Origin of the sequence: Ancylobacter sonchi, from assembly GCF_018390695.1 — a bacterium.
Taxonomy (GTDB): Bacteria; Pseudomonadota; Alphaproteobacteria; order Rhizobiales; family Xanthobacteraceae; genus Ancylobacter; species Ancylobacter sonchi.
In genome coordinates, this window is record NZ_JAHBGF010000020.1 from 222,339 (window position 1) to 332,685 (window position 110,347).

Consider the following 110,347-nt stretch of genomic DNA (forward strand, 5'->3'; position numbering starts at 1 on the left):
CGCGGCGATGTCGCGCGACAGCCGGGCGCCGGCCTCGAGATAGCGCTGCGCCGCCAGCTCGGCCGACGGCGTGCAACTGCGATAACCCTGCCGGTAGCTTTCATAGCCGCGGTTGAAGGCGGCGATCAGCAGGCCGCGCCGCTCGTCGGAGGGCTGCTCGGTGTCGATGAGCCCCTGCATTTCGTCGCGCCAGCGCCCGGCATCGGGCGCGCCGCAGAGCGGGCGGATATAGTGCAGGGCGCCGAGCATCTCGGCGAGCCGCAGCATGTCCGCCTCATAGGGCGGCGCCGAGCCCTGGTTGGGGCGCGCCGCGTTCTGCGCGCCGGCGGGGGCCGACAGCGCCAGCGCGAGGCCCACGACGGCCATGCCGAGCGCGTGGCGCCGGCGGATCGGTCGCGAGGCGGGGGGACGGGGCGGACGGCGTATCATCCCGCCTGTGGTGGGCCGGAGCGGCGGCGGCGTCAAGAGCCGGCGACCAGCGCGTGCGCCGCCATCACGATGCCGGCGAGGCCGTCGGTGGCGTCGGCGGGCAGCTGGCGCGGGTCGAACCAGCCGACCTCCGCTGCCTCGGGGCCGGTCGACGGTTCGCCGTCGAGCCACAGCCCGGCATGGCTGATCACCACGAAATGCGTGCTGACCTCGCCCGCCTCGTCGCGGCGGATGATGTCGAGGGCGCCGGCGACGCCCAGCACGCGGCAGGCGACGCCGACCTCCTCCATGACCTCGCGGGCCGCGCCTTCCGCCAGCGTCTCGCCCGGCTCCACACGCCCGCCGGGCAGCGACCACAATCCGCGCAAGGGAGCGGCCCCGCGCCGGGCGAGCAGCACCTGCCCGTTGCGAAACACGGCGGTGGATACCGCCAGGACCGGGCGGATCGGCGACTGCGACATCGGCAAGTTCTCCACGATTCGCCGCCATCCTAGGGGCGGCGGGACGGTGCGCCAATGACGGGCCGGGCTCGGTAGGGGATATCGCCGGGCGGTGTGCTAGGCTTCCCGGAAAGTCAGGTCCGATTTGAAGCGGGCCGCCAGGAGGCCGCCAAGATCGGGCCGCAATCCGGGTCGAGTTTCGCAGCATCCGGGCGGGGTTGCGTCCGGGCCGGGCAATGCTCCGGCGGGGCAGGAGGTTGTCGATGCGTGCATTCGCCGGAAGCCATGGCGGCGCCTTGCGCCGGTTCGCTGCGCCCGCGCTGCTGGTGGCGGCCGGGCTCGTCGCGGCCTCGTCGCCCGGCATCGCGGGAAGCACGAAACCGCCGGCGGCCCAGGCTCAGACGTCCCCGTCTCCTGCGTCGCAATCCGCGACGGAGGATCGCCCGGATCCGGTCTGCGCCAGCTACGGCAAGGGGTTCTCCCGCATCGCCGGCACCTCGACCTGCGTGAAGATCAGCGGCAGCGTCCAGGTCGACGGCTATCAGCAGTCAATGTCGGCCGGCACCGCGCTGGCGCCGGCGCTCAGCAGCAAATAGGCCTGCCAGACTGGGCCCCTAGCGGCCGAACGCCGCGAAGTAGCGTGCCGCGATGTCCTTGTAGACGCGGGTGAGCGCGCGGATCTCGTCGACCGGCGTCGCCTCGTCCACCGCATGCATCGAGGTGCCGACCAGCCCGAACTCGACCACCGGGCAGAAGTCCTTGATGAAGCGCGCATCCGAGGTGCCGCCGGTGGTGGAGAGTTCCGGCGTCTGGCCGGTGGTCTCGCGGATCGCCGCCGTCACCAGGTCGACGAAGTCGCCGGGTGCGGTGAGGAAGCTGTCGGAGGAGCGCTCCTCGAACGCCACCGAGAACCGCACCGCGTTGCCGGCGGCGGCGGTGAGCCGGCGCTCGATCTCCGCCTTCAGCGTGCCGGGCATCCACAGGTCGTTGAAGCGGATGTTGAAGCGCGCCTTCGCCTCGGCGGGGATGACGTTGTAGGCCGGATTGCCGACATCCACTGAGACGACTTCGAGGTTGGAAGCCTGGAAATGCGCGTTGCCGCGGTCCAGCGGCTCGGCGGTGAGCGCGCTGATCAGCTTCGCCATGCCGGGGATCGGGTTCTCGGCGAGATGCGGGTAGCCGACATGGCCCTGCTTGCCGTGCACGGTGAGGGTGCCGGAGAGCGAGCCGCGCCGGCCGATCTTCACCATGTCGCCCAGCACGGCGCGCGAGGAGGGCTCGCCGAGCACGCAATGGTCGAGCCGCTCGTCGCGGTCGCCGAGCCAGCGCAGCAGCTTCTCGGTGCCGTTGATCGCCGGGCCTTCCTCGTCGCCGGTCAGCAGCAGCGAGATCGAGCCGGGCAGCCGGTCGCCATGCTCGGCCGCGAGATCGAGCGCGGCGGCGACGAAGGCGGCGACGCCGCCCTTCATGTCCACCGCGCCGCGACCATAGAGGAGGCCGCCATGGATCGCCGCCTCGAAGGGCGGGAAGCGCCAATGCGCGGCATCGCCGGGCGGCACCACGTCGGTATGGCCGGCGAAGCAGAGATTGGGGCCTCGCGTGCCGAAGCGGGCATAGAGGTTCTCAATGTCCGGCGTGTCCGGCCCGGTGAGCGTCACCCGGTGCACGCGGAAGCCGGCGGCGCCGAGCAGCTTTTCCAGACAGGCGAGGGCGCCGCCCTCCTCGGGCGTCACCGAAGGGCAGCGGATGAGCGCGCGGGCGATCTCGACGGGATCGGCGGCGGAGGGAGCCTCAAGCGCGCTCATCGCGGTCAGTCCCTGAGCAGGTCGTTGATCGAGGTCTTGGAGCGGGTCTGCTCGTCCACCCGCTTGACGATCACCGCACAATAGAGCGACGGGCCGGGCGCCCCATTGGGGAGCGGCTTGCCGGGCAGCGAGCCGGGCACCACCACCGAATAGGCCGGCACCTCGCCGACGAACACTTCGCCGGTGGCGCGGTCGACGATCTTGGTGGTCGCCGAAATGAACACGCCCATGGACAGCACCGAGCCCTTGCGCACGATCACGCCCTCGACGACCTCGGAGCGGGCGCCGATGAAGCAGTTGTCCTCGATGATCACCGGGCCGGCCTGCAGCGGCTCCAGCACGCCGCCAATGCCGACGCCGCCGGAGAGGTGCACATGCTTGCCGATCTGGGCGCAGGAGCCGACGGTGGCCCAGGTGTCGACCATCGAGCCCTCGCCCACCGAGGCGCCGAGATTGACGAAGGACGGCATCAGCACGACGTTCGGCGCGATATAGGCCGAGCGGCGCACGATGGCGCCCGGCACTGCGCGGAAGCCGGCGGCGCGGTATTCCGCCTCGCCCCAGCCGTCGAACTTGGAGGGCACCTTGTCCCACCAGCTGGCGCCGCCGGGAGCGCCGGAGATCGGCGCCATGTCGTTGAGGCGGAAGGACAGCAGCACCGCCTTCTTGAGCCACTGGTTGACGCTCCAGTTGCCGTCGGCGCCCTGCTCGGCGACGCGCGCCTTGCCGGCATCGAGCAGGCCGAGCGCTTCGTTCACGGCGTCACGAACCGGACCCTTGGTGTCGAAGCCGATCTCCGCGCGCTTCTCGAAGGCGTCCTCGATGATGGTCTTCAGTTCGCTCGACATGCTCTGTTACTCCGCTAGATGGCGGGGGACTTGTTGCGGCGCGGACGGCCGGGTGTCAACGGGGGCGTGCCGCCGGGAGGCGTGTCATCGCTCGCCGCGCCCGATCACGCCGCGTACGGCGCGCAGGAAGGCGGGCAGGTCGTCGGTGACGTGCTGGATGTGCTGGCCGTCGCGTCCGTCATGTTCCCAGGCCTCGCGGTCGGCGGGGCTGACGGCGAGGCCGGGCGGCACCACCAGCACGGTGCGCATGCCGAGCGCATGCGGCACTTCGAGGTTGCGGGCGAGGTCCTCGAACATCGCGGCCCGGGTCGGTTCGACGCCGTAGAGGCCGAGGAAGTGGCGATAGGCCGTTTCCTGCGGCTTGGGATGGAACTCCGACGCGACGATATCGTGCACGTCGGCGAAATGGTCGGAGATGCCGAGCTTGTCGAGGATCGCGGCGGCATGGGCGCGTGAGCCGTTGGTGTAGACGAGCTTGCGGCCGGGCAGCGCGCCGAGCGCCGCGCCCAGCTCCGGCGACGGCGAGAGCTCGGACAGGTCGATATTGTGCGCATTGGCCAGGAACGGGTCCGGGTCCATGCCGTGCTCGATCATCAGCCCGCGCAGCGAGGTGCCGTATTTGCGGTAATAGCCCTTCTGCAGTGCGAAGGCGTCGTCGAGCGACAGGCCGAGATAGTCGGCGATGTAGCTGCGCATGCGCATGTCGATCTGCCGCCACAGGTCGAGCCCGGGCGGATAGAGCGTGTTGTCGAGGTCGAACACCCAGGTGTCGACGTCGGAGAAGCTGGCGGAGGCGGTGTCGATGGCGTGCGGCATGACGCCATCCATAGCGAAGAGCCGGGCCGCAGGCGAGGCGCGATTTCGCGCCCCGCACCGGCTTTCGGGATCAGCGGCGGATCAGCGTGCCGGCGCCGTGGTCGGTCAGCAGTTCGAGCAGCACCGCGTGCGACACCTTGCCGTCGAGGATCACCACCCCTTCGACACCCTGCTCCAGCGCGTAGATGCAGGTCTCGACCTTGGGGATCATGCCGCCGGAGATGGTGCCGTCGGCGATCAGCGCCCGCGCCTCGGCGATGGTGAGCTCCTTGATGAGCTCCTTGTTGCGGTCGAGCACGCCCGGCACGTCGGTGAGCAGCAGCAGCCGCTTGGCGCCGAGCGCGCCGGCGATGGCGCCGGCAAAGGTGTCGGCGTTGACGTTGAAGGTGCCGCCTTCCTCGCCGGTGGCGACCGGGGCCAGCACCGGGATCAGCTCGCGGCCGAGGATCTGGTCGAGCACGGTGGTGTCGACGCTCGACGGTTCGCCGACAAAGCCGAGGTCGATCACCTGCTCGATGTTGGAATCCGGATCGAGGACGCTGCGGGTGACCTTGGAGGCGATCACCATGTTGCCGTCCTTGCCGGACAGGCCAAGCGCCTTGCCGCCGGCTTCGTTGATGAAGCCGACCAGCGATTTGTTGATCGAGCCGGCCAGCACCATCTCGACGATCTCGACGGTGGCCTTGTCGGTGATGCGCAGCCCGGCGGCGAATTCCGACTTGATGCCGAGCTTGGCCAGCATGGCGCCGATCTGCGGCCCGCCGCCATGCACCACCACCGGATTCACGCCGGACTGCTCGAGCAGCACGATATCCTGCGCGAAATCGCGCGCCACCTGCTCGTCGCCCATGGCGTGGCCGCCATATTTCACCACGATGATGGCGTCGTCATAGCGCTGCATGTGCGGCAGCGCCTGCACGAGGACACGGGCCTTGGCGTGGTCGTCGAGCGGGTCGGTATCGGTAGCAGTGATATCGGACATCGGAGCGGCATCTCTCGGCGGGTGATCGGCAGCCGGCCCTTCTAGCCGATTTTCATGACGCTTCTCAATCGCCGCTTCGCGATCGGTCTCCCCCGATTGGCGGCTCTCTGCCGTCGACCGCCGATCCCCGGCCCCGGGGGATCGGCTGAACGGGAGGGCGGCGTTCAGCGGCCGTCCTTGCGGGTGAAGCGGTCGAAGATGTCGTTCAGCGGCTGGAGCGTGGGATCCTGCGCCTGCCCGCCACTGGGGGCGGTGCGGGCATCGCTGGCACCGCCGCCGAACAGGCCGCCCAATATACTGCCGAGGAGGTCGCCGGTCGGGTCGCCACCTTGGCGCTGTTGCGGCGCGTCGCCGGCGTCCGGCTGGGCGCCCGCTCCCGGCTGGCCGCCGCGCAGCAGGCCACCGAGAAGATCGTCGAGCGGATTGCCGGTGGAGGTCGGGCTGCGCGGGTCGGCCGGCGTGGTGCCACCGGATGGGGAGCCGCCGAGGCCGCCCCTCGCCAGGCCTTCCAGCAGGTCCTGCAGCGGATTGCTGGAGGGTGCCGCCGTGCCGTCGCGACCCGCCGGGGCGCCGCCTCCCAGCATGCCGCCGAGGAGATCGCCCAACCCACCGCCAATTCCTCCGCCGCCACCCCCACCCGTCGAGGCGCCGGTGGAGGCGCCGTCCGGCGGCCGGTTGCCGAGCAGGCCGCCCAGCAGGTCGCCGAGGCCGCCGCCGCTCCCGCTCCCGCCCTTCATCAGCCCGCCGAGCACCAGCGCGGCGATCGCCGGCAGCATCTGCTGCAGCAGCGAGGGGCTGAGCCCGGTTTCGGAGGAGGCGTGGGCGGCGACCGCACGGCTGACATCGCGCGAGCCGAACATGGCGGCGAGCGCGTCGGTGCCCTGTGCCTTCAGCTCCGGGGCCGGCGTCGCCTCCGGGTCGTCGAAGGCCTGGGAATAGGGGTTGCGGGCCATGGTGCCGAGGAGGCCGGCGAGCCCTTCCGGAGTGCGGGTGCTGCGGTCGAGACCGACCGAGAAGGCCGGCAGCAGCGCATCCACCGCCTGCTGCGCCTGCTCCGGCGAAATGCCGTAGCTACGCGCCAGATTGTCGATCACCTGGCCCTGCTGCGCCTGGGCCAGCAGGTCCTGCAACTGGTTCATGGCATCCTCCCAAAACACCGTCTTGCTGCGGGTATTCACCGGATCTTTCGCGGCAACCATACGACAATCGGCCGGGCCGGCCTATGCACGGCGCGGCGGCGGCACGCTGCCCATGGCCGGTGGCGCCATCGCGGCATTGCGCATTGGTGGCATTGCGCATTCGCTCTGCCCGGGCGCTATCGTGCGCCGCCGTCTCCGTGCGATAAGCCGCCCATGCAGAGTTCTCCCGCCTCCACGGCACGTTTCGTCACCGGCTCGACCATGACCCATGTCGCGGTGATGACGGCGGCCGGCTCGGTCGGGCTGGTGGCGGTGTTCGTCGTCGACCTGCTCAACCTGTTCTACATCTCGCTGCTCGGCGAGGAGGAACTCGCCGCCGCCATCGGCTATGCCGGCACGGTGATGTTCTTCGTCACCTCGGTGTCGATCGGGGTGATGATCGCGGTCTCGGCGCTGGTCTCGCGCGCCATCGGCGCCGGCCGGCGCGAGGAGGTGGGGCGTATCTCCACCTCCGGCTTTCTCTACATGACGCTGGCCAGCCTCGTGACCGCCGGGGCGATGATGCCGCTGCTCGGCCCGCTGCTCTCCGCTCTCGGCGCGAGCGGGCGCACGCTGGAGATCGCCCGCGACTTCCTGCTGGTCGTGCTGCCCTCGACGCCGCTGCTCGGCATCGGCATGGCGGCGTCCGGCACGCTGCGCGGCCTTGGCGATGCCCGGCGCTCCATGCTGGTGACGCTGATCGGCGGCCTGGTGACGGCGGCGCTCGATCCACTGCTGATCCTGGCGCTGGACTGGCGTGTGGAGGGCGCGGCGGCGGTGTCGGTGATCTCCCGCGTGGCGATGGCGGCCTACGGGCTCCACGCGGTAATACGCATCCACGGCTGTGGCAGCCCGCTGCGCTGGCGCGACTTCCGGCGCGATGTCGGTCCGCTCTCCGGCATCGCCGTGCCGGCCATCCTCACCAATCTCGCCACGCCGGTGGGCAATGCCTATGTCACCTATGCGCTCGCCGCCCATGGCGACGCGGCGGTGGCCGCCTTCGCGGTGGTGGGTCGGCTGATCCCGGTGGCCTTCGGGCCGCTCTTCGCGCTGACCGGCGCCATCGGGCCGGTGATCGGCCAGAATGTCGGCGCCGGGCGCTACGACCGGGTACGGCGGGCCATCCTCGACAGCCTCGTGCTCATTCTCGCCTATGTGCTCGGTGTCTGGGTGCTGATGGCGCTGGGGCGCCACGCCCTCGCCGGGGCGTTCGGCCTGTCGGCGGAGGGCGAGGAACTCGTGGTGTTCTACTGCCTGTGGCTCGCCGGGAGCTTCCTGTTCCTCGGCATGCTGTTCGTCGCCAATGCCGCCTTCAACAATCTCGGCGCGCCCCTGCGTTCCACCGTGTTCAACTGGAGCCGGGCGACGCTGGGCGTCATCCCCTTCGTCATGGTGGGCGGGCATTACTGGGGCGCGCAGGGCGTGCTCGCCGGCCAGGCGCTGGGCTCGGTCGCCTTCGGCGTGGCGGCGCTGATCAGCGCGCTGGCGCTGGTGCGCCGTCTCGCCGCCGGGGTGGGCCGCCCGGAGCCGGGCGAGGCACCGCTGGCGGGACCGGAGCTGCCGCCCTTCGCGCGCGGCGAGGGGGCGGCAGCCCTCGAACCCTGAGCGAGGCGGCTTCCGGCGGCGCTCTCAGATCAGCCGCAGCAGCCCCAGCAGGCCGCCGCCGAACAGCATCCATAGCGGGCTGATGCGGGTGAACAGCAGAACCAGCGCGGTGAGCGTGATGTAGAGCGCGGTGGGCAGCGAGCGCGCCGCCCCCTGCGCCAGCAGGAAGCCGGAAGCCGCGATCAGCCCGATGGTGAGCGGCACCAGCCCGCCCTGGATGGCCCGGCGCCATTTGGCGTAGCGGAAGCGATGCCAGATGCCGCCGACCACATAGGCAAGCACGCAGGTCGGCCCGCACATCGCCAGCGTGGTGACGAGCGCCCCGGCCGGGCCGGCGACATGCCAGCCGATCAGCGTCACGATCAGCACGTTGGGTCCCGGCACTGCCTGGGCGATGGCGAAGGTCTGCGCGAACTGCTCGTTGGTCATCCAGCCGGCGACGTCGACCACCTGCCGGTGCATTTCCGGCAGCACCGCATTGGCGCCGCCGACCGCCAGCAGCGAAATGAGCAGGAAATGCGTGGCGAGCTGGCCGAGGACGCTGTCGTCGTTCATCGCAGCGACCACCAGGCGAGCGCGACCGATACCGGGGCGAGGCCGAGCATCACCCAGAGCAGCGGCAGGCCGAGCACGGCGATGCCGATGAAGGCGGCGGCCACGACGCCGAGGCCCTGCACGCTGGGGCGCCGCCATAGCCGCTCGCCCATGCGCCCGGCCATGGCGATGACCAGCCCGGCGGCGCCGGCGGCGAGACCGGAGAGGAGATCGGCCACCGCCGGCTCGTCGCTGTAGCGGGCGAACAGCGTGCCGGCGATGATGACGAACACCGCCGGCGCCAAAGTGAGGCCGCAGAAGGCGGCGATGGCGCCCGGCACGCCGCGGAAGCGCGAGCCGATGACGATGGACAGATTGACGATGTTCGGCCCGGGCAGGAACTGGGCAAGGCCGACCAGCTCGGTGAACTCGTCGGAATCCACCCATTTGTAGCGCTCGACCACGGCGCGGCGGGCGATGGGCAGCACGCCGCCGAACGCCACCACCGCCACCGACAGGAAGCCGACGAACAGCTCGCGCAGGCTCGGCGCCGGGCGGTCGGCTTCGGAGGCGGCGGGTGCGGTTTCAGGCGACATGGCCGGCAGGGCTTGGAGGACGACGCCCGCTTATAGACGAGTCGACCCTTTGGGTAACCGGCTTTTGCGTGGGGGGCTTCCCATTCGCTGACGAGAACGTATAGGGTACAGATATGCATGGCACCCTCACCGATCTCGTCCTGCCGCCGGACGGCCGCCAGTCGGAGGCGGCGCTCGCCATTCGTCGCGGCGCGCTGCGCTATGTGGCGGCGTGCGGCCTCGTCGGCGTGCCGGAATTCGTGCTCGCCACCGGCCGCCGCGCCGACATCGCCGCCGTGTGCGCCAAGGGGGAGGTTTGGGTGGTCGAGGTGAAATCCTCGGTCGCCGATTTCCGCGCCGACCACAAGTGGTTCGAATATCGTGACTTTTGCGACCGGCTGTTCTTTGCCGTCGCGCCGGATTTCCCGCGCGAGCTGCTGCCGGAGGGCACTGGCATCCTGGTCGCCGACGGCTTCGGCGCGGCGCTGATCCGCGAGGCGCCGCGCCACCCGCTCGCCGCTCCGCAGCGCAAGGCGCTCACCCTGCGGCTCGCCCGCTGCGCCGCCGGGCGGCTGATGAACCTGATGGATCCCGACGCCATGCGCGGCATCGAGCTGTAAGGCGGGGAAAAACCCCGGTGAATACTTGAAGTCGGCGCCGGCCCCCTGCAAGCCTTCGACCATGGATGCGACCCAGACCCCCAGCCTGAAGCCGGCCGGCGACGCCGAGCGCGTCACCCCGATGATGGCGCAGTACATCGAGATAAAGACCGCCAATCCGGACAGCCTGCTGTTCTACCGGATGGGCGATTTCTACGAACTGTTCTTCGCCGATGCCGAGATGGCCTCGCGGACGCTGGGCATCGTGCTGACCAAGCGCGGCAAGCACCAGGGCGAGGACATCCCGATGTGCGGCGTGCCGGTGGAGCGCGCCGAGGAATATCTGCACAAGCTGATCGCCGCCGGTCATCGCGTCGCGGTGTGCGAACAGATCGAGGATCCCGCCGAGGCGAAGAAGCGCGGGCCGAAAAGCGTGGTGCGGCGGGACGTTACCCGGCTCGTCACCCCCGGCACCCTCACCGAGGACGCGCTGCTCGACGCGCGGCGCGAGAACGTGCTGGCGAGCCTCGCGCGCCAACGCGGCGGCGAGGGGGCGGGCGAGGACGGCCAAAGGGACGGCTACATCTACGCGCTCGCCTTCGCCGACATCTCCACCGGCTCCTTCCGGGTGATCGAGACCCATGCCGGGCGGCTGGCCGCCGACCTCGCGCGGGTCGAGCCAGCCGAGCTTCTGGTGGCCGATCAGGTGTATGATGAGGCCGATTTCCGCGAGATCTGGCGCACCCTGCCCGCCGTGACGCCGCTGCCGAAGGAAAGCTTCGACGGCGCCACCGCCGAGCGGCGGCTCGCCGGCTTCTTCGGAGTGGCGACCCTCGACGCCTTCGGCGCCTTCTCCCGGGTCGAGCTCACCGCCGCCAGCGCCGTCGTCGCCTATATCGAGCGCACCCAGCTCGGCCAACGCCCGCCGCTCGCCGCTCCCCAGCGCGAGGCGGCCGCCGACATCATGGTGATCGACCCGGCGACGCGGGCGAACCTCGAAATCCTGCGCACCACCACCGGCGACCGCGCCGGTTCGCTCAACGCGGCGGTGGACCGCACCGTGACCTCCGCCGGGGCGCGGCTGCTCGCTCGCCGCCTCGCCGAGCCGTTGACGGACCCCGTCCGCATCGCTGCCCGGCTCGACGCGGTGGAGGCGCTGGTTGAGGATTCCGCGCTGCGGGTCGCGCTGCAGCAGCGCCTCGCCGGGGCGCCGGACCTCGCCCGCGCGCTTGCCCGCATCGTGCTCGGCCGCTCCGGGCCGCGCGACCTCGCCGCCATCGGGCGCGGGCTGGCGGAAGGCGCCGCCATTGCCGGACTTTTGCGGGCCGGCGATCCGCCGGCGGAACTCGTGCAGAATGCTGCGCTGCTCGGCGCCGTCGACCCGGCGCTGCCGGCGCTGCTGGGCGCGGCGCTGGCTGACGAATTGCCGCCCTATCGCCGCGACGGCGGCTTCACCCGGGCCGGCTTCGACGCCGATCTCGACGCCGCCCGCGCCCTGCGCGACGAGAGCCGGCGGGTGGTGGCGGCGCTGGAGCGGCGCTATGCCGAGGAGACCGGCGTCAAATCCCTGAAGATCCGGCACAATGCGGTGCTCGGCTATTATGTCGAGGTCTCCCAGCAGAACGCCGACAAGCTGCGCGAGCCGCCCTTCGGTGCCGTGTTCGTGCACCGCCAGACCATGGCGGGGGCGATGCGCTTCACTTCCACCGAGCTCGGCGAGCTGGAAGCCAAGATCGCCAGCGCCGGCGAGCGGGCGCTGGCGCTGGAACAGGCGATCTTCGAGCGGCTGGCAAGCGCGGTGATGGCAGAGGCCGAGGCGATCCGCGCCGCCGCCGGGGCGCTCGCGGTGATCGACGTCACCGCCGGCCTCGCGCGACTCGCGGTGGAGGAGAGCTATGTGCGGCCCGAGGTGGATGGCGGGCTCGATTTCCGGCTGGAAGGCGCCCGCCACCCGGTGGTGGAGCAGGCGCTGCGGCGCGACGGCGGGCCCTTCGTCGCCAATGATTGCGAGCTCTCGCCGCCCGGCGAGGCGCATTCCGGCCGCATCTGGCTGGTGACCGGCCCCAACATGGCCGGTAAGTCCACCTTCCTGCGGCAGAACGCGCTGATCGCCATCCTCGCCCAGGCCGGCAGCTTCGTGCCCGCGCGGGCGGCGCATATCGGCGCCGTCGACCGGCTGTTCTCGCGCGTCGGCGCGGCCGATGACCTCGCGCGCGGCCGCTCGACCTTCATGGTCGAGATGGTGGAAACCGCCGCCATCCTCAACCAGGCGAGCGAGCGGTCTCTCGTCATCCTCGACGAGATCGGGCGGGGCACCGCCACCTTCGACGGCCTGTCCATCGCCTGGGCGAGCCTCGAGCATTTGCACGAGGCCAATCGCTGCCGAGGGCTGTTCGCCACCCATTTCCACGAGCTGACCGCGCTGTCCCAGCGCCTCGCCCGCCTCGTCAACGCGACGGTGAAGGTGAAGGAATGGGAGGGCGAGGTGATCTTCCTGCACGAGGTGGTGCCGGGGGCGGCGGACCGTTCCTACGGCATCCAGGTGGCGCGGCTCGCCGGGCTGCCGGCGAGCGTGGTGGCGCGGGCCAAGGCGGTGCTGACCGAATTGGAGAACGCCGATCGCGCCGCGCCGGCGCAGCGCATCCTCGACGACCTGCCGCTGTTCGCCGCGATCAACCGGGCGCCGACCCCTGCCGCCCCGGCGGCGAAGGCGGACCCGGCGGCGGAGGCGGTGAAGACCGCGCTGGCCGGCATCGACCCGGACGAGATGACGCCGCGCGAGGCGCTCGACGCGCTGTACCGTCTGAAGGCGGCGGCGCGGGGATAAGCGGACCAAGCCGGCGAGACGCGGCCCGGCGCGGCTGGCTCCGGTTCGGCCAACCACCGGCGATTCCGCTTGACGCCGGCGGCGCCGGGGGCGAAGCGGGCGCGTGCAGGATGGCCCGCCCCGATGATGCATCGGGTGCGCGGCGGGCGCGCGAGGGTACTCTTCGGGAGGCAGGCGTGATCATTTCCTTCGGCTCGCTCAACACCGATCTCATTTTCGACCTGCCGCGGGCCCCCGGACCGGGCGAGACCCTGCTGGCGCGCGACTTCATCCTGCAGCCCGGTGGCAAGGGCGCCAACCAGGCGGTGGCGGCCGGGCGCGCCGGTGGCCGGGTCGCCATGATCGGCGCGGTCGGGCAGGACGGGCTCGCCGATCTCGCGCTGTCCGGCATGGCCGGGGCCAAGGTGGACATTGTCGGCGTCGCCCGCGTGCCGGCGCCGACCGGCTGCGCCTCGATCGTCGTCGACGATGAGGGCGGCAACCGCATCGTCGTCGCCTCCGGCGCCAATATGCAGGCACGCGCGACGCAGATCGACGCGGCACTCTTGCGCCCCGGCACGCTTCTGCTGCTGCAGATGGAGATCCCGCCGCGCGAGGTGGCGATTGCCGTCGCGCAGGCGCGGGCGGGCGGCGCCGTGCCGATCCTCAACCTCGCGCCCGCCGATCCCGCCACGCTCGATATCGAGGTGCTGCGGGCCTGCGGCCTGCTGGTGGTGAACGAACACGAGGCCGAGGTCGCCGCCGCCCGGCTCGGCTGCGGCACGGACGCCCGCTCGCTCGCCGCCGCGCTCGGCACCGGCGTGCTGCGTTCGCTCGGCGGCGAAGGCTCGGAGGCGATGACGGCGGATGGCTATTGCCGGGTGCCGGCGCTTCCCATCACCCCGGTCGACACCACTGCCGCCGGCGACTGCCTGATCGGCGTGCTGGCGGTGGGTCTCGACGAGGGCCTGCCCTTCGAGGCGGCGCTGCGCCGCGCCACCATCGCCGCCGCCTTGTGCTGCCAGCGGCATGGCAGCCAGTCCAGCCTGCCCTGGCGCGCGGAGATCGATGCCGCAGGATAGCTGGGCAGAGGGATGGTTCCGGCGAAGGCTTGCTCGCCGGTCGCGCCTCGTGGCCGCCTCGCCGTGCCGGTCGTTCGCGACGGCCACCGGGCGTCGACGGGAGCTCCCATGTAAAGCTGAGGTCGTGCCGCGCGGTGGGTCGATCACGTCAGGACGACGCCGGCTTCGAACGGCTGCGGCTGGTGTATCGCGTAGCGGATGAGCGGATCGGGGGGGCGTCGTCGAGGGAGCGAGCGGACGCGGCCGACGCGCGCAACGTGGTGAGAGGCAGGCCGCTTGTCGCTGAGCCTGTTCGCCGTTCGCCGATGAACGGCGACATCCGGGGCGTCTAGCGGGTCTTCGGTCCGGGGAGCTTCGCTCCGGCCGTCGCGGGTGGGGCGGCGGCTTCCTGCGCCAGGCGGGCTTCTCGCAGTCGCGCCGTCTTGGCGTCCCGCTTCGCGGTCTCCTGCTCGATCATCGACATCGCGACGCGCGAGACCGATTCCGCCTTGCTCTCGGTCCTGGTGAGATTCGGCTTGAAGAGGCTGCCCTTGGTCGGTTTGGCCATCGCGGCTCATCCCTGAAATGAAAAAGGCCGGGTTTCCCCGGCCCTCCCATCGTGCCTTACGGCACTCGGCTCAATGGCGCTCGCCAGTACATCCGTGGTCGCGCGCCATCGGCACGATCACGCCGCCTGCAGGTTGCCGGCGCTCTGCTTGCCGGAGCGGCGGTCGGTCTCGATCTCATAGGAGACCTTCTGACCATCGCGCAGCTCGGTCATGCCGGCGCGCTGCACGGCAGAGATGTGCACGAACACGTCCGAGCCGCCGTTGTCCGGCTGAATGAAACCATAGCCCTTCTGGCCGTTGAACCACTTCACAGTACCCGTCGCCATGACGAGAATCCTTTCATTCGATTAGAAGAATGCCAACTCACCCAGCGATGAGCTCGCGAGCATCGATTTGAGAGGAAATTCGCCACAACGCCGAAGCGCAAACAAAGTTCAACGTACAAGATCGACGTAGAGATTTTATATGCAGGTGGGAAATCCCGCAAGGGTGCCCGATTAGATCTGGATTCAGGATTCTGCGGGCTGGGCGGCCGCGGGACGCCCGCGCGGCGGTAGCGGCTTCTTCTTGGGGGCGGCGATCAGCCCTTCGCGAATCGCCTGCTTGCGGGCCGCCTTGCGGGCGCGCCGCACAGCCTCGGCCTCTTCGCGGTTGCGCCGCTCGGACGGCTTCTCATAAGCCTTGCGGGCCTTCATCTCGCGGAAGATACCTTCGCGCTGCATCTTCTTCTTGAGGACCCTCAGGGCCTGGTCGACATTGTTGTCGCGAACGAGAACTTGCAATTCCTATCCAATCTGAGCAGCCGGTCGCGGCCGCGGTTCTGGCACTCCGAATTGAGCGATGCCGGGAATATGGGGTTTTCCGCGAAAAAGGAAACCCTTTCATGCGCAGCCGCCCCATGCGCGGGGATGGCGGGTGCGCCGGAATCGCCCATGCAGGCCCGAATGACGGGGCCTGCAAAGCAGTTGGCCGGGCTGCTCGCCCGGCCAATGCCTGTCTCATCATGTCGTTCCGGCGGGTGCCGGACGCTTTGATGCCTGGCAAACCTAAGCTTGACTTGCGGCCTGCGTCTTCAGCGACGCCTGCGCCGCCGCGAGGCGGGCGATCGGCACGCGGAAGGGCGAGCAGGATACATAGTCGAGCCCGACCTCCTCGCAGAACGCCACCGAGGCCGGATCGCCGCCATGCTCGCCGCAAATGCCGAGCTTGAGCTTCGGGCGTACCGCCCGGCCGCGCTCGGTGGCGATCTTCACGAGTTCGCCGACGCCTTCGGTGTCGATCGACACGAAGGGATCGACCTCGAAGATGCCCTTTGCGAGGTAGGTGCCGAGGAAGGTGCCGGCGTCGTCGCGCGAGATGCCGTAGGTGGTCTGGGTGAGGTCGTTGGTGCCGTAGGAGAAGAACTCCGCCGTCTCGGCGATCTCACCCGCCTTCAGCGCCGCGCGCGGCAGCTCGATCATGGTGCCGACCTGGTAGTCCAGCTTGGCGCCGGTCTCTTCCTCGACCTTCTTCGCCACCGAATCGATGTCGTTCTTCACGAGGTCGAATTCGCGCTTGCCGGTGATCAGCGGCACCATGATCTCCGGCACCACCGGCTTGCCGGTGGACTTCTCGGCCGCCACGGCGGCTTCGAAGATGGCGCGGGCCTGCATCTCGGCGATCTCCGGGAAGGCGATGGCGAGACGGCAGCCGCGGAAGCCGAGCATCGGGTTGAACTCGTCGAACTCCTTCTTGCGCGCGGCGAGCTTGGCGGCGGAGACGCCCAGCGCTTCCGCCACCTCGGCGATCTCGGCGTCGGTGTGCGGCAGGAACTCGTGCAGCGGCGGGTCGAGCAGACGGATGGTGACCGGCAGCCCGTCCATGATCTCGAACAGCTCCTGGAAGTCCGCCCGCTGGGCGGCCAGCAGCGTGGCGAGCGCGGCGCGGCGGCCCTTCTCGTCATCGGCGAGGATCATCTCGCGCACGGCGCGGATGCGGCCGGCCTCGAAAAACATGTGCTCGGTGCGCGACAGGCCGATGCCCTCGGCGCCGAAGTTCTTCGCGGTGCGGGCATCGAGCGGGGTTTCCGCGTTCGCGCGCACCTTGAGGCGGCGCACGCCGTCGGCCCAGCCCATCAGCGTGCCGAACTCGCCGGACATTTCCGGCTGCAGCATCGGCACCGCGCCGGCGATCACCTGGCCGGTGCCGCCGTCGATGGTGAGGATGTCGCCCTTCTTCAGCGTCACGCCGCCCGAGGTGATGGTGCCGGCGGCATAGTCGACACGGATGGTGCCGGCGCCGCAGACGCAGGGCTTGCCCATGCCGCGCGCCACCACGGCGGCGTGCGAGGTCATGCCGCCGCGCGTGGTCAGGATGCCTTCCGAGGCGTGCATGCCGTGAATGTCTTCCGGCGAGGTCTCGATGCGCACCAGGATGACCTTGCGGCCCTGGCTCTTCAGCAGCTCGGCATCGTCGGCGGAGAACACGATCTCGCCGGAGGCGGCGCCGGGCGAGGCCGGCAGGCCGGAGCCGATGACGGTCTTGTCCGCCTTGGGATCGAGCATCGGATGCAGCAGCTGGTCGAGCGCGGCGGGGTCGACGCGACTGATGGCTTCCTCGCGGGTGATGACGCCGTCATTGGCCATCTCCACCGCGATGCGCAGCGCGGCCTTGGCGGTGCGCTTGCCCGAGCGGGTCTGCAGCATCCACAGCTTGCTGTTCTCGACGGTGAATTCGAGATCCTGCATGTCGCGGTAGTGCCCCTCGAGCACGCCGGCGATGCGGTTGAACTCGGTGAACACCTCCGGCAGCGCCTTTTCCATCGACGGCTTGTTCGAGCCGGCCTCGATGCGGGCGGTCTCCGTGATGTTCTGCGGGGTGCGGATGCCCGCCACCACGTCCTCGCCCTGGGCGTTGATCAGGAACTCGCCATAGAGCGCGTTCTCGCCGGTGGACGGGTTGCGGGTGAAGGCGACGCCGGTGGCCGAGCTGTCGCCCATATTGCCGAACACCATCGCCTGCACGTTGACCGCCGTGCCCCAGCTCTCGGGAATCGAGTGCAGGCGGCGATAGACGATGGCGCGCTGGTTCATCCAGGAGCCGAACACCGCGCCGATGGCGCCCCACAGCTGGTCCTGCGGATCCTGCGGGAAGGGCTTGCCGAACTCGTGCTCGACCAGCGCCTTGTAGCGCTTGACGATTTCCTTCCAGTCGTCGGCACCGAGATCAGTGTCGAGATTGTAGCCGTTATCGGCCTTGAAGCCGTCCAGCACTTCCTCGAAATGGTGATGCGGGAAATCGAGCACCACGTTCGAGTACATCTGGATGAAGCGGCGGTAGCTGTCATAGGCGAAACGGGGATTGCCCGACGCCTGCGCCACCGCCTCGACCGTCACATCGTTGAGGCCGAGATTGAGTACCGTGTCCATCATGCCCGGCATGGACGCGCGCGCGCCCGAACGGACCGAGACGAGAAGCGGATTGGCGGGATCGCCGAAGGTCTTGCCGACCAGCTTGCCGACATAGGCGAGCGCACTCTCGACATCGCCCGTCAGCTCGGCCGGATAGGCGTTGCCGTGGGCATAGTACCAGGTGCAGACCTCGGTGGAGATCGTGAAGCCGGGAGGAACCGGCAACCCCAGATTGGACATCTCGGCAAGGTTCGCGCCTTTGCCGCCCAGGAGGTTGCGCATGTCCGCCGCACCTTCTGCCGCGCCGTCGCCGAAGGTGTAGACCCATTTCGTCATTTCGGTAGTCCCGCTGGTTGAACGTGCCTGGACCGCACGATCATAGCCTCTATGGAAATGCTGGCGAGTTCGAAAAGGGAGCTCCATCAAGGAGTTCATCTTGTTGGGAAGGCCATCCCGGATGGCTTTTCCATCCCTTGGTCTAGCCTTTTGAGGTGTTTGGTTCAATCCATCATTCGCAATGCGGCGAATTATATCGCACTGCAACGTGATGCCTAGAGCGATTGCGTCCTGCACGCCGTTGCGGCAGCTTCGCCCCGCCGGGGAAAAAACCGAGCGTATTCAGGGATACTGGGGAAATGACAAAAATCGTCGACACGCTCACGCCGCATGTGCTGAGCCTTCTGCGGATCATGACCGCCCTGCTGTTGATGCAGCACGGGACGACCAAAATACTGGGGTTTCCCGTGACCCAGATGACCGGGGTCAGCCTGGCGACCATGCCGGGTCTCGCCGGCCTGTTCGAACTGATCGGCGGCGCGCTGCTGCTGATCGGGCTATTCTCGCGGCCGGTCGCCTTCGTGCTCTCCGGCATGACGGCGGTGGCCTATTTCCTCGTGCACGCGCCGAAGGACTTCTACCCGATCATCAATGGCGGTGAACTGGCGGTGCTGTACTGCTTCACGCTGCTCTACCTTGCCTTCGCCGGCCCCGGCCCCTGGAGCGTCGACCGGCTGATCCGCAAGACGATCTGAGCTGAGCGGCCAGAATCGGAGCGGTGAGGATCCGAGCTTGCCGGCGCGGAGCGTCGGGGCGAGCAGGCTCTCCGCGACCACCTTCTCCAAGGCCATCTTCTGCACATCATCACGGCCGGGCATCGCCCGGCCTTTTTTGCCGGCGGCCGTGCCTGTCGTCTCACAGATTGATGGTGCCGTTGCCGATCAGGCCCATGACGCCGATGAAGATCAGGTACACGGCCACGATGTAGTTGAGCAGGCGCGGCATCACCAGGATGAGGATGCCGGCGACCAGCGCCACGATGGGCTGCACGGCGACGATGCTGACGGACATGAAGGGATCTCCGGTGGGGTCCCTCATGAACGGCCGGAGGTAGGGGAAGGTTCCCGATGCGCCGGGACGTGGCGTGGGGAGCCGCGCGTGAGACGCTACGCGCCGCGCGCGAGGCGTCTATTCCGCCGGGCCGGCGTGGTGCGTGTGCGTGCGGGTCGCGAGGAAGAGGCCGTAGCACGCCGCCAGCAGAAGAAGCGGAGCGACGTACCACGCGAGCGTTGCGGCAGTCATGGCTTCAATTCCTTCAGTAGCAGCCTTGCCATGTAATGTATGGCCGAACCGCTGAAAATCCAAATGGCGGTGATGCCGAGGGCCGACCATCCACCCGTCGGGCCGGGCAAGCCGTAGGAGAGCGCCACGATCGGTCCGACGCCGCCGGTGATGAACATGGCAGCGGCCACGTTGTTGAGCAACGTGGCCGTCAGCTTGGTACGCTCGTTGTGGACGAGGCTCATCGTGCGATCCCCGTCCCCGATCCGTGTCGTCCTCAGCCCTCGATGCGCTCGAAATCGGCGACCTGGCGGGTGATGGCGCGGATGTCGGCGAGCAAGGCGAGGCGGTTGGCCCGCAGCGCCTTGTCCTCGGCATTCACCGTCACCTTCTCGAAGAAGGCGTCGACCGGGGCGCGCAGCGAGGCCATCACGCCCATGGCGCCCTCGAAATCCTCGGCGCTGAGCGCGGTGGCGATCAGCGGCCCGGCCTTGGCGATGGCATCGGCGAGCGCGCGCTCCTCCGGCTCACGCAGCAGCGTGATGTCGACGCCGCCGCCATAGGAGACGCCGTCCTTCTTCTCTTCGATGCGCAGGATGTTGGCGGCGCGCTTGGTGCCGGCCAGGAGGTTCTTGCCGTCTTCGGTGCGCAGGAAGCGGCCGAGCGCCTCGACGCGCTTCACCACCAGCAGGAGGTCGTCCTGGCCTTCGAGCGCGAACACCGCGTCGACGAGGTCGTGGCGGGCGCCCTGCTCGCGCAGATGGACCTTCAGCCGGTCGGCGAAGAAGGCGAGGAGGTCGGGCTCGACGAACTCCGACAGCTTCAGTCGCAGCCCGTTGTCGAGCACGATGCGCACCACGCCGAGCGCGGCGCGGCGCAGCGCGTAGGGGTCCTTCGAGCCGGTCGGCTTCTCGTCGATGGCCCAGAAACCGGTGAGCGTGTCGAGCTTGTCGGCGAGCGCCACCGCCACCGAGACCGGGGCGACCGGCACGCGGTCGGTCGGGCCCTGCGGCTTGTAGTGCTCCTCCGCCGCCAGCGCGATTTCCTCCGGCAGGCCCTCGAGGCGGGCATAATACTTGCCCATCAGGCCCTGAACTTCGGGGAACTCGCCGACCACCTCGGTGCGCAGGTCGGCCTTGGCATAGAGCGCGGCCTGTTCGGCGAGCGCGGGATCGGCGCCGACCCGCGGGGCCAGCGTCTTCGCCAGCGCGGCGATGCGCTCGATGCGCGTGAACTGCGAGCCGAGCTTCTCGTGGAAGGTGACGTTCTGGAACTTGGCCAGCCGGTCTGCCAGCGGCACCGTCGCATTGGTCTTCTTGTCGGTGTCCCAGAAGAACTTGGCGTCCGACAGCCGGGCGCGGATGACGCGGCCATTGCCGGCGACGATGGCATCGCCGCCATCCTTCGCCGCGAGGTTCGACACCAGGATGAAGCGGTTGGCGAGGCGCCCGGTCTTCGGGTCGTTCAGCACGAAGCACTTCTGGTTGGCGCGGATGGTGGCGCGGATCACCTCGTCGGGCACGTCGAGGAAGCCCTCATCGAAGGCGCCGATCAGCACTACCGGCCATTCGACCAGGCCGGAAATCTCGTCGAGCAGGCCGGCGTCCTCCACCAGCTCCAGCCCGTGGGCGAGGGCGAGGTCGCGGGCGTCGGCGAGGATGATGTCCTTGCGGCGCTCGCGGTCGACGACGACGAAGGCGGCTTCCAGCTTGGTCATCCAGTCGTCGAGCCGGCGCACGCGGATGGCGCCGGAGGACAGGAAGCGGTGGCCGCGCGTGACGTCGCCCGAGCGCAGGCCGTCGATCTCGAAAGGCACCACCTCCGGCTCCTCGGTCTCCGGACCGAAGGTGCAGACGATGGATTGCAGCGGCCGCACCCAGCGCAGGGAACCTGAACCCCAGCGCATCGACTTCGGCCAGGGGAAGGCACGGATGATGGCGGGCACGATCTCGGCGATCACCTCCGGCGTCGGCCGGCCGTGGCGGTGGAGATGCGCGACGTAGAACTCGCCCTTCTTCGGGTCGCTCTCGACCTTCGCCTGATCGATCGAGGCGAGGCCGGAAGCCTTGAGGAAGCCGTCGATGGCCGCCTGCGGCGCGCCGACGCGCGGGCCCTTGCGCTCCTCATGGGTGTCCGGCTGGCTGGCCGGCAGGCCGTGCACCGCGAGCGCGAGGCGGCGCGGGGTGACGAAGGCCTTGGCGCCCTCATAGAGCAGGCCGCGCTCGACCAGTGCGTCGGTGACGAGCTTCTTCAGGCTGTCGGCGGCGCCGGCCTGCATGCGGGCGGGGATTTCCTCGCAGAAGAGTTCGAGCAGGAGATCGGGCATAGCGGCCGCCAGTCAGGTTGGCTCCTCCGGAACCGGCTGCCCGGAAGGTGCGGCGGAAATCGCCCAGCTTGGCAGCCGCGTCAAGGCCGGCCGGCAAGCGGGGGGCGGATTCCTTCCGGTTTGAGTGGACTGCGGGCCGGGATCGGCGCGATAGTTTGTCGTTCGCAACCTGGGGGGGTGGAAATGGGCGGTGCGGGGGACAACAACATTGCGCGCGTGAAGCAAGCCTACAAGGCCTGGGACGCCTGCAAAGGCGGCGATTGCAGCATGTGGCACGCGCTGGCGGACGACAATATCCGCCTCAACCCGATCGGCGCCGAGGCGGCCGGCCTGGAATTCACCCGCCCGGGCGCGGGGCGCGAGCAACTTGCCGCCTATCTCGATAGCCTGCGCAGCAGCTGGACGATGCGCTATTTCGAGCCCGAAATATTCGTCGCCGACGGCGACACGGTGGCGATGTTCGGCCGCACCAGCTGGACCTACAACGCCACCGGCAAGACCGCGACCACCGCCATCGCACATCTCTGGCGCTTCGAGAACGGCGTGGCGGTGGAGTTCACCGAGGTCTTCGACGGCTCGACGGCAGCCGCGGCGGCGCAATCCTGACCGGACCGCGCTGCCGGGCCACGACGGACGCTAGGCGGGGGTGCCGCCGGCTTCCGTCGCCAGCCAGGCTGCGCCGCAGGCCTTCGCCAGCTCGCGCACGCGCAGGATGTAGCTCTGCCGCTCGGTGACGGAGATCACGCCGCGCGCGTCGAGCAGGTTGAACACGTGGCTCGCCTTGATGCACTGGTCATAGGCGGGCTGCGCCATCAGGTGGCGGGTGCGGTCGTCGCTCCAGCCGGCCTCGAGATATTTTGCCGCCGCGCTCTCGGCCATGCGGAACTGCTCCAGCAGCATGGCGGTGTCGGCGTGTTCGAAATTGTGCCGGGAATATTCCTTCTCGGCCTGCAGGAACACGTCGCCATAGGTGACCTTCTCGTTCCCCTCGCGGCCGTTGAAGTTGAGGTCGTAGACGTTCTCGACCCCCTGGACGTACATGGCGAGGCGCTCGAGCCCATAGGTGAGCTCGCCGGAGACCGGGGCGCATTCGATGCCGGCCACCTGCTGGAAATAGGTGAACTGCGACACTTCCATGCCGTCGCACCAGCACTCCCAGCCGAGGCCCCAGGCGCCGAGCGTCGGGCTTTCCCAGTCGTCCTCGACGAAACGCACGTCGTGCAGCCGGAGGTCGATGCCGATGGCCTCCAGCGAGGCGAGGTAAAGCTCCTGAAGATTGGCCGGCGAGGGCTTCAGGATCACCTGGTACTGGTAATAGTGCTGCAGCCGGTTGGGGTTCTCGCCATAGCGCCCGTCCTTGGGGCGGCGGGAGGGCTGCACATAGGCGGCCTTCCACGGCTTCGGCCCCAGCGCCCGCAAGGTGGTGGCGGGGTGGAAGGTGCCGGCGCCGACCTCCATGTCGTAGGGCTGCAGCACCACGCAGCCCTTGTCCGCCCAGAAGGCGTGCAAAGCGAGAATGAGCCCCTGGAACGACTTGTCGGGTCGCATGTGAGGCGGCAGGGCGGGATCGATCATGACGGGTGCCGGCGGTTGGCGGAAATTCGCGCGCAACCTAGTGGGTGAGGGGGCGGCGATCAAGGCAGGGATGCACGGTGCGGCACATGAGAGCACGCACGGGGACATCTGCGGGCGAAGGCCCCGCCGATTGGCGAAAGTCGATGCTCACCGTTGCGGGAGGGCGGGGATGGCCGAACCAGGCCCCGTCATGACGGGGCCTGGTTCGGCAAGGCGCGCTTTAAGGCAGAGGTTAAAGATCGTCATGCCCCTCCAGGCCCTGGCCACGCGTGCATTGGGAAATGTGTCTCGTCATCTGCGCCGTCACAACAGCCGGGCGGGGCGTCGGCTTGCCGGTTTCCGCCCGCCTTCGAAACCGGCTATGACAGGCCCATGTCCGACCCCCTCACCGAATCGCCCGTCGGCAACGCGCCGGACTGGACGGTCTCCGAGCTCTCCGGCGCGCTGAAGCGCACGGTGGAGGACGCCTTCGGCCATGTCCGGGTGCGCGGCGAGATCTCCGGCTATCGCGGCCAGCATTCCTCCGGCCATGCCTATTTCAGCCTGAAGGACGCCAGTGCCCGCATCGACGCCGTGGTGTGGAAGGGCAGCTTCTCGCGGCTGCGCCTCAAGCCGGAGGAGGGGCTGGAGGTGGTCGCCATCGGCCGCATCACCACCTTTCCCGGCAAGTCGGCTTACCAGATCATCATCGAGCAGATGGAATATGCCGGTGCCGGCGCCATCATGGCGATGCTCGACGAGCGCCGGCGCCGCCTCGCCGCCGAAGGGCTGTTCGCGCCCGAGCGCAAGCGCCGCCCGCCCTTCCTGCCGCGCGTCATCGGCGTCGTCACCTCGCCCACCGGGGCGGTGATCCGCGACATCCTGCACCGGCTGTCGGACCGTTTCCCGCGCCGGGTGATCGTCTGGCCGGTGCGCGTGCAGGGCGACACCTGCGGGCCGGAAGTGGCCGCCGCCATTCGCGGCTTCAACGCATTGGAGCCCGGCGGGCTGATACCGCGCCCGGACGTGCTGATCGTGGCGCGCGGCGGCGGCTCGCTGGAGGATTTGCTCGGCTTCTCCGACGAGGCGGTGGTGCGGGCGGCGGCGGAAAGCGCCATCCCGCTGATTTCCGCCGTCGGCCACGAGACCGACGTCACGCTGATCGACTTCGCCGCCGATGTGCGCGCGCCGACCCCGACCGCCGCCGCCGAGATGGCGGTGCCGGTGCGCGGCGAGCTGGTCGCGGCGATCCAGGCCGGCGGCGCCCGGCTGGTCGGGGCGATGGCGCGGGCCGCCGAGCGGCGACGGGCCGATCTGCGCGGCCTCGCCCGGCTGCTGCCCGGCGCCGAGACGCTGCTCGCGGTGCCGCGCCAGCGGTTCGACCTCGCCTCGGGGCGGCTGCCGCGGGCGCTGAAGGCCAATGCGGCGGCGCACCGGCTGCAGCTCACCCGCGCCGAGGGCCGGCTGTCGCCGCACCGGCTGGTGCAACTGGTGGCGGGCCGGCGCGAGCGCTTCACTTTGGTGGCCGGCCGGCTCGACGCCGCGCTGCGCGCTAATGCCAATGCGCATCGCGAGCGCATCCACCGCGCCCGCGAGCGCTTCGAGGGCCAGCATGCCCGGCTCGGCCCGGCATGGCGGCGCGCGCTCGCCGAGCGGGGGCGCCGGCTCGACGCCATCGGTAAGCTGATGGGCGCGCTGTCCTATCGCGGCGTGCTCGCGCGGGGATTCGCGCTGGTGCGCGACGCCGACGGCCAGCCGCTGCGCAGCGCGGCGGCGATCGCCAGCGGGCAAAGGCTCGACATCGAGTTCGCCGACGGCCATGTCGGCGCGGTGGCCGGAGAGGCGGGGCCGGGGACGGTGCCTCCCGTCGCGGCGCCGCTCGCCGATCCGCCACCGAAGCGCGCACGCGGACCGAGGGCCAGGGCGGAGCCGAAGGACAAAACCAAGGGTAAGGCGAAGGACTTGCCGGCCGCGCGGGCGCAACCCACCTTGTTCGACGATTAGCGTCGTCGCCGGCGGGTGGACGCGCGGGCCAACATGCGCCACTAAGCGGGAAACTCGCCGTCCCGACAGACCGCTTGTCGGCGCGGGGCGGTGTTGGCTATTGTCGCCTGGAAGGGCGGCCAGACAGGATCGATGACGACGATGAACCGCTTCGAACGGTTTTCCGCCTCCGGCGAGGCCGAGCTGCGCTATCTCGACGGCGATTTCCGCGTGGTGCGCCCGGGCACCTTCGTGCGCTGCGCCGTGACCGGCGAACCCATACCGCTCGACGAGCTGCGCTACTGGAGCGTCGACCTCCAGGAGGCCTATTCCAGCCCGCAGGCGGTGCTGACGCGGCTGCATCCCGGCCGCATGCGCACCCCGACCGAGGGCTGATCGCCGCTTCGCCGGGCCGGGTGGCCCGGCCCGGTGCCAGCGGCCCCGCGCGGGGCTAGCCGTGGGCGAACAGCCCGGCCACCAGCCGGTCGAGCGCGACGACGCTCGCTTCCTCCAGCACCAGTTGCACCGGCAGCACGACGCTGGCGCGGAGCAATTCGCGGCCTTCCGGCGTGGCGGTGAGGCGCACCGCGTCCTTCTCCGTCGTCACCGGCACCAGATCGTCCGCCGCCGCCCGCTCGCCGAGCGTGGCGATCTCGCGGGCGTTGAAGGGGTGGTGGTCGGGGAAGGCCAGGGTGGCCACCGAATTGGCGCCGAGGCCGCGCAGCGTGGCGAAGAACTTCTCCGGCCGGCCGATGCCGGCGAAGGCGAGCACCCGCCGGCCGATCAGCCGCGACATCACCGCCGCATTGGGCGCCAGCCGCCCGGTGAGCACGGCGAGGCCGGCCTCCTGCGCCATGCGCGCCACCCCGGCGCCGGCCTCGCCCTCGCCGATGATCAGCACCGCCTGCGCGCGGGCGAGCTGCGGGGCGAGCGGGGCGCGTAGCGGCCCGGCCGGCACGCACAGATTATTGCCGATGCCGACCCCGGCATCGATGACCAGGATGGAGAGCGTCTTCGCCACCGAGGGGTTCTGGAAGCCGTCATCCATCAGCACCACGTCGGCGCCGTCGGCGACCGCAAGGGCGAGCCCGCGCGGCCGTTCGCGGGCGACATAGGTCGGCGCCACGTTGGCGAGCAGCAGCGGTTCGTCGCCGATGTCGAGCGCGCGGTGCCGCACCGGATCGACCTGGATCGGCCCCTCGACCCGCCCGCCATAGCCACGTGTGAGGATCGACGGCCGGTGCCCGGCGCGGGCGAGCCGGCGGGCGAGATAGAGCGCGGTCGGGGTCTTGCCGGCGCCGCCGACAGTGGGGTTGCCGATGCAGATCACCGGCACGCCGAGATCGACCCCCGGCTCGCGCATGCGGCGGGCGGCGACCCGGCCGACCACGGCGCCGAAGGGCGAGAGGAGATGCGCCGCCAGGCTCCGTTCGGGTCGCCACCAGAAGGAGGGTGCGCGCATCGCCTCAGCTCTCGCGTCGCGCGGTGAGGGAGAGGCGAGGGATCATGACGGATGCCGCTCCAGCCGGATCTGCACCAGATAGGGGTCGATGGCGGCCAGCGTGCGCTCCAGCGCCCCGCCCAGCGTGGCGATGGTGGCCTGCGCCGCCGCCGACATCCGCCGGCGCACCTCGCCGTCGGCGAGCAGCGCGGCGGCGCCCGCCGCCAGCGACCGGGCGTCGCCGACCACCGTGCCGCCGCCCGCCGCGTCGAGCTTCTCATAGAGCGCGGCGAAATTGGCGACATGCGGGCCGTGCAGGATCGTCGCGCCAAGCTTGATCGGCTCGATCGGGTTCTGCCCGCCATGGCGGACCAGCGAGCCGCCGAGCAGGGCGACCGGCGCCAGCCGGTAGAACAGGCCGAGCTCGCCGATGGTGTCGGCGACATAGATCTGCGTGCCGCGGTCCGGCAGATAGCCGTCCGAGCGCAGCACCGCCGGGCAGCCGGCCTCGGTGGCGACGGCGATCACCTCGCGGCCGCGCTCGGGATGGCGCGGGGCGATGATGGTGAGCAACTCCGGCAGCTGGCGCACCAGCGCGCCATGCGCCTCCACCACCATCGCCTCTTCGCCCGGATGGGTGGAGGCGGCGACCAGGAGGGTGCGGCCGACCGTGGCAGCGCGCAGGGCGTCGAAGGCGGCGAGGTCGACCGGCGGCGGCGGCGCGTCGAACTTCAGGTTGCCGATGGCGCTGACCTGGGCGGCGCCGAGCGCGGTCAGCCGCTCGGCGTCCTGCGGGCCCTGCGGCAGGCACAGGGCGACGCGCGCCAGCAGGGCGGCGGCGCTTTTCGGCAGCCGGCTCCACTGCGCGAAGGAGCGCTCGGACATGCGGGCATTGACCAGCACCAGCGGCACCCGCCGCCGTCCGACCTCGATCAGCAGGTTCGGCCACAATTCGGATTCGACCAGCAGCACCAGGTCCGGTCGCCAGTGCTTGAGAAAGCGGCGCATGAACAGTGGCGAATCGAGCGGCAGGAACTGGTGCACGATGTCCGGCGGCAGCCGCGAGGCGGCCAGCTTCGCCGAGGTGACGGTGCCGGAGGTGAGCAGCACCTTGAAGCCGAGGGCGCGCAGCCGGTCCATCAGCGGCATGATGGCGATGATCTCGCCGACGCTGGCGCCGTGCAGCCAGACCAGCGGCCCTCGGGGGCGCGGGCGCGAGGCGCGGCCGAAGCGCTCGCCGAGGCGGGCGCGGTCTTCCTTGCCGCGCCGGATCCGCCCGGCGAGCAAAAGCCGCGCGAAGGGCGAGGCCAGCCAGGTGAGGAGGCGGTAGAGATGGATGAGCAGCGTCGCCCGGTGCCTAGGCATTGAGCTTGCCGGTATGGGCGCCCCCGGCCGCGCGCTCCGCGCCATTGGCCTTGCCGGCTCCGGCGGTCGCGCCGGCGGGAGGGCGGCCGACCAGCGTCTCGGCCCGGGCGGTGATCTCCTCCAGCTGACGCTGCAATTCGCGGCGGGCGGCTTCCAGCGTCTCGGCATCGGCATCGGCCGGCACCCACACGCCGTCGCCGGCGACCACGGCGGCGCGGCCGAAGGGCAGATGGATGGCGGCCTTGTCCCAGCTCTTCGCCAGGATGCGGCGCGAGGTGGCGATCGCCACCGGAAAGATCGGCCGGCCGGCATGCTTGGCGATGGTGACGACGCCGAGGCCGGCGACGCGAGAGATCTTCGGCACGTCGGCGGTCATTGCGACGTTGCAGCCTTCCTGGAGGTTGCGGATCATCTCCATGGTGGCGTTGAGGCCGCCCTTTTCGTGGAAGTTGCGGCCCTGCGCGCCGGAGCCGCGTACCGTACCGATGCCCAGCGCCTCGGCGGCTATGGCGTTGACGTCGGCATCGCGCGAGCGCGAGATCATCACCTTGGCGCGGTGGTGCGGCTTCACCAGGAACGGGGTCAGGAAGTGCTGCCCATGCCAGAAGGTGAGGATCATCGGCAGCTGCTCATCGGCGAGCTCGTGCAGGTTCGCCGGCTCCATCACCACCCGGGAGGAGCGCCAGACAAAGCGCAGATAAGAGGCCATTCCGCGCCCGAGCAGGGTGCGGATTGCCTGCGAGCGTCGCAGCTTACGCCACATGGACCGAGGCTGTCCGTCAGTTCTTCGCGCCGCCGCCGACCGGATCGAGCAGGCGGTGCAGGTGGACGATGAAATAGCGCATCTGGGCGTTGTCGACGGTCTGCTGCGCCTTGGACTTCCACGCCACATGGGCGGAAGCATAGTTCGGGTAGATGCCGACGATGTCGAGGCTGTCGAGATCCTTGAAGGTCACGCCCTCGATGCTGTCGAGCTCGCCGCCGAAGACGAGGTGGAGAAGCTGGGGACTCGTCGCACTGTCGGCCATTGCCATCGAATTCCTATTGTCAGTCCTCGTCCCGGCGCGCCGCATCCGTCACTGACGGGTGCAGTCCGGTGCCCGTGGACACCAGGGCGCCGTGCCGGGGCACGGGGGCGTTGTAGATCAGCTGGAGGCCGTCGAGATCGGTCAGCCGGCCTCCTGCTTCGTGCACCAAAAGGTCGGCGGCGGCAAGGTCCCAGTCGTTGCCGTTCGGCCCGGCGATGGCGATGTCGAGTTCGCCGGTCGCCACCCGGGCGATGCGCAGCGCGAGCGAGCGGATGCGCGGCACCCGGGCGAGCGTGCCGAGCCGGTCGACCCGCGACAGCCACTGCGCCGGCCCGTCGGCCCGGGCGCCGGCGACGGCGCGCGCATTGGAGGCGCGGATCGGCGCGCCGTTGCGGGTGGCGCCGCGTCCCACCGCCGCCAGGAACAGCTCCTGCGTCACCGGGGCGAACAGCGCGCCGGCGATCGGCCGGCCGTCCTCCACCAGCGCCGCCACCACCGCCCAGTCCGGGCCGCCGGCCATGAAGGCGCGGGTGCCGTCGATCGGGTCGACGATCCACACCCGCCGGCGCTCCAGCCGCTCCGGGACGTCCGCCGTCTCCTCCGACAGCCAGCCATAGTCCGGGGCGAGGGCGCCGAGCTTCTCCTTGAGCAGCGTGTCGACGGCGATGTCGGCGTCGGTGACCGGGGAATCGTTGTGCTTCGACCAGGAGGTGATGCCGCGGGCGAACATGGCGCGCGCCACCCCGCCCGCTTCCACCACCACGGCGGCGAGCTGTTCGGCGACCGCGCCGGCGTCGGCGGGCGGCACGGCGGCGTTCGGGGAGCGGGGCGGGGACAGGTCCATCAGAGCGAATTAGGCGCAGCCCGCTTCCGACGCAAGCGCGACGATGCATGGCAGGCGCGCAGGTCCTGCGGATAGACAGGCAAAAGGCCGGGATTGCGGGCTTTCCGGCAAGATTTCGTCAAGCATGCAACGCGAAGCCGGCGGCAAAGAAACGGTCAACCATGTCCCTTAAGCCGGATGCGACCGGGGCGCCGCTAAGGTTCAGCCCACGACCGGGACAGCAAAGTCGAAAAACCGGCGGGGAGAACCATGAGGCGTCAAAGCGCAACGGAGGTCCAGCCTCCGGTTTCATCTTACGACTATGTGTCGCTGGTGCGGCCGATCGGCGATGCCGGCTGGCCGGTGGCCTTCGACACGCCGGATGCGGGCGCCGAGGGCGGCCGCCGGCAGGTCGAATTGCATCCGGGCCATGTGCTGCTGCGCCGCTGGCTCGGCGGCCTGCCGTTCCGGGCGAGCGTCGACTATGTCCGCTATCGCGGGCTCGCCATCGCGCTGCTCGATCCCGAGGGCGAGGATGAGGGCGTCGCCGTGGTGCTGGTGCATGACGAGGTCGAGCTGTCTGTGACGCTCTACAGCGCGCCGCATGCCGACGACGTGGTGGCCGAATGGCGGTTCTGGAGCGCGCTGCTCGGCCTGCCCATGCTGATCACCGACGCCGCCGGCACGCTTTCCGCCGCCTATCCGACCCTCGGGCGGCTGGTGGTCGGCGAGGTGCAGCTGCGGCGGCGCCGGCGCAGCGTGCTGCGGCACCGCCGGCCGGCCATGTTCAAGCGCCGCGCCGCCGGCCGTCCCGCCGCGCCGCTGCCGGTGCATCGCGGCGAGCGGGAGCTGATCGCCCGCGACTGAGCGCGTGGGGAAGCTGCGGGTCGCGCATCCCGGCACCTCGCCTCTCGAAACCCTACCGGGGACTTTGCTAGAATGGCGGCTGCGGTGGGCCGATTCTGTTCGCGGCCGTGCCGAGGGAAATCTGTCATGCGCCTTAAAGCCGTCGCCCCGTTCGCCGTCGCCCTGCTGCTGGTATCGGCCCCGGCCGCATGGGCCGGCCCCTGCACCCAGGACATCGTCGCGGCGCAGGAGGCGCTCGACCGGATGATCGCCGACCTCGCCGCTTCCGGCCCGACCGCGCCGGAGAGCGAGGACGCCACGTTGAGCCACGATCCCTCGCCCGGCGGCATGGCCCAGGCGGAAGCCGAGCTCGGCGACGGCATCGCCCCCGAAGTGGCGCAGACCGAGCTCGACAAGGCCCGCAAGGCCGACGAGCGCGAGGATTCCGATGCCTGCCATCAGGCGCTGGCCAAGGCTCGCGACGCGCTCGGGCTGGAATAGCGCGACCTGCTAGTCGCCGCCAAATTCCGCCACCGCCGGCCCCAGATGCCGGTTGAAGGCGAAGGCGAGAGCCGCCAGGCCCGCCAGCAGCAGCCCGGCGGTCGCCAGCGCCGCCGTCATCCCGGTACCGACCAGCATCAGCGTGCCGACCAGCGCGCCGACCACGAAGGCCGCCCAGGACAGGCCGTAGCTCGCCGCCTCGGTGAGCGCGCCGCGTCCGTTGAGCCGCCGCGCCAGCGCCTGGCCGACGCCGAACAGCGCGCCGGTGACGAAGCTCTTGCCGACATCGGCGCCAGCGATGATCTGATGCACCGCGTTCTGCAGGCCCATGGCGACGGCGACCGGCAGCAGCGCGACGAAACCGGCGTCGCGCTCCGCCAGCACGGCGGCGAGCGCGAACAGCAGCACCTCGACGGCGAGGATCCGCACCAGCTTCCAGCGGGCACTGGCATCGGCGATCAGCGTGCCGACCAGCGCGCCGACGACGAAGCAGCCGATGACGATGGCGGCGTGCAGCGCCGCGGTCAGCTGGCCGGAGGCGAGGCTGATGCCGAGCCGCGTCGAGTTTCCACTCATGAAGGAGAGGAACAGCCCGCCGAGATAGGCATAGCCGACCGCGTCGACGAAGCCGGCGATGAGCGTGGCGAGGGTGGCGAAGATCAGCGGGCGCAGCGGGGTGACGGTCGGCGGGGCAGGGGGCATGAGGTCCGGTGGTCGGAAGGACGGGGAAGGCGGGAGAGGAGCGGCCGGGACGCGCCGGCCGTGTGACGACGGGGCCTTGCCGCACGGCGCCGGGCCGTGCGGCTTGCCGTCATCCGGAGCGGGGGACGGACCTCACGGGCAGCTATGCACCCAGCCGCCGCCCCATCCGCGATGCCAGTAGCAGGCCGGGCGAACCGGCGGGCCCCAGCCACGGGCATAGGGCGGCACGTACCAGCCGGCGGGATAGTTGGGGCGCCAGACGCAACGCCACGGGCCGCAGACCCAGCGCACCGGCTCGATGCCGGGGAGCGTGGCGGCGGCGGCGGCGGGGGCGACGGCGAGTGCCGGCATGGCGACGCCGGCCTGCGCGGGCGTGCCGAGGCCGAGCGTGGCGGCGAGCGCGAGGCTGCCGAGCAGCGGAGCGGCGAAGCGGCGGAGGGGGAAGGGAAGGCCGAAGGCAGGCAGACCGGGCATGATTTAAGTCTCCCAGAGGTTCGACGAACCCGGAGATGATAGCACGCGCCGGTACCGGGGCGACGACAAACCGGCCGCCTAGCGATGGCGCCCGCATGTTGAAACATCGCACCGGTGCAACGCCCGGCGCCACGGAAAGGGCCGGGGAAGGCGGTGCCGCCGCCCCGTGCCGGGCTTGGTCCACGCGCCCGCCGAGCCGCCGGTCCTGAGCCACCCTGCCCGAGCGGCGGCCCGCTTGCCGCCGGCCCGAGGCGGCCTCATGGCGCCGGCGCCTTCACCGAAGCGAGGCGCCGCCGCGAGCGACCCGCCACGCCGCCGTCACGGGGCGGGCGTCACTTCTCTTCTTTTTCGACGACGGCTTTCTCGGTATCCGGCGTCTCGGTCTTTTCGATGACCGGCCGACCTAATACTTTGAAGATATCATCGTAGCGGATGAGGCCGCGGGACATCCATATATTCGAAATTCTCTTGAAGTGCTTTACTTTAAGCTTGTTCTTGCGGCCGCTATGTATCGAGAAAACCGGCTGTTTGCCCAGTTCGGCCTTGTCGAGCAGCGTATCCATGCCGGTATCGCTGTTCGGCGTCGCGTTGAACACCGTATTCGGCGTCCTCAGGCCGAGGGAGTAGTAATTCTCAAGGCTTCCGGTTTCCTTGAGGATATAGGCGTAGATAAGAAGAAATTCCGTGGCCTGGCTTCTCTTGTTCCCGAAGAATTTTTCGACGGATTCGAAATTCTCGTCGAGATAGGCGCACAGTCCCTGCAACGTCTCACGCAGCACGGGGTAGGGCGTAATCGTCGGCGGCGAGGGGAGGGACATGAACGAGGTGTCGACGCCCATCGTGTTGAGGCTGTCCTCGAGCCATGAGAACTGAAACCCGCCCGGCGAGCGCATTCTCACATAAGTCTTCGGCTTGCCATCCTCCGAGAAAAACTCGTGCCTGAGGACAGGATGTATGAAGCTGTTTTTCGCGTCCATGATGACGACGCGTGACGACACGCAGATGTTGTACAGCATCAGCTTGATCGCCTGCTGATGCACCCAGCCGCCCTTCGCCATGTTGTAGCGAAGTATGTCGTTCTTCGTCCAGATTTTTACCTTGTCTTTGAGATGCTCAAAAATATCAAGGTTGTCGTTTATGTGACTTTTAATTTCAGCCGTTGCATCGTCGTCATCGTTGATGATGACGTTGATGGACGAAATCATCTCGGTCGGAACGTATTTCGCAAAAGACCGTGCCTGTACCTTCCACAGCTCGACGTCCCCACGATAGGTAACCGTAGCAAAATCAATAGCGTCGTTTTCCAAATGATCCATGCTCTCGTCTTGCTGCAAACGAGTGCCTCTCGGTCACTCAATCCAATCATCTCGCCATAAATGGCATCTGCACCCCCCGCTCCACAAAAAGATGAAACGAGCCGGCGGGCAGCTTACTATGAGGACATGGGGCGGCAAAACCCCTTCGTCCGAAATCCGCCGAGGCGTTGGACGGGCGGTGCCGGCCATCGGACCCGGGCAGGGATTCCGGACGAATGCACGCAATAGTCGTGCCAGTGTCGAATTTTCTATCGGAGCGCGATCAGTCCGACCAGTCCGCCGCCCAGCACCAGGATCGCCGGGTTGATCCGCTTGACGAAATAGACGCCGAGAAACACCGCGATGGCGATGGCGACCGTCATCGACCCTTCTATGGCGGTACGGGCGATGGCGATGGCGCCGGCCGCCATCAGCCCCACCACCAGCGGCGCCATGCCCCGCTGCAGCGCGGCGCGCCAGGGCGAGCCCTCGAAATGGTCCCACAGCCGCGAGGCGCCGAGCGAGATCGCCCCCGCCGGCACGAAGAAGCCGAGATAGGCGATCAGCGCGCCGAGGAAACCGGTGACGTGATAGCCGATCACCATCACCATCAGCATGTTCGGGCCGGGCACCACCTGGCCGAGGCCGTAAATGTCGCGGAACTGGTCGTCGGTGAGCCAGTGATGGGTGTCGATCACCAGCGCCTTGGTCTCGGGCAGCACCGCCGCGCCGCCGCCGACCGCCAGTACCGACAGCAGCGAGAATACGCCGAGGACGGAAAGATTCTCGTTCATGCCGGATCACTCTCCACCGCGTCGGCGCCCTTCCGCGGGCGATAGATCAGCACCGCCGCCGGGCCGACGGTGAGGATCACCCACAGCAGCGAGACGTGCAGGAAGCTCACCAGCCCGACGGTGACGAGAATGATGGCGACGTCGATCAGCGAGCCGAGCTGCTTGCGGCCGATCTGCAGCGTCACCGCCGCCAGCATGCCGACCGCCGCCGCACCCACCCCGATCAGCGCGGCGTTGACGTACGGGTTATTGGCGTTCGAGGCGTAGGCGACGCCCAGCACCATGATCAGCGCCGCGCCGGGCAGGGTGATGCCGAGAAAGGCGATGATGGCGCCGAGGATGCCGCGCAGCCGGTCGCCGACGATGATCGCCATGTTGGTGGCGTTGAGGCCGGGCAGCGCCTGCGCGATCTCCAGCGCCGAGAGGAAGCGTTCCTCGTCCAGCCAGCCCTTCTGCAGCACCAGCGCGTTGCGCAGATAGGCGACCACCCCGCCGCCGAAGCTGGTCGCCCCGATGACGAGGAAGGTGACGAAGATCTCGCCGAGTCCTACCGCTCCACGCCCAACAGGCGCGGAGGGCGGGGCGGCGTCGGCCGGGACGGGCGGGCTCATTCGCGACCGACCGCGGCGAGCTTGCCGAAATTATACACCAGCGCCGTCTTGGTGGCGCCGAGATACACCCATTCCGGCACCTGCTGTTGCACGTCGAGGAAGAAGGCTTCCGAGCGCGCCTTGGCCTTGGCGTGCAAGGCGTCATAGTGTTCGAACTTGGCCTGGAAGGCGAACTCTCCGACGATGGAGCTCTCGGTCGACCGGTCCCGCCACACGGCGATGGTCGCCTTGGCGATGAGGCCGTGGCCGAAATCGAAGCCGCCGACATTCACCTGCACTTCCTCGACCGGCAGGTTGTTGACCAGCGACACCGGCGTGCCGGCGCTGACCGGGCACAGCTCCGACAACACCGGGAACACCGAGGCGATCCGCTCCAGCCCGGCATCCAGCACCAGTCCGGGAGAGAGCAGCACGCAATTATGCGAATAGAGGCTGCGCATGCCGCCGAGCTTGTCCTTCAGCGGCAGCAGCTCTTCCTTGAACTTGATGTCGGCGGCGCCCTGAAGATGCGGGGTGACGTCGATCCCCGCCGCCTCGGCGAGTTCGGGATGGCGGAACTTGAAGGTGAGCTCGTGGTCGTGTTCCGGCCAGCCATCGGTGTAGAAGGTGCGCTTGCGCAGGATGAAGGCGTTCCGGTACAGGTCGTAGTCGGGCGTGTCGTAGAACAGCACCTCGCGGACCTGGCGCTTGAAGCCGTCCTTGTTGGTGTGGGCCACCACCTTGTGCGCCTCGGCCACCTGGCAGACCTTCTGCCAGAAGACCTCGAATTGGCGCGGGTCGAAGAACCGCTCGGGACGCAGCAGGATCTTGTATTCGCGGTAGTGAATGTCGTCCATGGCGACCTCGGGGAACCGCGGCGGGCGGCCGCGCGATTCCAACGATTTACGCCCTGCCCGCGCCACTCACAAGACCGTGCCGCCGCTGACGTCGCATGACTGAAACAAACGGCGGAGCATCTTGAATCGGCAGGGCAAATTGTGGTCCAAGGGTCGTAACCCTGTGATCGCAGTCCCATATCACATTGAGCCGACGCGGCGCGCTGCCGCACCAGGAAGAGAGATCGACAATGCCCTCCAAGCTTGAACAGCTGCGTGCCATGACCGTCGTCGTCGCCGATACCGGCGATATCGAGGCTGTGCGGCGCCTCAAGCCGCAGGACTGCACTACCAATCCGACGCTGCTGCTGAAGGCGGCGGAGACCCCGGCCTATGCCTCGCTGGTCGACGAGGCGATCGCCTGGGGCGCCAAGCAGGCCGGCGACCACGACATGGTGGTGAAGGCGACCTGCGACCGGCTGGCGCTCAATTTCGGCGCCGAGCTCGCCGGCATCGTGCCGGGCCGGGTGTCCACCGAGGTCGATGCCGACCTGTCCTTCGACACCGAGGCGACGCTCGCCAAGGCGCGGGCCTTCATCAAGGCCTATGAGGAGCGCGGCATCGGGCGCGAGCGCATCCTGATCAAGATCGCCTCGACCTGGGAAGGTATCCGCGCCGCGGAAGTGCTGCAGAAGGAAGGCATCGACTGCAACCTGACGCTGCTGTTCGCGATGCCGCAGGCGGTGGCCTGCGCCGATGCCGGCGTGTTCCTGATCTCGCCCTTCGTCGGGCGCATCCTCGACTGGCACGTCAAGGCCGGCGAGGGTCCGTTCACCGCCGACACCGATCCCGGCGTCGTCTCGGTCCGGCAGATCTACGCCTACTACAAGACCCACGGCATCAAGACCGTGGTGATGGGCGCCTCGTTCCGCAACACCGGGGAGATCGAGGCGCTGGCCGGCTGCGACCGGCTGACCATTGGCCCGGCGCTGCTCGATCAGCTCGAGGCCGACCAGGGTGAGCTGGCGCGCCAGCTCGACCCGGCCAAGATTGAGGGCGCCCCGGCGCGGATCGCGCTCGACGAGAAGGCGTTCCGCTTCGCCATGAACCAGGACGCGATGGCGACCGAGAAGCTCTCCGAGGGCATCCGCCAGTTCGTCAAGGACCTCAACAGCCTGCGCGCCAAGGTCAGCGCGCGGCTGAAGGCGGCCTGAGGCGCGCCCCACCGTTCACGTCGCGATCCATCCGAGCGGGTGACGGCTGGCAGGCCGTCGCCCGCTGCCGTTTTTGAAGGCGAATTCCCTCATGTTCGATCCGTCGCAGCTCGGGTTTGCGCTGGCCGCCGGCCTCGCGGCGGCGACGGTCGGCCTGTCCAAGGGCGGGCTGCCGATGATCGGCCTGCTCGCCGTGCCGATCATGTCGCTGGTGATGTCGCCGCTCACCGCCGCCGGCCTGCTGCTGCCGGTCTACGTCGTCAGCGACCTGTTCGGCGTGTGGAGCTACCGGCGGGAATATTCCGGCCGCAACCTCGCCATCCTCATGCCGGCGGGGGCGTTGGGGGTGGGCATCGGCTGGGCCACCGCCACGGTGATCAGCGAGGAGGCGGTGATGCTGCTGATCGGGCTGATCGGCCTCGGCTTCTGCCTCAATCGCTGGTTCGGCCGCCTGCCGGCGCAGCCGCGCCCGGCCGACGTGCCGCGCGGGCTGTTCTGGGGCACGCTGACCGGCTTCACCAGTTTCGTGACCCATGCCGGGGCGCCCCCCTACCAGACCTACATCCTGCCGCAGCGCCTGCCGAAAATGGTGTTCGCCGGCACCTCGACGCTGCTGTTCGCGGCGCTCAACGCCATGAAGCTGGTGCCCTATTGGGCGCTGGGGCAGCTGAGCCTGTCCAACCTCGCCGTCACGCTGGCGCTCACCCCGGTGGCGGTGGCCGGTACCCTCGCCGGGGTGAAGCTGACGCGGATCCTCCCGGAAAAGCTGTTCTTCCGCCTGGTGATCGGGGCGCTGTTCCTGCTGTCGCTGAAGCTGGTGATGGACGGCGTGGTCCATTACGCCCACGCCGCTGCCGCCGTCGCCGCCGTCGCATGGTGAGGTCGCGTGGCGAGGCCGTCGCGCCTCAGTCCGCCGGCGCCAGCAGGCGGTGCACCAGATTGACCCAGTAGGACGCGCCGACCGGCAGCAGCGCGTCGTTGAAGTCGTACTGGGCGTTGTGCAGGTTCGATCCCGGGCCGCTGGCGAGGCACAGATAGGCGCCGGGCACCTTCTCCAGCATGTAGGCGAAATCCTCCGCCGCCATGATCGGCGGGAAATCGGTGACGACGTTCGCGTCCCCGCTGGTGGCGCGCGCGGCGGCGAAGGCCTCCTCGAGCTCGGCGCGGTGATTGACCATCGCCGGGTAGCGGCGCTGGTAGTCGACGGCGATGTCGGTTCCCGTCGCCGCGCCGATGCCGGCGCAGATAGCCCTGAAGCGGGTCTCGACCAGATCGCGCACCTCGCGGGTGAAGGTGCGTGCGGTGCCGCGCAGAACCACCTCGTCGGGGATGACGTTCCAGGTGTCGCCGCCATGGATCTGGGTGACGGTGACCACCGCCGCCTCGGCCGGATCGACGCTGCGCGACACGATGGATTGCAGCGCACCGACCAGCTGGGTGGCCGCCAGCACCGGGTCGATGCCGCGATGCGGCATCGCCGCATGGGCGCCGCGCCCGCCGACCTTCACCTCGAAGATGTCGAAGGCGGCGAACATCGGCCCCGGCCGTCCGAGGAAGCGGCCGAATTCGGCGTTCGGCCAGTTGTGGAGGCCGTAGACCGCCTGCATCGGGAAGCGCTCGAACAGGCCCTCCTCGACCATAACCTTGCCGCCGCCCTCGTTCTCTTCCGCCGGCTGGAAGATGAAATGCACCGTGCCGGCGAAATCGGGATCGGCGGCGAGGTGCCGGGCGGCGCCGAGCAGCATGGTCATGTGCCCGTCATGGCCGCAGGCGTGCATCTTGCCGGGGGTGGTCGAGCGCCACGGCAGGTTGGTGGCCTCGGTGATGTCGAGGGCGTCGATGTCGGCGCGCAGCCCGATGGCGGGGCCCGGCCCCCGGCGCCCGTGCAGCGTGGCGACGAGGCCGGTGCCGGCGAGGCCGCGATGCGGCTCCAGCCCGAAATCCTGCAGCCGGGCGGCGAGAAAGTCGCTGGTGCGGTGCTCCTCGAAGGCGGTCTCGGGGAAGCTGTGCAGCTCGCGCCGCCAGGCCGTCATCTCGTCGCGGCGGGCCGCCAGGGCCGGAATGATGCCGTCGCTCATGCGAGTCGTCCTTTTTCTCGCCATCCTGATCGCTAGTTTGGCGGCGTGGCTTATGGCACGGACGCCGGGGTTCGCACGAGGGCGGAACCCGGCACCGCGCCCGCCGCAACGGTGGTATTGCGCGGTGGACCGCGCGCTGGAGGAATACCGGCTCTGCGTTTCAGGTTTGCATTGCCGACGGATATCAATAAATTGCTTACCAAGTTTCGCTATGGATTCACGCCCAGTAAGCCTGCCTCGTCAGAAGGTGGGAGCGTGATCGATCGATGCGGCGACGTCATTCGCAACGCATCGGCGGTGTGAATGTGGGTTTTGGGGAGTTATGGGCAGAAAAGCTCGCACCCGTGGTTTCGGCACGCGCGCGCCGGTGGCGCCGAAGCCTGTCCGTCCTCGCTGGCACTTCGTCACCGCGCTGATCATCGGCGCGGGCGGGGCTGCTGCGACCGCGGCCGTGTCGTTCGGCGCCGCCTGGGCGCCGTCCTCCACCTCTTCCTCTGAGCTGCGCGTGATCGAGGCGAGCGCCGTGGCCGGCCTGTCCGGCATTGGCCGCGCGCCGGTCAATCTTCCGCCGCCCATGCCGGAGGACACTCCGTTCGAAATGGCGGCGCCGCCGATGAAGATGGAGGCGAGCGTCCGCGAGATCCGCAATTTCCAGTCCTCCGGTATCGTCGCGCTGGCGCCGAACTGGATTTTCGGGACGGAGATGCAGATGCCGCAGCGCGCGCCCGGCCAGAGCGTGGCGAGCGTGCCGGTGCCGGCCGTTTCCGACCTCGCCGGCAGCGCGACGCCGAAGGGCGCGGTGGTGGCGATGGCCCATGCGGTGCCGCTGCCGACCTCCGACCCGCGCGGCGCCGACCGCAGCAAGACGGCCGCCGTGCCGGCGGACGATGCCCCGGACGCGATGGCCTCCGGCGATCTCGCCGCCGAGATGCCAAAGCCGGAGAAGAACCCGCTCGCCCGCAAGGTGCGCCTCGCCTCGCTGTCGACCGGCGAGGGCGAACTCGATCTCGGCCCGACCGAGCCGCCGCAGGTGACACCGGAAGAGGCCACTGGCATTCCGATGTCGAGCGCCGAGGTGCGTCTGCCCAGGTCCGGCGACCGCTTTGCTGTCTACGACATCGTCGGCCAGACCGTGTACATGCCGGATGGAACCAAGTTCGAGGCGCATTCGGGCTATGGCGACAAGTTCGACGACCCGCGCCACATCTCGGTGAAGATGCTCGGGCCGACGCCGCCCAACACCTACCGCCTGACGATGCGCGAATCGCTGTTCCACGGCGTCGAGGCGCTCCGGATGACGCCGGTCGGCAAGGAGCCGATGTATGGCCGCAACGGCATCCTGACCCACACCTACCTGCTGGGCGCGCGCGGCGATTCCAACGGCTGCATCTCGTTCAAGGACTACACCGGCTTCCTCGCCCACTGGAAGAAGGGCAAGATCGACCACATGGTGGTCGTGGCCCGCCTGCCCAACGACATCAAGCCGAACAAGGGCGTCGGTTCCATGTTCGCCTGGCTGAAGCCCAAGAGTGCGCGCACCGACTAAGCGCGGCACCGACTAAGACCGGGCGCCGACCGGAAAAGAATAAAGGGCACCGCCGCGGCGGTGCCCTTTTCGTTTGCACGGAGGTGTTGGGCGCGGATGCGCCCGCCCGGCTCAGGCGGTGCCCATCTCGTCGAGCGCCATCGGCGATTCCGGCAGGATCTGCCCGCCATCGATGGAAAGCCCCTGGCCGGTGATGTAGCCCGCCTCCTCGGAGGCGAAGAACAGCGCCGCATTGGCGATGTCGAACACGCTGCCGAGCTTCTTCATCGGCACGCAGGCGGCGGTGGAGGCGATATAGGCCTCGCCCATGCCGTCCATGCCCTCGGTGTGGATGTTGCCGGGCATCACCGCGTTGACGGTGATGTTCCACGGCGCCAGCTCGATCGCCGCCGTGCGCATGAAGCCGAGCTGGCCGGCCTTGGAGGCGCCGTAATGCGACCAGCCCGGGAAGCCGGTGATCGGCCCGGTGATCGAGGAGGTCAGCACGATGCGGCCCTGCTTCTGCGCCTTCATCTGCGGCAGCACCGCCGAGACCGACAGGAAGGTGCCCTTGAGATTGGTGCCGATCACGTGGTCGAAATCCGCCTCGGTCATCTCGCCGAGCTTAGCGGCGGGGAAGATGCCGGCATTGGCGCAGAGCACGTCGATGGAGCCGTAGCGGGCGACGGCCGTGGCGGCCATGGCGTCGCAGTCCCCGACGCGGGTGACGTCGGCGGCGAAGCCGGAGGCGTTGGGGCCGATCTCGGCGGCGACCTTCTCGGCCTCGGCGAGCGTGCGGCTGACCACCAGCACATTGAGGCCGGCCTGGCCGAAGCGCAGCGCGATGCCGCGCCCGATTCCCTTGCTGGCGCCGGTGACAATGACCGTCTTGCCTGCGAGCGGCGTGAACATGTGACGTGAGTTCCCTTGGAAAATTCAGTGTTTTCAATCGATTGAAAGAATGCAGCGCAGGCCTGCGGCGCTCGGTGCCGAAAGTCTGCGCTGCCTGTCTTTTGATCAGGGTGCGATGCAAAATTGATGTTGTAAAGCCCAAATCGAGATGTTTAGGATCTCACAAACTTCAACATCAGAACCACATTCGTGCGGCTCCGATGCGGCACTGCATGCGCGGCCGGACGAGGCTGGCGCCCACCATAAAGAGGGGACTTCGAGATGGCAGGCATTTCCAGAAGGTCGATGCTGCAGGGCATGGCGGCCGGCGCCGGCGCGCTGGCGGCGGGGCCGCTGCTCGGCACCGGCAGCGCCCTCGCGGCGCGCGAGAAGGAACTGAACATCCTGTGCTGGGAGGGCTACAATTCGGCCCAGGTGCTGGATCCGTTCCGCTCCAAGACCGGCGCCACGGTGAAGGCCGAGAGCCTGACCAACGACCCGACCATGATCAACCGGCTGCGCGCCGGCGAGATCAACACCTGGGACCTGATCAACGTCAACAATCCCTGGGCGCGCAAGGTGATGCTGCCCGAGAAGCTGATCAAGCCGCTGCCCAAGGCGGAGTTCGAGCCGTTCTTCGCCAAGATGCTCCCCGAGTTCAAATGGCCCTACAAGTGGGCGATGAGCGAGGACGGCAACGACCTGCTCGGCATGGTGCAGCGCTTCGGGCCCTACAGCTTCGTCGTCAACACCGACAAGGTCAGCCGCAAGACCGCCGAGGAGACCGGCTGGGACCTGTTCAACGATCCCGCGCTGGCCGGCAAGTACGGCATCCTGGAATCCGACGACTGGAACGTGTTCAACATCTTCGTCGTCGCCGGCATCGACCCGTTCAAGGTCCACACGCCGGAGGAGATGGCCAAGTTCGAGGAAACCGCCAAGCGGGTGTTCAAGGGCGCCAAGCTGATCGGCGACATCGCCTCGATGAACCAGGCGCTGATCTCCGGCGAGATCGACCTGCACCTCACCGGCGGCACCTATTCGGTCTCCCCGGCACGTGCCGACGGCCATCCGAACCTGCGCGCCATCACCCCGCTGAAGGGGCCGCTGGCCGGCGGCAAGGGCGGCATCTCCTGGATCGAGGTGACCTCGACGGTGAACAACCCGAACCTGTCGCCGCTGGCGCTGGACTTCCTGAAATATGTGCAGGCGCCGGAAGTGGCGCACACCGTGGCCTTCGCCGAGGGCACCTTCAACCCGGTGGCGCAGATGGGCAACAAGGCCTGCTTCGACCTGTTCACCAAGGAAGAGCTCGACGCCATCCAGTGGGACAGCCTGGAGGAGGAGATGGCGCGCTCTGTCGAGTACGACATCGTGCCGGACTACGACAAGGCGCTCGACATCATGAACGCCGCCAAGCGGTTGAGGGGGTGAGCCCGCGCGGTTGAGGCTATGCGGGGAGCTGGAAGGCATCCCCGCTTCGGCCGCTTCCTCTCCCCGTCAAGGTCGGAGGTTTCCGACGTTGATCCTTCGCGAGAATCGAATGCGACTCCGGTCGTATTCGGGGTGAGGGGTGGGGTGAGGGGCACTCGGCGCCCCGCAAAGTCGTCGCCCCTCACCGACCCGCCGCTCGGCCCGGCATCCACGATTTCACGCCCGCGGCGGCGCTCCCGCCGCCGGCCCAGCCTTGGAAGACCCCATGCTCCAGACCCTGCCCGCCGCTGCCGCCACCGACGAGGCCCCGCCGCGGCCGATCCTCCAGCTGGTCGGCGTGCGAAAAGTATTCGGCGGCTTCGCGGCGGTGGAGGGCATCGACCTCGACGTGCGCGAAGGCGAGTTCCTCACCATCGTCGGCCCGTCCGGCTCCGGCAAGACCACGCTGCTGCGCATGCTCGCCGGCATGGACCAGCCGAGCGAAGGCAACATCACCCTGCGCGGCGAGCTGATCAACGACATGCCGCCGAACAAGCGGCCGACCTGCCTGGTCTTCCAGTCGCTCGCCCTGTTCCCGCACAAGAGCGTGGGCGAGAACATCGCCTTCGCGCTCAAGGTGAAGGGCGTCGATGCCGCCACGCGCAAGAAGCGGGCGCTGGAGCTGATGCGCATCGTTCGCTTGCCGGATAACTACCACGACAAGAACGTCATGAAGTGCTCGGGCGGCGAGCGCCAGCGCGTCGCGCTGGCCCGCGCCTTCGCCTATGACCCCGAGGTGCTGTTCTTCGACGAGCCGCTCTCCGCCCTCGACTACAAGCTGAAGAAGGCGCTGGAGAAGGAGCTGAAGGACCTGCACCGGGAGACCGGCAAGACCTTCATCTACATCACCCACTCGCTGGAGGAGGCGATGGTGATGAGCGACCGCATCGGCGTGATGCGCGCCGGCAAGCTGGTGCAGGTCGGCACGCCGGAGGAGATCTACGGCGCCCCGGTCGACCGCTTCGTGTCGGAATTCGTCGGCGAGGTGAACACGCTGAAGATGAAGCGCGCCGGTGCCGAGTGGCACGGCGTCGACGTGCCCGGTACCTTCACGCTCAGCCCGCCGAAGGACGGCGCCAGCCTGGACGAGGCCTTCGTGGTGATCCGGCCGGAATATATGCGCTTCCTCGCCCCCGGCGAGCGGGCCGACAACCAGCTCACGGGCACGGTCTACAACGAATACTCGCTCGGCTCGCGCATCCAGTACCAGATCCGCGTCGGCGAGAAGGTGATGCTCGCCGAGCTGTCGCGCGCCCGCGCGCTCGCCCCCGGCGCCTCGGCCGAGGTGACGATCGGCTGGGACGCCGCCGATGCCTTCACGCTGGGCAGCTGAGGAGGGGACGATGGCCGACATCGCACTCGCCCGCGCTTCCAAGATGGCTCCCGAGACGGCGCGCGAGCTCCGCCATGCCCGCCGCCTCTCGGTCGGCGCGCGCTGCGCGCTGCCCGTCGCGGTGCTGCTTGCCATCGGCTTCCTGGCGCCGATGGTGGCTATCCTCGCCTATTCCTTCGCGACGCCGCGCAGCTTCGACGTGTTCCGCTCCTTCACGCTGGAGAACTTCGCTAGCCTGTTCGACCCGACCAACACGGTGTGGCTGTCCTTCGCCTGGTCGGTCGGCTTCGCGCTGTTCACCGTCGCCATCCTGGCGGTGATCGCCTACCCGATCGCCTATGGGCTGAACGCGGTGTTCGGCCGCTGGGCGGGCTTCGTCAGCGTGCTGTTCGTGTTCCCGCTCTTCGTGTCGGAGAATGTGCGGCTCTATGGCTGGGTGCTGTTCTTCATCAAGAACGGCGTGCTCGACGGCACGCTGAAATGGCTGGGCTTTTCCGGCGGGCCGGAGGTGCTGTACACGCCGGGCGTCACCCTGTTCGGCATGGCCTATACCTATCTGCCCTTCATGCTGTTCCCGATGACGCTGGGCCTCGCCCTGGTGCCGCGCGACCTCGTGGATGCGGCGCGGGATCTGGGGGCGGGCCGGCTGTTCATCTGGCGCGAGATCGAATTGCCGCTCGCCATGCCCGGCATCCTGATCGGCATGCTCCTGACCTTCGTGCTGGCGGTGGGTGCGACGGCGGAGGCGAAGATCCTCGGCGGCCAGTCGATCATCGTGATCTCGCACGACATCGAGATCGCCTTCACCTATTCGCAGAACTGGCCGCTCGGCTCGGCGCTCGCCGTGGTGGTGAGCGTGTTCATCGCGGCGCTGACCCTCGTCGCGCTGTCGAAGCTCGATCTCGACCGCATGCTGGGGAGGCGCTGAGCCATGGCAACCACACCGGCGGTCGCCCGCAGGCGAACCAACACGCTGATCTGGATCTGGACGGTGTTCGTCCTGGTCGCCGTCTACCTGCCCATCGTCTGCGGCGCGCTGGCGAGCTTCAACAAGAGCCGCTATTTCGGCTTCCCGATTAAAATCTACGCCACCGAGTGGTGGCAGAAGACCCTCGATTCCATCGAGATCGGCATGCTGGTGCGCAACTCCATCGCCATCGCCCTCTTGGTGACGGTGATCTCGGTGGTGATCGCCACCTTCGGCGCGCTGGCCTTCGCCCGCTACGACTGGAAGGGGCGGCGGCTCTACCAGAAGCTGATCGTGCTGCCGATCTTCTTCCCGCAACCGGTGCTCGGGCTCGCTCTGCTGCTCGGCTTCAACGCGGTCGGCATCCAGACCTCCTGGCTGACGGCGGTGTTCGCGCATCTGGTCTGGATCGTGCCGGTGGTGACGCTGGTCATCGCCATCCAGGTCTATGGCTTCGATCCCTCGCTGGAGGAGGCGGCCTACGACCTCGGCTGCACCCGCACCCAGGTGTTCCGCGAGGTGACGCTGCCGCTGCTATGGCCGGGCATCTGGTCGGGCATGCTGTTCGCGTTCCTCCTGTCGTGGAGCAACTTCCCGCTGTCGCTCTATACGGCGGGCGCCGACAGCACGATCCCGAAATGGCTCTACGCCAAGATGGTGGCGGGCTACACGCCGATGGTGCCGGCGCTCGGCACCATGGCGACGCTGGGCGCGGCGAGCTTGCTGCTCGGCGGCGGGCTGGTGATGCTGCTCCTGCGCAGGCGGCAACCGGCATGAGCGACGCGTCCGACACGCTGGGCGACCGCCGCCGACCGCGTCTCGACAAGGCGGCGCGGCAGGAGCGCATCCTCGCCGAGATGCGGGCCACCGCGACGCTGCGGGTCGGCGACCTCGCCGCCGACCTCGCCGTCTCCACCGAGACCATCCGCCGCGACCTGTTCGAATTGCAGGAGCGCGGGCTGATCAACCGCACCTATGGCGGCGCGGTGCGCCCGCTCGGGGCGGAGGCGGCGGTGACCGAGCGCCACCGCATGATGGTGGAGGAGCGCGAGGCGATCGCGGCGCGGGCGGTGAAGTTCATCAAGCCGCAGGAGGTGATCGCCATCGGCGCCGGCGCCACCACCACCCATGTCGCCCGCCGCATGGCCGCCGAGTGCCGCGACCTCACGGTGATCACCCATTCCTTCTCGGTGGCCACCGTGCTCGCCGCCAACCCGACCATCGACGTCATATTGTGCCCCGGCCACTATAACGGCCGCGAGGGCATGATGGTGGGGGTGGAGACCATCGAGTTCCTGCAGAGCTACAACGTCAACCGGGCGATCCTCGGCGTTTCCGGCATCACCCCGGAGGGCCTCGCCGACGCCGAGGCACCGGCCGCCTGGGTCTACAAGGCGATGATGAACCGGGCGGAGGAGACCATCATCGTCTCCGATCACCAGAAATTCGACGTGCCCTCGCTCGCCATCTGGGCGCGGGTGCCGGACGTGCAGCGCCTCGTCACCGACCGGGCGCCGGACGGCGCGCTCGCCCGCGCGCTCGCCCGTGCCGGCGTCGAGGTCTCGGTGGCCGGAAAGTAGGGATCATGTGGCAGCAGAAGCCCGCCGATGAGCGGATCGAGATCACGGTCGACGGCCACAGGGTCGTCGCCTACAGCTATGGCGCCGGCGACGAGGTCGTCTTCCTGCTGAATGGCGGGCCGGGCCTGCCTTGCGACTATCTGCGCGACGCGCATTCCTTCCTCGCCGATCACGGCTATCGCGTCGTCGCCTTCGACCAGCTCGGCTGCGGCGCCTCCGACAAGCCGGACGATGCCTCGCTGTGGCACATCGAGCGCTATGTCGAGGAGGTCGAGACGGTGCGCGCCGCGCTCGGGCTCGGCCGGGTGCATCTTCTCGGCCACAGCTGGGGCGGCTGGCTCGCCATCGACTACGCATTGGCCTATCCGCAGGCCCTGAAGACGCTGATCCTCGAGGACACCGCGGCCGACCTGCCGCATCTGATGGCCGAGATGCACCGGCTGCGCGCCTCCCTCGGCCCGGAAACGGTGGAGATGCTGCTCGCCCACGAGGCCGACGGCACCTACGGCCATCCCGAATACCAGGCGGCGATCACGCTGCTGAATTACCGGCATGTGTGCCGCCTGCAGGACTGGCCGGCGCCGCTGACGGCCTCGCTTAACGACTGGAACATGGCGCCGTACATGGCGATACAGGGGCCGAACGAGTTCCTCTATATCGGCAACCTCAAGGACTGGAACCGCACGGCGGACCTCCACAAGATCGCCTGCCCGGCGCTGATCACCGTCGGCCGGCACGACGAGATCACCCCCGCCTGCGCGCTGCGCATGAAGCAGAACCTCACGCAGGCCGAGATGGCGGTGTTCCCCAATTCCAGTCACATGCCGTTCTACGAGGAGCCGGCCGCCTACGACGCGCGCCTGCTCGCCTTCCTCGGCAAGCACCGGGGACGCGCCGCATGAACCCCTCGTCGAGTTCGAAGACCTACCCTGCCGTCTTTGCCGTCCCGTGCATCCTGATGAAGCATGACCATGACCGACACCATGTATAGCGACGACTTCCTGGGCCGGCTCGAGGCGAGCCTGCGCGCCGCGCTGCCGCGCTGGGACCTGTCGCCGGCGAGCGACGTGAAGCTGCTCACCATTTCCGAGAACGCCACCTTCCGCGCCCGCGACGCTGCCAGCGGCCGCGAACTGGTGTTGCGGGTGCACCGGCCCGGCTACCATTCGCGTGCCGAGATCGCTTCCGAGCTCGCCTGGCTGGGCGCACTCGGCGGCGAGGGGGTGGTGGCGACGCTGACCCCGGTGCCGCTCGCCGACGGCACGCTGATCGCCGACCTCGACGATGGCGGCGTGACCCGGCACGCGGTGGCCTTCGAACTGGTCGCAGGCAGGGAGCCGGCCGAGGGCGAGGACCTGCCGCGCTGGTTCCACCAGCTCGGCGCGATCAATGCCCGGCTGCACGCCCATGCCAAGGGCTGGCAGCGGCCGGACGGCTTCGTGCGCAAGCGCTGGGACTTCGACGCCATGCTCGGCGAGGTGCTGCTCTGGGGCGACTGGCGCGCCGGCCTCGGCCTCGACGCCGAGGGGCGGGCGGTGCTGGAGGAGGTCGCGGCGGCGCTGAAGCAGAAGGTCGAGGCCTATGGCACCGGCGAGGATCGCTTCGGCCTCGTCCATGCCGATATGCGGGTTGCCAATCTGTTGGTCGACGGCGACACGCTGTCGGTGATCGATTTCGACGATTGCGGCTTCTCCTGGTACCTCTACGACTTCGCTGCCGCCATCAGCTTCACCGAGCACGAGCCGTATATCCCCGAGCTGCAGAAGGCTTGGGTTGCCGGCTACCGCACCGTGGCGCCGCTGTCGGACGAGGAGTGCGCCATCCTGCCGGTGTTCATCATGCTCCGGCGCATGCTGCTCACCGCCTGGGTCGCCTCGCATGCCGAGACCCCGACCGCGCAGGCGATGGGCGAAGCCTATACGCACGGCACGGTGGCGCTTGGCCGCGCTTTCCTCGAAACTCATGGGAGGGCGGCCTCGTGACGAGCCCGATGAAGAAGAGCCCGGAACTGCAGATCCTGTCGCTCAACGCCTTTTCCGGCGAGGGCGCGGCGCTGCCGCCGGACATCGCGGCGCTGGTCGCGCGGCGCCAGCGCGCCTTCGGCGCCGGTTCGGTGCTGTTCTACGACGTGCCGCTGAAGGTGGTGAAGGCGGAGGGGCCGTATCTCCACGCCTCCGACGGGCGGGCCTATCTCGATTTCTACAACAACGTGCCGACCGTCGGGCATTGCCACCCGAAAGTGGTGGAGGCGGTGCAGAAGCAGGTCGCCGAGTTCAACATCCATTCGCGCTATCTGTTCGACGTCTCGCACGACTATGCCGAGAAGCTGCTCGCCACCTTCCCGGCGGCGCTGTCGAACCTCGTGCTCACCTGCACGGGGAGCGAGAGCAACGACCTCGCGCTGCGCATCGCCAAGCGGGCGACCGGCGGTGCCGGCTTCGTGGTGACGCAGACCGCCTATCACGGCAATACCTCGGCGGTGACCGAGGTCTCGCCCTCCTCCTATCGCAACGGCGCGCCGCCGCCGCATGTGCGCATGGTGCCGCCTCCCGATCCGGCGGTGTTCGGCAACGACGTCGGGCGAGGCTTCGCCGAGGCGGTGGCCGGCGCCATCGCCGCCATGGAGGCGGACGGCATCCGCTTCGCCGGCCTGCTGGTCGATACGATCTTCTCCTCCGACGGCGTGTTCGCCGATCCGCCCGGCTTCCTCAGGGAGGCGGTCGAGGTGACGCGCAAGGCGGGCGGCCTGTTCATCGCCGACGAGGTGCAGCCCGGCTTCGGGCGGACCGGGGCGGGCATGTGGGGCTTTGAGCGCCACGGCGTCGAGCCGGACATCGTCACCATGGGCAAGCCGATGGGCAATGGCTACCCGGTGGCTGGGCTGGTGACGCGGCCGCAGCTGCTCGCCGATTTCTGTGCCGATTTCGGCTATTTCAATACCTTCGCCGCCAGCCCGGTGGCCGCCGCCGCCGCGCTCGCGGTGCTGGAGGCCATCGAGGAGGACGGGCTGATCGCCAATGCCGACCGCGTCGGCCGCCACCTCAAGGCACGGCTGACGCATCTGATGGGCAAGACGCCGATCACCGCGGTGCGCGGGGCCGGGCTGTATCTCGGCGTCGCCTTCGGCGACGAGAGCGGCCCCCGCGCGGACATCGCCAAGGCACTGATCAACGGGCTGAAGCAGAAGGGCATCCTGATCGGCGCCGCCGGCCAGTTCGGCAATGTGCTGAAGATCCGCCCGCCGCTCTGCGTCGGCATCGAGCATGCCGACCGGCTGGCCGACGCGCTCACCGAGCTGTTGGCCGCCGCCTGATCAGCCGCGCGCGGCGATCCACTCGGCGACGGCGATACGGATCGCTTCCTCGACGCAGGCGCCGATCGCCTCGCCGATGGCGGTGTGCATGCCGGCATAGGCCTCAGGCGCACCGTCGAGCGGCGCCGCCATCACAATGCAGTCGGTGCCGGTGCCGGTGACTGCCTGCCGGCCGCCGGGACGGCGATAGCCGGCCTCAAGGATCGCCACGGTACGCGCCTGCGCCACCAGAGAGGCGGCTTCCAGCAGCGCCGCGTCGGTCAGCGGCATCGAGGCGCGGCAGAAGATGTTGACGGTGCCGACGAGCGCCGGCGCCGCCGGATGCCGGGTGCCGACCCGCTCGCCATTGTTCAGCCCGGCGGTGACCACGCACTCGGCCCGCGCGCCGTCCACCTCCGCGTCGCAACGGACATGCGAGGCGACGTCGCGCGCGGTGAGCAGGCCGACCGCGCCGCCAAGCCCGGCGGCGTCGAGCGCATCGGCGAACCACGCCGCCGGGTCGAGATCGGCGGTCAGCTCGTCCCGCTCCACCTGCCGCCAGGCGACGAGAGAGGCGTCCACCAGCCCGGGCCGGTTGAGCGACCAGCTCACCATGCGGTGAGGGCCCGGCAGGCGCAGCACCAGCCAGGGGGGATCGCAGCCTATGTCGAGCGTCGCGGTCATCTCCCCCTGCGCTGTAGCAGCGCCGGCTCGCTGTGGCGAGGGTGTCCCACGGGCCGAACGGGCGGAACCGGTCGCCGCCGCGACCGTTGACGCAGGCGATCATCCGCAACTCATCCATCGATGGAGGGGCCGTCTCTCATGCTCGACCGCGTTCAGGATTTTTCGCTCGCAACCCCAGGCGGGACGCCCCCGGCGCCGCTGCTGCGCGAGGGCGAGAATGTCTGGCGGGTGGAGAGCGCGGCGCGGGCGGCGGTGCTGGTGGACGGCGCTGCCTATTTCGGTGCGCTGCGCGCGGCGCTTCTCCAAGCGCAGGACAGCGTGCTCATCGCCGGCTGGGACCTCGACAGCCGCATGCGGCTGGTGGGTCCGAGCGGCCGCGCCGATGACGGGCTGCCCGAGACGCTGGCGGATTTCCTCACCGCGCTGGTGACGCGCCGGCCGCAGCTGCGCATCCGCTTGCTGCTGTGGGACTATTCCATGGTCTTCGCCTTCGAGCGGGAGCTGATGCCGCTCTATTCCTTCCTGTGGAACACCCCGCCGCAGATCGAGATCTGCCTCGACGACGCGCTGCCCTTCGGCGCCTCGCATCACCAGAAGATCGTGGTGATCGACGACCGCGTCGCCTTCTCCGGCGGGCTCGACCTCACCGGCCGGCGCTGGGACACGTCCGAGCATCTGCCGGCGGATGAGCGGCGGGTCGATCCGTCCGGCACCGCCTATGGCGCCTTCCACGACGTGCAGATGCTGGTCGAGGGGCCGGCGGCCGCCGCGCTCGGCGACCTGCTGCGCGAGCGGTGGCGCCGCGCCGCCTGCGAGCGGCTGGCCCCGCCGCGCGGCGCGCCGGACCGTCCGTCCGCGTCCTCGTCCTGGCCCGACGCGGTGAAGCCGGACTTCGAGCATGTCGCGGTCGGCATCGCCCGCACCCTGCCGGCGCATGACCGCGAGCCGAGCGTGCGCGAGGTCGAGGCGCTGTTCTTCGACATGATCGAGAGCGCCGAGCGGCTGGTCTATGTCGAGAACCAGTTCTTCACATGCCGGCGCACCACCGAGCGGCTGCTCGCCCGCATGCGGGCACGTCCACATCTGGAAGCGGTGGTGGTGATGCCGCGGGGCTACCGGTCCTGGTTCGAGCATCGCGCCATGGGCGTCGGCCGCGACCGGGTGATGGGCATGGTGGTGGAGGCCGGTCTCGCCCATCGCTTGCGCTTCGTCTATCCCGAGGTCGGCCCCGAGGGCGCGGCCGGCCGGGTGATGGTGCATTCCAAGGTGCTGATCGTCGACGACCGGCTGATGCGCATCGGCTCGGCCAATCTGTGCAACCGTTCCATGGGCTTCGACAGCGAATGCGACCTGGTGGTGGAAGCGCGCGACGCGGTGGAGCGGGACGGCATCGCCCGGCTGCGCAACGGGCTTCTCGGCGAGCATCTCGGCCGCAGCCACGAGGAGGTCGGCACCGCGCTGGCGCAAGGCGGGCTGGCGGCATTGCTGGATGCCCCCTCGCCCGACCGCCGGCTGGCCCCGGTGCCCTATGAGCCGGAAGCCGCCGACCTGCCGCTGCCGATGATCGACGCGCTCGCCGACCCGATCGAGCCGCTCTACGAGGAATCCGGCATCGCCGTGCCGACCCCGCGCCGCTGGCGCATGCTGCTCGGCGCGCTGGCGGGGCTGGCGGTGATCGGCGGTCTCGCGCTGGCCTGGAGCTATTCGCCCTTCGCCGAGCCCGACCGGCTGATACAGGCCTTCGCCCGCCTCGCCGAGGCGCCCTGGGCGCCGCTGGCGGTGATCGCCGCCTTCGTCGCCGGCGGCTTCATCGCCTTCCCGGTCACCCTGCTCATCGTCGCCACCGTGGCGGTGTTCGACGGCTGGGCCGGCGCGGTGCTGGCCGGCACCGGGGCGGTGGCCAGCGCGCTCGCCACCTATGCGGTGGGCCGCACGCTGGGCGCGCGGCTGGTGCGACGCTTCATCGGACCGCGTATCAACCGCATCCGCCGCCGCCTCGCCAATCGCGGCGTGCTGGCGGTGACCACGGTGCGGCTGGTGCCGGCGGCGCCGTTCAGCTTCGTCAATCTGGTGGCCGGCGCGGTCGGCATTCCCTTCGCGGAGTATCTCGCCGGCACCGTGCTCGGTCTGATGCCGGGACTGATCGTGATGACGGCGCTTGGCCGGCAGGTGGTCGATATCCTCGCCGCCCCGTCGCTGGGGGCGGTGGCGCTGCTGGTCGGCTTCCTCGCGCTGTGGATCGTGCTGTCGCTCAGCTTCCAGCTGCTGGTCAACCGCCTGCGGCCGGCGGGCTGATGGGGCGGCAGGGTCCATGAACGGGATCATCCGGCTGATGAGCTGGAACATCCATGGCGGCATCGGCCCGGACCGGCGCTTCGACCTCGAACGCATCGCCGCGCTGATCGCCCGCCATCGGCCGGACATTGTCGCCCTGCAGGAGATCGACACCCGCGGGCGCGACGTCGATTGCCTCGCGCCGCTGCGCGGTCTGCGGGCGGGCTACTTTGCCGAAGCGCGCACCATCGTCGCGCCGGACGGGCATTACGGCCACGCGCTGTTCAGCCGCTGGGAGACCGCCGGGGTGGAACTGCACGACCTCTCGGTGAGCCGCCGCGAGCCGCGCTTCGCCATTTCGGCGCGCATCGCCACCGATTTCGGTGCGCTCAACGTGGTGGCGGTGCATCTCGGCCTCGCCATGGGCGAGCGGCTCGGGCAGGTGCGGACGCTGGCGCGGCTGGGGGCGCGCCGCGGTGAGGAGCCGACGCTGATGCTCGGTGACTTCAACGACTGGGCGTCGTTCGGCGAGGTGCGCCGGCGGCTGGCGGCGGTGTTCGGCTGGCGCAGTCGCTTGCGCACCTTTCCCGCCCGCCGGCCGACGCTGCGGCTGGACCGGCTCTACTGCAATGACGGACTGGCGGTGCTGGCCTGCTTCACCGATCCGGAAGCGGCGCGCGCCTCCGATCACCTGCCGGTGATCGCCGATGTGCGGCTGACGGGAGCGGGCACCCCCGCGCGGAACCGTGACGCCCCGCCGCACATTGTCCCGCCGTGAGGCGGCCGCTCGCCGCCGATGCCGGAGGCAAGCCACCCATGCTCGCGAAAACATCGGCCGTTTCTCACCCGAATAGGCCCGAGCCGGGCAAAGCCGGCCGGGATACGCCGAAGCGCTCGGCCTTCACCCGCTTCGCCCAGAAGGTCTCGCACTGGACCGGCCAGCCGGCGACCTTCATCGGCGCGGTCGGTATCATCGTGCTGTGGGCGGTGACCGGCCCGTTCGTCGGCTTCAACGACACCTGGCAGCTGATCATCAACACCTCGACCACCATCATCACCTTCCTGATGGTGTTCGTGATCCAGAACAGCCAGAACCGCGACACCACGGCGCTGCACATCAAGCTCGACGAGCTGATTTCCCGCCTCGAGGGGCCGCGCGAGAAGCTGATGGACCTCGAGGAGCTGGACGAGGAGGAACTGGAGCGCATCCGGGCCGAGTTCGAGCAGCGGGCCTGCCGCAGTCGCGCGTCTAGGGACGAGGGCAGCGCCGCCGCCGGCAAGGCGGGAGATGGCGAGGAAGTGGTAAAAAAGGACGCTCGCAAATCGCCGGTGCGGCGGAGGGTGGCGAAGCCGGCGGGCGCCGGCGCCACCCGCATTCCGGGCCGGCAGGCCTGATGCCCGCCGGCCATGGCGGCAAGGTGGTGAGGCTCAGGCGATGAAGCGCGTGCGCTCGGTGCGCTCGGCCGCCCGGGTGGCGAGCGGCGAGAACCGCCAGCCGATCAGTTCGCAGGTGACGAGCCGGCCCTGGTCGTCGCGGACCTCCACCGGCTTCATCTTGCCCTCCCGCTTCATTTCCAGCGCGCGGTCGACGGCGTCGGGAATCGAGGAGAAACGCAGCCGCTTCATCGGCTGGAGCGGGTCGTCGGCATAGGAGCCGGTGAAATACAGCGTGTAGGGGGTGGGGGTCTGAGGGGTGGGGCTGTTCGGGGGTATGGTCGACATATCGGCGATCCTCCATTGATGCTCGCCTGTCCCGCGACAGGCGATATCGCCGCTTCGTGCGTCCCGCAGGCCTCGAACCGCCCACATGCCTACGACCCGCGATCGTCGAGATGCGAGGTCGCCGGAGGCGGGTAAGAAGTGATTCGGTCCGCGGGGATCGCCGCGAAGCTCAATTAAGGACGCGAAAAGAAACCAGATTGCCGGGCGCGTCAATCGACAAATTAGCGAGCACGAGTGGAACCTTTTGCCGGCGGCGGTTTTGTGCCGCACATATTACCGTCGTGCAAACATTGATTTGATTTATTGGGAATACAGTCTGTCATAATTCTGAAACGATTACATTTCGACTTGTTGCAACTGCGAAGGCGGCATTCGCACCAGCCGTAACGCATTGGATTTCCACCCGTCCGCGCGCCAAACGCAAAAGCGACACTGGCCGGCGGGATCAGGCGGCCGGCTCCGGAGCCGGCCCCTTCGGCACCACGAGGATGTCGCAGGGCACCTCGGCGAGGATCGAGGTGTCGGTGCTGCCGGCGAGTAGCCGGTGCAGGAAGCTCTTCTCGCCGCTGCCGATCACCACGAGATCGATGTCGCGCGCCTCGACATGCGCGGTGAGCACGGCCGGAGGGCTGCCGGGCTCCAGCACCACCTCCAGCCGGTCGCCCGACAGCGGCGTGCCGGCGAGGAAGGCCTCCGCCTCCTTCGCTGCCACCGCGCGGTATTCCTCCTCATAAGTGGCGCGGTCGGCGGTCATCCCGGCGAAGGGCGGATCATAGGCGTGCAGCAGCGCCAGCCGGGAGGTGGGAAACCAGTCGGCGGCGGTGAGCAGCGGCGCCGCCGAGCCGTCGCTGAAGTCGCTGGCGACCACGACGCGCAGATAGGCGCCGCGCGGCCGCTCGCGCACGATCAGCAGCGGCAGGCGGGCCTCGTGCACCAGCGCGGCGACGCTGCGCCCGAGGGTGCGCCGGCCGAGCAGCTCGTCGCGGGCGACGCCGGTGACGACAAGCCCGGCGTCGCGGGCCCGCGCGATGCCGCTTACCACCGCCTCGCACTCGCCGGTGCCGACCAGCACCTCGATGCCGTCGCCGGCCTCGCCGAGCCGGCGCCGCACCCGCAGGGCGTCGAGGCCGGGCAGGGCCGAGCCCTCGGGGGCGGTCGGCAGCGCGCCGGAGGTCCAGTGGCCGGTGTCGGCCGGCTCGATGGCATGCACGGCGATCAATTCGGCGTGCCATTGCCCGGCGAGCTGCCGGGCGCGGTCGAGCGCCCGGTCGCAGCGCGGGCTCAGATCGGTGGCGAGCAGCAGCCGGCTGGGCGTCGCGGCGGTGGTGGGCAGCGTGGCTTCCATCTTCGTCGGCTCTCCGGGGGAAGTCGTCATGGATCAGATCTTCTCGGCGGCGAACAGGCCGAGCCGGCGCAGCACCAGCTTCTCGATCTCCAGCACGACCATCAGCGCCACGCCGACGCCGACGATCAGGAAGCCGTCGGCCAGCGACACCGGGCGGGTGAGGAAAATCTCCTGCAGGAGCGGCAGATAGGTGAAGGCGAACTGCGCCACCACCACGGCGGCGAGCGCGGCGATCACCGCCCTGGTGCCGACCACGCCGGTGAGGGTCAGCGAGCTGCCGCGAATGTAGCGTACGTTGAACAGGTAGAAGATTTCCATCACCACGATGGCGTTGACCACGATGGTGCGTGCCATTTCGACATCGTCGCCGCGCGCCAGCGACCATTCGAACAGCCCCAGCGCCACCACGAGGAACAGCAGCGACACGAAGACGATCCGCCACAGCATGAAGGGCGAGAGCAACCCGGCGCCCGGCGGGCGCGGCGGGCGCTTCATGATGCCGGGCTCGGTCGGCTCGAAGGCCAGCGCCAGCCCGAGCGTCGCCGACAGCACGAGGTTGATCCACAGGATCTGCGCCGGCGACATCGGCATGGTCAGCCCGGCAAGGATCGCGACGATGACGCACAATACCTCGCCGCCATTGGTCGGCAGCGTCCAGGCGATCATCTTGCGGATATTGTCGTAGACCGTGCGGCCCTCGCGCACCGCCGCGACGATGGAGGCGAAATTGTCGTCGACCAACACGATCTCGGCGGCCTGCTTGGCGGCCTCCGTGCCCTTGCGGCCCATGGCGATGCCGACATCGGCCTGCCGCAGCGAGGGCGCATCGTTCACCCCGTCGCCGGTCATCGCCACCACAGCGCCGGTCGATTGCAGCGCGCGCACGATGCGCAGCTTGTTCTCCGGGCTGGTGCGGGCGAACACCGAGGTGCGCCGGGCGATGTCGACGAGTTCCTCGTCATCCGCTGCGTCGACCTCGGCGCCGGTGACCGTCAGCGGGTTCTCGGCGATGCCGAGCTGGCGGGCGATCGTCGCCGCGGTGGCGGCGTGGTCGCCGGTGATCATTTTCACGCCGATGCCGGCGGTGCGGCACTCCTCGATGGCGGCGACCGCCTCCGGGCGCGGCGGGTCGATGAAGCCGACGAGGCCGAGGAAGTCGAAACCCTCCTGCACATCGTCGAAGGAGAGCCGCTCCGGCAGCTGCGCCACGCGCTTGGCCGCGAAGCCGAGCACGCGCTCGCCATGGCCGGCGGCCGCCTCGACATGCGCGCCCCACCGCGCCGGGTCGGCGCCGCAGAGCGGCAGCAGCGCCTCGGGCGCGCCCTTGATGAAGATCGCCGTCTCGCCGCCCGGCCCCTCATGCGCGGTCGCCATGAAGCGGTAGGCGGCGTCGAAGGGGATCTCGTCGCGCCGCACCCAGGCCCCACGCTCGGCCGCCGGGTCGAGCCCGGCCTTCACCGCCAGCGCCACCAGCGCACCTTCCATCGGATCGCCCTCGACGCTCCAGTGACCGGCCTCGTGGCGCAGCTGCGCGTCGTTGCACAACAGGCCGGCGCGCACCAGCGGCAGTGCGGCAGCCATTGCCGGGTCGCCGGTCGCCGCGCCCGTCACCCAGGCGATGGCGCCTTCCGGCCGGTAGCCGCCGCCTTCCACCTCGATCTCGCCACCGGGCACGAACAGCCGGCGGGCGGTCATCTCGTTGCGGGTGAGGGTGCCGGTCTTGTCGGAGCAGATCACCGATGTCGCGCCCAGCGTCTCCACCGCCGGCAGCAGGCGGATCACCGCATTGCGCGCCGCCATGCGGCGCACGCCGATGGCCAGCGTGATGGTGATCACCGCCGGCAGCCCTTCCGGCACCACGCCGACCGCCAGCGCCACCACGGCGATCAGTGCGTCCGCCCAGTCATAGTTGCGGAAGGCGACGGCGAAGACGAACAGCAGCGCCGCGCCGCCGAAGGCGACCCAGGTGAAGCGCCGCGCGAAGCCGTCGATCTGGCGCAGCAGCGGCGTCGCCATAGGCTCGACCTCGGCCATCAGCTTGCCGATGCGGCCGATCTCGGTGTGAGTGCCGGTTGCCACCACCACGGCGGCGCCCTGGCCGGCGGCCACCGTGGTGCCGGAAAACGCCATGGAGTGGCGGTCGCCCAGCGGCGCGGCGTGCGGCGCGGCCTCCTCGTGCTTCTCGGCGGTGATGGATTCGCCGGTGAGCGCCGATTCGTCGATGCGCATGCCACGCGCGCGCATCAGCCGGGCATCGGCGGGCACGCGATCGCCGGCCTCGATGACGATGACGTCGCCGGGCACCAGCTCATGCGCGCCGATGCTGGTGCGCTGCCCGTCGCGGATGACGTTGGCATGCGGGGAGATCATCTCGCGGATGGCGCGCAGCGCCTCCTCCGCCTTGCCCTCCTGCACATAGCCGATGATCGCGTTGGCCAGCACCACCGCCAGGATCACCCCGGCGTCGATGCCGTGGCCGATCAGCGAGGCCGCCAGCGCGCCGGCCAGCAGGAAATAGATCAGCATGTTGTTGAACTGCGCCAGGAAGCGCAGCAGCGGGTGCCGGCGCGGCGGCTCGGGCAGGCGGTTGGGTCCGTGGCGGGCGAGGCGGGCGCTCGCCTCGGCGGCGGTGAGGCCCTCGGCGCCGACGCCGAGATGGCGGGCGACCTCGCGATGCGGCAGCGCATGCCAGAAGGGATGGGCGGTACCGGCGGAGGGGGCGGTTGCGGGAGAGCTGGCGGTCCGGGGTATCTCGGCTTCGTTCGACGCGACCGGTTCCGCCATCTGCTCCGCCATGCCGCGTGCCTCCGTTTCACCTCTTCACCCCAGCCTACCGCCGGGATGGCGAGCGGCAAGCTACCCTTTGGGCAGGTGCGTCTCGTCATGTTTTTCCCGTAGGCGGGATGACAATTTCGTCAGGCGGCGCTGTTCTCGCCCGGCCTCTATCCCCTTGCGGGATCGGCCAGACTTTGGAAAAGGAAAGCCGCGTGTCGCGGCGCGACGGCAGGCCGGGTCCCGGCTGCCGGCCGGCGGCCGGAGTGAATGATGATCAAGGCCTTCTTTTCCTATTACCGCCCGCACCTGCATCTCTTCGTGCTCGACTTCGGCTGCGCCGTGCTGTCGGGCGTGCTGGAGCTCGGCTTTCCCATCGCGATGAAGCTGTTCGTCGACCGGCTGCTGCCGGGCGGCGACCTCCAGCTCGTCGTGCTGGCGGCGGTGGGCCTGCTGGCGATTTACGCGGTCAATAGCGGGCTGATGGCGATCGTCACCTATTGGGGGCACGTGCTCGGCATCAACATCGAGACCGAGATGCGCGCCCGCGCCTTCGAGCATCTGCAGAAATTGTCCTTCCGCTTCTTCGACAACGTGAAGACCGGCCACCTGCTCGCCCGCGTCACCAAGGACCTCGAGGAGATCGGCGAGATCGCCCATCACGGGCCGGAGGACATGTTCATCGCGGTGATGACCTTCATCGGCGCCTTCCTGCTGATGCTCTGGGTGCATCCTCCGCTGGCCTTCCTCACCGCGCTGATCGTGCCGGTCACGGTGTTGCTGGTGGCGCGCTTCGGCGGGCGCATGACCAAGAACTGGCAGGCGCAGTTCGGCCGGGTCGGCGCGTTCAACGTCCGGCTGGAGGAGAATATCGGCGGCATCCGCGTGGTGCAGGCCTTCGCCAACGAGGCGCATGAGCGCGACCTCTTCGCCCTCGACAACGCGAATTACCGCGCCACCAAGCTCGACGCCTACAAGCTGATGGCGGTGGGGCAGGCGCTGAACTACATGGCGATGCGGCTCGTCCAGCTCGCCGTCATGCTGGCCGGCGCCTGGTATGTGGTGCAGGGCGAATTGTCGATCGGCGGCTTCGTCGGCTTCCTGCTGCTGGTCGGGGTGTTCTACCGCCCGCTCGACAAGATCGCCGCGGTGATGGAGACCTATCCCAAGGGCATCGCCGGCTTCCGCCGCTATCAGGAATTGCTGGCGACCGCGCCCGACATCGCCGACCGGCCCGGTGCGGTCGAGGTCGCGGGGCTGCGCGGCGACATCCGCTTCGAGAAGGTGAGCTTCGGCTACACCGCGGACCGGCCGGTGCTGTCGGGCATCGATCTGTCGATCGGCGCCGGGCAAACCGTCGCCTTTGTCGGCCCCTCCGGCGCCGGCAAGACCACGCTCCTGTCGCTAGTGCCGCGCTTCTACGAGCCGACCGGCGGGCGCATCGCCATCGACGGCATCGACATCGCCGACATGACGCTGGCCTCGCTGAGGCGCAATATCGGCATCGTGCAGCAGGACATCTTCCTGTTCGGCGGCACCATCCGCGAGAACATCGCCTATGGCCGGCTCGACGCCTCGGAAGCGGAGATCGTCGAGGCGGCGCGGCGCGCCCGGCTCGACGGGCTGCTCGCCGCCTTGCCGGACGGGCTCGACACGGTGGTCGGCGAGCGCGGCGTCAAGCTGTCGGGCGGGCAGAAGCAGCGCCTCGCCATCGCCCGCATCTTCCTCAAGAACCCGCCGATCCTGATCCTCGACGAGGCGACCTCGGCGCTGGACACCCAGACCGAGCGGGAGATCCAGCTCTCGCTCGACGAGCTGTCGCAGGGCCGCACCACGCTGGTCATCGCCCATCGCCTCGCCACCATCCGCCATGCCGACCGCATCGTGGTGGTCAGGTCCGAGGGCATCGCCGAGGACGGCCCGCATGACGAGCTCGTCGCACATGACGGCCTCTATCGCCGGCTGCACCTCGCGCAGACGCAGGGGACGGAAATGGGAACGGGGATGGACGAGGTCGCGCCCTGACCGGTAGGCGGCGGCGCAAAAAAGAGGGCCGGCTTACGCCGGCCCAGTGAGGGAACGTTGGTCTTGAGCAACCAACGCCGGGGGAAATGGGCGCGCGACTAGACCTCGTCGCTGCCGCCGAAGAAATCGTCGAAGAACCCGCCGCCGTCCGAGGCGCCGAGATCGTCGGCCGGGCTCGGGTCGTCGGCCGGGGTATCGTCCGCCGCTGAATTATCTGCCGCCGGCGTTTCGGCCGGCGGGGTGGCCGGCGCCGCATGCGCCTCGTTGCCGCCGAACATGCCGGCGATCGCGTTGCCGAGCAGCACACCGCCGGCGACGCCCATCGCGGTCTGCGCCGCGCCGGCGAGGAAGCCGCCGCCGCCGAAGCCGCCGCGTCCCATCGCGCCGGGCGCCATGCCCTGCGGAGGCATTCCCTGCGGCGGCATGCCGGGCTGTCCCATTCCCGGCTGTCCCATGCCCTGCTGGCCGCCCCAGGGCGAGCCGGCCGGCGCCTGCGGCGCGCCATAGGGCTGGGAGCCGTAGGACTGCGGCTGCGCGTTCGCCTGGTTGCGCGGCACCGAGGGTACCGAGCCGCCACGCGGGACGGGCGGCTGCGAGGAGCCGAACAGCCCGCCGAGGAAGCCGCCGCCGGAGGCCGGACGGGCGGCCTGCGCCTCCTCCAGCTCGGCATTGCGCTGCTCAAGCTCGGCGATGCGGCTCTGTGCCTGCTGCATCGCGTAGTCCTGCATCACGATGGTCTGCGCCATGTAGTAGGGCGCACCCGGCTGGCGGGCGATTTCCTGCCCGATGAAGCCTTCCGCGCCGGCGTCGCGCGGTGTCGCGTTGCGCTCCACCTCGGCGAGGCGGGCGAACAATCCCTGGATAGTCTGACGATCCTGCTCGTTCATCTCTCATCTCCTCGTCCGAGCGGCGCGAGCATGCCCGTGGCGGAGCGCGATGGCTTTCCCGCCCGAACGATGCCCCGCCTTCCGAAGCTAGATCACGTTCTTGTCGATCCGGTGTTCGGCGCGAACGGACCCGGCCGCGACGATCACTCGCGCTCGCCGGTGAGGTTGAGCAGCAGCTGGAAGATGTTGATGAAGTTCAGGTAGAGCGAGAACGCCCCGAACACCGCCAGCTTCTGCTGCGATTCCTGGTCGAAACTGTCGGCGTACTGCTCCTTGATCGACTGGGTGTCCCAGGCGGTCAGGCCGACGAACACCAGGATGCCGACCACCGAGACGATGAACTGCAGCATGGTCGAGCCGAGGAAGATATTGACCAGGCTGGCGATCACCACGCCGATCAGGCCCATGATCAGGAACGAGCCGAACTGCGACAGGTCGCGCTTGGTCGTGTAGCCGTACAGGCTCGTCGCGCCGAACATGGTGGCGGCGATGAAGAAGGTGCGGGCGATCGAGGTGCCGGTGAACACCAGGAAGATCGACGCCATGGACAGGCCCATCACGCCGCAGAACGCCCAGAACATGGTCTGCGCGCCCGACGCCGACATCGACTGCATGCGGAACGAGAAGAACAGCACGAAGGCGAGCGGCGCCAGCATCACCACCCATTTCAGCGGGGTGGAGAAGATCGGCACGTAGAGCGCCGGCGTGGTGCCGACGATGAAGGCCACAGTGCCGGTCAGCACGAGGCCGAGCGCCATGTAGTTGTAGACGCGCAGCATGTGGCGGCGCAGGCCCTCGTCATAGACGGCCTGGTCGATGCCGCGGGCACCGGTCTGCTGCCACTGGAAGCCGGAATTCGGCGGGTTCATCTGCTTTCTCCTTGAAGAAGCGGTGTGTCGAAAATTCAGTAGAGCGACCGGGCCAGCCGGGCGGCGACCTGGTCGAGCTCTCGGGCGTCGGTCTCGGCCACCAGCGCGTAGGCAACCTCGCCGACCTGCCAGTAGGCGGCGTTGAACGTGTCCTTCATCGCCACCGTCGCCGGCACCACGTCGAAGCTGCCCGGCCGCACGGCGAACAACGACGCCTTGCCGAGGCCCTCCGCCTCCAGCGCCAGCTCGACGCTGGGCCCGAAGCTTGAGGGGAACACCTGCACGTCGGTGACCGACCAGCCCGTGGGCAGCTCCGGCATGACGATGGCGGTGGCGGCGCGGATGTCGGCCGGGTCATAGGCGCCCGAACCGGCCTGCGAGGGCATGGCGGCGCGCAGATGCGCGGTGCGGTGCGCCATCACGGCGGCGTCGACATAGGCGGGGGCGAGATCGGAGGCCACCACCTCGCTGACTCCGAGCGGGCCGAGGCGGGCATGGGCGAACCAGCCGGCACCGACCAGCAGCGCCACCGCCGCCGCCACCCGCAGCTGCCGCCACATCCGGGCCCGGCCGAGCGCCCGCTCCAGCCGCCGCGCCGCCTCGACGGTGGCGACCCGTGCCGGGGCGTTCATCACCGAGCGCGGCGCGTCGGCGAGGGCGAGCCGCAACTCGTCGCGGATGCGCAGGTCGGCCATCACCCGCGAGGCGGCTTCCGGCCGTTCGCTGAGATAGGCCTCGACATCGATGCGCCGGGCGACGTCGAGCTGGTCGTCGACATAGGCGGAGAGGTCGTCGTCGGATACGGGGTCAACGGGACGGTTCATCCGATCCTCCTACGATCTTGAGCTGCGGGCGTGCCGCGCTGCCGCCATCCTCGACGGCGCGCAAGGCGCCGCGCGCGCGGGACAGGCGCGACATCAGCGTGCCCTGGGGAATGCCCAGCGCCGCCGCCGCCTCCGCGTAGCCGAGGCCCTCGATGGCGACGAGGTGCAGCGCCGCGCGCTGCTCCTCCGGCAGGCCCATGAAGGCGTCGCGGATCTGCGCGAGCCGCACATGGTGTTCCTGCGCCGGCTCGCCGGCGGCGGGCGCGATCTCGGCGAGGCGACGCTCGCGCTCGGCCTCGGCCCGGCGCGCGCGCCGGCGGTCGACGAAGACGTTGTGCAGGATGGAGAACAGCCAGCCGCGCAGCCCCTGCACGGCCTCGCCGCGCTCGGGGTCGAAGCCGGAGCGCTTCTCATAGGCGCGCACCAGCGCGTCCTGCACCAGGTCTTCGGCGTCCGCCTCGTCGCGCGTCAGGGCCCGCGCATAGCGCCGGAGCGCCGCGAGCTGGCCGAGCACGTCGAAGGTCGAGCTTCTCTGCATCATGACCCATATACGGAGCTGCCGCGGCGACTATTCCACCCCGAAAGCACGAAATTTGAGCGACCGGCCCCGACGCGCCGCCACGGTTGGGGCGAGCCGGCGCTGCACCGGCGCCGTGGGTGGTCATTCGCGTGTAATCTTAACTGGATAGCGGAATTGCAGGCGGTCTGCCGATCCGGTGCTGCCAGCAGGCCGTCCACTGGGCGTTGTTTGACGGCTGCGGGATTGTTACGGTATTCCAGACGTGTCGAGGATGCGGAATTTTTTGGTTGAGCCATTGTATTCCGGGCCAGAACATTTGTTCGGAATTTGCAGAGATTTGGTTGCCATAGACAGCCCACAGGAACTGGATTTATGAAGATTGCAGTAGTCGGATCGGGTTATGTTGGTTTGGTTTCCGGCGCGTGTTTCGCCGATTTCGGTCACCAGGTCGTTTGTATCGACAAGGACCCCAAGCGCATCGAGGCGCTGAAGCAGAATATCATTCCGATCTACGAGCCCGGGCTCGATGATCTGGTGTCCTCCAATGTGAAGCAGAACCGCCTCTCCTTCACCACCTCGCTGCCCGAGGGCATCGAGGGCGCCGAGGCGATCTTCATCGCGGTCGGCACGCCGTCCCGTCGTGGCGATGGCCACGCCGACCTGCAATATGTCTATGCCGTCGCCCGCGAGATCGCGGCGGCGGTGAAGGGCTTCGCGGTGGTGGTCGACAAGTCGACCGTGCCGGTGGGCACCGCCGACGAGGTGGCGCGCATCATCCGCGAGACCAACCCGGCCGCCGACGTCGCCGTCGCCTCGAACCCGGAATTCCTGCGCGAAGGCGCGGCGATCTCCGACTTCAAGAAGCCGGACCGCATCGTGGTCGGCATCAATGACGAGCGCGCCCGCGCGGTGATGACCGAGGTCTACCGCCCGCTCTATCTCAACGCCTCGCCGCTGCTGTTCACCGACACCCGCACCGCCGAGCTGATCAAATACGCCGCCAACGCCTTCCTGGCGATGAAGATCACCTTCATCAACGAAGTCGCCGACCTCTGCGAGAAGGTCGGCGCCGACGTGCAGCAGGTGTCGCGCGGCATCGGCATGGACGGGCGCATCGGCTCGAAGTTCCTGCATGCCGGCCCCGGCTATGGCGGCTCCTGCTTCCCGAAGGACACGCTCGCCCTCGTCAAGATCGCCCAGGACAATGACAGCCCGATCCGGCTGATCGAGACCACGGTGGCGGTCAACGACCAGCGCAAGCGCTCCATGGCCCGCAAGGTCGAGAAGGCGGTCGGCGGCAATCTGCGCGGCAAGAGCGTGGCGGTGCTCGGCCTCACCTTCAAGCCCAACACCGACGACATGCGCGAGGCGCCCGCCATTTCCATCGTGCAGGCGCTGCTCGATGCCGGCGCGGTGGTCAAGGCCTATGACCCGGTGGGTACCGAGCAGGCCAAGCTGGTCATGCCGTCGGGCATCACCTATTGCGAGGACCCCTACGAGGCCGCCGACGGTGCGTCCAGCATCGTGATCGTGACCGAGTGGGACCAGTTCCGCGCGCTTGATTTCGGCCGTCTCAAGAGTATTGTCGCGGAGCCGGTCCTGGTGGATCTGCGCAACATCTACAATCCGGAAGAGATCACCCGGCACGGCTTCCAGTACAGCTCCATCGGCCGGCCGGGCGCGGAAGCCATCTGATACATGCGCATACTGATGACGGGTTCCGCCGGGTTCGTGGGGTTCCACCTCGCCCGGCGGCTGATCGACGAAGGTCATACCGTCATCGGTTTCGATGCCATGACCGACTACTATGACAGGCGTCTCAAGGACGCCCGTCATGCCATTCTCGGCAAGTCGAACCGTTTCACGCCGGTCGTCGCCCGTCTCGAGGACATGGATGCCCTCGACCGGGCGGCGGATCTGGCGGCACCCGACATCATCGTCCACCTCGCCGCCCAGGCCGGGGTGCGCTATTCGATCGAGGCGCCGCGCGCCTATGTCGAATCCAACCTCGTCGGCTCGTTCAACGTGCTCGAGGTCGCGCGGCGGACGCGGCCGTCGCATTTCCTGCTCGCCTCGACCAGCTCGGTCTATGGCGACAATTTCGACGTGCCGTTTCCCGAGATCGCCTCGACCGACGCGCCGCTCAGCCTCTATGCCGCGACCAAGAAGGGCATGGAGGTGATGTCGCATTCCTATGCGCATCTGTGGAACCTGCCCACCACCTGCTTCCGCTTCTTCACCGGCTACGGCCCGTGGGGACGGCCGGACATGGCGCTGTTCAAGTTCGTGCGCGCCATCGAGCGCGGCGAGCCGATCGAGGTCTACGGGCGGGGCGCGATGCGCCGCGACTTCACCTATATCGACGACCTGGTGGAAGCGGTGATGCGGCTGATGGACCGCCCGCCGGTGGTCGGCGAGCCGGTGCACGTGCCGGACGCCGTCGACACGCTGTCGGCGGTGGCGCCGTGGCGGGTGGTGAATATCGCCGGCGGCACGCCGGTGGAATTGCTGAATTTCGTCGAGGAGATCGAGCGCGCGGTCGGCAAGCCGGCGCGCAAGAAGTTCCTGCCCATGCAGCCGGGCGACGTCACCGAGACCTTCGCCGATCATCGCCTGCTGCAGGCGATCACCGGCTATCGACCCTCGACGCCGCTCAGCGAGGGCATCGCCGCCTTCGTCAGCTGGTTCCGCACCTACTATACCGAGGCGACCGTCTAGAGCTCTTCCGGCGAACTCCGGTTCACCGGAAGCGCTCTAGGGGCTTGTTCGGAGGCGTTTTCTTCACGCGAACCGGATCCGCTTCGCTCGAAAACGCTCCTGGACGGTCGCGCCGGCGCCGGTCTCAGCTGTTGCGGGCCGCTTCCTGCAGCACCCGGCGCAGATAGCCGCCATAGGAGCTTTTGCCGATCCGCGTGGCGAGCCGTTCCAGCTGCTCGGCATCGATCAGGCCGCGGCGGAAGGCGATCTCTTCCGGCGAGGCGATCTTGAAGCCCTGCCGCTTCTCCAGCGTGCGCACGAACTCGCCGGCCTCGAGCAGGCTGTCCGGCGTGCCGGTGTCGAGCCAGGCATAGCCGCGGCCCATCTTGGAGACGCGCAGGTCGCCGCGCTCGAGATAGGCGCGGTTGACGTCGGTGATCTCCAGCTCGCCGCGCGCCGAGGGCTTCAGCCCGGCGGCGATCTCCACCACCGAGGCGTCGTAGTAATAAAGCCCGGTCACCGCCCAGCTCGACTTCGGCGTCTCCGGCTTCTCCTCGATGGAGAGGGCGTTGAAGTTCCTGTCGAATTCGACGACGCCGTACCGCTCGGGGTCCACCACGTGGTAGGCGAACACGGTGGCGCCGTGGGAGAACTCGCTGGCCGAGGTCAGCAGGCGCGGCAGGGCGTGGCCGTAGAAGATGTTGTCGCCGAGGATCAGCCAGGAGGGCTGGCCGTCGATGAAGTCGGCGCCGATCACATAGGCCTGGGCGAGGCCGTCCGGCGAGGGCTGCACGGCATAGCTGATCTTGATGCCCCATTGCGTGCCGTCGCCGAGCAGGCGCTGGAACAGCGGGGTGTCGCTGGGCGTCGAGATGACGAGGATGTCGCGGCAGCCGGCGAGCAGCAGCGTCGACAGCGGGTAGTAGATCATCGGCTTGTCGTAGACCGGCATCAGCTGCTTGCTGACGACCAGCGTCATCGGGTGCAGCCGCGTGCCGGAGCCTCCGGCCAGGATGATGCCCTTCATGCTTTCCTCTATTTTCCCACGTCACCGCGGCAAGGCATCGGCCCCGCCGGCGGCGCGCTCCGCCCCAATCTTCGTCAGCCGCCCGCCGCGCCTCCGGCGAGCATCGGCACGATCTCCGCGACCCGTTGGCGCCAGTCCTGGGCGCGATAGCCGAAATCCTGCGCGAAGGCGGCGGAATCGAGCTGAGAATTGGCCGGCCGGCGCGCCGGGGTCGGATAGTCGGCGGTGCCGATGGCCACCACGCGCGGGTGGCGGCCGATCAGCGGTGCGGCGGTGGCGACGATGGCGTCGGCGAAGCCGTGCCAGCTGGTCGTGCCGGTGCCGGCGAAATGATAGGTGCCCCAGGGCGCCGTTCCGGCCGCCACGCGAGCGGCCACGGCGAGGATCGCCTCGGCGAGATCCGGCGTCGCGGTCGGGTTGCCGGTCTGGTCGGCCACCACGCGCAGCTCGTCGCGCTCGGCGGCGAGCCGCAGCATGGTCTTGAGGAAATTGTTGCCGTGCCGGCCATAGACCCAGGCGGTGCGCAGGATGACATGGCGCTCGGCGACCCGGCGGATCGCCTCCTCGCCCTCCAGCTTGGTGCGACCGTAGACGCCGAGCGGCGCCACCGGGTCGGCCTCCACATAGGCGCCGGTCTTCGAGCCGTCGAACACGTAGTCGGTGGAGAGGTGCAGCAGCGGGATGCCGGCTTCTTCCGCCGCGGCGGCCAGCGCGGCGGGTCCCTCGGCATTGTCGCGCCGGGCGGCTTCCGGCTCGGATTCCGCCTTGTCGACCTTGGTGTAGGCGGCGGCATTGACCAGAAGCGAGGCCCGGCCTTCCGCCAGCAGGCGCCGCAGCGCGGCGGCGTCGGCGATGTCGATGGCGCTACGCTCGAACCCCCGCGCGGCGATGCCTCGCTTCGCCGCGAGATCGAGCAGCTCGCGTCCGACCTGGCCGCCGGCGCCGAAGACGAAGATGGGGTCGGTCATGTCGCGTGTCCTGACGGCTGGCGAATCCAGATGATCCGCCGGCCGTCATGCCTGCTACAGGATGCGGCCCGTGTCGAGGCCTCAGGCGCGACGGTGACGCCGCGCCTGCATGGCTCAGAGCGGCAGGAGGGGCTGGCCGTCATAGTCGAAGGGGCTGTCGAACGCGCTCAGCTGGGGCAGAACCCGGTCCTTGTCCGACAGGATCGCCTCGGCTCCCGGCGGGAGCGGCCAGTCGATGCCGATCTCCGGATCGTTCCAGGCGATGCCGCCGTCGCATTGCGGGGCATAGATGTCCGACACCTTGTAGGCGACCTCGACATCCGGCTCCAGCGTCAGGAAGCCGTGGGCGAAGCCCTCGGGAATGAACAGCTGCTCGCCGCCTTCCGCCGTCAGCCGGGTGGCGATGTAGTGGCCATAGGTCGGCGAGCCCCGGCGCACGTCGACCGCATAGTCCATCACCGAGCCGCGCAGGCAGCGCACCAGCTTGGCCTGCGCGTGCGGCGGCCGCTGGAAATGCAGGCCGCGTATCGTGCCGGCCTGGCTCGAATAGGATTGATTGTCCTGCACGAAGCGCACGGTGATACCGGCGGCGGCAGCAGCGGCTTCCGAATAGGTCTCGGTGAACCAGCCGCGCGAATCCCCGAAGCGGCGTGGCTTCAGCAGCGTGACGACATTGATGCGTTGTGGCGGCGAGCGTCGCGCCGCCGATTCCGATGACATGCTCTCGTAGTCCGTCTCAAAGGCTCCCAATCGCTACCCATAGCATTTTGGCGGCAGCTAGGGGAGCCGAAGATGCCGCAACTTTGCAGCCTTTTTGCCGGTATCGTCGATCAAATCGACTGGTTGTAGGCCCCGACTTCCGGGTGGGTGCGCAGCACGCCGTCGACGAGCCGGAACATGTCCCGCATGCGGGCCTCGGAGACCGGACTTTCAACGACGACGACGAGTTCCGGCTTGTTCGAGGAGGCGCGCACCAGGCCCCAGGAACCGTCCTCCACGGTGACGCGCACGCCGTTCACGGTGACGAGGTCGCGGATCTTCTGGCCGTCGATCGTATCGCCGCGCGCGGCCATCGCCTCGAAATGCCGCACCACCGCATCGATGACGCCGTATTTCGTCTCGTCGGCGCAGTGCGGCGACATGGTCGGCGAGGACCAGGTCTTCGGCAGCGCGTCCTTCAATTCGGCGAGCGAGCGGCCGGGATTGCGGTCGAGCATGTCGAGAATGGCGATGGCGGAGACGAGGCCGTCATCGTAGCCGCGCCCGATCGGCGCGTTGAAGAAGTAGTGACCGGACTTTTCGAAGCCGACCAGGGCGCCGCTCTCGTTGACGCGGCGCTTCATGTAGGAGTGGCCGGTCTTCCAGTAGTCGGCCTTCACGCCATTGGCGATCAGCACCGGGTCGGTCATGAACAGGCCGGTGGACTTCACGTCGACCACGAAGGTGGCGCCGGGGTGCAGCACCGAGAGGTCGCGCGCCAGCATCACCCCGACCTTGTCGGCGAAGATCTCCTCGCCGTGATTGTCGACGACGCCGCAGCGATCGCCGTCGCCGTCGAAGCCGAGCCCGACATCGGCGCCGGACGCCAGCACCGCATCGCGCATGGCGTGCAGCATTTCGAGGTCTTCCGGGTTCGGGTTGTATTTCGGGAAGGTGTAGTCGAGCTCGCAGTCGAGCGGCACCACCTCGACGCCGAGCGCCTCCAGGATGCGCGGGGCGAAGGCGCCGGCGGTGCCGTTGCCGCAGGCCGCCACCGCCTTGATGCGGTTCTTGAAGCGCGGCCGGTCGGTGAGGTCCTTGATGTACACCTCCGGGAAATCCGCCACGTAGCGGTAGCCGCCGCCGTCGCGCGCCCGCCCGGCGCCGCCGAGCACGATCTGCTTCAGCCGGCTCATCTCGTCCGGTCCGAAGGTCAGCGGGCGGTTCACGCCCATCTTCACCCCGGTCCAGCCATTGTCGTTGTGCGAGGCGGTGACCATGGCGACGCAGGGCACGTCGAGCGCGAACTGGGCGAAATAGGCCATCGGCGACAAAGCGAGCCCGATATCGTGCACCCGTATGCCGGCCGCCATCAGCCCGTTGGCGAGCGCCTGCTTGATCGAGGACGAATAGGCGCGGAAATCGTGGCCGACCACGATGTCGGGACGCACGCCGAGCTCGTGGATCAGCGTGCCGATGCCGAGGCCGAGCGCCTGCACGCCCATGAGGTTCAGCTCCGGGCCGAACAGCCAGCGCGCGTCATATTCGCGAAAGCCGGTCGGCTTCACGAGCGGCTGCGTCTCATAGGCGTAGCTGTTGGGGGCAAGCGCGGGCTGGGGCAGCGGGAACATCGCAGGTCCTGTCGTCGGCGGCATTAGGTGCGGCGATATGACGGGCGCAGGTGCCGCACGTCAATGGAGCCGGGTCGCCGCGCAAGGCGGTTGACATCGGCGACGATCGATTATGTAATTCAACGGTTGGTTACTTAAGGCGACGCAGAGCGCCGAGGGATAACGATCAGGGAGATACGCCATGCCGTCGTCCTCGCGAGGTGAGGGCTCCGCGCGCGCATCCATCGGCGCGCGGTTCATCAATTCCCGCCTGCTCAATTCGCCCTGGGTGCGGCCGCTGGCGCTGCTGGCGCTGATCGTCGTCGGCTGGGACCTGACGGTGCGGCTGTTCCACATACCCGCCTATCTGATCCCGACGCCGTGGGACGTGATCCAGGCGTTCCGCACCGAGGGCGACAAGCTCCTGATGGAGGCGGTGCCGACCACCATCGCCACCGTGGCGGGCTTCCTGCTCTCGGCGGCGATCGGTATCCCGCTCGCCATGCTGATCGCCGGCTCGAAGACGGTGGAATCCTATCTCTATCCGCTGCTCGTCTTCTCGCAGTCGATCCCCAAGGTCGCCATCGCGCCGCTCTTCGTGGTGTGGTTCGGCTTCGGCATGATGCCGAAGGTGATCGCCGCCTTCCTGCTCGGCGTGTTCCCTGTCATCGTCGCCGGCGTGCAGGGCTTCAAGTCGGTCGAGGGCGACATGCACGACCTCGCCCGCGCCATGAAGGCGACGCGGCTGCAGACCTTCGCCATGATCGGCCTGCCGCATGCCATGCCGGCCATCTTCGCCGGGCTGAAGGTCTCGGTGACGCTCGCCGTGGTCGGCGCGGTGGTCGGCGAGTTCGTCGGCGCCAATTCCGGCATCGGCTATGTGCTGCAGCGTTCCATCGGCAATTTCGAGCTGCCGACCATGTTCGCGGCGCTCATCATCCTCGCGATGATCGGCGTGATCCTGTTCTGGATCGTCGATCTCGTCGAGCGCTTCATGGTGCCCTGGCATGCGAGCCAGCGGCACGAGGTCCTCGTGACCACCTGACGCCCCGTGCTCCGTGCGGGCGCGTCCCGCACGCGAAAAATTCCACACGCGACTGATCCGAAACCTGCTCCGCAAGCTGATGGGGACCAAGCCTTCGCAGAAGGGCGCCCCGTTCCGCGACACATCCAAGGGAGGACGTGCACATGGTGTTTCGTAACAGCCTGAAGGCCGCGCTCATCGCCGCGGCGGCGCTTGTCCCGCTCGCCTCGGCGCAGGCGGCCGACAAGGTGACGCTGATGCTGAACTGGTACGTGTATGGCGAGCACGCGCCGTTCTTCTACGGCAAGGCGAAGGGCTTCTACCAGGCCGAGGGCATCGACCTCGACATCCAGGAGGGCCGCGGCTCGGCGGTGACCATCCAGGCGGCCGCCGCCGGTACGGTGGACTTCGCCTATGCCGACGTGCCGACCATGATCCGCGCCGCGGTGAAGGGCGCGCCGGTCACCGCGGTCGGCGTCGCGCTGCAGACCAGCCCGATGTCGGTGATGGGCTTCGCCGACAAGAACATCGCCAAGCCGGAAGACATCAAGGGCAAGACGGTCGCCACCACGCCGGGCGATTCCATGTCGCAGATCTGGCCGCTGTTCCTCAAGCGCGCCGGGCTGAAGGAGAGCGACTTCCGCACCGTCTCCGGCGACGCCACCACCAAGCTCAACGCGGTGATCAACGGCCAGGCCGACCTGCTGCTCGGCTACTCCATGGACCAGTCCATGAAGATCAAGGACGCCACCGGCAAGGACGTCCACCCGATCATGTTCGCCGATTACGGCATCCACCTCGTCTCGTCCGGCATCATCGTCAACAAGGAGTTCCTGGCGAAGAACCCGGATCTGGTCCGCCGCTTCATGGCGGCGACGACCAAGAGCTTCGAGGAGGCCGAGAAGAACCCCGAGGGTGCGGTCGATGCCGTGCTGGCCGCGCTGCCCAAGGCCGGCCAGCGGCCGACGCTGCTGGAGGGCTTCCAGCTCACCATCCCGCTCTACCGTACCTCGGAGACCAAGAACCGCCGGCCGTTCCAGGTCACCGACGCCAACATGAAGGATTCGGTCGAACTGCTGGTCGAGTATGGCGGCGTCGCCGCTTCGGCCAAGGACGACCCCAAGGCCTTCTACACCCGCGACTATCTCCCCGCCGATCCGAGCAACTGAGGAGCACGGGCATGTCGTCGACGTCCCTGCGCATCGTTCGCGAGGAAGCCCGGCAAGAGGCTTCCGTGCGCCAGCGCCTCATCGAAATCCGCGGCCTGTCCAAGACCTACCGGACCCGCGACGGCGACGTGCCCTCCCTGCGGCCGATCGACCTCGACATCCACGACGGCGAGTTCGTCGCCGTCGTGGGCCCCTCCGGCTGCGGCAAGTCCACCCTGCTCAAGCTGGTGGCCGGCCTGATCCCGCCCTCCAAAGGTGAGATCGTCATCGACGGCAAGCGCGTCGTCGAGCCGCCGGACGATGTCGGCATCGTGTTCCAGAGCCCGGTGCTGCTCGCCTGGCGCTCGGTGCTGCGCAACATCATGCTCCCCGTCGAGGTGCGCGGGCTCGACCGCGCCAGCCATCTCGAACGGGCGAAGAAGCTGATCGCCACGGCGGGGTTGTCGGGGTTCGAGAACAAATATCCCTGGCAGCTCTCCGGCGGCATGCAGCAGCGCGCCTCGATCTGCCGGGCTCTCGTTCATGATCCGAAGATCGTCCTGATGGACGAGCCGTTCGGCGCGCTCGACGCCATGACCCGCGAGCGCATGAACCTCGAATTGCAGCGCATCCATTTCGAGACCGGCAAGACCATCCTGCTCATCACCCATTCCATCCCCGAGGCGGTGTTCCTCGCCGACCGGGTGGTGGTGATGAGCGAGCGGCCCGGCTCGGTCGCCGCCATCTACGACGTCGACCTGCCGCGCCCGCGCCGGCTGGAGATGATGGGCGACGCCGCCTTCGCCGCGCTGGCGCGGCAGATACGCGGCCATTTCTACGCCCAGGGTCAATTGGACTGAAACGGCCAGCTGGACTGAACCGATGGCGCCTCGCTTCACCATAGATCGCATCGATGCCTATGAGCGGATGATGCCCTTTGCCCATCCGTTCCGCTTCGGCGCGGTGGCGGTGGAGGCGGCGCCGCAGGCCTTTGCGCGCGTGACGATCGATCTGCCCGGCAGCGGGCGGGTCGAGGGCGTGGCGGCCGAGATGATGATGCCGAAATGGTTCGACAAGGACCCGGCCAAGTCGCCGGCCCGGACCATCGACGACCTGCGCGCCAGCCTCAAAGCCGCCGCCGAGGCCTTCACAGGGCACGGCGACGCCGACACCGCCTTCGGCCACCATGCGATGGCGCTGGCCCGTCAGGGCCGGTGGGCGGATGAGCGCGGCATCGCCCGCCTCGCCGGCAATTTCGGCGTGGCGCTGGTCGACAAGGCGGTGCTGGACGCGCTCTTGAAGGGCCTCGGCGTCGGCCTCGCGGACGCGCTGCGCGGCAACGTTCCCGGCCTCGACGCCCGGCTGACGCCGGACCTCGATGCCGCCGAGATCGAGGATTTCCTCGCCGCCCTCGCGCCGGTGGATCAGGTCGCGCTGCGCCATACCGTCGGGCTCGCCGATGCCATCGAGGGCCCGGACAGCCTTGCCGAGACGATCGCCGCTTCGCCGCTCGCCTTCTTCAAGATCAAGATCGGCGGCGACGTCATCGGCGATCTCGAACGGCTGCGCGCCATCGCCGCGCTGCTGGACGCGCGGGTCCCGGCCTATCGCGCCAGCCTCGATGCCAACGAGCAATATGACCCGGCGCGCCTTGCTTTGCTCGCCGCGACGCTGCGCGACGACCCGGCGCTGGCACAGTTCCATAGCCGGCTTATCTATATCGAGCAGCCCTTCGACCGCCGCACCACCTTCCAGACGCCGCTCGACGCCGCCGCCATCGGCGTGCCCGTCATCATCGACGAGGCCGACGACAGCTACGACGCCTTCCCGCGCGCGGTGGCGCGCGGCTATCGCGGCGTGTCGTCGAAGTGCTGCAAGGGCCTCTACAAGGCGGTGCTCAACGCCGTCCGCGTCGCCCGGCTGAAGGCGAGGGGCGGTGGGGGCTACCTCATCACCGGCGAGGATCTCACCTGTCAGGCCGGCCTCGGCGTGCAGCAGGACACCGCGCTGGTCGCCGCGCTCGGGCTGACCCATGTCGAGCGCAACGGCCATCACTATGTCGCCGGCTTCGGGCCGGCGCCGGATCATGAGGCGCAGGCCTTCGCCCGCGCTTTCCCCGAGCTTTACGAGGCCGGGCCGGACGGCCTGCGCCTCGCCACATGCACCGCAACCCTGCCCGCTGCCCGGCTGCTCGCCGGGCCGGGCTTCGCCAGCGGCGCCGCGCCCGATTGGGACGCGCTGGCGCCTCTCACCCCGACATCCGCCTCACAGGAGATTTTCGCATGAGCGCGCACGCCAAACGCCTCGGTATCGTCATGAACGGCATCACTGGCCGCATGGGCATGAACCAGCACCTCATCCGCTCGGTGGTGGCGATCCGCGCGCAGGGCGGCGTGACCCTCTCCGACGGCTCGAAGGTGCAGCTCGACCCGATCCTCGTCGGCCGCAACGCCGAGAAGATCGAGGCGCTGGCCAAGCAATACGGCATCGAGCGCTGGACCACCGACCTCGACGCCGCGCTGGCCGATCCGCAGAACGAGATTTTCTTCGACGCTGCCACCACCCAGATGCGCCCGGCGCTGCTGGAGAAGGCGATCCGCGCCGGCAAGCACGTCTATTGCGAGAAGCCGATCGCCACCAACCTCCCGGAGGCGGTGCGCATCTGCAAGCTGGCCGAGGAGGCCGGGGTGAAGAACGGCGCGGTGCAGGACAAACTGTTCCTGCCCGGCCTGCAGAAGCTGCAATTCCTGCGCGACTCGGGCTTCTTCGGCCGCATCCTCTCGGTGCGCGGCGAGTTCGGCTACTGGGTGTTCGAGGGCGACTGGGGCCAGCCGGCGCAGCGCCCCTCGTGGAACTACCGTACGCAGGATGGCGGCGGCATGATCCTCGACATGGTCTGCCACTGGCGCTACGTGCTCGACAATTGCTTCGGCGAGGTGAAGTCGGTGTCCTGCCTCGGCACCACCCACATCCCGAGCCGCGTCGACGAGAAGGGCAAGGCCTATGAGGCCACCGCCGACGACGCCGCCTATGCCACCTTCGAGCTGGAAGGCGGCGCCATCGCCCATATCAACATGTCCTGGGCGACCCGCGTCTATCGCGACGACCTCGTCACCTTCCAGGTCGACGGCACCCATGGCTCGGCGGTGGCCGGGCTGTCGGACTGCGTGATGCAGCCGCGCACCGCCACGCCGCGCCCGGTGTGGAACCCCGACCAGAAGCAGACCATGGACTTCTATGCCGACTGGCAGAAGGTCCCGGACAACGTCGTCTACGACAACGGCTTCAAGGTGCAGTGGGAGATGTTCGTCCGCCACATCGTGGAGGACGCGCCCTACAAATACACGCTGCGCGAGGGCGCCAAGGGCGTGCAGCTGGTCGAATGCGCGCTGCAGAGCTGGCGCGAGCGCCGCTGGATCGACGTGCCCAGCCTGGAAGAGTCCGAGCACGCCGTGCTCCGGGCCGCCGAGTGAGCGGGCAGGGGATCACACGATGAACTCCATCGACCGCACGCTCACCGCCCTCTCCATCACACTGCCGCTCGCCGGCGGCGGGGTGGAGAGCTTCCGCCTGTCAGTGCCGCGCGATTTCCCCGATCGCCCGGCCGGCCCGATGAACCGCGTCGCCTTCTCGGCCGGCCATGTGGTGGCCGACCCGCTCGCCGATGTCGATCCGTGGCTGACGGCGGCGGTGGACTGGGATCGCACCATCGCCTTCCGCGAGCATCTGTGGGACCTCGGCCTCGGCGTCGCCGAAGCCATGGATACCGCCCAGCGCGGCATGGGGCTGGACTGGCCGACCTCGCTGGAGCTGATCCGCCGCTCGGTCGAGGCCTCCAGGGCGCGCACCGAGCCCAGCCTCGTCTCCTCCGGCGCCGGCACCGACCATCTCGCGCCGGAAAACGCCAAAAGCCTCGACGACGTCATCCGCGCCTATGAGGAGCAGGTCGCCGCGGTGGAAGGCGTCGGCGGGCGCATCATCCTGATGGCCTCGCGGGCGCTGGCCAAGGTCGCGACCTCGCCGGACGACTACATCCGCGTCTACGATCGCATCCTGTCGCAGGTGGCCGAGCCGGTGATCATCCACTGGCTGGGCGACATGTTCGATCCGGCGCTGGCCGGTTATTGGGGCAACCCTGATCCCGACCGCGCCATGGACACGGCGGTCGCGGTCATCAACGCCCATGCCGCCAAGGTCGACGGCGTGAAGATCTCGCTGCTCGACAAGGACAAGGAGATCGCCATGCGCCGGCGCCTAGCGCCCGGCGTACGCATGTATACCGGCGACGACTTCAACTATGCCGAACTGATCGCCGGCGATGAGCACGGCCATTCCGACGCGCTGCTCGGCATCTTCGACGCCATCGCCCCGGCGGCCTCGGCGGCGCTGGTCGCCCTGGCGGCCGGCGACCGCGCGACCTTCGACGATATATTGGAGCCGACCGTGCCGCTGTCGCGGCACATCTTCAAGGCGCCGACCCGCTTCTACAAGACCGGCGTGGTGTTCATGGCCTATCTCGCCGGCCATCAGGACCATTTCACCATGGTCGGCGGGCAGGAGAGCACCCGCTCGACCCTGCACCTCGCCGAGCTGTTCCGCCTCGCCGACCGCGCCGGCCTGCTGGCCGACCCGGATCTGGCCGCGGCCCGCATGCGGGCCGTCCTCGCGGTGCGCGGCGTGGAGGCGTGAGGGATCAGCCATGGGCCAGCACACTTCCCCCACCGCCACCGCTCCGGTGCTGCGCGATTTCTCCGCCGATCACCGGCATCTCTCGATCAATACCGCGACGGTGCGCCGGCAGGGCGACCTGCTCGCCATCATCGAGGCCTGCGCCCGCGCCGAGATTCCCGCCATCTCGCCCTGGCGCGACCAGGTGGCGAGCGTCGGGCTCGACCGCGCGGTGCGGGCGGTGCGCGACACCGGGCTGAAGCTGTCCGGCTATTGCCGGGGCGGCATGTTCCCCGCCGACCCGGCCCGCCTGCCCGAGGTGCAGGACGACAACCGCCGCGCTGTCGACGAGGCGGCCGCCCTTGGCGCGCCCTGCCTGGTGCTGGTGGTGGGCGGCCTGCCGCAATTCTCCCGCCCCGGTTCGGCACCGTCGAAAGACATCGGCGGCGCCCGCGCCATGGTGGAGGACGGCATCGGCGCGCTCATGGACTATGCCGCCAAGGCCGGCATGAAGCTCGCCATCGAGCCGCTGCACCCGATGTACGCCGCCGACCGCGCCTGCGTGAACACCACCGGGCAGGCGCTCGATATCTGCGACCGGCTCGATCCGTCCCGCACCGGCCGGCTCGGGGTGGCGCTCGACCTGTTCCATGTCTGGTGGGACCCGGAGCTTTCCGCCCAGATCGTCCGCTGCGGCCGTGACCGGCTGCTCGCCTATCATGTCTGCGACTGGCTGGTGCCGATGGCCGACATGCTGAACGACCGCGGCATGATGGGAGACGGCGTCATCGATCTGAAGGGCATCCGCGCTCAGGTGGAGGCGGTCGGCTATGCCGGCTTCAGCGAGGTGGAGATCTTCTCCGAGCGCTGGTGGGGCCTGCCGATGGACGAGGTGCTGTCCACCTGTATCGCCCGTCATCGCGCCGTCGTATAGGAAGGCCGGAGACCTTCCGGGCGGGAAAACGGGAGGCGGGGACGTGAACGAGATGGCAGTCGGGAGCAAGCTTCGCCCCGCCGGGGACGGGACGGCGGACGCGCCGCGCGAGGTGCGCGCGCGCGATCCCGAGCGCACCCGCGCCAGCATCCTCGCCGCCGCGACGGTGGAGTTCTCCGCCCGTGGTTTCGCCGGCGCCGGCATCGATGCCATCGCCTCGCGCTCCGGCGCCAACCGGCGGATGATCTACCACTATTTCGGCTCCAAGCGCGGCCTGTGGCTGGCGGTGCTGGAAGCCGCCTATGAGCGCGCCCGCATGTCCGAGGTGGCGCTGCATCTCGACGAGCTGGCGCCGGAGGCGGCGATGCGGGCGCTGGTGACCTTCACCTTCGATTCCTTCATCGGCGACCGCACCTTCATCAACCTGCTGAACAGCGAGAACCTGCATCAGGCGCGGCACCTGAAGGAATCCGCGCGGGTGAAGGGGCTGCATTCGCCGCTGATCGGCCTCTTGCAGGGCATCCTCGATCGCGGCATCGCCGCCGGGGTGTTCCGCGCCGGGGTCGATCCGGCGCAGCTGTGGATCTCCATCGCCGGCCTGTCCTATTTCTACTTCTCCAACCAGTTCACCCTGTCGGTGATTCTCGACCGCAATCTGCAGAGCAAGGCCGAGCTCGACGAGCGCCGCGCCCATGTCGCCGACCTCATCGTCCACTCGCTGCTGGCCTGATCACGCAAATCGCGCCGGAATCGGCCGCATCGGCCACCTCACCGGCCTGAGACACCGCCGCCAACGCGGCCTCTGGCGGGGCGCGCGCGAAGCCGGTATTGTCAGCCCTATATTATCTGGAATGTATGGGTTCTGTCGGAGGCATGCGCATGGCGAAGAGCGGGGCGATCCTGCCGTGGCTGCGGCGCTTCTCCGAGGCGGCGGGGCCGCGTTATCTCCAGATCGTGGCGATGATCGAGGAAGCGGTGCGTGCCGGCGGGCTGCGGCCGGGCGAGCGGCTGCCGCCGCAGCGCGATCTCGCCGCGCGCCTCGGCGTCGACCTCACCACGGTGACGCGCGCCTATAATGAGGCGCGCCACCGCGGCCTGGTCGATGCCGTCACCGGGCGCGGCTCCTTCGTTGCCGCCCGGCCGGAGGCGTCCGCCTTCCTGCTCGACCTGTCGATGAACATCCCGCCGCCGCCCAAGGGCGTGCGGCTCGCCGACAAGCTGCAGGACGGCCTGTCGGAGGTGCTGCGCCGCTCCGATGTCGATCTGCTGATGAGCTATCACGTCGGCGCCGGTTCGCTGGCCGACCGCTCGGCCGGCTGCCTGTGGCTGCAACCGCTGCTCGGCGGCGTCGATCCGCAGCGGCTGATCGTGGCCCCCGGCGCCCAGTCGGCGCTGGCGGCATTGCTCGGCCTGCTGGCGCGGCCAGGCGAGGCGGTGGTGGCGGATCGGCTCACCTATCCCGGCCTGCGCACGGCGGCGCGGCAGCAGGGCCTGCGGTTGCAGGGGGTGGACGGCGATGCCGAAGGCATGCTGCCCGACGCGCTGGAGGCGGCGCTGGCCTCCAGCGGTGCCCGGCTGCTCTATCTCACGCCGACCATCCACAACCCGACTGCCGTCACCCTCTCGCCCGACCGCCGGGAGGCGATCGCCCGCATCGCGCGGCAGCGTGGCGTCGAGATCATCGAGGACGATCCCTATGGCCGTCTCGCCGGGGATGCGCCGCCGCCGCTCGCCGCGCTGGCGCCGGAGCGGACCTATTACGTCGCCACCCTGTCGAAGACGCTGACGCCGGGCCTGCGCACCGCCTTCGTGGTGGCGCCGTCGGCGCGGCAGTGCGAGGCACTGGTGACGGCGCTGCGGGGGCTGATCCTTATGCCGTCGCCGCTGATGACGGCTCTGGCGGTGCACTGGATCCGTCTCGGCGTGGCGGAGGAACTGCTCGGCGGCATCCGCCGCGAGGCGGCGGAGCGTCAGCGTGCGGCGGCGGAGATCCTGCCGGTACCGGGGCGGGCGCATCCTCATGGTTTGCATGTCTGGCTGCCGCTGCCGCCGCACTGGGATCGCCATCGCCTCATCGAGGCGGCGCGGCAGGAGGGGCTGGGCGTCACGCCGTCGGATGCCTTCTGCATCGAGGGACCGGCGCCCGACGCGGTGCGGTTGTCGCTGGGCGGCATCCCGGATCGGGCGCGGCTGCTGGCGGCGCTGCGCACCCTCGCCGGCATCCTGGCGGACCGGCACGTCGCCGATCCGATGATCGTCTAGGGCATTCTCGAGCGAAGCGGGTGCCGGCCCGCGTGAAGAAAATGCGTTTCGACAAAGGCTTAAAGAAATACCGGTGAACTGGAACTCCCCGGGAGAGCTCTAGGGCGAAGTGTCGAGGCGAGCGCGGCTCAAGCCGCCGTCTTGGTTGCCGGTTGGGTGTCCTGCGGCCGCACCAGACGACCTTCCTCCGCCTTGTAGAAGTACTGCGCCGCGACCAGCCAGCCTTTCAGCGGGCGCAGCGGCGGAATGCAGGTGAGCAGGATCAGCGGCAGGCTGGTGGCGAGATGCACCCACCAGGCCGGCTGATAGGCGATCTCAAGCCACAGGCCGAAGATCACCGCCGGCACGCACAGGAACATCATCACGAAGAAGGCCGGCCCGTCGGCGGGATCGGCATAGGAATAGTCGAGCCCACAGACCTCGCAGCGCGGCTTCAGCTTCAGGAAGCCCTCGAACATGTGCCCCTGGCCGCAGCGCGGACACAGGCCACGCACGCCGGTCCTGTACGGCGACAGAGGCGGCCACTGCACGTTGGACATGGGATTGTGAGGCATGACGCTCTCCTTCCGGCGTTGAACACCAGATAAGACCGCATGCGTACAATGTCAATATTGCATGTATCTAAGCTCTGCCGGCGAATCCCGCCGCGAAGGTCTCGGCGATGGCGAGGATCGCCGCATGCACCGGGCCGGAGGTGATCGAAGGAATCACTGACGCATCAACGACATGGAGCCCCTCGAACCCCCGCAGCTTCAGCTCCGCGTCCACCACGCTCTCCGCATCCTTCCCCATGCGGCAGGTGCCGACCGGGTGGTGGTGGGTGATGACCGCGCGGGAGAGGAAATCGTCGATCTCCGCCTGGCTGCGGACGTTGATGCCCGGAAATATTTCCGTGTCTCTCCAATCGCTTAGCGCGTCGCTATGGCCGATCTCGCGCGCGAGTTCGAGCGCCCGCCGGGCGAGGCGGCGATCATGTTCGGTGGAGAGATAGGCAGGATCGATGCGCGGCGGCGCGTCGAGGTCGGGTCCGGTGACGGTGAGGCGGCCGCGGCTGGTCGGGTGGGTGACGCCGGAGAGGATGGTGTAGGCCGAGCCATAGGCCGGTGCGGCGAAGCTTTCCGAAACGCTGGGCGCCGCTACGCAGCCGAGCACCACGTCGGGCGGCCCGTCCGGCCGCGTCGGGTCTTCGGCATTGAGATACATGAGAGATTCGGAATGTTGCAGCCGCGACGGCGGTACCTCGCGGCGGGCGCGATAGACATTTCCGGCGGTCAGCAAATGGTCGTGCAGATTGCCGCCGACCTCCTTGCGGTCGGCGACGCAGGCGATGCCGGCGGCCTTCAGCTCCTCCGCCGGTCCGATCCCCGAACGCATCAGCAGCAGTGGAGAGGCGACGGTGCCGGCGCACAGGCAGATTCGTTCGGCGAAAAGCGGCTGCATCCGCCCGTCGATCTCGGCGAGCACCCCGGTCACCCGGTCGCCGTCGACGATCAGCCGGTGCACCCGGACGCCGGTCAGCAGTTCGAGATTGGGTCGATCGAGGACCGGCGTAAGATAGGCATCGGCGGCGCTGACCCGCTTGCCGTCGCGTATGGTGAGCGAGTTGGGCGCGACGCCGTTGAGCGGGCCGGCATTGTGGTCGCCGATGGCCGGCACGCCGCGCGCGAGGCCCGCCGCCATATAGGCGCGCACCACCGGGCTCACCTCCTCGCCGGGGAGGTAGACGGTGAGTGGCCCGTCGCCACCATGGGCCGCGCTTGCGCCGCCGGAAAAGCTCTCGCTGCGGCGGAAAGCCGGCAGCAGACCCTCATGGGACCAGCATGCATCGCCGGTCGCCTCCGCCCAGGCGGCGAAATCCGCCGCATGGCCGCGCACATGCGCCATGGCGTGCAGGCAGCTCGATCCGCCGACGATGCGCCCGCGCGGCCAGGGATGTACCCGTCCGGCGGTACCGGCCTGCGGCACGGTGCGATAGGCCCAGTCATAGGGACGGCCCTGAAGGCTCGGCCATTTCTGCGGAATGGCGATGTCGGGATCGCTCGGTGTCTCGCCGGCTTCGACGAGGCCGACCCTGAGGTCGGGGTTTTCCGACAGCCGGGCGGCGAGAACGCTGCCGGCCGAGCCGGCGCCGATGATCAGCACATCGAAGGACTTCATCGCATCATCTCCGCGAGGCATCAGGCAAGGGAAGGGTGGCTCCGCCGGCGAAGGCCGCGGAGGGGCAGGTGTCGGTCGGTGAGAATTGAGAGGGCTAGGGCAGTCCGCCGGGAGCAAGCCGTCCCATGATCTTCTGCTGCAGGGTGGCGAGGTGCTGCCACATGCCGCGCTCCGCCGCCTCGGGATCGCGGGCGGCGATGGCTTCGGCGATCTGCCGGTGCTCGGCGTCGCGCAGCTTCACGCGCTCGGGCAGCAGCGTGGCGTCGCTGTCGGTGAAGCGCAGCCGGCCGTCGCTGGCCACCCGGTGCAGCAGCACATAAAGCTCGGAGGCGAGGGCGTTGCGCGCGCCCGCCGCGATCGCCTTGTGGAACACCATGTCGGCGCCGATCGGGTCGGCATCCGGGTCGGTGGTCGCCGCGCGCAGGATACGGTCGATCTCCACCGGGCTGGCGCGCAGCGCCGCGAGCCGCGCCAGCGCCGGCTCCAGCATCAGGCGCAGCTCCATCACCTCCAGCGGGTTGGTGGAGTTGATCAAACTGCGGCTGCTGTCGAGGCCGGAAGAGGTCGAGGCGCGGCGGCCAGCGCGGGCCGGCTCGAGCTCGCCGCGGGCGCGCAGCACGCCGAGTGCCCGGCGCAGCGTGTGGCGCTTGACATTGAGCTCCTCGGCGACGGCGCGTTCCGGCGGCATGCTGCCGGTGCGGGCGATGATGCCGCGGATCGAATCCACCAGTTCCTCGATCCCGCCCGGCTCGCGGCCTTCCGCGCCGGAGCGGCTCTGGGCTCCGGACGGCCTGCGCGTCTTGCGCCCGGTCTTGTCCGCTATCGCGTCCATCGAGGTTACATCCGTTCTCGTGTGGGGGCCGCCGGCCGCGCATCGATCCGCTGATGGCGCGGCGATTGCCGATCCCGCCACCAAATGTACGAGCGGGACCGCCCAGTTACAATATTGGTTGCCATCTGGTCGAGACCAAAACGTGCTGTCGCGGCAATCCTCCGTTGCGGGGCACTTGCTTCCCTATTGGAAGAGGCCCCCTGAAAAGCCCGAAAAACGTTGCGGAAATGCCGCCCGGTCGATCCTCCAGGCCCATGCGCAATCGCAGTTGCCCCGGAACGCGGCTGGTGCCAATGTTGAACCATTGTAGCGAATTCGGTCGAATTTTGGTTGGGCATCGTCTCCGCCGAACGACCGGATCGCCCGCGACCCCGCCAACGATCCAGAGCGAAGCCATGCGTTACGCCCCGTCCGATCTGCCGGTATTCACCTTGACCACCGGTCCCGTCGACGCCTACCCCGCCGTGCTGCGCGGCCTCGCCGCCACCGTGCTCTACGACTACGATCCCGCTTTCCAGGCGACGTATCAGCGGGTTGCCGAGAAGCTCGCCACCGTGGTGAAGGCCGAGACCATGCCGGTCGTCCTGCAGGGCGAGCCGGTGCTCGGGCTGGAGGCGGCGGCCGCCTCGCTGCTCGGGCGCGGCGACGTGCTGCTCAACCTGGTGTCCGGCGTCTACTCCAAGGGCTTCGCGGGCTGGGCGGCCCGCTCGGGGGCCGAGATCGTCGAGCTGGCGGTACCTTATGACCGCGTCATCGATCCCGCCGAGGTCGCCCGCGTGCTCGCCGAGCGCCCGGACATCACCGTCGTCGCGGCCTGCCACCACGATACACCGTCCGGCACCGTCAATCCGGTGGCCGAGATCGGCGCCGTCGTGCGGCGCCATGGCGCGCTGTTCCTGGTCGATGCAGTGTCGTCCTTCGGCGGCATGGCGGTCGATGCCGAATCGGCCGCCATCGACCTCCTCGTGACCGGCCCGAACAAGTGCCTCGGCTGCCCGCCCGGGCTGACCATTCTCGGCGTGTCCAACGGTGCCTGGGCGAAGATGAAGGCCAATCCGCAGGCGCCGCGCGCGTCCATCCTGTCGATCCTCGACTGGGAGGAGGCCTGGCGCGCCGACCGGCCGTTCCCCTTCACCCCCTCGGTGGCGGAGATCAACGGGCTGGAGGCGGCAATCGACCTCTATCTCGCCGAAGGGCCGGAAAAGGTCTGGGCGCGCCATGCGCTCACCGCCCGCGCCTGCCGGGCCGGCATCGCCGCCATGGGGCTTCAGATCTGGCCAGCGGCGGAAGGTTTCGCCTCGCCGACCTGCACCGCGGTGAAGACGCCGGACGGTATCGACGAGCCGCAGCTCAGGGCGGAGATCCGCGCCCGCTACGGCGTCGTCCTGTCTTCCGGACGCGGCGAGACGCTCGGCAAGCTGACCCGCATCGGCCATATGGGCCCGACCGCGCAGCCGCTGCATGCCGTCGTCGCGCTGACCGCGTTCGGCGGTGCGCTGAATGCCCTCGGCCACAAGGTGGATGTCGGGGCCGGCGTCGCGGCGGCGCTGGCCGCTATCGACGCCGGCTGAGCAGGGCTTGCGGGGCGCCGTCATCGCGCGCCCCGCACATAGTGCAGGCCGAGAGCCGGCGGCAGGCTGGCGCGGCGGCCGAACAGCACGAGCACCATCAGCACCGCCGCGAAGGGCAGCATCTGGATCACGTCGGTCGGGATGCTGACCCCGGCGACCTGCAGCGCGGTAGTGGCGGACAGGCAGGCACCGAACAAGAGCGCGCCGCAGAGCACCCACAGAGGGCGGCCGCGCGCCTGCATGGCCAGCACGATGCCGATGAAGCCGGCGCCATTGGTCATGAACGGCACGAAGATGCCGGCGCCGACCTGTGACATGAAGGCGCCGCCAATGCCGGCGAGGAAGCCGGTGGTCAGCACGGCGCAGGTCCGCACCCGCGCCACGTCGACGCCGGCCGCGTCGAGCGCCGCCGGCTTGTCGCCGGCCGCCTGCAACGAGAGGCCGAACTGGGTGGAGCGGAACACATAGGCCGTCACCGCCACCGCCAGCACCGCGAGATAGACGATGGGCGGGCGGTCGAACAGCGCCGGCCCGATCACCGGGATCGCTGACAGGCCGGGAATGGCCAGCGTCGGCACCGCCGGCAGGCGGGGATAGCTCTGGGCGAACTGGAAATGGTGTAGCAGCGCGGTGAGCCCTTCGGCGCCAAGCGTCAGGGCGATGCCGATGACGATCTGGCTGAGCCCCATACGGATGCAGAACAGCGCCATCGGCGCCGCCACCAGCACGCCGCCGAGCCCGCCGCCGAGAAAGCCCAGCCACACCGAGCCGGTGGTGTAGGCAACGAGGAAGCCGAGATAGGCGCCGAACAGCATCATGCCCTCGATGCCGATATTCAGTACGCCGGCCTTCTCGGAGATCTGCTCGCCGAGCCCGGCCAGCATCAAAGGCAGGCCAGCGGTGAGAGCGCCGAGCACCAGCGAGGTGAGGAAGGCTTCAGTGAACAGCCCGGACATGGTTGCCTCCGCTCACTTGCCGGCCGCGCGGCGGCGCTGGTCGAGATATTCGGTGATGCCGAGCATGATCAAAAGGATCGCCACCACCACGAGGGTGAAGAAGTTCGGCACCCCGGTGCGCCGCGCCGCGCTCTCGCCGCCGATCGACAGCACCGAGAACAGGAACACGAAGGCGATGGAGGCGAAGCCGTTGAATCGCGCCAGGAACACCAGCGGCACCACGGTGAGGCTGTAGGCCGGGTTCCAGTCGGCGCGCACATTGCCCTGCACGCCCATGATCTCGACCGCCCCGGCGAGCCCGGCCAGTGCCGCCGAGATGGCGAAGGTCGCCATGGTCAGCAGCGGCACGTTGAGCCCGGCATGGATGGCCGCGCGCGGATTGGCGCCGACGATCCTCAGCTTCAGGCCGAAGGAGGTGCGGGTCATCAGCAGGTGCACCGCGACGATGGCGACGAGGCCGATGATCAGCCCGCTCGACACGGTGGTGTCGAACAGGCGCGGCAGCCGGTCGGCGACGATCAGCGTGCGCGTCTGCGGCACGGTGGTGGCGGGATCGCGGAAGGCGAGCTTCACCAGCACATTGGCGAAGGAGACGCCGAGAAAGGTCATCATCAGCGTGGTGATGATCTCGTTGACGCCCTGATAGGCCTTCAGCAGCGCCGGCAGCAACGACCACACCGCCCCGACCATGGCCCCGACCGCGAGGCCGACCAGCAGCACCAGCCAGACCGGAAGATACGGCACCAGCAACGGGCCGAGCGCAGCGACGATCACCGCCGAGAGCAGGAACTGGCCGTCGCCGCCGAGATTCCAGATGCCGGCCCGGAAGGCGACGATCAGCCCCGCCGCGATCAGCAGCAGCGGTCCCATGCGGGTCAGCGTCGCCTGCAGGCCATAGGGGTTGATCAGCCCACGATCGACCACATAGCCGTAATAGGCGATGGGATCGACGCCGAGCGCCAGCAGGACGAGGCCGGACAGCACGATGGCGCCGAGCACCGGGCCGAGCGCCATGGCGACGAGGCGGAGACGCTCGCGCCAGGCGCCGCTGCGCCGGGCGAGGAGGGCGTCGCCGCCGATCTGTGTGGTTTCGCTCATGCCGTCACGCCGCTCATCAGTTCGCCGACCCGGTTGCGGGCGCCGGCATCGTTGTCGACCACCCCGACGATGTGCCCGCGCGACATCACCGCCACGCGGTCGGACAGTTCGAGCACCTCCTCGAGGTCGGTGGAGATCAGGATCACCGCCAGCCCGCGATCGGCCGCCTCGCGGATGCGCTGGCGGGTGGCGCGGATGTTCTGCACGTCGAGGCCGTAGGTCGGCTTGGCGAAGATCACCGCCCGCGCCGGCCCGGACAGCTCGCGCGCCAGCAACGCTTTCTGGATGTTGCCGCCGGACAATTTGCCGATGGCGGTCTCGATCCCCGGCGTGCGTACGTCGAATTCGCCGACCAGCCGCCGCGCATGGTCGGCGATCGCCTCGGGCTGCTCGATGCCGCGCCGCCAGAACGGCGCCTCGCCGACCTGCTTGAGCAGCAGGTTGAGCGAGATGGGGAAGGAGCCGACCGTGCCCTCGCCGAGGCGGTCGTCGGTGACGTAGCGCAGGCCGCGCTGCCGGCGTCCGCCGACGTCGAGCCGTTCGATCGCCTCGCCGCCGAGGAGGATGCGGCCGGCGGCGAGCCGGCGCTGGCCGGCCAGCGCCTCGGCGAACTGCTTCTGGCCGTTGCCGTCGATGCCGGCGAGCCCGACGATCTCGCCCGGCGCCACGGAGAGGTCGATGCCGGCGACCGGCACCGACGGATCGTCGACCGCGAGGCCCTCGATCTCCAGCACCGGCGCACCGCTCGGCCGCGTGCGGACCGTCGTGGCGACGGCCTCCGCGGCGGTGGCACCGGTGCCGAACATCAGGCGGACGATTTCCGCCGTAGCGGCGGCGGGGCCGAGCGCGGCGAGCCGCTCCGGCGCGATCTCGCCCACCTTGCGGCCGAGCCGCAGCACGGTAATGCGGTGCCCGAAGGCCAGCGCCTCGTTGAGCTTGTGGGTGATGAACACCACGGCGATGCCGAGCTTCACCAGCCGGCCCATCAAGGCGCCGAGGTCGTCGGCTCCCTTGGGGGTCAGCATGGCGGTCGCCTCGTCGAGGATCAGCACACGCGAGCCGCGCATCAGCGCCCGCACGATCTCCACCTGCTGCTGTTCGCCGAGCGACAGTGAACCGACCTTGGCGTGCGGATCGATGGTCACGCCGATATCGGCGCAAACGGCCGCCATCTTGCGCGCGACGCCGTCGCGATCCGGCCGCGACCACCAGCTGCCGCCCAGCGCCATATTGTCGACGACGCTAAGCGAGGGCACCAGCATCGAATGCTGGAACACCGTGCCGATGCCGAGCTCCAGCGCGCGGGCGGGCGAGGCGATGCGGACCTCGCGCCCCTCGACGAGGACCCCGCCCTCGTCCGGCAATTGCAGGCCGGAGAGCATGCCGACCAGCGTCGACTTGCCGGCGCCGTTCTCGCCCAGCAGCACATGCACCTCGCCCGGCCAGAGGTCGAACGAGACGCGGTCATTCGCCACCACGCCGGGAAAGCGCTTGGTGACGTGATCGAGCGAGACGACCGGCCGCGTATCGGCCAATGGCTCGGAGGGACTGAGGGTCTGGGTCATGATCCGAACAGGGGACGGCCGCCGGCGCAGGCGCCAGACGCCGTCGGAACAGGAGGCGACGCTACGGCGTCGCCGGGCGTGTCGCGGGCACCGCTGGCGGCACCCGCGACGATCCGGAGGTCACTGCGGCAGCTGCGACACCAGCTTGTGCACGCTGTCGGCGTCGTACTTCGCCGTCACCTTGATCTTGCCGTCGATGACATCCTTCTTCAGCGCCTCGATCTGCGCCCAGACGTCATCGGGAATGTGCTTGGTCTTCAGCAGCTTGACCGAGCCGTCCTTGAGATTGATGTCGTAATTGCGCGAGCCGTAGCTGCCGGCCTTGAGGTCGGCGATCATCCCCGCATAGACCGGCTCCAGGTTCCACACCACCGAGGAGAGCAAATTGCCCTTGTCGATGGCGGTCTTGTCGCCGATCACGTCGATGAAATAGACCGGGCCGCCATTGGTCGCCTTGTTGGTCTCCACCGCCTGCAGCATGCCGAAGGACGAGCCGTTGCCCTGGCCGAAGATGATGTCGGCGCCGGCGGCGATCAGCGCCTCGGTGACGCGCTTGCCACCCGCCGCATCGGAATAGGCCGCCGGGCCGATCACCGCGTAGCGCACATTGATGCCGGCCTTCTCGGCCTTCGCGCCTTCCGCGAAGGCGGCGGACTGCGAGTTCCACGACGGCGGTTCGCCGGACACCACGATGCCGACCGTGCCGGTCTTGCTCATCTTGGCGGCGAGGCGGCCGGCGAGATAGGCGCCCTCATGGCCGCTGGCGGTGTAGTCGGCGACCGTGCCGGCCTTCTTGGCGTCGGGGCGGTCGACGATGGCGACCGGGACCTTCATCTCCTCGCCGATTTCCGGGGCGGAGGTGTTGTAGCCGCTGGCATGGGCGATCAGCAGGCCGGCGCCGTCCTGCGCCATTTCGCGCAGCGTCGGGCGCACGTCGCCATAACCGAGATTGTCGGCGACCAGCACCTCGACGCCGGCGGCCTTGCCGGCCGCCTTGGCGGCATCGATGCCTTGCTGGTTCCAGCCGTAATCGGTGCCGGGCTCCGGCGTCAGGATGGCGATCGACTTGAGCTCGGCCGCGTGGGCGAAAGAAGCCGCGCCGAGCAGCAGGGCAATCGCCATGCCGTGCAGAATGGTATTTTTCATGGAAGGTCCTCTTTATGGTCCGACGGAAATTTATATTCCATGATCGGACATTTTATACTATTTAAGGGACATTAATGTTTGGAGTCACGTGGGTATGCGAAGAATTTTTGCTATTCTATGCTTATTGTATTCTGCGGCTTCTTCTTCGGCGAAGGCCGAGGAGGCCCTCGTGGTCGAACGGGGCGTGGAAGGGCTTGTCGCGGTCACCTTCCATATCGAGAACGCAACGCGCCGGCCCATCACCTGCTCGGCCGCCATCGCGCACTGGTATTCGGCCAAGATCGGCATGCTGTCGCCGGGCGGCCGTTTCGATGCGAAATTCTGGTCGAAGCCGGCGACCGGCGAGGTATTCCTGCTCAACGACAAGCAGGACCGCATGCCGATCCAGCGCCTGTGGTGCGGCTTTGCCGGCGCCGATGTCTCGACGCGCAGCGAGATCGCGCTCGCCCGTCGTGCCGGTGCCGCCGAGCCGGCCATCGATCTGGTCTGCGTGTCCAGGGCCGACGAACGCGCGCTGGACTGCCGCCGCCGTGGGGGCGAATGATCGGTCGGGTCCTGGTCCGGGGCTCGGCATGCCGGATTCTCCCGCAATGGCGCGCACCGCGCTGACATGTCCGTCGTTCTCAACCAAAAAGCCAGAACCACGAGATTTGGTCAAGCGAAACGGTGCCGTATACGGTCGGAAAAAATTGGTTGGAGCGGTTGGTGCAGTTTGTGGTGATTAATTTTTGAGCAGAACATTCTCGCGTTTTTCGGGAGCATATGCACAATTTTCGCCATTTCGATCCGATGTATGGATAATAATATTCCAAATTTCCGGAGTCGGACTGAATTTTGTGCGGTCGAATGGCGCAGTGAGGGGTCTTGACCATTTCGGTCATTCAATGGTTGGATCGTGTCAGCCCGAGCCCGATGGCAAGGTCGATGCGGCGGTACCCCGCGCAGTGTCGCCTCGCCGACAGCTGCGACCAGGTCGATCAAGACGGCGTCCGGGAAACGGGTTCTTCAGAGGAGAGCGGACGATGAACGCGCAGACGGCGAAGCGGGAACTCCAGGGCGAGCTTCCGGCCGGCCACAAGCTCAAGACCGGTGAGGAGTTCAAGGCCTCGCTCGACGACGGCCGCGCGCTGTGGGTCGGCGGCAAGCGCATCGCCAAGGTGTTCGACGATCCGGCGCTGTCGGCCGGCGTCGACCTCGTCGCCTCGATGTTCGACGACCAGTTCAAGCCGGAATTCGCCGAGGCCACCACCTATGTCGACGAGAGCGGCGCGGTGGCGAGCCGTTCCTGGCAGGTGCCGCGCACCAAGGAAGACCTCGCCGATCGCCGCAAGATGATCGAGTACACCAGCCTCAAGACCGCCGGCACCTTCGGCCGTCCGCCGGATCTCGCCCCCGCCATCGCGGTCGGCCTGCTCGCCTATCTGCCGACCTTCAAGGCCAAGAAGTCGCTGATCGAAGGCTGCTCGCCCGACTTCGCCGAGAATATCGAGCGCTATGTCGCCTATGGCCGCGACAACAATCTCACCGCCTCCGAAAGCCTTACCGGCCCGCAGAACGACCGCTCCTCGCCCAAGGGCGCCGAAGCCTCGCTGCTCAAGGTGAAGAGCGTCGAGAAGGGCGGCATCCGCGTCTCCGGCGCCAAGACGGTCGGCTCGATCTCGGCTCAGGCCAACGAGATCTTCTTCACCAATCTCGGCGGCATCCGCGAAACCCCGGCCGAGGCCTGCATCTGGGCGTCGGTACCGATCAACTCCGACGGCATCAAGCTGATCTCCCGCGAGATGGTCTCCCATCCCGGCGCCGATCCGTTCGATCATCCGGTCGCCCGCCTCGGCGAGGAAGCCGACCAGCTGATCATCTTCGACAACGTCTTCGTGCCGACCGACCGCATCTTCAACCTCGGCGACCCGACCGCCATGTCCTATTACGGGCCGGTCTGCGTGTTCGCCCACTGGCACGTGCTCACCCGCCTCACCGTGAAGGCGGAGCTGTTCGTCGGCGCCGGCCAGCTGGTGCTCGACGTGCTCGGCACCTCGACCATCCCGGCGGTGCAGGGCATGCTGGGCGAGATCATCCAGTACGCCCAGACGCTGCGCGCCTTCGTCACCGCCGCCGAGGCGCTGGCCAAGCCCACCGAGGGCGAGGTGATGGCGCCCGACGTCGGCATGCTCACCGCCGGCCGGCTCTATTCCATCGAGCACTATCCGCGCATCATCCACATCCTGCAGGAACTGTGCGGCCAGGGCCTCGTCATGCGCTTCGGCAAGGCCGCCTTCGACAATCCGGAGATCGGCCACCACCTGCACGACCTGCTGCCCGGCAAGGGCGTCAGCGCCGAGGTGAAGGAACTGCTGATGAACTTCATCTGGGACATGACGTCGTCCTCTCTGGCGGGCCGTGTCGCCCTGTTCGAGAACGTCAACGCCTCGCCGGCGCCGCGCCTGCGCGAGCGTCTCTACAACGAGGTGAAGCGCGACGCCTTCATCGCGCAGGTGAAGACCCTCGCCGGCATGCCCTGAGCGGCGATGCCCGACATTCCGGGCCGCCGGCAGCGGCGGTCCGGGCCCTCTCACGCCTGCGATGCATGACCGGAGGCCCGGCATGGCCCAGCCAGTTGCCGACCCGTCCCGCCCCACCGTCGATCCGGTCGAGGCCTTCTATGCCGCCTACAACGCCCACGACGCCGCTGCCGCCGCCGCGCTCTATGCCGAGGATGGCTGGCACGAGGAGGCACACAATGGTGCCCGTCGCACAGGTCGCGACGCGCTGGAGGCGGGTCTCGACCGCTTCTTCGGCTTCATCGTCGATGCGCACTGGCAGCCGCGCGAGCGGATCGACGCCGGTCCGCGCGTCGCGGTGGTCTATACGCTGACCGGCCGGCTCGGCGTCGACATCAAGGGCCGGTCGACCCGCGGGCTCGCCATCGAGCTCAAGGGCGTGCATCTCTTCGACATCGCCGATGGCCGCCTGCTCGGCACGTGCGACTATTGGGACCCGATAATGTTCCAGCGTCAGATCGAGGCCGCAGCATGAGCGCCGACGCCGATACGCCCTGCCACGCGGGCTTTGCCGAGTACGAGGCCTATGACGCCACCGGCCTCGCGGCGCTGGTGCGCGCCGGCGAGGTGACGCCTGACGAATTGCTCGATGCCGCCCTGTCGCGCATCGCGGTGCATGAGCCGCGCCTGCACGCGCTGGTGCATCGCTTCGAGGAGAAGGGGCGGCAGGCGATCGCCGCCGGTCTGCCGGATGGGCTGTTCACCGGCGTGCCGTTCCTGGTGAAGAATACCGGCTTCGAGATGGACGGGACCATCCTGTCCACCGGCTCCAACCTGTTCCGCGACGTGGTGTCGAGCCGCGATTCGACCCTGGTGGCGCGCTACAAGGCGGCCGGCCTCGTCATCATCGCCAAGACGAACACCCCGGAATTCGCGCTGAGCTTCACCACCGAGCCGGACGCCTTCGGCCCGACGCGCAACCCGTGGAACCCCGATCTGAGCCCCGGCGGTTCCTCGGGCGGCTCCACCGCCGCCATCGCCGCCGGCTATGTGCCGATGGCCAACACCTCGGACGGCGCCGGCTCCACCCGCCTGCCGGCCTCGCATTGCGGCCTGTTCGGCTTCAAGCCGAGCCGCATGGTCAATCCGCTCGGCCCGGTGGTGGTCGAGGCGATTGCCGGCATGTCGACCCCACATGCCGCCAGCTGGAGCGTGCGCGACAACGCCGCCCTGCTCGACGCCAGCGGCGGGCCGGATGTCGGCGACCCCTATCTCTCCCCGGTCGGGGAGGAAAGCTACCTTTCGCAGCTGGAGCGCGACCCGCCGCCGCTGCGCATCGGCTTCACGCCGGAATCGCCGCTCGGCACTCCGGTCGACCCCGAATGCCGGAGGGTGGCGCAGGAGGCGGCGGCGCTATGTGCCGAGCTCGGTCACCATGTCGAGATCTGCGAGGCCGGCTACGACGCCCATGCGCTAAAGGCGGCCTGGCGCATCATCGTCGGCGTCAACATCACGCCGGCGGTGGAGATGCGGGGCCGGGCGCTCGGTCTCTCCGATCCGCTCGGCCACATCGAACCGGTCAATGCGGAATGGGTGCGCGAGGCGCGGGCGCTGCCGGCGACCGCCTATCTCGGCGCGGTCAACATGCTGCACCAGACCGCCCGTTCGCTCGGCCGCTTCTTCCAGAAATACGACGTGCTGCTGTCGCCGACCGCCGGCGAGCTGCCGCCGCCGCTCGGCAAGCTTGCCGGTGCCGGCAAGGGCCTCGACGATTTCTACGACGCCTTCTGGACGCATGCGCCGTTCACCTGCGCCTTCAACGCGTCGGGCTGCCCGGCGATGAGTGTGCCGCTCGGCATGTCGGCGAGCGGATTGCCGGTGGGCGCGCATTTCGGCGCCGGCTTCGGCAAGGACGGGATGCTGTTCGCCTTGGCCGGGCAACTGGAGCGGGCGCGCCCGTGGTTCGGCCGCCGGCCGTCGCTAGCCAGCCGATGAGGTCATCGATGAACGAGACGACGCCTGCTTCCCTGGTTGCCCTATCGGCACGCGAGGCGGCCGCGCGGGTCGCCGCCAACACCCTCGCCGCCGAGGCGGTGGCCGCGGCCTTCGCCGAGCGGATCGCCGCTCGCGAGCCGGTCGTCCAGGCCTGGGCGCATTTCGACCGCGACCGCGCGCTGGCCGAGGCGCTGGCCGCCCCGGCCGGGCCGCTGGCCGGCGTCACCTTCGGCGTCAAGGACGTGATCGACACCGTCGACATGCCGACCGGCTACGGCTCGCCGGTCTATGCCGGCTACCGGCCGGCCTGGGACGCGCCCATCGTGGCGCTCACCCGCCGGCTCGGCGGCGTGGTGCTCGGCAAGACGGTGTCGACCGAGTTCGCCATGGCGAGTCCGGGCAAGACCCGCAACCCGCACAATCCCGACCATACGCCGGGCGGCTCGTCGAGCGGCTCCTGCGCGGCGGTTGCCGCCGGCATGGCGCATGTCGCCTTCGGCACCCAGACCGCCGGCTCCATCGTGCGGCCGGCCAGCTATTGTGGCGTGGTCGGCTACAAGCCGAGCTTCGGCACGCTGAACCGCGCCGGCATCAAGCCTCTGTCCGACAGCCTCGACCATCTGGGGTTGATCACCCGCGACGTGCGCGACGCCGCCTTCGCCGCCGCGGCGCTCGCCGAGCGGCCGGCGCTGGCGGAGGGGTCGATTACCGGTCCGCTGCGGGTCGGTCTGTTCCGCACCTCCCGCTGGGCCTCCGCCGAGCCCGCCACCCGCGCGGCGCTGGACCGGACGGTCGCCGCCATCGAGGTGGCTGGCGGCACGGTGCGCGAATTGCCGGTGCCGGACCTCTTCGAGCAACTTTATGCGCTGTTCGACGCGGTGATGGGCTGGGAGACGCCCCATACGCTCGCCTATGAGCGTCAGGTGCTGGGCGAGCGCATCTCGCCGGTCACCCTCGGCTTCCTCGATACGCTGGCGAAGGCGACGCGCGATCAGTACGACGCCGCGCTGGCGGTGCTGAAGCGGCGCGACGCCATCGTCGAGGAACTGCTCGACGGCTGCGACGTGCTGATCACCCCGGCAGCGCCGGGCGAGGCGCCGGCCGGGCTCGGCAGCACCGGTGACCCGGTGTTCAACAAGCCCTGGACGCTGCTGCATGCCCCGGCGCTGACGGTGCCGGCCGGGGTTGGGCCGAGCGGCCTGCCGGTGGGCGTGCAGGTGGTCGGCCGCATCGGCGAGGACGCCCACACGCTGGCCGCCGCCGCCTCTATCGAAGACGCGCTGAAGGCCCGGACGTCATGAGCGCGCCCGCGGCGCATGACGCGGAGGCCGGTGCCATGGCGCCGAGCCTGTCGCATGCCGCCGATCCGGAACTCACCAGCGCCTTCAAGCACGCCATGGGGCGTCTCGCCGGCGCGGTGTCGCTGATCACCGCCGGCCAGGGCAAGGAGGCGCGCGGCCTTACCGCGACAGCGGTATGCAGCGTGTCGGTCGCACCGCCGACGCTGCTGGTCTGCGTCAACCGCCATGGCGAGGCTCACCACGCCATCGCCCGGTCCGGGGCCTTCTGCGTCAATGTCCTCGCCGAGCACGACCGGCCGATCGCCGACCGCTTCGCCGGCCGGCACGGCCATGCCGGCGCCGACAAGTTCGACGCCGCCGACTGGTTGTCGCTGGCAACCGGGGCGCCGGTGCTCGGCGATGCGCTGGTCAGCATCGACTGCACGCTGGTCGAGCATGTCGATGCCTACACCCACACGGTCTTCTTCGGCACCGTGCGGGCGGTGCGTCTCGGCGCGACGGCGCCGCCGCTCATCCATTTCGACCGCGCCTATCGCTCGCTGGCCTGAGCCGGCATCGACCTCTCATTTCCGCAGGACCCCGGCAAGGGAAGGCAATCATGGCAATCAGTGATCTGGCGCTCATCGACGCCTGGAAGGACGTGCTGACTCTCTCGAAACTCACGCCCGGCGAGCAGGTGTCGCTGCTGGTCAGCGACGACAGCAACCCGCAGCTCGTCTCGACCGCCCGTACCGCGGTCGGCCAGCTCGGCGGCGTGCTCACCATCCTGCAGCTGCCGCCGCTCAATGGCGACGTGGCGCTGTCGCGCGACAAATCCGGCTATGTCGGCCACACCGCGCTGAAGGGTAACCGCCCGGCGCTGGAGGCGATGAAGCATTCCGATCTCGTCATCGACACCATGATGCTGCTGTTCTCGCCGGAGCAGGAGGAGATCCTGAAGACCGGCGCCCGCATGCTGCTCGCCTGCGAGCCGCCGGAGGTGATGCTGCGCATGAAGCCGACGCTCGACGACGCGCGCCGTGCAACCAATGCCGCCGCCCGCCTCGCCAAGGCGAAGACGCTCACCGTGACCTCGAAGGCCGGCACCGATTTCCGCTGCTCCATCGGCCAGTACCCGGTGCTGAAGCAGCAGGGCTTCGTCGACCGCAAGGGCGGCTGGGATCACTGGCCGAGCTGCTTCGTCGCCACCTGGCCGGATGAGGGCTCCTGCGAGGGCGTCATTGTCATCGACACCGGCGATATCCTGCTGCCGTTCAAGCGCTATGCCCGCGAGCCGATCCACATTTCCATCGAGGGTGGCTGGATCCGCAAGATCGAGGGCGGCTTCGAGGCGGAATATCTGCGCAGCTACATGGACAGCTTCAACGACCCCGATGCCTACGCCATGGCGCATGTTGGCTGGGGCCTGCACAGACGAGCGCACTGGACCACGCTCGGCCTCTATGACCGCGAGGCGGGCCTCTCCATGGACGCGCGCTCCTTCTACGGCAACTTCCTGTGGTCGAGCGGCCCGAATACCGAGGCTGGCGGCACCCGCGACACGCCCTGCCACATGGATATCCCGCTGCGCGGCCATTCGCTGTCGCTCGATGGCGAGCCGATGACCATCGACGGCAAGGTGATCCCGGAAGACCAGAACTGAGCAGGTTCCGGCGGCGGAGAGGCTCCGCCGCCGGAATGGCCGGGGGTCAGGCCTTCGCGGCGGCGGCCTTGGCGTCCTCTTCCGCGAACACTTCGCGGGCGACGCGGAAGCTGTCGAGCGCGGCCGGCACGCCGCAATAGATCGCGACCTGCAGCAGCAGCTCGCGGATTTCCTCGCGCGACAGCCCGTTATTGAGGGCGCCGCGCACATGGAGCTTGAGTTCATGCGGGCGATTGAGTGCCGCGATCATGCCGATGTTGAGGATGGAGCGCTCGCGGCGCGCCAGTCCCTCGCGGCCCCAGACCTCGCCCCAGCAATATTTGGTCACCAGCTCCTGCAGCGGACGGGTGAATTCGTCCATCTCGGCCAGCGATTTGTCGACATAGGCGGCGCCCACCACGGCGCGGCGGATCTCAAGTCCCTTTTCGAAGAGGTCGTCGGTCATTGATGGGTCTCCGGATCGTTGAGCGGGTCGGAAAGTGTAGGGGCGAGCGCGACGCGCGCGGCCTCCGCGACATGCCGTTCGGCGAGCGCGGCGGCGTGGTTGCCGTCGCGTCGGTGCAGCGCGTCGACGAGGGCGTCGATCTCGGCGAGCGAGGCGCGCTTGCGGGCGGGATCGGCCAGCGAGCGGCTGCGCAGCAGGCTGATGCGGGCGTTCAGCCGGTCGATCAGTTCGCGTGCCACCGGATTGGCGGCGCCGGCGCACAGCGTGCGGTAGAAGTCGAGCTTGGCGGCGAGCAGGTCGCCGAGCGATTCCGCCTCATAGGCACGGCGCAGTTCGGCGTGAGCCGTCGCGAGCGCCGCCAGGGCCGTCTCGTCGGCGCGTTCGCAGAACTGGCGCGCCGTCAGCCCTTCGAGCACGGCCCGCACCGCATAGATGTTCTCCGCCTCGGCGCGGCTGAGCACGGCGACCGACAGGCCGCGCGCCCCGGCGACCAGCAGGCCGTCGACCTCGAGCTCGCGCAGCGCCTCGCGCAGCACGGTGCGGCTGACGGCGAGCTCGGCGCACAGCTCCTTCTCGATCAGCCGCTGGCCGGCGGGGAGGCGCCCGGTCTCGATCAGCTGGCGCAGCGTCGCCACCAGCTTGCGCCGCAGCGGCGCGCTTTCCTGGCCAATCGGGCCGATGCCGAGCGAGGAGCCGGCCAGAGGGGAGCCGGTTGGAGGGGCGCTCATTCAGTCGGCCAGCAGGAATGCATCGACCGCCGCATGGAAGGCATCCGGCCGGTCGAGATTGGACAGATGCCGGGCGCCCTCGATCTCGACATAGTCGGCGCCGGGGACGAGGGCGGCGATCTCCTGCGACAGCTTCGGCGGCGTGCGGTTGTCGCTGGTGCCGACGACGACGCGGGTCGGCACCTTAACCGCCTTGTAGAGCTCGACCACATCGGCGGTGAACACCGAGCGCGCCGCCTCGACATAGGCGTCGGCCGACATGTTGGCGATGGAGGCGACGAGTTCGTCGACGTGAGCGGGGTCGCCGTCCTCCACCAGCGTGTCGCCGGCGTAGAAGCGGGCATAGGCCTCCATCGAGCCCTCGCGGATGGTCTTCTCGATGGTGGCCGCCCGAACCGCTCCCGCCTCGCCCTGGGTGGCGAAGCTGCCGGCGATGACGAGGCGCGACACCAGCTGCGGCGCGAGGTCGACGAGATGCGCGGCGATCGGGCCGCCCATGGAGATCGCCACCACCCGGGCCGGCTGGCCGCCGAACGCGTCGAGCAGCGCGGCGAGATCGCCGGCGACATCGCGCACCGTGAAGCCGCCATTGCGGGTCGAGCGGCCATGGCCGCGCGCGTCGACGGCGATGACGTCGAACCGCGCCGACCAGCGGCGGATCTGCTCGCGCCACAGCCAGCCGGCGGTGCCGAGGCTGTGGATCAGCAGCAGCTTCTCGCCGCTTCCGGCCCGGTCATAGCCGAGGCGTTCGCCGTTCAGGTCGATCAGTGCCATCGCGAAGGTTCCTCAGTGGGGCGGCCGGCTTCGGGGCCCTATCTTCGTCATACCGTATTATTGTCGTACAATAAAAGTCAAACGGCGATGTCCCGTGCCTGCCTTCCGGGCGGGGGCATCGAGCCGGCAGTCTCAAGGAGAGTGACATGAAGATCGAAGTGCATGGCGACGGCGTCTACGGAGTCGAGTACACCCGCCGGGCCGACGGCAACCACATCTCGTCGGCGCAGCTGGCCGAGTTCGCGACCACGCTCGACGAGGTGCTGGCGATGCCCGGCCTGCGCGCCGTGGTGCTGTCCGGCGAGGGGGAGCATTTCTGCGCCGGCCGCGTCGGCCTGCGGGGGCTGACCTCCGCCGCCGATGTGCGCGACGATCTCAACCTGATCCTCGAGGTGAACGACCGGCTGCGCCATTCGCCGGTGCCGTTCGTCGCGGCGGTGGAGGGCAAGGCGCTCGGCTTCGGCTGCGGCTTCACCACCCAGTGCGACATCGCCATCGCCGCCGAGGATGCGGTGTTCGCGCTGCCGGAAATGTCGCACAAGCTGCCGCCGCTGATCGTGCTGTCCTATTTCGCCAAGTTCGTGCCGTTCAAGAAGGCCTTCGAGCTGGCGCTGACCAGCCGGCATTTCGGCGCCGCCGAGGCGAAGGAGATCGGCATCGTCACCGAGGTGGTGGCGCCGGGCACGGCGCTGCGCCGCGCCGTCGAATTCGCCCGCCTCATCGCCGGGCTCGATGCCGAATCGGTGACGATGCTGCGGGCGTTCTCGCGCCGCGTCGCCGGCCTGTCGGACGCGACCGAGGCGAACAACGCCGTCGCCACCATGGCGATCGCGCTGGCGGCGCGCGCTCATTGAGATCGGGCCGAGCGGGGAGGCCGTGAGCATGGACAGTGTGCTTTTCATCGGCGCGGGGCGGATGGGCGGCCTGATGGCGGCCCGCCTCGCCGATAGCGGGGTGCCGCTCGCCGTCGCCGATCTTTCCGAGGAGGCGCTGGCCCCGTTCCGCGCGCGGGGCCTGCCGGTGGCGACCCGGGCGGCCGACCTGCCGGGCGCGATCGTCGTCACCATGCTGCCGACCGACCGGCACGTGCGCGACGCCTTGCTCGGCGAGGGCGGTGCCTGCACCGGCCGGCCGCGCGAGATCGTCGTCGACATGTCGACCGCCGCGCCGGCCAGCACCATCGCCCTGTCCGCCGATCTCGGCGGGCAGGGAGTCATGGTGCTCGACGCGCCGGTGAGCGGCGGCATGGCGGGCGCGCGCGCCGGCACGCTGACGGCGATGGTCGGCGGCGCACCGGAGGCCTTCGCCCGGCTGCGGCCGCTGCTCGGGCTGATGTGCGGCGAGGTCATCCATGTCGGGCTGGTCGGCTCCGGCCATGTGATCAAGGCGCTCAACAACTACCTGTCGGCGGCGACGCTGTGGAGCGCCACCGAGGCGCTGATCGTCGGCGAGCGGCTCGGCCTAGATCCGGCGGTGATGCTGAAAGTGTGGAGTGCGGGCTCCGGCAAGAGCCACGCCACCGAGGTGAAGCTGCCCAACCACGTGCTCACCGGCACCTATGATTTCGGGCAGACGCTGGAGCTGTTCTGCAAGGACATCTCCATCGCCGTCGACCTCGCCCGCCGCGCCGATGCCGAGACGCCGACCCTCGACACGCTGCTCGCCTTCTGGTCGGCGGCGCGCGACCGGCTCGGCGGGCAGGAGGACATCACCGCCATCGCCCGGCTGATCGGCGCCAGCGGTGCGGCCGCCGGATCGATCCTGGCGGCACGGCCACCTTCCGAGGGTTGATCCGATAGGCGGCTGCAGGATGCGGCGACACCGGCGCGAAACGGTAAGGTCCCGCCTCGCCCGGCCGGGGTTTCCGATCCGCCCGAGGGGGCCGGCTAGCCTTGGGTGATGGCGGCCTGGGGACCGGGACCCTCGACCTGCGAATCGCGGTCGCGCATGGAATTCTGCGTGCGCTCGATGGCGCCGGAGAGTTCGCGGTACAGTTCGATGTCCGCCGCCAGCAGCTCGCGGGCGATCTCCTTGTCGGCGAGGCCTTCCGCGAGCTTGGTGACGCCCGGTGACGGCGGCGGAATCTCCCACGTCCCGAGATCATGTTCGAGATGGGCGCCGACCAGCAGCAGGAAATGCTCCAGATTGGAGCGAAGCTGCACCGCCTTCATGTTGGAGAGCGCATCGAGCGCGCTGGGCACGGCGACAAGCGACAGTGCTTCATCGGCATTGTGGCAGGTCAGGAGACGGGTGAGCGGATTGGACAGCAGGCGGCGCTCCTCGGGAGACAGCCGCAGCATCCACGCCCCGAAATCGTCGGCGTCCTTGAGTTCCTTTCCCTTCACAGCGTCGACGAGGCTCGTCAGGCCGATATTGCCGAGCTGCTTGACCGTATCGTCGCTGTTGCGGGAGATCCATTCCAGCGTCAGCAACTGCTCGGCGAGTTCCTCGACGGGATCCCTCACAGAGGTGCAGATGTCGAAGCCGCTTCGTTGCAGGAAGACCTCGAATTCGGCGAGGTAGACCCGCCCGGAAATGTAGATGGAATTACTGTAGTTGATGTCGATGACGCTGCGCGTGGTGTCCGGCGGCAGTGCCTCGATGCGCGGATAGCTCATCTGGAAGAGCGAATCGAAGAGGCGGTTGAGCCGCACATTCGGCAGGACCTGGGTCTCCAGGCGGAACAGCTTGCGCTGGATGGTCGGGACACCGTAGCGCCGCCGATAGACGAGCGTCTGGGTGTGCACGTCGTAGACGTCGATCTGGTGGCGCCGGGCGAGGCCGGACACCGCGGCCTCGTCGACGACGAAACCGCACATGCCGGTATCGTGCAGGCCCTGTTCGCGCAGCAGCGGGCGCATCACCCTGGCCTGGACCTCCGCCAGCTTCTCACTGCCCTCGAACACCGTGACGCTGGGCGTATGCGACGGGTTGTCCGGCATGATCCAGCCCACGATCCGCGTGCCGGCATCCTCGTCGACGCTGAACAACATGTCGTCCGCTCCAGGTGAGAGCCCTCAGGTGGCTCTTCGCAATACGTTCGAGAATGACGGTCGCGGTTCAATACCGGCTGTCGTGGTTCAATGTGGCGCAGGTAATCGCCCCCAGCCACGCCACGAAGGCGAGGAAGGTGACGAGCAGCCATTGCTGATAGCGCCACGCCTGCGACGCCTCGACTGGCAGCGACGGTGCGATGAAGGTGTAGATGAAATAGGTGTGTTCGCGCATGAGCTGCGAGGCGCTCTCCACCGCCAGCGTGGAGGTCTGCACGCGGGTGAGCGCAAAGCGCCGGTTGAGGTCGAGCTCCTCATAGGCTTCCAGTGCGTTGACCGCCGCGCGCACGTCGGCCTCGTAGCCGGTGATGCGGTCGCGCAGGCCGTCCACCTCGGAGACCAGCGATTTGGCCCGCTGGCGCAGCATGGCCGCCGAGGGCGAATTGGAGTTCTCCGCCGTCTGCAGAACCTGGAGCTCGCGCTGCATCAGGATGCGTTCGCCCTCGAAGCGGGTCAGCGAATTCTGTGCGGCCGTCGCCGCCTCCTTCGGATCGACCGTGGCCAGCACCTGGCGCATCTCGCTGATCTGCTGGAGCTTCTTGGCATATTCCTCGTTCGCGAGGTTCAGCTCCTGCTGGGCCCGGTCGAGCGCATCCCTGCGGCCGCGGGTTTCCAGGTCGTTCAGCAGCACCTCGCTGCGCCGGATCATCAGTTCCACCGTCGCCTGGGCATCCTCGGGAGTGAAGCCCCAGACCTTGAGGACGATGGTATTCGAGCGTCGATCGACGGCGGCCATGGCGTGGCGCATCCAGAAGCGCCACATCTCCTCGAGGGTGGCATCGGCGGGCAGCCGCGACAGATAGTCGACGGAAGGAAGCGAAAACCGCTCCTTGAGCCAGCCTTGCTGCCGGAGCTCCTGCACGAAGGCCCGGCTCATCAGGAAATTGGTGATGACGAAGGGGTTCTGCTCGAAATCGTCGTCGCCGCCGGAGCCACCCTTGATGAGGGACATGGCCGAGCGGGCCAGCGAGGCTTCATCCTTGCCGGACGAATCCTTGCTCACGGCCGCCAGCAGTTCGCCCGTCGCGGCCTGCTGGGAGAGCCGGAGTGCGAAGCGCGCTTCGGAAATATAGAGATTGGAAGAGACGACAAAGACATAGAAGCCGTAGACGATCGAGACGACCACGGCCAGCGCCAGCGCTGCCGTGACGAAAAGATGCTTGGGCACGAATTCGCGAAGGCGGGTTTGGAATGTCCGCGGGGTGGCCGCGGCAACGGTCCCGACGGGAATGGCGACCGGCGCGAACCCGCCTTCCTTTGCCTTCTTGGCAGGCGGTTTTGGCTTAGCGGCTTGCGTCATGGCCGGCCTTTTTCAGGACGACAATATCCTGGAAGTCGTGAATCGCACCCGATGCCACCTCGACCACCTCGAACCACCGGCTCCAGACGCTGCGTATATAGCGTTCGGAGATGAAGGTTATGCCATAGGGATGCTCGTCGGTGGTCAGGTGCCCCGCCTGCACTACGAAACTGTAGCCCGAGCCATATTCGAAGACGCGCCGCGCCCGCTCGATATCCCATGTCGGGATGCTGAGCATGTCGACGATCTTGGCCTCCGTCAACGCGCGCGTCAGCGCCCGCTGGCCGTGCACGGACAGGAAGAGATAGCCGCCGGGCCGGGTCAATCGGGCCAGGTCGGCGAGATGGATCAGCTGGTCGGCCTCGCAGAGATGGCTGAACACGGAGATGCTGACGACCGTGTCGAAGCTCTGGTCGTCGAGCGGCAGCGGGGTCGCCGGCTGCGTGTGATGGGCCTCGACGTGGCGCAGGCTGGACCCGATCCAGCTGACGTGGCGTTTGTCGATGTCGACGCCGACATAGCGATGGTCGTAACCGTGGAAAAGCCGTGCGAGCCGGCCGACACCCACCCCGAAATCCAGCAGGTCGCCGAATTGCGAGGGAGGATGCGGACTGACCTGCGCCAGTGCCCGCACGAGGTCGATGCCGTGACGGGCGAAGTCCTGCTCGCTCATCAGGCCGCTGGTATTGTGCATCAGTTCGGCGGGCGGAAACGGCGCGAGCCGGGCGCGGTCATCCGCCGTCTGGGTGGCGAGGTTCAGCTGCAGCCACTCGTCAAGGTCGCCAGTGATGCCGGGCGTTGATGCGAGGGCCATGGAAAACTCCGGCGCGGTGGACGGCGCGTCGAACCTCTGGGCCCAAACCGCAGCTTTCAATCCCTGAAAGCTGAATCCCTTCATGCGACTTCCTCATAGATGCGCATCAGGTCGTCGACCATATGGCGCGTGGTCCTTTCGTAGCCGATCCGCCGGCTCATGGCACGCGCCAGCGTCGGATCACGCGTAAAATGCTCCATCGCTGCCGCGAGGGACGTCGCGCTTCCGCGGGCAAAATATACGCCATATTCCAGGGGAGGAACGAATTCTGTCATGCCGGCGACGTCGGCGATGATGACGGGCGTGTGCGTCGCCAGCGCCTGGAGCAGGATCAGCGGGCTGTTCTCGTACCAGATCGAGGGAATGACCAGCACGTCGATCTCGGCGAGGCGTTGCGCCATCTCCTCGACGGGGAACGTGCCCTGGAAGCTGACCGGCAGCCAGGCGGCCTTGCGGCGCAGCTCGATGGAGTAGGCGCGATCGGTCTGCTCGCTGCCCCATATGCTCAGCCGCGCCTTGTCGTGCGCGATGGCTTCCAGCGCCTCGACCAGCAGGTGGACGCCCTTGTGCCGCGCCAGCTGGCCGATGAAGCCGAAATGGATCTTGCCGTCCGTCCGTTCCGGCTTGGGGGCACGGTCGATGTCGATGCCGAAATGGCTGATCTCGAGCCGCCCTTCGAAGCCGTTGCGGCGATAGGCGTCGTGCAGGAAGCGGGTGGGGGCGACGGCCGCGTCGAATTTTCCATAGGCGTCGGCGAGGATGGCCGGGCGCTCGACGATCGCCTCGATATCCTCGCGCCAGGCGGCTTTCAGCGTCGGCATGGCGAAGCGCGCGACGCGCGACGAGATCGGCCGCAGCGCCCGATGGCCGGCATAGCGGGTCAGGCGGGCATTGCCGGGCCCGGCCACTTCCTTGAGGAAGCAGTTGAGGCAATTGGTCCGGTAGCGGTCGGGTCCGAGGCAGAGCGAATCGTTGTGAGTCTGCAATTTGTTATTGAAGCAGATGCCGTAAAAGTCCGTGAACGTGCCCACGGTCGGGATTCCGAGGCTATCTAGGACTTCGAGCAACGCCGTGGTATGGTTGACCAGATGGCAGACGTGGACGACGTCCGGCTTTTCGCGTCGCAGGATGCGCTCCAGCACGGTGCGCAACTCCGGCATGTAGTAGGTGTCGCGGACCACGCGGTTTGGAATGAGGTTGCGGTCGAAGCGGAGAACGCCGGTACCTTCCCACTCGTATTCCTCGATGAAGGCGGTCTGCGCGGATTCTCCGGCGAATGTTGCGGTAACGATTTTTACGGTGTGCCCCAGCTCCCGGAGGTTCCTGGCCACCACTCGCGTATAGCTTTCCGTGCCATAAAAATGGTCCGGGAAGTAGCAATGGACGAAAAGGACGATTTTCATCGCGTGGTTCCGGGTCGCTTCGGCGGCGGATTGCATGTATCTTGCACTGCACACATTGTTTTGTACGAATTCAGGGTCCGCAACGGGATGGGCGATGAGGTCATTTTAATGCGGGTGGGGCAATCTATGGTCCTGAAAATCAGCTCAGTCGCCACATGACAGCATTGGTCATCGGAGCGCGAGGCTTTCTGGGGACGGCGCTGTGTCGCGAATTGGTGCGACAGGGCGGGCCGTTGAAGGGAACTGTTTTCCGGGGGCATTCCACCACTGACGGCCCATTCCCGATTCACCGCGTGGATCTCGCCAAGACTTCCCATAAAGTATTTTGCCGGCTCCTTGAGGACGTCGACACCGTATATCATCTCGCCTGGTCCTCTATACCGCAGACGGCTACCGCCGATCCTCTTTCCGATCTACGCAATAATGTCGTCGGACTTGTTAAGCTTCTGGAAGCGGTTCGCCAGCGTCCGAGCGTGCGTGTGGTTTTCGCGTCGTCCGGCGGCGCTGTCTATGGGCCGGCCCGCTATTTGCCGATTGACGAGGGCCATCCGACCAGCCCGGTGAGCGCCTATGGCGCTTCCAAGCTCGCGGCGGAGAACTATCTCGCCTTCTATGCCGCCCAGTATGAAGTCAACAGCGTCAGCCTGCGGATCAGCAACGCCTATGGCACCGGCCAGAACATCGCCAAGGGCCTGGGGGCGGTGACCGCGTTCACCCACGCGGCGGTCGAGGGACGTCCGATCACCATCTACGGCGACGGGTCGACGCTGCGCGACTATGTCTGGGTCGACGATGTCGTGAGCGCGCTCATCGCGGCCGGCAAGAGCCGCGACGTGATTGGCCCGGTCAATGTCGGTTCCGGCGTGGGGTCCACCCTGCTCAGCATCATCGACGAATTGGAACACCACCTTCGGGGGCGTCCGAACGTGATCATGCGCGAGGCACGGCGTTTCGACGTGCCGGCCTCCCAGCTCGACATCCGCCTGGCGGCGAATGTGCTGGGCTGGAAGCCCGCGGTCGACCTGCGTTCGGGGATCGATTTTCTGTGCAGCCATTTTCAGAGTTTGCTGCCGCTGCGCGCAGCGCAGTGAGTTCTGGCGAGCGACCGTGATGCAGAACAACTCCCTGGTCACTTCGGCCATGACCGTCGCCGATACGCGGCGCGCCCTTGCCGAGCTCGATGCGACCGGTCCCCGCTTAAGTCAGAGGTTGCGGGCGCATTTCCGCGTTGTGCGGGCGGTTTTCCTGCGCGACGTCAGGACCCGGGTCGCCGGAACGCGCTTCGGCTTCCTGCTGTCGCTTTTCCAGCCGCTCAGCCATATCGGCATCATGCTGACGATCTACTACATATTGGGTCGTTCCACGCCGATCGGCACCGACACGACGATGTTTCTCGCCACCGGCGCGTTGCCGTTCGTCGTGTTCGTCTATGGGTTTCGTCAGGTGAAGACGGCGCCGCAGGCGAACAGGAGCCTGCTCAGTTTTCCGGGCGTGACGTTGATCGACCTTATCGTCGCGCGCTGGATCGTCGAGTTGCTGAGTTCCGTCTGCGTGTGCCTCTTCACGCTTGGCACGCTGGCGCTGCTCGGATTCGACGTCGTGATCTTCAATGTCCCGCAATTTTCCTTCGTGATGTTCCAGGCCTATTTGCTTGGCATCAGCCTGGGGGTGCTGTTTGCGGTTCTGGGGCTGTTGTCACCGCTCGCCCTCATTATTTCGAATTTGCTGATACCTTTGACGTGGATAACGTGTGGTGTTCTGTTTCTTCCGGCGATGTTGCCGGATCAACTGGCCTACTGGGTCTGGTTTCTGCCGCTGACGCAGATCGTTGATGCGTCGCGTACGGCCTATTACGGCTACTACATCAGCGATTTCTACAACGGCTACTATATTGCCGGGCTGATGCTGGCCTTCGTGGCGATCGGGGTTATTCTGATGCACGTGCTCCGTACCACGCTCAGCGAGGCGCTTTAGGCCGCCGTTCGCCGCGCGGGTTCGCGGCGGTCCGTCGTCGCGGCGTTCCTCCGGCAGGGGCATGCCGGCTGCGGCAGGGCCGGCGGCGATGCATCGGCCGCCATGGTGCGCCGGAGCACGATACCTCAGCGTACGATACCCTCGGCGCGGTCCGGGCGTTCAGGGGTCCTTGACCAGCGTGGCGGTGACCACTCGGTGATCCGCTCGAGATGGCGCGTCCACTGCTCGGGCTTCACCGCTTTGTTGCCGATCTGATCGTCGACGTGATAATTGACGATCAGGCTGTCGTCATGGTCTGCCACCGGCTCGGGAAGCTGCGCCCTGCTGCCGATCATGCCGGTCATGAAGACCCTGACCTGCCGCACGTCCTGCCGGGCATTCTGCAGGCAGTAGAGGTGCAGCGGCACCGGGCAGGCCTTGAGCGCCTCGAGGGCAATGAAGCGCTCGGGGAACTGCCGGGCGAGTTCCGGCAGCAACAGCTCCGGATAGCCGAATTTCAGCACCTTGGAGAGCGCGCTCCGGCGCTCCTTCAGCAGGCCGGTGTTCGGGTTGTTGAGGAGGCAGCTGGCGCCGGGAAGCCACGATGCCAGCACCAGCGAGGCGAAGCCGCCGCCGGCGAACCCGATGAAGACGATGTTCCTGTCGGCGATGCCCAGCTGATCGCGGAGTTTGCCGACGATGCGCGCGATGCCGGGCAGCGTCCAGTGTTCCGCGGTGCCGAGGCCGAAGCCCGACTGCACCGCCTCGTCGAGCGCGGCGGTCGGATCCTGCTAGACCAGCGTGTTGTAGGGTAGTTTCCGGAGCCTGTCGGCCCGCAGGAAGCCGCGCGAGCCGTCCCCGGATCGATCCGACCCGTGCGGGCAGAGCACGATCAGCGGCAATCCCTAGCCCTTGGGCGAGAACAGGAAGCCATAGGGAAGCGCCTGCGACGTCACCTCATAGGTGGCGGCGGCACCGAGGTCGAAATCGAAGTCGAAATCCGAGCTTGAAGAAACGTCCGGCTGAGGCGCATCGGCAAACGGGGCTGTGATCGTTTTCGACATTGGTCTCTTTTTACGAAGCGACGTTGCAAACTCGGCCGCAGCATACAACACCGGACGCCACGGCATGATCAATGACGTCGAACCTATCGAACCGCAGCGGCCCCGTCCAGGCGGGGCTTGTGTGCGGGGCCTGCGGGCCGCCGGTCAGAAGCGGTCGTCGAGGAAATACCACTGGTCGGCATGCGCGCGGATGATCGGCTCGATCAGCGTGTTCAGATAGGCGATGTCGTCGAGGACGGTGCCGTTCGGCCCCGCCGCGTCCGACAGCCGGAAGATGTCGCCGGCATGCAGCTCGAAGCGGCTCTTGTGGAGGCGGACGCAGTGGCAGACCACCAGCTCGGCGTCGCAGCTGCGGGCGAAGCGCGACACCAGGCCGAGATTGCCGCCCTCGTGCGGTGGCCGGCCGAACAGCGGCGCCATGGTCTCGCCGCCGCGGGCATCGTCGCCGAAGATGGCGAACGGCCGCGCGCTCCTCAGCAGCCTCAGCGCCTCGCGCACGCCGCGCGGCCCGGGATGCAGCAGGGTGACGCCGAGCTCGGCGCGCACCTTCTGCACGATGGCGTTGTGCACCGCCGGCTCCGGCGGCAGGTAGAAGCTGTTGATCGGCAGGCCGAGATGCGACAGCGCCGCCGGGAACACCTCCCAATTGCCGGTGTGCAGCATGACCATCACCATGGGGCGCGGCGGCGACCAGCCGGTGCGGAACTTGTCGGGGTTGAAGCTCACGCGTCCCTCGGCGATGAGGCGGTGCAGCAGCGAGAATTCGGCATAGACCCGCCCGACATTGTCGAGGAAGCGCTGGACGCCGACCTCCACCTCGTCGTCGGACCAGTCCGGCTTCAGCCGGCGCAGATTGTGCCGGGCGCCGGTGATGATGTGCGGCAGGTTGCGCTTGACGTTACGCCGCACCAGCAGGCTGCCGAGGTCGGACGCCGCGTCGATCGGCGCCCGGCGCAGCACCTGATGCAGGCCGAGATGCCAATAGTCCT

At 68.7% G+C, this 110,347-nt stretch carries 108 protein-coding genes (2 of these 108 only partly in view); 49 read left to right on the plus strand and 59 right to left on the minus strand.

All coding sequences use genetic code 11. The annotated features are described in order from the left end of the window. Window positions 1–366 carry the 5' portion of a TIGR02301 family protein gene (locus tag KHC28_RS11730; protein WP_246564703.1) on the minus strand. Its footprint begins 18 nt before the window's first position, so the window shows 366 of its 384 coding nt (coding positions 1–366); its start codon is at window positions 364–366; its stop codon lies beyond the left edge, outside the window. 95 nt (window positions 367–461) lie between these two features. Continuing rightward, on the minus strand, window positions 462–890 hold the full coding sequence (locus KHC28_RS11735) for an NUDIX hydrolase (protein ID WP_214008537.1): 429 nt from the start codon (window positions 888–890) through the stop codon (window positions 462–464). A 242-nt stretch (window positions 891–1,132) separates the two neighbouring features. Here KHC28_RS11735 and KHC28_RS11740 point away from each other — a divergent pair, with 242 nt between their 5' ends. Continuing rightward, window positions 1,133–1,465 (plus strand): porin, encoded by a 333-nt coding sequence (locus tag KHC28_RS11740; RefSeq protein ID WP_214008538.1) that lies wholly within the window; start codon window positions 1,133–1,135, stop codon window positions 1,463–1,465. A gap of 18 nt (window positions 1,466–1,483) precedes the next feature. Here the strand turns inward: KHC28_RS11740 and dapE are convergent, their stop codons facing one another. The 5 genes from dapE to KHC28_RS11765 form a co-directional block, all read right to left on the minus strand. Further along, window positions 1,484–2,674, minus strand: a complete 1,191-nt coding sequence (dapE, locus tag KHC28_RS11745) for a succinyl-diaminopimelate desuccinylase (protein WP_214008539.1) — start codon at window positions 2,672–2,674, stop codon at window positions 1,484–1,486. A 5-nt stretch (window positions 2,675–2,679) separates the two neighbouring features. Continuing rightward, a complete protein-coding gene (gene dapD, locus KHC28_RS11750; protein ID WP_214008540.1) occupies window positions 2,680–3,522 on the minus strand; it encodes a 2,3,4,5-tetrahydropyridine-2,6-dicarboxylate N-succinyltransferase in 843 nt (280 codons plus the stop codon). A gap of 84 nt (window positions 3,523–3,606) precedes the next feature. After that, window positions 3,607–4,338, minus strand: coding sequence for a pyrimidine 5'-nucleotidase (locus KHC28_RS11755; RefSeq protein ID WP_214008541.1), 732 nt, complete (start codon window positions 4,336–4,338; stop codon window positions 3,607–3,609). 70 nt (window positions 4,339–4,408) lie between these two features. Next, window positions 4,409–5,320: an acetylglutamate kinase gene (argB, locus tag KHC28_RS11760; RefSeq protein WP_214008542.1), complete on the minus strand. Its 912-nt coding sequence runs from the start codon at window positions 5,318–5,320 to the stop codon at window positions 4,409–4,411. Window positions 5,321–5,484: 164 nt separating this feature from the next. Beyond that, window positions 5,485–6,459 (minus strand): DUF937 domain-containing protein, encoded by a 975-nt coding sequence (locus KHC28_RS11765; RefSeq protein ID WP_214008543.1) that lies wholly within the window; start codon window positions 6,457–6,459, stop codon window positions 5,485–5,487. Between the two features lie 213 nt (window positions 6,460–6,672). On the opposite strand from KHC28_RS11765, the gene KHC28_RS11770 reads away from it, so the two are divergent. Continuing rightward, a complete protein-coding gene (locus KHC28_RS11770; protein ID WP_214008544.1) occupies window positions 6,673–8,103 on the plus strand; it encodes an MATE family efflux transporter in 1,431 nt (476 codons plus the stop codon). 24 nt (window positions 8,104–8,127) lie between these two features. Here KHC28_RS11770 and KHC28_RS11775 read toward each other — a convergent pair whose 3' ends face one another. Then, window positions 8,128–8,658 carry a chromate transporter gene (locus tag KHC28_RS11775; protein ID WP_214008545.1) on the minus strand — a complete coding sequence of 177 codons (531 nt, stop codon included), beginning with the start codon at window positions 8,656–8,658 and terminating at the stop codon, window positions 8,128–8,130. Continuing rightward, window positions 8,655–9,233 (minus strand): chromate transporter, encoded by a 579-nt coding sequence (locus KHC28_RS11780; RefSeq protein WP_214008546.1) that lies wholly within the window; start codon window positions 9,231–9,233, stop codon window positions 8,655–8,657. Before KHC28_RS11780 ends, KHC28_RS11775 begins: the two co-directional genes overlap by 4 nt. A 113-nt stretch (window positions 9,234–9,346) precedes the next feature. On the opposite strand from KHC28_RS11780, the gene KHC28_RS11785 reads away from it, so the two are divergent. The 3 genes from KHC28_RS11785 to KHC28_RS11795 all read left to right on the plus strand — a co-directional run bounded on the left by KHC28_RS11785 (window position 9,347) and on the right by KHC28_RS11795 (window position 13,699). Beyond that, a complete protein-coding gene (locus tag KHC28_RS11785; protein ID WP_214008547.1) occupies window positions 9,347–9,832 on the plus strand; it encodes an MmcB family DNA repair protein in 486 nt (161 codons plus the stop codon). 61 nt (window positions 9,833–9,893) lie between these two features. Further along, window positions 9,894–12,638, plus strand: coding sequence for a DNA mismatch repair protein MutS (mutS, locus tag KHC28_RS11790; protein ID WP_214008548.1), 2,745 nt, complete (start codon window positions 9,894–9,896; stop codon window positions 12,636–12,638). A gap of 176 nt (window positions 12,639–12,814) precedes the next feature. Continuing rightward, window positions 12,815–13,699, plus strand: a complete 885-nt coding sequence (locus KHC28_RS11795; protein ID WP_214008549.1) for a ribokinase — start codon at window positions 12,815–12,817, stop codon at window positions 13,697–13,699. A gap of 328 nt (window positions 13,700–14,027) precedes the next feature. On the opposite strand, the gene KHC28_RS11800 is transcribed toward KHC28_RS11795, so the two are convergent. The 4 genes from KHC28_RS11800 to ppdK all read right to left on the minus strand — a co-directional run bounded on the left by KHC28_RS11800 (window position 14,028) and on the right by ppdK (window position 17,972). Next, window positions 14,028–14,246 (minus strand): hypothetical protein, encoded by a 219-nt coding sequence (locus KHC28_RS11800; protein WP_214008550.1) that lies wholly within the window; start codon window positions 14,244–14,246, stop codon window positions 14,028–14,030. Window positions 14,247–14,363: 117 nt separating this feature from the next. Next, window positions 14,364–14,573, minus strand: a complete 210-nt coding sequence (locus KHC28_RS11805) for a cold-shock protein (protein ID WP_214008551.1) — start codon at window positions 14,571–14,573, stop codon at window positions 14,364–14,366. A gap of 183 nt (window positions 14,574–14,756) precedes the next feature. Further along, on the minus strand, window positions 14,757–15,029 hold the full coding sequence (gene rpsU / locus KHC28_RS11810) for a 30S ribosomal protein S21 (RefSeq protein WP_214008552.1): 273 nt from the start codon (window positions 15,027–15,029) through the stop codon (window positions 14,757–14,759). A gap of 264 nt (window positions 15,030–15,293) precedes the next feature. Beyond that, window positions 15,294–17,972 carry a pyruvate, phosphate dikinase gene (ppdK, locus tag KHC28_RS11815; RefSeq protein WP_214008553.1) on the minus strand — a complete coding sequence of 893 codons (2,679 nt, stop codon included), beginning with the start codon at window positions 17,970–17,972 and terminating at the stop codon, window positions 15,294–15,296. Between the two features lie 299 nt (window positions 17,973–18,271). Between ppdK and KHC28_RS11820 the strand changes: the two genes are divergently transcribed. Next, window positions 18,272–18,667 carry a DoxX family protein gene (locus KHC28_RS11820; protein WP_214008554.1) on the plus strand — a complete coding sequence of 132 codons (396 nt, stop codon included), beginning with the start codon at window positions 18,272–18,274 and terminating at the stop codon, window positions 18,665–18,667. 160 nt (window positions 18,668–18,827) lie between these two features. On the opposite strand, the gene KHC28_RS11825 is transcribed toward KHC28_RS11820, so the two are convergent. From KHC28_RS11825 to glyS, 3 genes are all read right to left on the minus strand, one after another. After that, window positions 18,828–18,983 (minus strand): DUF3096 domain-containing protein, encoded by a 156-nt coding sequence (locus KHC28_RS11825; protein ID WP_214008555.1) that lies wholly within the window; start codon window positions 18,981–18,983, stop codon window positions 18,828–18,830. Window positions 18,984–19,210: 227 nt separating this feature from the next. After that, the gene (locus KHC28_RS11830) at window positions 19,211–19,438 is read right to left on the minus strand and encodes a hypothetical protein (RefSeq protein ID WP_214008556.1); all 228 of its coding nucleotides are present in this window, start codon (window positions 19,436–19,438) and stop codon (window positions 19,211–19,213) included. Between the two features lie 32 nt (window positions 19,439–19,470). Beyond that, window positions 19,471–21,519, minus strand: coding sequence for a glycine--tRNA ligase subunit beta (glyS, locus tag KHC28_RS11835; protein WP_214008557.1), 2,049 nt, complete (start codon window positions 21,517–21,519; stop codon window positions 19,471–19,473). A 216-nt stretch (window positions 21,520–21,735) separates the two neighbouring features. Here glyS and KHC28_RS11840 point away from each other — a divergent pair, with 216 nt between their 5' ends. Further along, window positions 21,736–22,125: a nuclear transport factor 2 family protein gene (locus KHC28_RS11840; RefSeq protein ID WP_214008558.1), complete on the plus strand. Its 390-nt coding sequence runs from the start codon at window positions 21,736–21,738 to the stop codon at window positions 22,123–22,125. Between the two features lie 30 nt (window positions 22,126–22,155). On the opposite strand, the gene KHC28_RS11845 is transcribed toward KHC28_RS11840, so the two are convergent. Continuing rightward, entirely contained in the window at window positions 22,156–23,094 is a 939-nt protein-coding gene (locus KHC28_RS11845; RefSeq protein ID WP_214008559.1) for a glycine--tRNA ligase subunit alpha, read from the minus strand. Window positions 23,095–23,466: 372 nt separating this feature from the next. Here KHC28_RS11845 and xseA point away from each other — a divergent pair, with 372 nt between their 5' ends. Beyond that, complete coding sequence (xseA, locus tag KHC28_RS11850) at window positions 23,467–25,077, plus strand: exodeoxyribonuclease VII large subunit (RefSeq protein WP_214008560.1); 1,611 nt, start codon at window positions 23,467–23,469, stop codon at window positions 25,075–25,077. Window positions 25,078–25,218: 141 nt separating this feature from the next. Further along, complete coding sequence (locus KHC28_RS11855) at window positions 25,219–25,452, plus strand: DUF2093 domain-containing protein (protein WP_214008561.1); 234 nt, start codon at window positions 25,219–25,221, stop codon at window positions 25,450–25,452. Window positions 25,453–25,507: 55 nt separating this feature from the next. Here KHC28_RS11855 and lpxK read toward each other — a convergent pair whose 3' ends face one another. The 5 genes from lpxK to KHC28_RS11880 are packed head-to-tail and all read right to left on the minus strand — an operon-like array spanning window position 25,508 to window position 29,698. Continuing rightward, a complete protein-coding gene (gene lpxK, locus KHC28_RS11860) occupies window positions 25,508–26,518 on the minus strand; it encodes a tetraacyldisaccharide 4'-kinase (protein ID WP_214008562.1) in 1,011 nt (336 codons plus the stop codon). A 42-nt stretch (window positions 26,519–26,560) separates the two neighbouring features. Next, window positions 26,561–27,862, minus strand: coding sequence for a 3-deoxy-D-manno-octulosonic acid transferase (locus tag KHC28_RS11865; RefSeq protein ID WP_214008563.1), 1,302 nt, complete (start codon window positions 27,860–27,862; stop codon window positions 26,561–26,563). Beyond that, entirely contained in the window at window positions 27,855–28,625 is a 771-nt protein-coding gene (locus tag KHC28_RS11870; RefSeq protein WP_214008564.1) for a lysophospholipid acyltransferase family protein, read from the minus strand. The genes KHC28_RS11865 and KHC28_RS11870 overlap by 8 nt, the downstream gene beginning before the upstream one ends. Window positions 28,626–28,641: 16 nt before the next feature. Beyond that, window positions 28,642–28,890 carry a DUF4170 domain-containing protein gene (locus tag KHC28_RS11875; protein WP_214008565.1) on the minus strand — a complete coding sequence of 83 codons (249 nt, stop codon included), beginning with the start codon at window positions 28,888–28,890 and terminating at the stop codon, window positions 28,642–28,644. A gap of 19 nt (window positions 28,891–28,909) precedes the next feature. Further along, window positions 28,910–29,698 carry a 3'(2'),5'-bisphosphate nucleotidase CysQ gene (locus KHC28_RS11880; RefSeq protein ID WP_312893171.1) on the minus strand — a complete coding sequence of 263 codons (789 nt, stop codon included), beginning with the start codon at window positions 29,696–29,698 and terminating at the stop codon, window positions 28,910–28,912. Between the two features lie 285 nt (window positions 29,699–29,983). On the opposite strand from KHC28_RS11880, the gene KHC28_RS11885 reads away from it, so the two are divergent. Together KHC28_RS11885 and KHC28_RS11890 are read left to right on the plus strand one after the other, a co-directional pair. Beyond that, a complete protein-coding gene (locus KHC28_RS11885; protein WP_214008567.1) occupies window positions 29,984–30,580 on the plus strand; it encodes a DUF6101 family protein in 597 nt (198 codons plus the stop codon). Window positions 30,581–30,706: 126 nt separating this feature from the next. Continuing rightward, the gene (locus KHC28_RS11890; RefSeq protein WP_214008568.1) at window positions 30,707–31,060 is read left to right on the plus strand and encodes a hypothetical protein; all 354 of its coding nucleotides are present in this window, start codon (window positions 30,707–30,709) and stop codon (window positions 31,058–31,060) included. Window positions 31,061–31,069: 9 nt separating this feature from the next. Here the strand turns inward: KHC28_RS11890 and KHC28_RS11895 are convergent, their stop codons facing one another. The 6 genes from KHC28_RS11895 to KHC28_RS11920 form a co-directional block, all read right to left on the minus strand. Continuing rightward, a complete protein-coding gene (locus KHC28_RS11895; RefSeq protein WP_214008569.1) occupies window positions 31,070–31,762 on the minus strand; it encodes a YoaK family protein in 693 nt (230 codons plus the stop codon). A 132-nt stretch (window positions 31,763–31,894) separates the two neighbouring features. Then, window positions 31,895–32,236, minus strand: a complete 342-nt coding sequence (locus KHC28_RS11900; protein ID WP_246564705.1) for a hypothetical protein — start codon at window positions 32,234–32,236, stop codon at window positions 31,895–31,897. Window positions 32,237–32,568: 332 nt separating this feature from the next. Further along, window positions 32,569–33,552 (minus strand): DUF6492 family protein, encoded by a 984-nt coding sequence (locus tag KHC28_RS11905; RefSeq protein WP_214008570.1) that lies wholly within the window; start codon window positions 33,550–33,552, stop codon window positions 32,569–32,571. A 248-nt stretch (window positions 33,553–33,800) separates the two neighbouring features. Next, window positions 33,801–34,325, minus strand: a complete 525-nt coding sequence (locus KHC28_RS11910) for a chromate transporter (RefSeq protein WP_214008571.1) — start codon at window positions 34,323–34,325, stop codon at window positions 33,801–33,803. Continuing rightward, window positions 34,322–34,936, minus strand: a complete 615-nt coding sequence (locus tag KHC28_RS11915; RefSeq protein ID WP_214008572.1) for a chromate transporter — start codon at window positions 34,934–34,936, stop codon at window positions 34,322–34,324. Before KHC28_RS11915 ends, KHC28_RS11910 begins: the two co-directional genes overlap by 4 nt. Beyond that, a complete protein-coding gene (locus tag KHC28_RS11920) occupies window positions 34,933–35,772 on the minus strand; it encodes a hypothetical protein (RefSeq protein WP_214008573.1) in 840 nt (279 codons plus the stop codon). The genes KHC28_RS11915 and KHC28_RS11920 overlap by 4 nt, the downstream gene beginning before the upstream one ends. Window positions 35,773–36,002: 230 nt before the next feature. Between KHC28_RS11920 and tal the strand changes: the two genes are divergently transcribed. Further along, a complete protein-coding gene (gene tal, locus KHC28_RS11925; protein WP_214008574.1) occupies window positions 36,003–36,965 on the plus strand; it encodes a transaldolase in 963 nt (320 codons plus the stop codon). Between the two features lie 91 nt (window positions 36,966–37,056). After that, on the plus strand, window positions 37,057–37,845 hold the full coding sequence (locus tag KHC28_RS11930; protein WP_214008575.1) for a sulfite exporter TauE/SafE family protein: 789 nt from the start codon (window positions 37,057–37,059) through the stop codon (window positions 37,843–37,845). Window positions 37,846–37,870: 25 nt separating this feature from the next. Here KHC28_RS11930 and KHC28_RS11935 read toward each other — a convergent pair whose 3' ends face one another. After that, a complete protein-coding gene (locus KHC28_RS11935; RefSeq protein ID WP_214008576.1) occupies window positions 37,871–39,043 on the minus strand; it encodes a M20 aminoacylase family protein in 1,173 nt (390 codons plus the stop codon). A 322-nt stretch (window positions 39,044–39,365) separates the two neighbouring features. Here KHC28_RS11935 and KHC28_RS11940 point away from each other — a divergent pair, with 322 nt between their 5' ends. Further along, window positions 39,366–40,589: a tlde1 domain-containing protein gene (locus tag KHC28_RS11940; RefSeq protein WP_214008577.1), complete on the plus strand. Its 1,224-nt coding sequence runs from the start codon at window positions 39,366–39,368 to the stop codon at window positions 40,587–40,589. A 111-nt stretch (window positions 40,590–40,700) separates the two neighbouring features. On the opposite strand, the gene fabG is transcribed toward KHC28_RS11940, so the two are convergent. Further along, the gene (fabG, locus tag KHC28_RS11945) at window positions 40,701–41,480 is read right to left on the minus strand and encodes a 3-oxoacyl-ACP reductase FabG (protein WP_214008578.1); all 780 of its coding nucleotides are present in this window, start codon (window positions 41,478–41,480) and stop codon (window positions 40,701–40,703) included. Between the two features lie 261 nt (window positions 41,481–41,741). On the opposite strand from fabG, the gene KHC28_RS11950 reads away from it, so the two are divergent. From KHC28_RS11950 to KHC28_RS11985, 8 genes are all read left to right on the plus strand, one after another. Next, on the plus strand, window positions 41,742–42,893 hold the full coding sequence (locus tag KHC28_RS11950) for an ABC transporter substrate-binding protein (RefSeq protein ID WP_214008579.1): 1,152 nt from the start codon (window positions 41,742–41,744) through the stop codon (window positions 42,891–42,893). A gap of 265 nt (window positions 42,894–43,158) precedes the next feature. Beyond that, window positions 43,159–44,265, plus strand: a complete 1,107-nt coding sequence (locus KHC28_RS11955; protein WP_214008580.1) for an ABC transporter ATP-binding protein — start codon at window positions 43,159–43,161, stop codon at window positions 44,263–44,265. Window positions 44,266–44,275: 10 nt separating this feature from the next. Then, on the plus strand, window positions 44,276–45,193 hold the full coding sequence (locus KHC28_RS11960) for an ABC transporter permease (protein ID WP_214008581.1): 918 nt from the start codon (window positions 44,276–44,278) through the stop codon (window positions 45,191–45,193). A 3-nt stretch (window positions 45,194–45,196) separates the two neighbouring features. Continuing rightward, window positions 45,197–46,009 (plus strand): ABC transporter permease, encoded by an 813-nt coding sequence (locus KHC28_RS11965; RefSeq protein WP_214008582.1) that lies wholly within the window; start codon window positions 45,197–45,199, stop codon window positions 46,007–46,009. Continuing rightward, the gene (locus tag KHC28_RS11970; RefSeq protein ID WP_214008583.1) at window positions 46,006–46,812 is read left to right on the plus strand and encodes a DeoR/GlpR family DNA-binding transcription regulator; all 807 of its coding nucleotides are present in this window, start codon (window positions 46,006–46,008) and stop codon (window positions 46,810–46,812) included. The genes KHC28_RS11965 and KHC28_RS11970 overlap by 4 nt, the downstream gene beginning before the upstream one ends. A gap of 5 nt (window positions 46,813–46,817) precedes the next feature. After that, window positions 46,818–47,714 carry a proline iminopeptidase-family hydrolase gene (locus tag KHC28_RS11975; protein ID WP_214008584.1) on the plus strand — a complete coding sequence of 299 codons (897 nt, stop codon included), beginning with the start codon at window positions 46,818–46,820 and terminating at the stop codon, window positions 47,712–47,714. Window positions 47,715–47,783: 69 nt separating this feature from the next. Next, window positions 47,784–48,794: a phosphotransferase enzyme family protein gene (locus KHC28_RS11980; RefSeq protein WP_214008585.1), complete on the plus strand. Its 1,011-nt coding sequence runs from the start codon at window positions 47,784–47,786 to the stop codon at window positions 48,792–48,794. Window positions 48,795–48,802: 8 nt separating this feature from the next. Next, the gene (locus KHC28_RS11985; RefSeq protein ID WP_214009018.1) at window positions 48,803–50,125 is read left to right on the plus strand and encodes an aspartate aminotransferase family protein; all 1,323 of its coding nucleotides are present in this window, start codon (window positions 48,803–48,805) and stop codon (window positions 50,123–50,125) included. Here the strand turns inward: KHC28_RS11985 and KHC28_RS11990 are convergent, their stop codons facing one another. Next, window positions 50,126–50,788, minus strand: coding sequence for an adenosylcobinamide amidohydrolase (locus tag KHC28_RS11990; RefSeq protein ID WP_214008586.1), 663 nt, complete (start codon window positions 50,786–50,788; stop codon window positions 50,126–50,128). A 138-nt stretch (window positions 50,789–50,926) separates the two neighbouring features. On the opposite strand from KHC28_RS11990, the gene KHC28_RS11995 reads away from it, so the two are divergent. From KHC28_RS11995 to KHC28_RS12005, 3 genes are read left to right on the plus strand one after another with little or no spacing between them, the layout of a single operon-like run. After that, window positions 50,927–53,083 carry a VTT domain-containing protein gene (locus KHC28_RS11995; protein WP_214008587.1) on the plus strand — a complete coding sequence of 719 codons (2,157 nt, stop codon included), beginning with the start codon at window positions 50,927–50,929 and terminating at the stop codon, window positions 53,081–53,083. A gap of 16 nt (window positions 53,084–53,099) precedes the next feature. Further along, on the plus strand, window positions 53,100–53,840 hold the full coding sequence (locus tag KHC28_RS12000; RefSeq protein ID WP_214008588.1) for an endonuclease/exonuclease/phosphatase family protein: 741 nt from the start codon (window positions 53,100–53,102) through the stop codon (window positions 53,838–53,840). A 38-nt stretch (window positions 53,841–53,878) separates the two neighbouring features. Continuing rightward, window positions 53,879–54,457: a low affinity iron permease family protein gene (locus KHC28_RS12005; RefSeq protein WP_214008589.1), complete on the plus strand. Its 579-nt coding sequence runs from the start codon at window positions 53,879–53,881 to the stop codon at window positions 54,455–54,457. Between the two features lie 33 nt (window positions 54,458–54,490). On the opposite strand, the gene KHC28_RS12010 is transcribed toward KHC28_RS12005, so the two are convergent. The 3 genes from KHC28_RS12010 to KHC28_RS12020 form a co-directional block, all read right to left on the minus strand. Further along, a complete protein-coding gene (locus KHC28_RS12010) occupies window positions 54,491–54,784 on the minus strand; it encodes a hypothetical protein (RefSeq protein ID WP_214008590.1) in 294 nt (97 codons plus the stop codon). A 445-nt stretch (window positions 54,785–55,229) separates the two neighbouring features. Further along, window positions 55,230–56,159, minus strand: a complete 930-nt coding sequence (locus KHC28_RS12015; protein ID WP_214008591.1) for a universal stress protein — start codon at window positions 56,157–56,159, stop codon at window positions 55,230–55,232. Between the two features lie 3 nt (window positions 56,160–56,162). Further along, window positions 56,163–58,925, minus strand: coding sequence for an HAD-IC family P-type ATPase (locus KHC28_RS12020; protein ID WP_246564708.1), 2,763 nt, complete (start codon window positions 58,923–58,925; stop codon window positions 56,163–56,165). Between the two features lie 249 nt (window positions 58,926–59,174). Here KHC28_RS12020 and KHC28_RS12025 point away from each other — a divergent pair, with 249 nt between their 5' ends. After that, on the plus strand, window positions 59,175–60,926 hold the full coding sequence (locus KHC28_RS12025; protein WP_214008592.1) for an ABC transporter ATP-binding protein: 1,752 nt from the start codon (window positions 59,175–59,177) through the stop codon (window positions 60,924–60,926). Window positions 60,927–61,024: 98 nt separating this feature from the next. Here KHC28_RS12025 and KHC28_RS12030 read toward each other — a convergent pair whose 3' ends face one another. The 4 genes from KHC28_RS12030 to KHC28_RS12045 all read right to left on the minus strand — a co-directional run bounded on the left by KHC28_RS12030 (window position 61,025) and on the right by KHC28_RS12045 (window position 64,047). Beyond that, window positions 61,025–61,813 (minus strand): DUF2076 domain-containing protein, encoded by a 789-nt coding sequence (locus tag KHC28_RS12030; RefSeq protein WP_214008593.1) that lies wholly within the window; start codon window positions 61,811–61,813, stop codon window positions 61,025–61,027. A gap of 143 nt (window positions 61,814–61,956) precedes the next feature. Continuing rightward, window positions 61,957–62,682, minus strand: coding sequence for a Bax inhibitor-1/YccA family protein (locus KHC28_RS12035; RefSeq protein WP_214008594.1), 726 nt, complete (start codon window positions 62,680–62,682; stop codon window positions 61,957–61,959). A 35-nt stretch (window positions 62,683–62,717) separates the two neighbouring features. Beyond that, a complete protein-coding gene (locus tag KHC28_RS12040; RefSeq protein WP_214008595.1) occupies window positions 62,718–63,506 on the minus strand; it encodes an anti-sigma factor family protein in 789 nt (262 codons plus the stop codon). Continuing rightward, window positions 63,490–64,047 carry a sigma-70 family RNA polymerase sigma factor gene (locus KHC28_RS12045; protein ID WP_214008596.1) on the minus strand — a complete coding sequence of 186 codons (558 nt, stop codon included), beginning with the start codon at window positions 64,045–64,047 and terminating at the stop codon, window positions 63,490–63,492. The genes KHC28_RS12040 and KHC28_RS12045 overlap by 17 nt, the downstream gene beginning before the upstream one ends. Before the next feature lie 351 nt (window positions 64,048–64,398). On the opposite strand from KHC28_RS12045, the gene KHC28_RS12050 reads away from it, so the two are divergent. Beyond that, entirely contained in the window at window positions 64,399–65,721 is a 1,323-nt protein-coding gene (locus KHC28_RS12050) for a UDP-glucose dehydrogenase family protein (protein ID WP_214008597.1), read from the plus strand. 3 nt (window positions 65,722–65,724) lie between these two features. Continuing rightward, a complete protein-coding gene (locus tag KHC28_RS12055) occupies window positions 65,725–66,744 on the plus strand; it encodes an NAD-dependent epimerase/dehydratase family protein (protein ID WP_214008598.1) in 1,020 nt (339 codons plus the stop codon). A 124-nt stretch (window positions 66,745–66,868) separates the two neighbouring features. On the opposite strand, the gene rfbA is transcribed toward KHC28_RS12055, so the two are convergent. The 4 genes from rfbA to KHC28_RS12075 all read right to left on the minus strand — a co-directional run bounded on the left by rfbA (window position 66,869) and on the right by KHC28_RS12075 (window position 71,048). Continuing rightward, on the minus strand, window positions 66,869–67,750 hold the full coding sequence (gene rfbA / locus KHC28_RS12060; RefSeq protein ID WP_214008599.1) for a glucose-1-phosphate thymidylyltransferase RfbA: 882 nt from the start codon (window positions 67,748–67,750) through the stop codon (window positions 66,869–66,871). A 74-nt stretch (window positions 67,751–67,824) separates the two neighbouring features. Further along, the gene (gene rfbD / locus KHC28_RS12065) at window positions 67,825–68,718 is read right to left on the minus strand and encodes a dTDP-4-dehydrorhamnose reductase (RefSeq protein ID WP_214008600.1); all 894 of its coding nucleotides are present in this window, start codon (window positions 68,716–68,718) and stop codon (window positions 67,825–67,827) included. A 114-nt stretch (window positions 68,719–68,832) separates the two neighbouring features. Further along, a complete protein-coding gene (gene rfbC, locus KHC28_RS12070) occupies window positions 68,833–69,438 on the minus strand; it encodes a dTDP-4-dehydrorhamnose 3,5-epimerase (protein WP_214008601.1) in 606 nt (201 codons plus the stop codon). A 110-nt stretch (window positions 69,439–69,548) separates the two neighbouring features. Continuing rightward, entirely contained in the window at window positions 69,549–71,048 is a 1,500-nt protein-coding gene (locus KHC28_RS12075; RefSeq protein ID WP_214008602.1) for a phosphomannomutase/phosphoglucomutase, read from the minus strand. 181 nt (window positions 71,049–71,229) lie between these two features. On the opposite strand from KHC28_RS12075, the gene KHC28_RS12080 reads away from it, so the two are divergent. The 9 genes from KHC28_RS12080 to KHC28_RS12120 all read left to right on the plus strand — a co-directional run bounded on the left by KHC28_RS12080 (window position 71,230) and on the right by KHC28_RS12120 (window position 81,063). Beyond that, window positions 71,230–72,072, plus strand: a complete 843-nt coding sequence (locus KHC28_RS12080) for an ABC transporter permease (RefSeq protein WP_214008603.1) — start codon at window positions 71,230–71,232, stop codon at window positions 72,070–72,072. A 143-nt stretch (window positions 72,073–72,215) separates the two neighbouring features. After that, a complete protein-coding gene (locus KHC28_RS12085; RefSeq protein ID WP_214008604.1) occupies window positions 72,216–73,220 on the plus strand; it encodes an ABC transporter substrate-binding protein in 1,005 nt (334 codons plus the stop codon). 11 nt (window positions 73,221–73,231) lie between these two features. Beyond that, a complete protein-coding gene (locus KHC28_RS12090) occupies window positions 73,232–74,059 on the plus strand; it encodes an ABC transporter ATP-binding protein (protein ID WP_214008605.1) in 828 nt (275 codons plus the stop codon). Window positions 74,060–74,081: 22 nt separating this feature from the next. After that, window positions 74,082–75,485: an enolase-like domain-containing protein gene (locus KHC28_RS12095; RefSeq protein ID WP_214008606.1), complete on the plus strand. Its 1,404-nt coding sequence runs from the start codon at window positions 74,082–74,084 to the stop codon at window positions 75,483–75,485. Beyond that, complete coding sequence (locus KHC28_RS12100) at window positions 75,482–76,672, plus strand: Gfo/Idh/MocA family protein (RefSeq protein ID WP_214008607.1); 1,191 nt, start codon at window positions 75,482–75,484, stop codon at window positions 76,670–76,672. Before KHC28_RS12095 ends, KHC28_RS12100 begins: the two co-directional genes overlap by 4 nt. Window positions 76,673–76,691: 19 nt before the next feature. Next, on the plus strand, window positions 76,692–77,888 hold the full coding sequence (locus KHC28_RS12105; protein WP_214008608.1) for a dihydrodipicolinate synthase family protein: 1,197 nt from the start codon (window positions 76,692–76,694) through the stop codon (window positions 77,886–77,888). 49 nt (window positions 77,889–77,937) lie between these two features. Further along, complete coding sequence (locus KHC28_RS12110) at window positions 77,938–78,801, plus strand: sugar phosphate isomerase/epimerase family protein (protein WP_214009020.1); 864 nt, start codon at window positions 77,938–77,940, stop codon at window positions 78,799–78,801. 52 nt (window positions 78,802–78,853) lie between these two features. Then, a complete protein-coding gene (locus tag KHC28_RS12115) occupies window positions 78,854–79,531 on the plus strand; it encodes a TetR/AcrR family transcriptional regulator (RefSeq protein WP_214009021.1) in 678 nt (225 codons plus the stop codon). Between the two features lie 149 nt (window positions 79,532–79,680). Continuing rightward, window positions 79,681–81,063 carry an aminotransferase-like domain-containing protein gene (locus KHC28_RS12120; protein WP_214008609.1) on the plus strand — a complete coding sequence of 461 codons (1,383 nt, stop codon included), beginning with the start codon at window positions 79,681–79,683 and terminating at the stop codon, window positions 81,061–81,063. 128 nt (window positions 81,064–81,191) lie between these two features. On the opposite strand, the gene KHC28_RS12125 is transcribed toward KHC28_RS12120, so the two are convergent. The 3 genes from KHC28_RS12125 to KHC28_RS12135 all read right to left on the minus strand — a co-directional run bounded on the left by KHC28_RS12125 (window position 81,192) and on the right by KHC28_RS12135 (window position 84,052). Continuing rightward, window positions 81,192–81,602, minus strand: coding sequence for a DUF983 domain-containing protein (locus KHC28_RS12125; protein WP_214009022.1), 411 nt, complete (start codon window positions 81,600–81,602; stop codon window positions 81,192–81,194). 82 nt (window positions 81,603–81,684) lie between these two features. After that, window positions 81,685–83,220, minus strand: a complete 1,536-nt coding sequence (locus KHC28_RS12130) for a GMC family oxidoreductase (protein ID WP_246564709.1) — start codon at window positions 83,218–83,220, stop codon at window positions 81,685–81,687. A 94-nt stretch (window positions 83,221–83,314) separates the two neighbouring features. Continuing rightward, window positions 83,315–84,052 carry a FadR/GntR family transcriptional regulator gene (locus KHC28_RS12135; protein WP_214008611.1) on the minus strand — a complete coding sequence of 246 codons (738 nt, stop codon included), beginning with the start codon at window positions 84,050–84,052 and terminating at the stop codon, window positions 83,315–83,317. Window positions 84,053–84,447: 395 nt separating this feature from the next. Here KHC28_RS12135 and ppaT point away from each other — a divergent pair, with 395 nt between their 5' ends. After that, window positions 84,448–85,623, plus strand: a complete 1,176-nt coding sequence (gene ppaT / locus KHC28_RS12140) for a pyridoxamine--pyruvate transaminase (RefSeq protein ID WP_214008612.1) — start codon at window positions 84,448–84,450, stop codon at window positions 85,621–85,623. A gap of 20 nt (window positions 85,624–85,643) precedes the next feature. Here the strand turns inward: ppaT and KHC28_RS12145 are convergent, their stop codons facing one another. The 4 genes from KHC28_RS12145 to KHC28_RS12160 form a co-directional block, all read right to left on the minus strand. Beyond that, window positions 85,644–86,579 (minus strand): putative B6 ABC transporter permease subunit 1, encoded by a 936-nt coding sequence (locus tag KHC28_RS12145; RefSeq protein ID WP_214008613.1) that lies wholly within the window; start codon window positions 86,577–86,579, stop codon window positions 85,644–85,646. A 12-nt stretch (window positions 86,580–86,591) separates the two neighbouring features. Next, window positions 86,592–87,677: a putative B6 ABC transporter permease subunit 2 gene (locus KHC28_RS12150; RefSeq protein ID WP_214008614.1), complete on the minus strand. Its 1,086-nt coding sequence runs from the start codon at window positions 87,675–87,677 to the stop codon at window positions 86,592–86,594. Beyond that, a complete protein-coding gene (locus KHC28_RS12155; RefSeq protein ID WP_214008615.1) occupies window positions 87,674–89,242 on the minus strand; it encodes a putative B6 ABC transporter ATP-binding protein in 1,569 nt (522 codons plus the stop codon). Before KHC28_RS12155 ends, KHC28_RS12150 begins: the two co-directional genes overlap by 4 nt. 120 nt (window positions 89,243–89,362) lie before the next feature. Then, window positions 89,363–90,388: a putative B6 ABC transporter substrate-binding protein gene (locus KHC28_RS12160; protein ID WP_214008616.1), complete on the minus strand. Its 1,026-nt coding sequence runs from the start codon at window positions 90,386–90,388 to the stop codon at window positions 89,363–89,365. 169 nt (window positions 90,389–90,557) lie between these two features. Between KHC28_RS12160 and KHC28_RS12165 the strand changes: the two genes are divergently transcribed. The 7 genes from KHC28_RS12165 to KHC28_RS12195 all read left to right on the plus strand — a co-directional run bounded on the left by KHC28_RS12165 (window position 90,558) and on the right by KHC28_RS12195 (window position 97,824). Further along, complete coding sequence (locus KHC28_RS12165; protein WP_214008617.1) at window positions 90,558–90,932, plus strand: hypothetical protein; 375 nt, start codon at window positions 90,558–90,560, stop codon at window positions 90,930–90,932. A gap of 478 nt (window positions 90,933–91,410) precedes the next feature. After that, a complete protein-coding gene (locus tag KHC28_RS12170; RefSeq protein ID WP_214008618.1) occupies window positions 91,411–92,907 on the plus strand; it encodes a 4-hydroxyphenylacetate 3-hydroxylase N-terminal domain-containing protein in 1,497 nt (498 codons plus the stop codon). A gap of 82 nt (window positions 92,908–92,989) precedes the next feature. Beyond that, complete coding sequence (locus tag KHC28_RS12175; RefSeq protein WP_214008619.1) at window positions 92,990–93,421, plus strand: nuclear transport factor 2 family protein; 432 nt, start codon at window positions 92,990–92,992, stop codon at window positions 93,419–93,421. Continuing rightward, window positions 93,418–94,881, plus strand: a complete 1,464-nt coding sequence (locus KHC28_RS12180) for an amidase (protein WP_214008620.1) — start codon at window positions 93,418–93,420, stop codon at window positions 94,879–94,881. Before KHC28_RS12175 ends, KHC28_RS12180 begins: the two co-directional genes overlap by 4 nt. An 8-nt stretch (window positions 94,882–94,889) precedes the next feature. Next, entirely contained in the window at window positions 94,890–96,182 is a 1,293-nt protein-coding gene (locus tag KHC28_RS12185) for an amidase (RefSeq protein WP_214008621.1), read from the plus strand. Further along, window positions 96,179–96,730 carry a flavin reductase family protein gene (locus KHC28_RS12190; protein WP_246564711.1) on the plus strand — a complete coding sequence of 184 codons (552 nt, stop codon included), beginning with the start codon at window positions 96,179–96,181 and terminating at the stop codon, window positions 96,728–96,730. The genes KHC28_RS12185 and KHC28_RS12190 overlap by 4 nt, the downstream gene beginning before the upstream one ends. Before the next feature lie 50 nt (window positions 96,731–96,780). Beyond that, window positions 96,781–97,824, plus strand: a complete 1,044-nt coding sequence (locus KHC28_RS12195; protein WP_214008622.1) for a 2,5-dihydroxypyridine 5,6-dioxygenase NicX family protein — start codon at window positions 96,781–96,783, stop codon at window positions 97,822–97,824. Window positions 97,825–97,870: 46 nt separating this feature from the next. On the opposite strand, the gene pcaC is transcribed toward KHC28_RS12195, so the two are convergent. The 3 genes from pcaC to KHC28_RS12210 are packed head-to-tail and all read right to left on the minus strand — an operon-like array spanning window position 97,871 to window position 99,771. Further along, window positions 97,871–98,269, minus strand: coding sequence for a 4-carboxymuconolactone decarboxylase (pcaC, locus tag KHC28_RS12200; protein ID WP_214008623.1), 399 nt, complete (start codon window positions 98,267–98,269; stop codon window positions 97,871–97,873). Beyond that, window positions 98,266–98,997: a GntR family transcriptional regulator gene (locus KHC28_RS12205; RefSeq protein WP_214008624.1), complete on the minus strand. Its 732-nt coding sequence runs from the start codon at window positions 98,995–98,997 to the stop codon at window positions 98,266–98,268. The genes pcaC and KHC28_RS12205 overlap by 4 nt, the downstream gene beginning before the upstream one ends. Further along, window positions 98,998–99,771, minus strand: coding sequence for an alpha/beta fold hydrolase (locus KHC28_RS12210; protein WP_214008625.1), 774 nt, complete (start codon window positions 99,769–99,771; stop codon window positions 98,998–99,000). 146 nt (window positions 99,772–99,917) lie between these two features. Between KHC28_RS12210 and KHC28_RS12215 the strand changes: the two genes are divergently transcribed. Next, window positions 99,918–100,625, plus strand: coding sequence for an enoyl-CoA hydratase/isomerase family protein (locus KHC28_RS12215; protein ID WP_214008626.1), 708 nt, complete (start codon window positions 99,918–99,920; stop codon window positions 100,623–100,625). 28 nt (window positions 100,626–100,653) lie between these two features. Continuing rightward, window positions 100,654–101,562 (plus strand): NAD(P)-dependent oxidoreductase, encoded by a 909-nt coding sequence (locus tag KHC28_RS12220; RefSeq protein WP_214008627.1) that lies wholly within the window; start codon window positions 100,654–100,656, stop codon window positions 101,560–101,562. Between the two features lie 95 nt (window positions 101,563–101,657). Here KHC28_RS12220 and KHC28_RS12225 read toward each other — a convergent pair whose 3' ends face one another. The 4 genes from KHC28_RS12225 to KHC28_RS12240 all read right to left on the minus strand — a co-directional run bounded on the left by KHC28_RS12225 (window position 101,658) and on the right by KHC28_RS12240 (window position 106,341). Then, window positions 101,658–102,764, minus strand: a complete 1,107-nt coding sequence (locus tag KHC28_RS12225; protein ID WP_214008628.1) for a hypothetical protein — start codon at window positions 102,762–102,764, stop codon at window positions 101,658–101,660. A 67-nt stretch (window positions 102,765–102,831) separates the two neighbouring features. Beyond that, window positions 102,832–103,992 carry a KpsE/RkpR family capsule polysaccharide export protein gene (locus KHC28_RS12230; RefSeq protein ID WP_214008629.1) on the minus strand — a complete coding sequence of 387 codons (1,161 nt, stop codon included), beginning with the start codon at window positions 103,990–103,992 and terminating at the stop codon, window positions 102,832–102,834. Between the two features lie 115 nt (window positions 103,993–104,107). Then, window positions 104,108–104,938 carry a class I SAM-dependent methyltransferase gene (locus KHC28_RS12235; protein WP_214008630.1) on the minus strand — a complete coding sequence of 277 codons (831 nt, stop codon included), beginning with the start codon at window positions 104,936–104,938 and terminating at the stop codon, window positions 104,108–104,110. An 80-nt stretch (window positions 104,939–105,018) separates the two neighbouring features. Continuing rightward, a complete protein-coding gene (locus KHC28_RS12240) occupies window positions 105,019–106,341 on the minus strand; it encodes a glycosyltransferase family 4 protein (RefSeq protein ID WP_214008631.1) in 1,323 nt (440 codons plus the stop codon). 155 nt (window positions 106,342–106,496) lie between these two features. On the opposite strand from KHC28_RS12240, the gene KHC28_RS12245 reads away from it, so the two are divergent. Then, window positions 106,497–107,432, plus strand: a complete 936-nt coding sequence (locus KHC28_RS12245) for an NAD-dependent epimerase/dehydratase family protein (RefSeq protein WP_214008632.1) — start codon at window positions 106,497–106,499, stop codon at window positions 107,430–107,432. A gap of 19 nt (window positions 107,433–107,451) precedes the next feature. Further along, window positions 107,452–108,315, plus strand: coding sequence for an ABC transporter permease (locus KHC28_RS12250; protein ID WP_214008633.1), 864 nt, complete (start codon window positions 107,452–107,454; stop codon window positions 108,313–108,315). A gap of 125 nt (window positions 108,316–108,440) precedes the next feature. Here KHC28_RS12250 and KHC28_RS12255 read toward each other — a convergent pair whose 3' ends face one another. From KHC28_RS12255 to KHC28_RS12265, 3 genes are all read right to left on the minus strand, one after another. Further along, entirely contained in the window at window positions 108,441–109,055 is a 615-nt protein-coding gene (locus KHC28_RS12255; RefSeq protein WP_214008634.1) for a hypothetical protein, read from the minus strand. A 144-nt stretch (window positions 109,056–109,199) separates the two neighbouring features. Then, window positions 109,200–109,358: a hypothetical protein gene (locus KHC28_RS12260; protein WP_214008635.1), complete on the minus strand. Its 159-nt coding sequence runs from the start codon at window positions 109,356–109,358 to the stop codon at window positions 109,200–109,202. A gap of 144 nt (window positions 109,359–109,502) precedes the next feature. Next, on the minus strand, window positions 109,503–110,347 hold the 3' portion of the coding sequence (locus KHC28_RS12265; protein ID WP_214008636.1) for a lysophospholipid acyltransferase family protein. 46 nt of this gene lie beyond the right edge of the window; only the last 845 of its 891 coding nucleotides appear in the window; the start codon falls outside the window, past its right edge; the stop codon is at window positions 109,503–109,505.

Coding starts and splice junctions, on each gene's coding strand:
- KHC28_RS11735 (WP_214008537.1), bottom strand. CDS start 890: ATGTCGCAGTCGCCGATCCGCCCGGTCCTGGCGGTATCCACCGCCGTG.
- KHC28_RS11740 (WP_214008538.1), top strand. CDS start 1,133: ATGCGTGCATTCGCCGGAAGCCATGGCGGCGCCTTGCGCCGGTTCGCT.
- dapE (WP_214008539.1), bottom strand. CDS start 2,674: ATGAGCGCGCTTGAGGCTCCCTCCGCCGCCGATCCCGTCGAGATCGCC.
- dapD (WP_214008540.1), bottom strand. CDS start 3,522: ATGTCGAGCGAACTGAAGACCATCATCGAGGACGCCTTCGAGAAGCGC.
- KHC28_RS11755 (WP_214008541.1), bottom strand. CDS start 4,338: ATGCCGCACGCCATCGACACCGCCTCCGCCAGCTTCTCCGACGTCGAC.
- argB (WP_214008542.1), bottom strand. CDS start 5,320: ATGTCCGATATCACTGCTACCGATACCGACCCGCTCGACGACCACGCC.
- KHC28_RS11765 (WP_214008543.1), bottom strand. CDS start 6,459: ATGAACCAGTTGCAGGACCTGCTGGCCCAGGCGCAGCAGGGCCAGGTG.
- KHC28_RS11770 (WP_214008544.1), top strand. CDS start 6,673: ATGCAGAGTTCTCCCGCCTCCACGGCACGTTTCGTCACCGGCTCGACC.
- KHC28_RS11775 (WP_214008545.1), bottom strand. CDS start 8,658: ATGAACGACGACAGCGTCCTCGGCCAGCTCGCCACGCATTTCCTGCTC.
- KHC28_RS11780 (WP_214008546.1), bottom strand. CDS start 9,233: ATGTCGCCTGAAACCGCACCCGCCGCCTCCGAAGCCGACCGCCCGGCG.
- KHC28_RS11785 (WP_214008547.1), top strand. CDS start 9,347: ATGCATGGCACCCTCACCGATCTCGTCCTGCCGCCGGACGGCCGCCAG.
- mutS (WP_214008548.1), top strand. CDS start 9,894: ATGGATGCGACCCAGACCCCCAGCCTGAAGCCGGCCGGCGACGCCGAG.
- KHC28_RS11800 (WP_214008550.1), bottom strand. CDS start 14,246: ATGGCCAAACCGACCAAGGGCAGCCTCTTCAAGCCGAATCTCACCAGG.
- KHC28_RS11805 (WP_214008551.1), bottom strand. CDS start 14,573: ATGGCGACGGGTACTGTGAAGTGGTTCAACGGCCAGAAGGGCTATGGT.
- ppdK (WP_214008553.1), bottom strand. CDS start 17,972: ATGACGAAATGGGTCTACACCTTCGGCGACGGCGCGGCAGAAGGTGCG.
- KHC28_RS11820 (WP_214008554.1), top strand. CDS start 18,272: ATGACAAAAATCGTCGACACGCTCACGCCGCATGTGCTGAGCCTTCTG.
- KHC28_RS11825 (WP_214008555.1), bottom strand. CDS start 18,983: ATGTCCGTCAGCATCGTCGCCGTGCAGCCCATCGTGGCGCTGGTCGCC.
- KHC28_RS11830 (WP_214008556.1), bottom strand. CDS start 19,438: ATGAGCCTCGTCCACAACGAGCGTACCAAGCTGACGGCCACGTTGCTC.
- glyS (WP_214008557.1), bottom strand. CDS start 21,519: ATGCCCGATCTCCTGCTCGAACTCTTCTGCGAGGAAATCCCCGCCCGC.
- KHC28_RS11845 (WP_214008559.1), bottom strand. CDS start 23,094: ATGATCGATCCCGCCCTGCCGCCTCACATGCGACCCGACAAGTCGTTC.
- xseA (WP_214008560.1), top strand. CDS start 23,467: ATGTCCGACCCCCTCACCGAATCGCCCGTCGGCAACGCGCCGGACTGG.
- KHC28_RS11855 (WP_214008561.1), top strand. CDS start 25,219: ATGAACCGCTTCGAACGGTTTTCCGCCTCCGGCGAGGCCGAGCTGCGC.
- lpxK (WP_214008562.1), bottom strand. CDS start 26,518: ATGCGCGCACCCTCCTTCTGGTGGCGACCCGAACGGAGCCTGGCGGCG.
- KHC28_RS11865 (WP_214008563.1), bottom strand. CDS start 27,862: ATGCCTAGGCACCGGGCGACGCTGCTCATCCATCTCTACCGCCTCCTC.
- KHC28_RS11870 (WP_214008564.1), bottom strand. CDS start 28,625: ATGTGGCGTAAGCTGCGACGCTCGCAGGCAATCCGCACCCTGCTCGGG.
- KHC28_RS11875 (WP_214008565.1), bottom strand. CDS start 28,890: ATGGCCGACAGTGCGACGAGTCCCCAGCTTCTCCACCTCGTCTTCGGC.
- KHC28_RS11885 (WP_214008567.1), top strand. CDS start 29,984: ATGAGGCGTCAAAGCGCAACGGAGGTCCAGCCTCCGGTTTCATCTTAC.
- KHC28_RS11890 (WP_214008568.1), top strand. CDS start 30,707: ATGCGCCTTAAAGCCGTCGCCCCGTTCGCCGTCGCCCTGCTGCTGGTA.
- KHC28_RS11895 (WP_214008569.1), bottom strand. CDS start 31,762: ATGCCCCCTGCCCCGCCGACCGTCACCCCGCTGCGCCCGCTGATCTTC.
- KHC28_RS11900 (WP_246564705.1), bottom strand. CDS start 32,236: ATGCCCGGTCTGCCTGCCTTCGGCCTTCCCTTCCCCCTCCGCCGCTTC.
- KHC28_RS11905 (WP_214008570.1), bottom strand. CDS start 33,552: ATGGATCATTTGGAAAACGACGCTATTGATTTTGCTACGGTTACCTAT.
- KHC28_RS11910 (WP_214008571.1), bottom strand. CDS start 34,325: ATGAACGAGAATCTTTCCGTCCTCGGCGTATTCTCGCTGCTGTCGGTA.
- KHC28_RS11915 (WP_214008572.1), bottom strand. CDS start 34,936: ATGAGCCCGCCCGTCCCGGCCGACGCCGCCCCGCCCTCCGCGCCTGTT.
- KHC28_RS11920 (WP_214008573.1), bottom strand. CDS start 35,772: ATGGACGACATTCACTACCGCGAATACAAGATCCTGCTGCGTCCCGAG.
- tal (WP_214008574.1), top strand. CDS start 36,003: ATGCCCTCCAAGCTTGAACAGCTGCGTGCCATGACCGTCGTCGTCGCC.
- KHC28_RS11930 (WP_214008575.1), top strand. CDS start 37,057: ATGTTCGATCCGTCGCAGCTCGGGTTTGCGCTGGCCGCCGGCCTCGCG.
- KHC28_RS11935 (WP_214008576.1), bottom strand. CDS start 39,043: ATGAGCGACGGCATCATTCCGGCCCTGGCGGCCCGCCGCGACGAGATG.
- KHC28_RS11940 (WP_214008577.1), top strand. CDS start 39,366: ATGGGCAGAAAAGCTCGCACCCGTGGTTTCGGCACGCGCGCGCCGGTG.
- fabG (WP_214008578.1), bottom strand. CDS start 41,480: ATGTTCACGCCGCTCGCAGGCAAGACGGTCATTGTCACCGGCGCCAGC.
- KHC28_RS11950 (WP_214008579.1), top strand. CDS start 41,742: ATGGCAGGCATTTCCAGAAGGTCGATGCTGCAGGGCATGGCGGCCGGC.
- KHC28_RS11955 (WP_214008580.1), top strand. CDS start 43,159: ATGCTCCAGACCCTGCCCGCCGCTGCCGCCACCGACGAGGCCCCGCCG.
- KHC28_RS11960 (WP_214008581.1), top strand. CDS start 44,276: ATGGCCGACATCGCACTCGCCCGCGCTTCCAAGATGGCTCCCGAGACG.
- KHC28_RS11965 (WP_214008582.1), top strand. CDS start 45,197: ATGGCAACCACACCGGCGGTCGCCCGCAGGCGAACCAACACGCTGATC.
- KHC28_RS11970 (WP_214008583.1), top strand. CDS start 46,006: ATGAGCGACGCGTCCGACACGCTGGGCGACCGCCGCCGACCGCGTCTC.
- KHC28_RS11975 (WP_214008584.1), top strand. CDS start 46,818: ATGTGGCAGCAGAAGCCCGCCGATGAGCGGATCGAGATCACGGTCGAC.
- KHC28_RS11980 (WP_214008585.1), top strand. CDS start 47,784: ATGACCGACACCATGTATAGCGACGACTTCCTGGGCCGGCTCGAGGCG.
- KHC28_RS11985 (WP_214009018.1), top strand. CDS start 48,803: ATGAAGAAGAGCCCGGAACTGCAGATCCTGTCGCTCAACGCCTTTTCC.
- KHC28_RS11990 (WP_214008586.1), bottom strand. CDS start 50,788: ATGACCGCGACGCTCGACATAGGCTGCGATCCCCCCTGGCTGGTGCTG.
- KHC28_RS11995 (WP_214008587.1), top strand. CDS start 50,927: ATGCTCGACCGCGTTCAGGATTTTTCGCTCGCAACCCCAGGCGGGACG.
- KHC28_RS12000 (WP_214008588.1), top strand. CDS start 53,100: ATGAACGGGATCATCCGGCTGATGAGCTGGAACATCCATGGCGGCATC.
- KHC28_RS12005 (WP_214008589.1), top strand. CDS start 53,879: ATGCTCGCGAAAACATCGGCCGTTTCTCACCCGAATAGGCCCGAGCCG.
- KHC28_RS12010 (WP_214008590.1), bottom strand. CDS start 54,784: ATGTCGACCATACCCCCGAACAGCCCCACCCCTCAGACCCCCACCCCC.
- KHC28_RS12015 (WP_214008591.1), bottom strand. CDS start 56,159: ATGACGACTTCCCCCGGAGAGCCGACGAAGATGGAAGCCACGCTGCCC.
- KHC28_RS12020 (WP_246564708.1), bottom strand. CDS start 58,925: ATGGCGGAGCAGATGGCGGAACCGGTCGCGTCGAACGAAGCCGAGATA.
- KHC28_RS12025 (WP_214008592.1), top strand. CDS start 59,175: ATGATCAAGGCCTTCTTTTCCTATTACCGCCCGCACCTGCATCTCTTC.
- KHC28_RS12030 (WP_214008593.1), bottom strand. CDS start 61,813: ATGAACGAGCAGGATCGTCAGACTATCCAGGGATTGTTCGCCCGCCTC.
- KHC28_RS12035 (WP_214008594.1), bottom strand. CDS start 62,682: ATGAACCCGCCGAATTCCGGCTTCCAGTGGCAGCAGACCGGTGCCCGC.
- KHC28_RS12040 (WP_214008595.1), bottom strand. CDS start 63,506: ATGAACCGTCCCGTTGACCCCGTATCCGACGACGACCTCTCCGCCTAT.
- KHC28_RS12045 (WP_214008596.1), bottom strand. CDS start 64,047: ATGATGCAGAGAAGCTCGACCTTCGACGTGCTCGGCCAGCTCGCGGCG.
- KHC28_RS12050 (WP_214008597.1), top strand. CDS start 64,399: ATGAAGATTGCAGTAGTCGGATCGGGTTATGTTGGTTTGGTTTCCGGC.
- KHC28_RS12055 (WP_214008598.1), top strand. CDS start 65,725: ATGCGCATACTGATGACGGGTTCCGCCGGGTTCGTGGGGTTCCACCTC.
- rfbA (WP_214008599.1), bottom strand. CDS start 67,750: ATGAAGGGCATCATCCTGGCCGGAGGCTCCGGCACGCGGCTGCACCCG.
- rfbD (WP_214008600.1), bottom strand. CDS start 68,718: ATGACCGACCCCATCTTCGTCTTCGGCGCCGGCGGCCAGGTCGGACGC.
- rfbC (WP_214008601.1), bottom strand. CDS start 69,438: ATGTCATCGGAATCGGCGGCGCGACGCTCGCCGCCACAACGCATCAAT.
- KHC28_RS12075 (WP_214008602.1), bottom strand. CDS start 71,048: ATGTTCCCGCTGCCCCAGCCCGCGCTTGCCCCCAACAGCTACGCCTAT.
- KHC28_RS12080 (WP_214008603.1), top strand. CDS start 71,230: ATGCCGTCGTCCTCGCGAGGTGAGGGCTCCGCGCGCGCATCCATCGGC.
- KHC28_RS12085 (WP_214008604.1), top strand. CDS start 72,216: ATGGTGTTTCGTAACAGCCTGAAGGCCGCGCTCATCGCCGCGGCGGCG.
- KHC28_RS12090 (WP_214008605.1), top strand. CDS start 73,232: ATGTCGTCGACGTCCCTGCGCATCGTTCGCGAGGAAGCCCGGCAAGAG.
- KHC28_RS12095 (WP_214008606.1), top strand. CDS start 74,082: ATGGCGCCTCGCTTCACCATAGATCGCATCGATGCCTATGAGCGGATG.
- KHC28_RS12100 (WP_214008607.1), top strand. CDS start 75,482: ATGAGCGCGCACGCCAAACGCCTCGGTATCGTCATGAACGGCATCACT.
- KHC28_RS12105 (WP_214008608.1), top strand. CDS start 76,692: ATGAACTCCATCGACCGCACGCTCACCGCCCTCTCCATCACACTGCCG.
- KHC28_RS12115 (WP_214009021.1), top strand. CDS start 78,854: ATGGCAGTCGGGAGCAAGCTTCGCCCCGCCGGGGACGGGACGGCGGAC.
- KHC28_RS12120 (WP_214008609.1), top strand. CDS start 79,681: ATGGCGAAGAGCGGGGCGATCCTGCCGTGGCTGCGGCGCTTCTCCGAG.
- KHC28_RS12125 (WP_214009022.1), bottom strand. CDS start 81,602: ATGTCCAACGTGCAGTGGCCGCCTCTGTCGCCGTACAGGACCGGCGTG.
- KHC28_RS12130 (WP_246564709.1), bottom strand. CDS start 83,220: ATGAAGTCCTTCGATGTGCTGATCATCGGCGCCGGCTCGGCCGGCAGC.
- KHC28_RS12135 (WP_214008611.1), bottom strand. CDS start 84,052: ATGGACGCGATAGCGGACAAGACCGGGCGCAAGACGCGCAGGCCGTCC.
- ppaT (WP_214008612.1), top strand. CDS start 84,448: ATGCGTTACGCCCCGTCCGATCTGCCGGTATTCACCTTGACCACCGGT.
- KHC28_RS12145 (WP_214008613.1), bottom strand. CDS start 86,579: ATGTCCGGGCTGTTCACTGAAGCCTTCCTCACCTCGCTGGTGCTCGGC.
- KHC28_RS12150 (WP_214008614.1), bottom strand. CDS start 87,677: ATGAGCGAAACCACACAGATCGGCGGCGACGCCCTCCTCGCCCGGCGC.
- KHC28_RS12155 (WP_214008615.1), bottom strand. CDS start 89,242: ATGACCCAGACCCTCAGTCCCTCCGAGCCATTGGCCGATACGCGGCCG.
- KHC28_RS12160 (WP_214008616.1), bottom strand. CDS start 90,388: ATGAAAAATACCATTCTGCACGGCATGGCGATTGCCCTGCTGCTCGGC.
- KHC28_RS12170 (WP_214008618.1), top strand. CDS start 91,411: ATGAACGCGCAGACGGCGAAGCGGGAACTCCAGGGCGAGCTTCCGGCC.
- KHC28_RS12175 (WP_214008619.1), top strand. CDS start 92,990: ATGGCCCAGCCAGTTGCCGACCCGTCCCGCCCCACCGTCGATCCGGTC.
- KHC28_RS12180 (WP_214008620.1), top strand. CDS start 93,418: ATGAGCGCCGACGCCGATACGCCCTGCCACGCGGGCTTTGCCGAGTAC.
- KHC28_RS12185 (WP_214008621.1), top strand. CDS start 94,890: ATGAACGAGACGACGCCTGCTTCCCTGGTTGCCCTATCGGCACGCGAG.
- KHC28_RS12190 (WP_246564711.1), top strand. CDS start 96,179: ATGAGCGCGCCCGCGGCGCATGACGCGGAGGCCGGTGCCATGGCGCCG.
- KHC28_RS12195 (WP_214008622.1), top strand. CDS start 96,781: ATGGCAATCAGTGATCTGGCGCTCATCGACGCCTGGAAGGACGTGCTG.
- pcaC (WP_214008623.1), bottom strand. CDS start 98,269: ATGACCGACGACCTCTTCGAAAAGGGACTTGAGATCCGCCGCGCCGTG.
- KHC28_RS12205 (WP_214008624.1), bottom strand. CDS start 98,997: ATGAGCGCCCCTCCAACCGGCTCCCCTCTGGCCGGCTCCTCGCTCGGC.
- KHC28_RS12210 (WP_214008625.1), bottom strand. CDS start 99,771: ATGGCACTGATCGACCTGAACGGCGAACGCCTCGGCTATGACCGGGCC.
- KHC28_RS12215 (WP_214008626.1), top strand. CDS start 99,918: ATGAAGATCGAAGTGCATGGCGACGGCGTCTACGGAGTCGAGTACACC.
- KHC28_RS12220 (WP_214008627.1), top strand. CDS start 100,654: ATGGACAGTGTGCTTTTCATCGGCGCGGGGCGGATGGGCGGCCTGATG.
- KHC28_RS12225 (WP_214008628.1), bottom strand. CDS start 102,764: ATGTTGTTCAGCGTCGACGAGGATGCCGGCACGCGGATCGTGGGCTGG.
- KHC28_RS12235 (WP_214008630.1), bottom strand. CDS start 104,938: ATGGCCCTCGCATCAACGCCCGGCATCACTGGCGACCTTGACGAGTGG.
- KHC28_RS12240 (WP_214008631.1), bottom strand. CDS start 106,341: ATGAAAATCGTCCTTTTCGTCCATTGCTACTTCCCGGACCATTTTTAT.
- KHC28_RS12245 (WP_214008632.1), top strand. CDS start 106,497: ATGACAGCATTGGTCATCGGAGCGCGAGGCTTTCTGGGGACGGCGCTG.
- KHC28_RS12250 (WP_214008633.1), top strand. CDS start 107,452: ATGCAGAACAACTCCCTGGTCACTTCGGCCATGACCGTCGCCGATACG.
- KHC28_RS12260 (WP_214008635.1), bottom strand. CDS start 109,358: ATGTCGAAAACGATCACAGCCCCGTTTGCCGATGCGCCTCAGCCGGAC.